Annotated in this window: 107 protein-coding genes and 3 pseudogenes (1 of these 110 running past the window's edge); 40 read left to right on the top strand and 70 right to left on the bottom strand. The window is 63.6% G+C overall.

Annotated features, from left to right (window positions below):
- From ABD301_RS11805 to ABD301_RS42405, 10 genes are all read right to left on the bottom strand, one after another.
- Positions 1–910, bottom strand: partial view of a hypothetical protein gene (locus ABD301_RS11805; RefSeq protein ID WP_344309768.1) — the 5' portion only. The gene continues 467 nt to the left of window position 1, outside the view; the window shows 910 of its 1,377 coding nt (coding positions 1–910); the start codon lies at positions 908–910; its stop codon lies beyond the left edge, outside the window.
- A gap of 561 nt (positions 911–1,471) precedes the next feature.
- Entirely contained in the window at positions 1,472–1,993 is a 522-nt protein-coding gene (locus tag ABD301_RS11800) for a hypothetical protein (protein ID WP_163573010.1), read from the bottom strand.
- Between the two features lie 412 nt (positions 1,994–2,405).
- On the bottom strand, positions 2,406–2,765 hold the full coding sequence (locus ABD301_RS42410; protein ID WP_163573011.1) for a single-stranded DNA-binding protein: 360 nt from the start codon (positions 2,763–2,765) through the stop codon (positions 2,406–2,408).
- Between the two features lie 702 nt (positions 2,766–3,467).
- Positions 3,468–6,794, bottom strand: coding sequence for an AfsR/SARP family transcriptional regulator (locus ABD301_RS11795; protein ID WP_344309766.1), 3,327 nt, complete (start codon positions 6,792–6,794; stop codon positions 3,468–3,470).
- A 1,534-nt stretch (positions 6,795–8,328) separates the two neighbouring features.
- Complete coding sequence (locus ABD301_RS11790; RefSeq protein WP_344309764.1) at positions 8,329–9,156, bottom strand: N-6 DNA methylase; 828 nt, start codon at positions 9,154–9,156, stop codon at positions 8,329–8,331.
- Between the two features lie 142 nt (positions 9,157–9,298).
- On the bottom strand, positions 9,299–9,592 hold the full coding sequence (locus tag ABD301_RS11785; protein ID WP_163573016.1) for a hypothetical protein: 294 nt from the start codon (positions 9,590–9,592) through the stop codon (positions 9,299–9,301).
- A 155-nt stretch (positions 9,593–9,747) separates the two neighbouring features.
- Entirely contained in the window at positions 9,748–10,398 is a 651-nt protein-coding gene (locus tag ABD301_RS11780; RefSeq protein ID WP_344309762.1) for a DUF4192 family protein, read from the bottom strand.
- A gap of 254 nt (positions 10,399–10,652) precedes the next feature.
- Positions 10,653–11,348: a GGDEF domain-containing protein gene (locus ABD301_RS11775; protein WP_279582857.1), complete on the bottom strand. Its 696-nt coding sequence runs from the start codon at positions 11,346–11,348 to the stop codon at positions 10,653–10,655.
- Positions 11,349–11,526: 178 nt separating this feature from the next.
- Positions 11,527–12,090, bottom strand: a complete 564-nt coding sequence (locus tag ABD301_RS11770) for a hypothetical protein (protein ID WP_344309761.1) — start codon at positions 12,088–12,090, stop codon at positions 11,527–11,529.
- A 13-nt stretch (positions 12,091–12,103) separates the two neighbouring features.
- The gene (locus ABD301_RS42405; protein ID WP_425551931.1) at positions 12,104–12,499 is read right to left on the bottom strand and encodes a DUF2695 domain-containing protein; all 396 of its coding nucleotides are present in this window, start codon (positions 12,497–12,499) and stop codon (positions 12,104–12,106) included.
- A 351-nt stretch (positions 12,500–12,850) separates the two neighbouring features.
- Between ABD301_RS42405 and ABD301_RS11765 the strand changes: the two genes are divergently transcribed.
- Positions 12,851–13,765 carry an IS982 family transposase gene (locus ABD301_RS11765; protein WP_344309758.1) on the top strand — a complete coding sequence of 305 codons (915 nt, stop codon included), beginning with the start codon at positions 12,851–12,853 and terminating at the stop codon, positions 13,763–13,765.
- Positions 13,766–13,927: 162 nt separating this feature from the next.
- On the opposite strand, the gene ABD301_RS11760 is transcribed toward ABD301_RS11765, so the two are convergent.
- From ABD301_RS11760 to ABD301_RS11680, 17 genes are all read right to left on the bottom strand, one after another.
- Positions 13,928–14,782: a hypothetical protein gene (locus ABD301_RS11760; protein WP_344309756.1), complete on the bottom strand. Its 855-nt coding sequence runs from the start codon at positions 14,780–14,782 to the stop codon at positions 13,928–13,930.
- A 125-nt stretch (positions 14,783–14,907) separates the two neighbouring features.
- Entirely contained in the window at positions 14,908–15,507 is a 600-nt protein-coding gene (locus tag ABD301_RS11755) for a hypothetical protein (protein ID WP_344309754.1), read from the bottom strand.
- A gap of 50 nt (positions 15,508–15,557) precedes the next feature.
- Positions 15,558–16,970, bottom strand: coding sequence for a hypothetical protein (locus ABD301_RS11750; protein WP_344309752.1), 1,413 nt, complete (start codon positions 16,968–16,970; stop codon positions 15,558–15,560).
- Between the two features lie 329 nt (positions 16,971–17,299).
- Positions 17,300–17,578 carry a hypothetical protein gene (locus ABD301_RS11745; RefSeq protein ID WP_163573026.1) on the bottom strand — a complete coding sequence of 93 codons (279 nt, stop codon included), beginning with the start codon at positions 17,576–17,578 and terminating at the stop codon, positions 17,300–17,302.
- Positions 17,579–17,731: 153 nt separating this feature from the next.
- Complete coding sequence (locus ABD301_RS11740; RefSeq protein ID WP_279582853.1) at positions 17,732–18,373, bottom strand: hypothetical protein; 642 nt, start codon at positions 18,371–18,373, stop codon at positions 17,732–17,734.
- Between the two features lie 27 nt (positions 18,374–18,400).
- Positions 18,401–19,183 carry a hypothetical protein gene (locus ABD301_RS11735; RefSeq protein WP_344309746.1) on the bottom strand — a complete coding sequence of 261 codons (783 nt, stop codon included), beginning with the start codon at positions 19,181–19,183 and terminating at the stop codon, positions 18,401–18,403.
- Positions 19,184–19,199: 16 nt separating this feature from the next.
- The gene (locus ABD301_RS11730) at positions 19,200–19,715 is read right to left on the bottom strand and encodes a hypothetical protein (RefSeq protein WP_344309744.1); all 516 of its coding nucleotides are present in this window, start codon (positions 19,713–19,715) and stop codon (positions 19,200–19,202) included.
- Positions 19,716–20,008: 293 nt separating this feature from the next.
- Positions 20,009–21,376: a hypothetical protein gene (locus ABD301_RS11725; protein ID WP_344309742.1), complete on the bottom strand. Its 1,368-nt coding sequence runs from the start codon at positions 21,374–21,376 to the stop codon at positions 20,009–20,011.
- A gap of 220 nt (positions 21,377–21,596) precedes the next feature.
- Positions 21,597–22,367, bottom strand: a complete 771-nt coding sequence (locus ABD301_RS11720) for a hypothetical protein (protein ID WP_344309740.1) — start codon at positions 22,365–22,367, stop codon at positions 21,597–21,599.
- 158 nt (positions 22,368–22,525) lie between these two features.
- Positions 22,526–23,074: a hypothetical protein gene (locus ABD301_RS11715; protein WP_344309738.1), complete on the bottom strand. Its 549-nt coding sequence runs from the start codon at positions 23,072–23,074 to the stop codon at positions 22,526–22,528.
- A 423-nt stretch (positions 23,075–23,497) separates the two neighbouring features.
- Complete coding sequence (locus tag ABD301_RS11710) at positions 23,498–24,400, bottom strand: replication-relaxation family protein (protein ID WP_344309736.1); 903 nt, start codon at positions 24,398–24,400, stop codon at positions 23,498–23,500.
- A 221-nt stretch (positions 24,401–24,621) separates the two neighbouring features.
- Entirely contained in the window at positions 24,622–27,183 is a 2,562-nt protein-coding gene (locus ABD301_RS11705) for a type IV secretory system conjugative DNA transfer family protein (protein WP_344309734.1), read from the bottom strand.
- Positions 27,180–28,358 (bottom strand): M23 family metallopeptidase, encoded by a 1,179-nt coding sequence (locus ABD301_RS11700; protein ID WP_344309732.1) that lies wholly within the window; start codon positions 28,356–28,358, stop codon positions 27,180–27,182. Before ABD301_RS11700 ends, ABD301_RS11705 begins: the two co-directional genes overlap by 4 nt.
- Before the next feature lie 28 nt (positions 28,359–28,386).
- Positions 28,387–31,227 carry a PrgI family mobile element protein gene (locus ABD301_RS11695; RefSeq protein ID WP_344309730.1) on the bottom strand — a complete coding sequence of 947 codons (2,841 nt, stop codon included), beginning with the start codon at positions 31,225–31,227 and terminating at the stop codon, positions 28,387–28,389.
- Between the two features lie 9 nt (positions 31,228–31,236).
- Positions 31,237–33,138, bottom strand: a complete 1,902-nt coding sequence (locus ABD301_RS11690; RefSeq protein WP_344309728.1) for a TrbL/VirB6 family protein — start codon at positions 33,136–33,138, stop codon at positions 31,237–31,239.
- Entirely contained in the window at positions 33,135–33,545 is a 411-nt protein-coding gene (locus tag ABD301_RS11685; protein ID WP_279580591.1) for a pilin, read from the bottom strand. Before ABD301_RS11685 ends, ABD301_RS11690 begins: the two co-directional genes overlap by 4 nt.
- 1,274 nt (positions 33,546–34,819) lie before the next feature.
- A complete protein-coding gene (locus tag ABD301_RS11680; RefSeq protein WP_344309725.1) occupies positions 34,820–35,347 on the bottom strand; it encodes a hypothetical protein in 528 nt (175 codons plus the stop codon).
- A 582-nt stretch (positions 35,348–35,929) separates the two neighbouring features.
- Between ABD301_RS11680 and ABD301_RS11675 the strand changes: the two genes are divergently transcribed.
- The 3 genes from ABD301_RS11675 to ABD301_RS11665 all read left to right on the top strand — a co-directional run bounded on the left by ABD301_RS11675 (position 35,930) and on the right by ABD301_RS11665 (position 40,167).
- The gene (locus tag ABD301_RS11675; RefSeq protein WP_344309723.1) at positions 35,930–37,300 is read left to right on the top strand and encodes an MFS transporter; all 1,371 of its coding nucleotides are present in this window, start codon (positions 35,930–35,932) and stop codon (positions 37,298–37,300) included.
- Between the two features lie 470 nt (positions 37,301–37,770).
- Positions 37,771–39,030 carry a sensor domain-containing diguanylate cyclase gene (locus ABD301_RS11670; protein WP_344309721.1) on the top strand — a complete coding sequence of 420 codons (1,260 nt, stop codon included), beginning with the start codon at positions 37,771–37,773 and terminating at the stop codon, positions 39,028–39,030.
- A 318-nt stretch (positions 39,031–39,348) separates the two neighbouring features.
- Positions 39,349–40,167, top strand: coding sequence for a competence protein CoiA family protein (locus tag ABD301_RS11665; RefSeq protein WP_344309719.1), 819 nt, complete (start codon positions 39,349–39,351; stop codon positions 40,165–40,167).
- A gap of 42 nt (positions 40,168–40,209) precedes the next feature.
- Here ABD301_RS11665 and ABD301_RS11660 read toward each other — a convergent pair whose 3' ends face one another.
- On the bottom strand, positions 40,210–40,977 hold the full coding sequence (locus ABD301_RS11660) for an RNA polymerase sigma factor (RefSeq protein ID WP_344309717.1): 768 nt from the start codon (positions 40,975–40,977) through the stop codon (positions 40,210–40,212).
- Positions 40,978–41,792: 815 nt separating this feature from the next.
- Between ABD301_RS11660 and ABD301_RS11655 the strand changes: the two genes are divergently transcribed.
- Positions 41,793–42,017 (top strand): hypothetical protein, encoded by a 225-nt coding sequence (locus ABD301_RS11655; RefSeq protein ID WP_344309715.1) that lies wholly within the window; start codon positions 41,793–41,795, stop codon positions 42,015–42,017.
- A 217-nt stretch (positions 42,018–42,234) separates the two neighbouring features.
- On the opposite strand, the gene ABD301_RS11650 is transcribed toward ABD301_RS11655, so the two are convergent.
- Together ABD301_RS11650 and ABD301_RS11645 are read right to left on the bottom strand one after the other, a co-directional pair.
- The gene (locus ABD301_RS11650) at positions 42,235–42,426 is read right to left on the bottom strand and encodes a hypothetical protein (RefSeq protein WP_344309712.1); all 192 of its coding nucleotides are present in this window, start codon (positions 42,424–42,426) and stop codon (positions 42,235–42,237) included.
- 353 nt (positions 42,427–42,779) lie between these two features.
- Positions 42,780–43,430: a hypothetical protein gene (locus tag ABD301_RS11645; RefSeq protein WP_163568859.1), complete on the bottom strand. Its 651-nt coding sequence runs from the start codon at positions 43,428–43,430 to the stop codon at positions 42,780–42,782.
- A gap of 277 nt (positions 43,431–43,707) precedes the next feature.
- Here ABD301_RS11645 and ABD301_RS11640 point away from each other — a divergent pair, with 277 nt between their 5' ends.
- Positions 43,708–46,464: an AfsR/SARP family transcriptional regulator gene (locus ABD301_RS11640; RefSeq protein ID WP_344309710.1), complete on the top strand. Its 2,757-nt coding sequence runs from the start codon at positions 43,708–43,710 to the stop codon at positions 46,462–46,464.
- A gap of 215 nt (positions 46,465–46,679) precedes the next feature.
- Entirely contained in the window at positions 46,680–48,431 is a 1,752-nt protein-coding gene (locus tag ABD301_RS11635) for an SIR2 family protein (protein WP_163568856.1), read from the top strand.
- A gap of 446 nt (positions 48,432–48,877) precedes the next feature.
- On the opposite strand, the gene ABD301_RS11630 is transcribed toward ABD301_RS11635, so the two are convergent.
- The 4 genes from ABD301_RS11630 to ABD301_RS11615 form a co-directional block, all read right to left on the bottom strand.
- Positions 48,878–49,018 (bottom strand): MmyB family transcriptional regulator, encoded by a 141-nt coding sequence (locus ABD301_RS11630; protein ID WP_163568855.1) that lies wholly within the window; start codon positions 49,016–49,018, stop codon positions 48,878–48,880.
- Positions 49,019–49,328: 310 nt separating this feature from the next.
- Positions 49,329–50,246, bottom strand: a complete 918-nt coding sequence (locus ABD301_RS11625) for a helix-turn-helix domain-containing protein (protein ID WP_344309707.1) — start codon at positions 50,244–50,246, stop codon at positions 49,329–49,331.
- Complete coding sequence (locus ABD301_RS11620) at positions 50,227–50,748, bottom strand: DUF6879 family protein (protein WP_163568853.1); 522 nt, start codon at positions 50,746–50,748, stop codon at positions 50,227–50,229. Before ABD301_RS11620 ends, ABD301_RS11625 begins: the two co-directional genes overlap by 20 nt.
- Complete coding sequence (locus ABD301_RS11615; RefSeq protein ID WP_163568852.1) at positions 50,745–50,951, bottom strand: hypothetical protein; 207 nt, start codon at positions 50,949–50,951, stop codon at positions 50,745–50,747. Before ABD301_RS11615 ends, ABD301_RS11620 begins: the two co-directional genes overlap by 4 nt.
- A gap of 419 nt (positions 50,952–51,370) precedes the next feature.
- On the opposite strand from ABD301_RS11615, the gene ABD301_RS11610 reads away from it, so the two are divergent.
- The 5 genes from ABD301_RS11610 (at position 51,371) to fxlM (ending at position 58,245) form a co-directional block, all read left to right on the top strand.
- Positions 51,371–52,273 (top strand): SAM-dependent methyltransferase, encoded by a 903-nt coding sequence (locus tag ABD301_RS11610; protein ID WP_344309704.1) that lies wholly within the window; start codon positions 51,371–51,373, stop codon positions 52,271–52,273.
- A 173-nt stretch (positions 52,274–52,446) separates the two neighbouring features.
- The gene (fxlA, locus tag ABD301_RS11605) at positions 52,447–52,596 is read left to right on the top strand and encodes an FxLD family lanthipeptide (RefSeq protein ID WP_163568850.1); all 150 of its coding nucleotides are present in this window, start codon (positions 52,447–52,449) and stop codon (positions 52,594–52,596) included.
- Positions 52,597–52,698: 102 nt separating this feature from the next.
- A complete protein-coding gene (locus ABD301_RS11600; protein WP_344309701.1) occupies positions 52,699–55,770 on the top strand; it encodes a lantibiotic dehydratase in 3,072 nt (1,023 codons plus the stop codon).
- On the top strand, positions 55,740–56,978 hold the full coding sequence (locus ABD301_RS11595; protein WP_344309699.1) for a lanthionine synthetase C family protein: 1,239 nt from the start codon (positions 55,740–55,742) through the stop codon (positions 56,976–56,978). Before ABD301_RS11600 ends, ABD301_RS11595 begins: the two co-directional genes overlap by 31 nt.
- A gap of 64 nt (positions 56,979–57,042) precedes the next feature.
- Entirely contained in the window at positions 57,043–58,245 is a 1,203-nt protein-coding gene (gene fxlM, locus ABD301_RS11590) for a methyltransferase, FxLD system (protein ID WP_344309697.1), read from the top strand.
- 225 nt (positions 58,246–58,470) lie between these two features.
- On the opposite strand, the gene ABD301_RS11585 is transcribed toward fxlM, so the two are convergent.
- The 5 genes from ABD301_RS11585 to ABD301_RS11565 form a co-directional block, all read right to left on the bottom strand.
- Positions 58,471–58,929: a hypothetical protein gene (locus tag ABD301_RS11585; RefSeq protein WP_344309694.1), complete on the bottom strand. Its 459-nt coding sequence runs from the start codon at positions 58,927–58,929 to the stop codon at positions 58,471–58,473.
- Positions 58,930–59,083: 154 nt separating this feature from the next.
- On the bottom strand, positions 59,084–59,296 hold the full coding sequence (locus tag ABD301_RS11580) for a hypothetical protein (RefSeq protein ID WP_163568845.1): 213 nt from the start codon (positions 59,294–59,296) through the stop codon (positions 59,084–59,086).
- On the bottom strand, positions 59,293–59,520 hold the full coding sequence (locus tag ABD301_RS11575; RefSeq protein ID WP_344309690.1) for a hypothetical protein: 228 nt from the start codon (positions 59,518–59,520) through the stop codon (positions 59,293–59,295). Before ABD301_RS11575 ends, ABD301_RS11580 begins: the two co-directional genes overlap by 4 nt.
- A 159-nt stretch (positions 59,521–59,679) precedes the next feature.
- A complete protein-coding gene (locus ABD301_RS11570; protein WP_344309688.1) occupies positions 59,680–60,840 on the bottom strand; it encodes an FAD-dependent monooxygenase in 1,161 nt (386 codons plus the stop codon).
- A gap of 25 nt (positions 60,841–60,865) precedes the next feature.
- Complete coding sequence (locus ABD301_RS11565) at positions 60,866–62,341, bottom strand: MFS transporter (RefSeq protein ID WP_344309686.1); 1,476 nt, start codon at positions 62,339–62,341, stop codon at positions 60,866–60,868.
- Positions 62,342–62,446: 105 nt separating this feature from the next.
- Here ABD301_RS11565 and ABD301_RS11560 point away from each other — a divergent pair, with 105 nt between their 5' ends.
- Entirely contained in the window at positions 62,447–63,055 is a 609-nt protein-coding gene (locus tag ABD301_RS11560) for a TetR/AcrR family transcriptional regulator (protein WP_163568843.1), read from the top strand.
- A gap of 245 nt (positions 63,056–63,300) precedes the next feature.
- On the opposite strand, the gene ABD301_RS11555 is transcribed toward ABD301_RS11560, so the two are convergent.
- On the bottom strand, positions 63,301–63,654 hold the full coding sequence (locus ABD301_RS11555) for a metalloregulator ArsR/SmtB family transcription factor (protein ID WP_163568878.1): 354 nt from the start codon (positions 63,652–63,654) through the stop codon (positions 63,301–63,303).
- A 152-nt stretch (positions 63,655–63,806) separates the two neighbouring features.
- On the opposite strand from ABD301_RS11555, the gene ABD301_RS11550 reads away from it, so the two are divergent.
- From ABD301_RS11550 to ABD301_RS11535, 4 genes are all read left to right on the top strand, one after another.
- Positions 63,807–64,889, top strand: a complete 1,083-nt coding sequence (locus tag ABD301_RS11550; RefSeq protein WP_163568842.1) for a cation diffusion facilitator family transporter — start codon at positions 63,807–63,809, stop codon at positions 64,887–64,889.
- 105 nt (positions 64,890–64,994) lie between these two features.
- Positions 64,995–65,750 (top strand): YcnI family copper-binding membrane protein, encoded by a 756-nt coding sequence (locus ABD301_RS11545; RefSeq protein WP_344309682.1) that lies wholly within the window; start codon positions 64,995–64,997, stop codon positions 65,748–65,750.
- A 284-nt stretch (positions 65,751–66,034) separates the two neighbouring features.
- On the top strand, positions 66,035–67,450 hold the full coding sequence (locus ABD301_RS11540; RefSeq protein WP_344309679.1) for a hemolysin family protein: 1,416 nt from the start codon (positions 66,035–66,037) through the stop codon (positions 67,448–67,450).
- Positions 67,447–68,517: a hemolysin family protein gene (locus ABD301_RS11535; RefSeq protein ID WP_344309677.1), complete on the top strand. Its 1,071-nt coding sequence runs from the start codon at positions 67,447–67,449 to the stop codon at positions 68,515–68,517. Before ABD301_RS11540 ends, ABD301_RS11535 begins: the two co-directional genes overlap by 4 nt.
- Before the next feature lie 226 nt (positions 68,518–68,743).
- Here the strand turns inward: ABD301_RS11535 and ABD301_RS11530 are convergent.
- Together ABD301_RS11530 and ABD301_RS11525 are read right to left on the bottom strand one after the other, a co-directional pair.
- A pseudogene (locus ABD301_RS11530) lies at positions 68,744–68,869 on the bottom strand (hypothetical protein); the annotation flags it as partial.
- Positions 68,870–68,913: 44 nt separating this feature from the next.
- Positions 68,914–69,210: a hypothetical protein gene (locus ABD301_RS11525; protein WP_279580580.1), complete on the bottom strand. Its 297-nt coding sequence runs from the start codon at positions 69,208–69,210 to the stop codon at positions 68,914–68,916.
- 465 nt (positions 69,211–69,675) lie between these two features.
- On the opposite strand from ABD301_RS11525, the pseudogene ABD301_RS11520 reads away from it, so the two are divergent.
- Positions 69,676–70,600 (top strand): annotated as a pseudogene (locus ABD301_RS11520) (IS5 family transposase).
- A gap of 182 nt (positions 70,601–70,782) precedes the next feature.
- Here the strand turns inward: ABD301_RS11520 and ABD301_RS11510 are convergent.
- The 5 genes from ABD301_RS11510 to ABD301_RS11490 all read right to left on the bottom strand — a co-directional run bounded on the left by ABD301_RS11510 (position 70,783) and on the right by ABD301_RS11490 (position 73,417).
- Positions 70,783–71,109 carry a hypothetical protein gene (locus ABD301_RS11510; RefSeq protein WP_163568839.1) on the bottom strand — a complete coding sequence of 109 codons (327 nt, stop codon included), beginning with the start codon at positions 71,107–71,109 and terminating at the stop codon, positions 70,783–70,785.
- A gap of 234 nt (positions 71,110–71,343) precedes the next feature.
- Complete coding sequence (locus ABD301_RS11505; RefSeq protein ID WP_344309673.1) at positions 71,344–71,706, bottom strand: hypothetical protein; 363 nt, start codon at positions 71,704–71,706, stop codon at positions 71,344–71,346.
- Positions 71,707–72,352: 646 nt separating this feature from the next.
- The gene (locus ABD301_RS11500) at positions 72,353–72,745 is read right to left on the bottom strand and encodes a hypothetical protein (protein ID WP_163568837.1); all 393 of its coding nucleotides are present in this window, start codon (positions 72,743–72,745) and stop codon (positions 72,353–72,355) included.
- 121 nt (positions 72,746–72,866) lie between these two features.
- Positions 72,867–73,151: a hypothetical protein gene (locus ABD301_RS11495; RefSeq protein ID WP_163568836.1), complete on the bottom strand. Its 285-nt coding sequence runs from the start codon at positions 73,149–73,151 to the stop codon at positions 72,867–72,869.
- Entirely contained in the window at positions 73,148–73,417 is a 270-nt protein-coding gene (locus tag ABD301_RS11490; protein ID WP_344309671.1) for a hypothetical protein, read from the bottom strand. The genes ABD301_RS11495 and ABD301_RS11490 overlap by 4 nt, the downstream gene beginning before the upstream one ends.
- Positions 73,418–73,578: 161 nt before the next feature.
- On the opposite strand from ABD301_RS11490, the gene ABD301_RS11485 reads away from it, so the two are divergent.
- Together ABD301_RS11485 and ABD301_RS11480 are read left to right on the top strand one after the other, a co-directional pair.
- Positions 73,579–74,469 carry a helix-turn-helix domain-containing protein gene (locus ABD301_RS11485; RefSeq protein ID WP_163568834.1) on the top strand — a complete coding sequence of 297 codons (891 nt, stop codon included), beginning with the start codon at positions 73,579–73,581 and terminating at the stop codon, positions 74,467–74,469.
- Positions 74,466–74,831, top strand: coding sequence for a DUF397 domain-containing protein (locus ABD301_RS11480; RefSeq protein ID WP_344309667.1), 366 nt, complete (start codon positions 74,466–74,468; stop codon positions 74,829–74,831). The genes ABD301_RS11485 and ABD301_RS11480 overlap by 4 nt, the downstream gene beginning before the upstream one ends.
- 398 nt (positions 74,832–75,229) lie before the next feature.
- Here the strand turns inward: ABD301_RS11480 and ABD301_RS11475 are convergent, their stop codons facing one another.
- From ABD301_RS11475 to ABD301_RS11455, 5 genes are all read right to left on the bottom strand, one after another.
- The gene (locus tag ABD301_RS11475; RefSeq protein WP_344309665.1) at positions 75,230–75,658 is read right to left on the bottom strand and encodes a hypothetical protein; all 429 of its coding nucleotides are present in this window, start codon (positions 75,656–75,658) and stop codon (positions 75,230–75,232) included.
- Between the two features lie 452 nt (positions 75,659–76,110).
- Positions 76,111–76,800: a C40 family peptidase gene (locus tag ABD301_RS11470; protein ID WP_344309662.1), complete on the bottom strand. Its 690-nt coding sequence runs from the start codon at positions 76,798–76,800 to the stop codon at positions 76,111–76,113.
- Positions 76,801–77,121: 321 nt separating this feature from the next.
- The gene (locus ABD301_RS11465; protein WP_344309660.1) at positions 77,122–78,048 is read right to left on the bottom strand and encodes an aldo/keto reductase; all 927 of its coding nucleotides are present in this window, start codon (positions 78,046–78,048) and stop codon (positions 77,122–77,124) included.
- A gap of 200 nt (positions 78,049–78,248) precedes the next feature.
- A complete protein-coding gene (locus ABD301_RS11460) occupies positions 78,249–78,632 on the bottom strand; it encodes a pyridoxamine 5'-phosphate oxidase family protein (protein WP_452124480.1) in 384 nt (127 codons plus the stop codon).
- A 166-nt stretch (positions 78,633–78,798) separates the two neighbouring features.
- The gene (locus tag ABD301_RS11455) at positions 78,799–79,281 is read right to left on the bottom strand and encodes a carboxylesterase family protein (protein ID WP_344309658.1); all 483 of its coding nucleotides are present in this window, start codon (positions 79,279–79,281) and stop codon (positions 78,799–78,801) included.
- Positions 79,282–79,625: 344 nt separating this feature from the next.
- Here ABD301_RS11455 and ABD301_RS11450 point away from each other — a divergent pair, with 344 nt between their 5' ends.
- Positions 79,626–80,054 (top strand): SRPBCC family protein, encoded by a 429-nt coding sequence (locus tag ABD301_RS11450; protein WP_163568830.1) that lies wholly within the window; start codon positions 79,626–79,628, stop codon positions 80,052–80,054.
- A gap of 218 nt (positions 80,055–80,272) precedes the next feature.
- On the opposite strand, the gene ABD301_RS42400 is transcribed toward ABD301_RS11450, so the two are convergent.
- Positions 80,273–80,824: a C40 family peptidase gene (locus ABD301_RS42400; protein ID WP_163568829.1), complete on the bottom strand. Its 552-nt coding sequence runs from the start codon at positions 80,822–80,824 to the stop codon at positions 80,273–80,275.
- Positions 80,825–81,094: 270 nt separating this feature from the next.
- On the bottom strand, positions 81,095–82,216 hold the full coding sequence (locus tag ABD301_RS11445; protein ID WP_344309654.1) for a GDSL-type esterase/lipase family protein: 1,122 nt from the start codon (positions 82,214–82,216) through the stop codon (positions 81,095–81,097).
- A gap of 72 nt (positions 82,217–82,288) precedes the next feature.
- On the opposite strand from ABD301_RS11445, the gene ABD301_RS11440 reads away from it, so the two are divergent.
- The 5 genes from ABD301_RS11440 (at position 82,289) to ABD301_RS11420 (ending at position 85,574) form a co-directional block, all read left to right on the top strand.
- A complete protein-coding gene (locus tag ABD301_RS11440) occupies positions 82,289–82,636 on the top strand; it encodes an ArsR/SmtB family transcription factor (protein ID WP_163568826.1) in 348 nt (115 codons plus the stop codon).
- A gap of 180 nt (positions 82,637–82,816) precedes the next feature.
- Positions 82,817–83,968, top strand: coding sequence for an ATP-binding protein (locus ABD301_RS11435; RefSeq protein WP_344309650.1), 1,152 nt, complete (start codon positions 82,817–82,819; stop codon positions 83,966–83,968).
- A 433-nt stretch (positions 83,969–84,401) separates the two neighbouring features.
- Positions 84,402–84,593, top strand: coding sequence for a hypothetical protein (locus ABD301_RS11430; protein ID WP_344309648.1), 192 nt, complete (start codon positions 84,402–84,404; stop codon positions 84,591–84,593).
- A 67-nt stretch (positions 84,594–84,660) separates the two neighbouring features.
- The gene (locus ABD301_RS11425) at positions 84,661–84,840 is read left to right on the top strand and encodes a hypothetical protein (protein WP_163568823.1); all 180 of its coding nucleotides are present in this window, start codon (positions 84,661–84,663) and stop codon (positions 84,838–84,840) included.
- Positions 84,841–85,040: 200 nt separating this feature from the next.
- Positions 85,041–85,574: a hypothetical protein gene (locus tag ABD301_RS11420; protein ID WP_344309646.1), complete on the top strand. Its 534-nt coding sequence runs from the start codon at positions 85,041–85,043 to the stop codon at positions 85,572–85,574.
- 260 nt (positions 85,575–85,834) lie between these two features.
- Here the strand turns inward: ABD301_RS11420 and ABD301_RS11415 are convergent, their stop codons facing one another.
- Both ABD301_RS11415 and ABD301_RS11410 read right to left on the bottom strand, forming a co-directional pair.
- Positions 85,835–87,091: an IS701 family transposase gene (locus ABD301_RS11415; protein ID WP_344309644.1), complete on the bottom strand. Its 1,257-nt coding sequence runs from the start codon at positions 87,089–87,091 to the stop codon at positions 85,835–85,837.
- Between the two features lie 136 nt (positions 87,092–87,227).
- Complete coding sequence (locus ABD301_RS11410; RefSeq protein WP_163568820.1) at positions 87,228–87,869, bottom strand: hypothetical protein; 642 nt, start codon at positions 87,867–87,869, stop codon at positions 87,228–87,230.
- 1,315 nt (positions 87,870–89,184) lie between these two features.
- Between ABD301_RS11410 and ABD301_RS11405 the strand changes: the two genes are divergently transcribed.
- Positions 89,185–90,045 carry a hypothetical protein gene (locus ABD301_RS11405; RefSeq protein WP_163568819.1) on the top strand — a complete coding sequence of 287 codons (861 nt, stop codon included), beginning with the start codon at positions 89,185–89,187 and terminating at the stop codon, positions 90,043–90,045.
- Between the two features lie 360 nt (positions 90,046–90,405).
- Here the strand turns inward: ABD301_RS11405 and ABD301_RS11400 are convergent, their stop codons facing one another.
- Positions 90,406–90,798: a hypothetical protein gene (locus ABD301_RS11400; RefSeq protein WP_163568818.1), complete on the bottom strand. Its 393-nt coding sequence runs from the start codon at positions 90,796–90,798 to the stop codon at positions 90,406–90,408.
- On the opposite strand from ABD301_RS11400, the gene ABD301_RS11395 reads away from it, so the two are divergent.
- Genes ABD301_RS11395 through ABD301_RS11385 form a run of 3 tightly spaced genes read left to right on the top strand, consistent with a single transcriptional unit; the run spans position 90,718 to position 94,171 of the window.
- The gene (locus ABD301_RS11395; RefSeq protein ID WP_279580574.1) at positions 90,718–91,527 is read left to right on the top strand and encodes an ATP-binding protein; all 810 of its coding nucleotides are present in this window, start codon (positions 90,718–90,720) and stop codon (positions 91,525–91,527) included. The genes ABD301_RS11400 and ABD301_RS11395 overlap by 81 nt on opposite strands.
- A gap of 5 nt (positions 91,528–91,532) precedes the next feature.
- Positions 91,533–93,101: a GH39 family glycosyl hydrolase gene (locus tag ABD301_RS11390; RefSeq protein WP_163568816.1), complete on the top strand. Its 1,569-nt coding sequence runs from the start codon at positions 91,533–91,535 to the stop codon at positions 93,099–93,101.
- 14 nt (positions 93,102–93,115) lie between these two features.
- On the top strand, positions 93,116–94,171 hold the full coding sequence (locus tag ABD301_RS11385; RefSeq protein ID WP_344309639.1) for a LacI family DNA-binding transcriptional regulator: 1,056 nt from the start codon (positions 93,116–93,118) through the stop codon (positions 94,169–94,171).
- Positions 94,172–94,357: 186 nt separating this feature from the next.
- Here ABD301_RS11385 and ABD301_RS11380 read toward each other — a convergent pair whose 3' ends face one another.
- The 5 genes and pseudogenes from ABD301_RS11380 to ABD301_RS11365 form a co-directional block, all read right to left on the bottom strand.
- On the bottom strand, positions 94,358–94,570 hold the full coding sequence (locus ABD301_RS11380; protein ID WP_344309637.1) for a COG4705 family protein: 213 nt from the start codon (positions 94,568–94,570) through the stop codon (positions 94,358–94,360).
- 50 nt (positions 94,571–94,620) lie between these two features.
- Positions 94,621–94,803, bottom strand: a pseudogene (locus ABD301_RS42395) (hypothetical protein); the annotation flags it as partial.
- A 424-nt stretch (positions 94,804–95,227) separates the two neighbouring features.
- Positions 95,228–96,421: an MAB_1171c family putative transporter gene (locus ABD301_RS11375; RefSeq protein ID WP_344309634.1), complete on the bottom strand. Its 1,194-nt coding sequence runs from the start codon at positions 96,419–96,421 to the stop codon at positions 95,228–95,230.
- A 13-nt stretch (positions 96,422–96,434) separates the two neighbouring features.
- Positions 96,435–96,950 (bottom strand): hypothetical protein, encoded by a 516-nt coding sequence (locus tag ABD301_RS11370; RefSeq protein ID WP_344309632.1) that lies wholly within the window; start codon positions 96,948–96,950, stop codon positions 96,435–96,437.
- 29 nt (positions 96,951–96,979) lie between these two features.
- Positions 96,980–97,417 (bottom strand): helix-turn-helix domain-containing protein, encoded by a 438-nt coding sequence (locus tag ABD301_RS11365; protein ID WP_344309630.1) that lies wholly within the window; start codon positions 97,415–97,417, stop codon positions 96,980–96,982.
- 551 nt (positions 97,418–97,968) lie between these two features.
- Between ABD301_RS11365 and ABD301_RS11360 the strand changes: the two genes are divergently transcribed.
- Positions 97,969–98,424 (top strand): hypothetical protein, encoded by a 456-nt coding sequence (locus ABD301_RS11360; RefSeq protein ID WP_163568812.1) that lies wholly within the window; start codon positions 97,969–97,971, stop codon positions 98,422–98,424.
- An 86-nt stretch (positions 98,425–98,510) separates the two neighbouring features.
- Positions 98,511–99,263: a hypothetical protein gene (locus ABD301_RS11355; protein WP_163568811.1), complete on the top strand. Its 753-nt coding sequence runs from the start codon at positions 98,511–98,513 to the stop codon at positions 99,261–99,263.
- An 840-nt stretch (positions 99,264–100,103) separates the two neighbouring features.
- Here the strand turns inward: ABD301_RS11355 and ABD301_RS11350 are convergent.
- Positions 100,104–100,592 carry a hypothetical protein gene (locus tag ABD301_RS11350; protein WP_344309626.1) on the bottom strand — a complete coding sequence of 163 codons (489 nt, stop codon included), beginning with the start codon at positions 100,590–100,592 and terminating at the stop codon, positions 100,104–100,106.
- Positions 100,593–100,678: 86 nt separating this feature from the next.
- Here ABD301_RS11350 and ABD301_RS11345 point away from each other — a divergent pair, with 86 nt between their 5' ends.
- Complete coding sequence (locus ABD301_RS11345) at positions 100,679–103,813, top strand: BTAD domain-containing putative transcriptional regulator (protein ID WP_344309624.1); 3,135 nt, start codon at positions 100,679–100,681, stop codon at positions 103,811–103,813.
- A gap of 20 nt (positions 103,814–103,833) precedes the next feature.
- On the opposite strand, the gene ABD301_RS11340 is transcribed toward ABD301_RS11345, so the two are convergent.
- Positions 103,834–104,178, bottom strand: coding sequence for a hypothetical protein (locus ABD301_RS11340; RefSeq protein WP_163568807.1), 345 nt, complete (start codon positions 104,176–104,178; stop codon positions 103,834–103,836).
- A 724-nt stretch (positions 104,179–104,902) separates the two neighbouring features.
- On the opposite strand from ABD301_RS11340, the gene ABD301_RS11335 reads away from it, so the two are divergent.
- The 4 genes from ABD301_RS11335 (at position 104,903) to ABD301_RS11320 (ending at position 109,320) form a co-directional block, all read left to right on the top strand.
- A complete protein-coding gene (locus tag ABD301_RS11335) occupies positions 104,903–105,523 on the top strand; it encodes a hypothetical protein (RefSeq protein WP_344309621.1) in 621 nt (206 codons plus the stop codon).
- 479 nt (positions 105,524–106,002) lie between these two features.
- Positions 106,003–106,185 carry an antirestriction protein ArdA gene (locus ABD301_RS11330; protein ID WP_163568875.1) on the top strand — a complete coding sequence of 61 codons (183 nt, stop codon included), beginning with the start codon at positions 106,003–106,005 and terminating at the stop codon, positions 106,183–106,185.
- A gap of 685 nt (positions 106,186–106,870) precedes the next feature.
- Complete coding sequence (locus ABD301_RS11325) at positions 106,871–107,530, top strand: hypothetical protein (RefSeq protein WP_163568805.1); 660 nt, start codon at positions 106,871–106,873, stop codon at positions 107,528–107,530.
- Positions 107,531–107,820: 290 nt separating this feature from the next.
- Positions 107,821–109,320 carry a DUF6119 family protein gene (locus ABD301_RS11320; protein ID WP_344309619.1) on the top strand — a complete coding sequence of 500 codons (1,500 nt, stop codon included), beginning with the start codon at positions 107,821–107,823 and terminating at the stop codon, positions 109,318–109,320.
- Positions 109,321–109,395: 75 nt separating this feature from the next.
- Here ABD301_RS11320 and ABD301_RS11315 read toward each other — a convergent pair whose 3' ends face one another.
- The 3 genes from ABD301_RS11315 to ABD301_RS11305 all read right to left on the bottom strand — a co-directional run bounded on the left by ABD301_RS11315 (position 109,396) and on the right by ABD301_RS11305 (position 111,380).
- Complete coding sequence (locus tag ABD301_RS11315; RefSeq protein WP_344309616.1) at positions 109,396–110,298, bottom strand: hypothetical protein; 903 nt, start codon at positions 110,296–110,298, stop codon at positions 109,396–109,398.
- A gap of 406 nt (positions 110,299–110,704) precedes the next feature.
- A complete protein-coding gene (locus ABD301_RS11310; RefSeq protein ID WP_344309614.1) occupies positions 110,705–110,878 on the bottom strand; it encodes a hypothetical protein in 174 nt (57 codons plus the stop codon).
- A 280-nt stretch (positions 110,879–111,158) separates the two neighbouring features.
- Positions 111,159–111,380: a hypothetical protein gene (locus ABD301_RS11305; RefSeq protein WP_163568802.1), complete on the bottom strand. Its 222-nt coding sequence runs from the start codon at positions 111,378–111,380 to the stop codon at positions 111,159–111,161.
- 378 nt (positions 111,381–111,758) lie between these two features.
- Between ABD301_RS11305 and ABD301_RS11300 the strand changes: the two genes are divergently transcribed.
- The 3 genes from ABD301_RS11300 (at position 111,759) to ABD301_RS11290 (ending at position 113,809) form a co-directional block, all read left to right on the top strand.
- On the top strand, positions 111,759–112,844 hold the full coding sequence (locus ABD301_RS11300) for a tyrosine-type recombinase/integrase (RefSeq protein ID WP_344310023.1): 1,086 nt from the start codon (positions 111,759–111,761) through the stop codon (positions 112,842–112,844).
- On the top strand, positions 112,841–113,158 hold the full coding sequence (locus ABD301_RS11295; protein WP_163568800.1) for a helix-turn-helix domain-containing protein: 318 nt from the start codon (positions 112,841–112,843) through the stop codon (positions 113,156–113,158). Before ABD301_RS11300 ends, ABD301_RS11295 begins: the two co-directional genes overlap by 4 nt.
- 456 nt (positions 113,159–113,614) lie before the next feature.
- The gene (locus tag ABD301_RS11290; RefSeq protein ID WP_163568799.1) at positions 113,615–113,809 is read left to right on the top strand and encodes a hypothetical protein; all 195 of its coding nucleotides are present in this window, start codon (positions 113,615–113,617) and stop codon (positions 113,807–113,809) included.
- Between the two features lie 228 nt (positions 113,810–114,037).
- Here the strand turns inward: ABD301_RS11290 and ABD301_RS11285 are convergent, their stop codons facing one another.
- The 3 genes from ABD301_RS11285 to ABD301_RS11275 all read right to left on the bottom strand — a co-directional run.
- Positions 114,038–114,475 (bottom strand): hypothetical protein, encoded by a 438-nt coding sequence (locus tag ABD301_RS11285; protein WP_163568798.1) that lies wholly within the window; start codon positions 114,473–114,475, stop codon positions 114,038–114,040.
- 96 nt (positions 114,476–114,571) lie between these two features.
- On the bottom strand, positions 114,572–114,934 hold the full coding sequence (locus ABD301_RS11280) for a DUF3137 domain-containing protein (RefSeq protein ID WP_163568797.1): 363 nt from the start codon (positions 114,932–114,934) through the stop codon (positions 114,572–114,574).
- A gap of 4 nt (positions 114,935–114,938) precedes the next feature.
- On the bottom strand, positions 114,939–115,343 hold a 405-nt coding region (locus ABD301_RS11275; protein ID WP_344309609.1), incomplete at its 5' end, for a hypothetical protein.

Below are 115,343 nucleotides of genomic sequence, written 5' to 3'. Positions count from 1 at the left end.
AAGGCGCACGCGTTGCCTGCCGCAGGTCGTAGCTCAGGGGCCTACCCTCGTCGGTCACCTCAAAACGTACAGGGACGCCTTTCGGTACGGAGACAATGAGCGTTTTTGTACCATCTGTTGGAATATTTCCGACCGGGTGGCGAGCGGCACCCACAACAATTGTCTGCGTGGGACCGCTGAGGTAGACCGATGCGAGTCGTCCCGGATCCGTTGTCGTACTGAGCGCGGTGGTGATCGCCGGCATGGGAGCGAACTGGATCGCGAGGAATTGCTCGCCCGAGGCTGCAGAATGGGCCTGTGACCCGAGGCCATAAACACTGGAGCTACCGATACCGGCGATCTTGAGCGCAGTGGTCGGGCCGAGCAGTAGCCCATTGTCTTTCGGAGGATGGATGGTCACCGCACCGAGTTCGTTGCTGTCAACGGCCGTGACGATGCCGGGTTGTTCGGTTGGTGGCGTCGGCGGGTCGAGGTCGTCGCCCGTGGCGGGTTGTTGGCCGTCTGGTCGGGCAAATGTCAGCTGCGTTGGCAGCGTCTGCGGTTGAATGGAGGGGTGGGTGGAGTCCAGGCGTAGGCCGCCGGCGGTATCGGCGCTCACGGCCAGATTGGCCCAACGTTGGCTAGCAGGGATGCCGTAGAGCCGGACCGGGCCGCACCACAGTTGTTCTCCGCCGTTAGTGTGTTTCTGATCGATGAAGCCGATGTAGCAGCGGGACTCATCGTTCGTGGCGGCGTACTGCTGTCGTGCGGCTTGTTGGAACGTCGGATCCGCTTGGGCCAGCACCGCCGCCACCCGGTCTTTGGTCACCGATTGCCCTGACAGGATCAGCCGATCGGGAAACCCACTCAACAAGGCGCAGCCCGACAGCAGCACCAGGCTGCCTGCCGACAATGCCGCGATTGCCCGCACCAGCAAGCCGCGGCCGGCGAGGTCTCTGGCAGCTGGCCGACTGGTGTGTCGTGGCCAGTAGCGTCGATGGCTTTTGAGCGATCTTATCCAGCGCATCAGCAATATGTCGGTACCTGAATCCCGGAAATCGCATTGCTCGTCTGTTGATTCCGCACGCCTAGAGATGGCCCAGAATGGCGTAGTCAATGAGGTGAATACTTCGTACCCGTGAACACAATCGTTCGTCCGATACTGGTGCAACGGTGTGTAAACTCGACGTGTGAGGTTACGCTTATCGACGAGATTTCCCATCTGTCGTGGCACGTTTCGCCTCCCTGCTTTATCTGTCATCGCGTCTTCTCCTCGCGTCGAATATGCACAGCCGGATCCGGTCTTCGTTTATGTCGTTATGTCAGGGCAACCGCGCGTTGACTCGTGTCACGGTTCGCGTTGACGGCTTCACATGCCTCGCCCTAGATATGTGCGCTCGATCGCGGCAACGTTTACAAGCTCTACACTGTTCCTTGGTATCTCATTCGGTCCCGCATATACCTTGCCGTCGTCATGCGGGCTCTGATCCGTTCAAGGTCCGACGCTTTTGGATTCATGCCTGGCAATCGTCGACGGCGCTCTCGTATCGCTGCTGTTTTGCCATCCCTGCGGCCACTGGTTCGGGTCGACGGTCGGATGGGCAAGGACATAGGCTTTAGCGCATTCTTTATAATTGTGGAACTCATGGGTAGCGCGATAGCGCAGCAGGTCGTTAGGAGCCGAACAGGCCGCTAAGCGTGCTGCGGCTCGCGCAGCGTCTGGGTGATCGTGGCAGTATGCACGCCAGGCTGCGGCGCGAGCGCGAGCCGTGATTATCCCGGCAGCGAGCGCCGGGTTCGCCTTCGCAAATTTGGCAAAGTACGCAGCCTTTTCCTGTGACGTGCGCTCTCGAATCGTGCCATCACGATCCACAACGTATTGCAGCCTGCTGTACCGGCCACCGTCCGGCCCGATGATGGATTTCGCGATCGCGTAGCGCTCGTACTCTCCCTCTATCGCGCCTTTCCACTCGGCGGTTGTCGCCTCGTACGCCGTGGTGCTGCCCTCCGGCACCCGATGACCGGGTGCCACAAGGTGCCCCGGTGGCGGCGGGACGCTCGCGGCTGTCCACCCGTACCTACGGGCGATCGCCACTTGCCCGGGCGGAAATCCTTTGGTGGCCCAAATTGTCGCCTCTGAGGCACTGCACCCGGCCTGTTCGAACGCTACTGCTGTTGCCTGATTTCCGATCGGCCAGGCTAGGCACGCGAAATCGGCTGTCTCCTCAGGTGTCCATCTCATCTTGTCCACGCCCACTCGTTTCTCCTACTCGCGATATCCACGCAGCACGAGGGTCCCTCCTCGCTGAACGTGGTTTGCCCGCTGTCACGTCATAAACGCGTTGGCCAGGCCTTTCCGCTGCCTCTCGACTTGAGGCAGGTCACCGCCGGACAGTGGCAAGCTGCTTAGTCGAATGGCGCTATCGCTACGTCGACCCTGACATAACGCGTCGGCCGTCTGGCATCATCAGGTCCAACGTCTCGGCCGTCATTTCCAGAATCGGCTGTGAGTCCTCACGATCGACGCGAACCATCAGGCGAGAGCCTGCGACCCTCACGTGATTGTCTACCTGAACTGCTCGCGCGGCCTGCGAGGCCAGAACGCCGAAGGTCGTGATGGTGAAGTCCGTACGCGCGCCCGGAGGCCATTCATGGGACTCTCGGTCAAACGGCCGCGCGTCGAGAACACGCAAGATGAAGCGACAGACAGTGGACCCGTTGGCCGCCGAATGCACCCTAGGTGGAACGACGACCCGCCCTGTGAGAATGATTTCCTCATCCGACATCAGTTGCCTCCAAGTTTCTGGCACCGCCGCTCACTGTCATCCGCAGGTCACTGCGGATGCGCACTCTTGCCTGCCACGTACGTCCAATGCGAGCTGCCTCGTCCGCCCTCCTGGCTGATCCGCGCCAGATATCGCGTCTCCGCGTCGCTAGACCACTCCGCGAGAACGTCGAGACTTGAACGACGAGTAATCCGCCCTGTCTCTTGTCGGAACGTGTCCCGGAACTTTCTTGTGTACACGTTCACGATCAGGTCAAGCGTGTTTCGGCATCGCCTGCCGCGCCGGTCCCTCATTGTCTCTTTCCCCCGTCATTCATGGCTACCCTTTCCTCAACAGCGCCTCGCCGCCGAGAGAGCAATGCTCACGGCAGAATCGGATCTCGACATTGACCAAAGGTGGCCCCATATGGATATCGACCTCCTTCAGCATCGAATAACGAGCGTAAAAGTTCCGTTAATCCGCAGGTGGATGAGTGTTCGGCAAGGATGGATGGAAAGTTTTCACATTCAACCTTTCGTCCAACGAAAATCACAGCCGTCAACATTCCGTGATTTACCCGTGACAGCAAGCGATTATCCTAAGGCCGGAATGGTTCAGAGAAGCCATTCGATACGGAATTCATCGCCCGAGGTATTTACGTCGCGAGATGCCAGTTCTCGCACTCATAACCGCATGGCCGGGAGGTACAGAGAAATCGATTGCTTATTTCATGAGCAAGGCTACGGCTTGATCGGCGGTCGCTTTAATCAGACCAGCGCGGTCAGTCAGATCTTCGCCAACAGTGCGCTCGATTGCGGCCCAGCGGTCGAAGCGGTCATCGTCAAGCGGCCAGCTTGGCAGTCCGGTCGCCTGTCGACACATCCACGACATCTTCGCTAATGATTCGAGTCGAACCTGTCCCGCCTCGTGGTCGGCCTCCGCGATGCGGGCGTCGTCCATATAGGCTGCGGTGAGCCAGATCGCGCGGGTTAGTTTGAGCAGGTCGGTTGAGGCGAGTGCCATTCTGACGCTGTCGCGCAGAGACCGCCTGGTTTGAACGTCGTCGCCGGCGAGCCGTTCCAGGTCTGCGCGCGCGAGGATGGTGAATGTCGTGAATAGTTGACGCCCGCGGCTTAGTTGCAGACTATGGCGCAGGTCTGCCCGCCCCGCCGCGAACTCTCCCACTTGTGCGTACGCCCAGCCCCGGTAGGTGTGGGCCTCGATCTCCAGCGCCGGCGGCAGATCCTGGGATTCCAGGACTGTGGAGAATCGTTGGATTGCCTCATCCGGGTCGCCGCTCCACAGACAGATGTTGGCGAGGCGATAGTCGGCCAGCCGCTCCAGCGCCGGAACTTTGAGGCAATGTGTCTTTGCTTGGTCGACGATCTCTCGCGCCTGAGCGTAGTGTCCCCATTCGGCATGCAGGTTGGCTAGTTCCGTTAGTCGTACGATCAGCAATCGGTCGTCACCCGTCTTGGCCGCGATATGTGTAGCGGTCTGCATCGTCATGATCGACGAAGGGTCAGCAAGCGCGGCGGAACACGCCGCGAGGCCGGTGTGGATGTCGGCCAGCGAGCACCAGTTGGCTTGGTCATCGGCGTCGAAAAGGCTGAGTGCGACTTCCAAGTGCCATTTCGCCTGCAGTGGCTGGCCGCGGGTGTAGTCAAGACGGGCGGCCCAGTGCCGGAGCCGGCCATGCGTGGCGGCGGGAAGGACGTCGCTGTACGCGAGCGTCCGCTGTGTGTAGTCCACGACCGTGTGCAGGTTGCCAAAATCTCGATCAAAGACCAGACGCGACCTGGCCAGCAACTCCGCGGCATCGGTCACCGCCCCGGCACCGCCTGATTCCAAGGCCCATTCGACCGCCACGTACAGGTTCTCGATATTGGCAATGAAATCGGCGATAAGAAGATCGGATTCGTCAGTGGCGTCGGCGAGCAGGATGCGGTCCAGGCGTTTCTGGCAACAGCGCAGGTGACGTCGTCGTGTCACGGACAACTCGGTCTCACGGCAGCTATTCTCGGCGAATTCCCGGATCGGATTCAACAGCCGGTACCTCGTCCGCTGATCGTCGTCGATGATCTGGATCATGGACTGATCGACCAGGTTTGCGATCAACAGAGCGATCTCAGCCCGTTCCAGGCCGGAGTGCGAGCAGATTTCTTCGGCTGCAGCCAAATCGAACGCGGTCGGGAAGATCGATAACCTACCTAGTAGACATCGCTCAGCCGGCGAGAGTAGCTGGGCACTCCACTCGAAGGTCGCCTGCAGCGCCTGCTGGTGCGGCAGTCGGTGGTCCTGACTGCCGCCGACCTCTGCGGCGCCAATGCTCAAACGATCCGCCAGGTCCTGCAGCGACATTGCGCGCAGGCGCGTTGCAGCCAACTCGATCGCCAGTGGCAACCCTTCCAGCTGCCGGCAGATCAAGGCAACTGTCTCTAACTGCGCGGACAGATCCAGTGTCCGGCGGGCCCGGCGGGCCAGATCAACGAATAATTGAACGGCTGGGCTGTCCAGCAACGCCTCGGGACTGGTCTCGCCCGTCGGCGGCAGTGCGAGCGGTTCCACCTCCCAGACGGTCTCGCTGGGCAGACCCAGCTGCCGGCGCGAGGTGACCAGAATCCGCAGCGACGGGCACGCCCGCGCCAGGTCGTCAACCACTTGCATGCAGCTGACTCGGACGTGCTCGGCGTTGTCGAGAATGAGCAACGGCCGCCGACCACGCAGCTGCCGTATCACCAGTTCGAGGACCGACCCCTCCCCCGTAGGCCGGACATTGATCGTGGCACGAACCGCCTCAACGATCAGATCTGCGCGATCACCCGCGACCCGCTCGCTCGGAAGGCGACCGCACTCCACGACTATCACGCCGACGGTCACAGGCTCAGGCAGAGTCGGCTGGACCATCGCACGAGCGGTCGCCAACGCCAGCGCGGTCTTACCAGCGCCTCCGGGCCCGACCAACGTCACCACGCGCTGCCCCGCGACCAATGCGACCAACTGTGCGACTGCGGCCGTCCGGCCAACGATCGCCTGTGGATCAGGATGACGGCCGATCCACCACGGTACGGACGCCGTCGATCCTTCGCCGGAGTCCGTAGTCCCAGCATCGTTCGACACGGCGTCAGGGCGTACAGGGTCGCTGCCCACAGAAGCTGTGTCGGCCGGCGTCGGTAGGACCGTCGCGGGGGCATCTGGTTGACCATCGAAGGGCTCCGCGGCGGTAACTACGTCTTGGTCCGATCGCAGCAGCGCCAGGTGCGCCTGTCGAAGTTCTGGGGCGGGACCGACGCCGAGCTCTTCGGCGAGAATGCGGCGTGTGCGGTCGAATGTGTCCAAGGCCTGGGCTATTCGGCCGGTCTGCGCGTACGCGGTCATCAGCCGCACCTGTAGCCGCTCATCCAACGGCTGAGTTGCCGCAAAGGCGGGGAGCCACCCCAGCGCCTCACCCGCTGCGCCGGTCTGAAGCAGCGCGTCAACGCACTCTAGGGCAGCGCCGACAACCTCTTGTTCTAGTCGGACAACGATCGGATGCTGACGCATCTCTTCATCCAGGTCGGCGCCTACTGGACCAGCGCGCAGCGCCACGGCGCGACTCAGAAGCACGGCCGCCGAGGAAATCTCACCGGCCCTGCGAAGTTGTACGGCCTTGTCGGTCAGGCGCCCGAACGCGGCAACGTCTGTCTCCACGTACTCAGGGTGCAGGAGGTAGCCGCCACCGCGTCTGGACACGATTCGATTACCTGGATGCTGCGCGTAGCGACCATTGATCGCGCGCTCCGGCTCCAGAGCGCGTCGAAGGCCCGAGATCTGCACTCTCATGCTCGCCGCAACATTGACCGGCGGATCGCTTCCCCAGACGAGGTCGATGACATCTTCACGAGTAAGCCCGTGCCGCGTAGCAAGAGCCAATGCGGCGAGCAGTGTCCGTCGCCTCGCGCCGACGACCTCAATCTGAACGTCGCCGCCATCGCGGACATGCCAGACCCTCAACGGCCCCAAGATGCTGATGCGGACCGCCGGCTTCCTTTCCTGCCCGAGCGTATGCATTCAACCGCCCCGTTTCTTCGACAACGTGCCCAATTCACTACCGGCTACTCGGCACGCGACGGGGAAACGAGCCAGAACCCCGTGCACGATCGGTTTCCGCGAAGAATGTGGCGGTCTGACCGTCCTGCCGGAACGGATACTGAGTCCCCAATCACCGACCAGTCGCTGGTTTGAGGAGCAATCTCCGAACGAGTAGCAAGATTGCTTCCCCAGCGACCTCGAAACGCACACCGACGTGGCAGCCAATCGCCAGAGCGAACTCGAACCAGGTCTGCAGGAGTTCTCGTACGACCAACTCGCATGATCACTGTCGCCAGACCGGCCGGAGAGAGAATCACCAAGGTCCCGTACGCGCCACCCACAACTGCGATGCGCAGCTGAGAACCGCCGTCACCGCCCCCGCGCGGAAGAAATGATGTTCGTCCGCATATTCAGAACCCGCAGGAGGCCGCGACAGCCGCGTCCAACGGCCCCACGAGACCTCGTCAATCCACTCGCAGCAATTCTTCCCGTCGACCAACGGCTATTCTTAAACGGCAGGTTGATGCCCTAAATCTGCCTACGCGGCGCAGCCTACGCACCACTCGAGGCGCCGAGACGACGCCTCCACTCCTGTTCCAATGACAATGGCTACGCATAACGAACCCCCGGTATCGCCGACATTCCCGCCTCCTCTGTATGAGATGACAGGACTGTCCGACGCCCCACATTGGAGACGCCGGTGCTGAGCGGCACTCAGCGTAACCACATTAAGGACCGTTTGGGGACAGAACGCGCGAGAAAACAATCACAGATCCAACTTCTCCTCGCGAACGTGACATGCCGTACCGCATAACGGAAATCTGCGCGTGCGACTGCACGTGCGCCCGCACATGCACATGCACGGCCACACACGTCACCCGGCGAGCGGATGGATGGTTATTCCTTAAGTAACAGCAATTTCCGCGAAACCTGACCGCCGAGCGCGCGACGCCGAACCGACTCGAACAATCCCTCTTTCCCCGTTGATGCCATTTCACATACAGTAATGACCCCACCTCGTCACAGACAGTGATATGCGGCCCGCTGGGATTGGACGCTAGTCAATCTGGATACGATTGTGCAGGGTTCAAAGCGGGTGCTTGACGGGTCACTGCGCCCGAGCCGTCAACCAGGTGGCAGCCACTCCCCGCCTGTGTCAGAACCTCTCGCCCTCAAGTTCACCCTGCCGCCTGCAGAAGTAGCTGACACTGAGGATGGTGCCCGGGGGATTCGCATCTCCCAGGCACCATCCGAGACTTCTGAGTCTTGTCCCATGTCCTGGAGGTAGGCCGACGATGTAGCTAACTACCCTCTGGACCGTGGCAGAAATAGGCCCAACCTTCGGCGCTGGCGAATCTCGCCGGGCGCTGCTCCACATCGACCGGCGATGACATTTTTCCTCAACTAGATAGAGGTCGAGCACGTCTCGAGCTCCGCAACACCTACAGTTCCGAGTTTATGATTTTATTTGCACCCAGCTCCCATATTTTTTACATCGGCCTTCACTCTTGGACTACTGACGAAAGAACGCAAGTGTTTCGGCGACCGCGCTGCCGTAGCGGGCGATGTCGAGGCATTCTTGCCGCATCCCCCATGCGCGGTCGAGGCATTCGGGATCACTGAGAGAGTCGCCTACGGCGAGCACGACGGTGGGGCCAAGCCGCCAGAGCACCGCGTTGACGGCACAGCAGGCGATTGCCAGTTGATCGATATCGACACCTGTCCACAGCACTGTCTCCGGATTACGGCCACCGTCGCGCATTACGTTGGCTGCCGCCCGGAACAATCCACCTGTGCCGACCGCCGGGTCGTGCATTCGGGCGTGATCGTCGATTGGTATGAATCCGGCCATCAGATTGGTCACGTCGGGTGGTGTATACATCTGACCACGGTCGCGTTTGGCTGATTCGGGCCGCATCTCTGTCAAGATCTGACCAAGCAGGTCAACGTGGTCGCGGGCCGTGGCCATCACACCGAACAAGTCATTGTCCAGCGCTGCGATGGCTACTTCTTTGGCCGCAGCCAGTTGTTCCCCCGTGGGCGATGCCCCGCCGAACCACCGCAGGTGAAAGGGAGCCAGAGCCGGTGTAAGGTCTGGCCGATGTAGGAGGAATTCTTTCCATTGATGACGTATGCAGGCCGCGAATGTGTCGTCTCCGCGACCGAGGATGCACTGACGTGCCTCGTTTCGTTCGTCTGGTGCAGGTGTTAGGACCGCCAACGCGGCCACGATCGATAGTGGGATGTCGGTATCGCTGGCGCCGGGGTGTCGATTCCAGGCGTGGGTCACGGCCTCGACAATTCCGGAGACGTGCCCGGCAGGGATTGGTGCGGGTTTCATGAAAACCTCAGGGTGTGATGAATGGAAAGGAACAGTCGAGCGCTCTTTTCTGGCTGCGGTCTCGACCGAGTGAGGTCGTACGGGAGCGCGGCACGTCGTGCTGTAGTCACCAGGTGAGTGGACACAGCCCGACACCGGACCTCTATCGGTCCGTGGCCTTGTTGATGTAGTCGCGGAGGGCACAGACCCAACGAACCGGAATTCCGTGGTCGGCGGCGTTGGGCTCGACCAGAAGGTCGAGTTCGCGATGTAAGCCAGCAGCGTCGACCGCACCGCAGGATGCCAAGGAATACAGGGCGCTACCCTCACCACCATGGAACTGTCCGGCGATGACGCGTGCGGTCAGATCATCGATGACGCGTCCGTGCTCCGCAGCTGTGTTGATTCCTCTCGCGATCGTTGTGTCGTCATGGGAATCGTCAGCGGTGAATGTCATGAGGTTGACGTCCTTTCCGGTTTCGATCCGCGCAACACGCGGGAATAGAAAGTGCGGGCTGTCCGTGACGGACAGCCCGCTATGTCGTGCGCTTTTCGCGCGGCTAGGTGGACTCTCGGGATATTTTGGCGTCAATGCAGAGATTGCGCTGTTGTCTAAGATCGGCGATGCGTGGCCCCTCCTTCAGCGTCGAGGGCAGCCAGCAGCGATGGCGCGAGGTCCGCGGGTTGGCAACCATGTCGGAGGCGCCGCAACGTCAGGTGGGCCGGGACGAAACTGGGGTCGTCGCCGATTGCACGTCGCAGGTGCGCGTTCGCTTGCGCGAGATCGTTGTGTCGGTAGGCGGTGATCGCGCGCAACATCGCCGCTGGAGCAGCTAAGGGTGGCGGGAGTTGGCCGGTCAGCTGCGCCCACAGGTGATCAGCGCTGGCCGCCTCGGCACTGGTCGCGACGGTCACAGCGTGGTGCAGAACCGGCGTAAGCCGCAGGCCAACGCCGACCTGTATAAGGTCTTCCGGCCGAGTAGTGGTGTTTGGCGAGGCACGTCGGGCGTCGAGGGCCGTCGACAGCGCGATCCAGGCAGCGGCAACAATGCCAGGTGCCGCCGGAGCGCTCGGGAAACGGCGAAACAATGCGGGGCCAGCTGTCGTGGCGCACTCTGGACAGATCGGTGTGTCGGCGGGATGATGCCGGCCGCAGCCAGAGCAGGTCCACATCAACCCTGCCCGGATGGCGACCTCGCGTACGACTTGGGCTTCGTATTCGGTGGCGGTGTTCAGCAGTACCGTCAACAACGCGAACGTCATGACGACTCCTATTCGTCCACACTCCGCGCGAAAATTTCCAGGGCGCGGATAATAGGTGCGTAAGGGCCGAGGGCCAATTGGCTCCGCGGTCTGAGACGCTTGACAAATTAAGCCCGGCGCCTGCCAAGAGCGAGCGCTCAAGAGCGTGCCGGCCGCCTGCCATCTCCATACGTGCAGTGTCGATGGTGTCGGTCTTGATCGGCACGGTTCCGTGGCGACGGGACGAAGGCAACAATGCTCGCCGCCGCCTGAAATCAGCGCTCTATCTCGGTTTGCTGGAACGGCGCCGGTTTTCCCCGTCCTGTGGTTGTCTTCATGTTCGTGTCTCGGCGACGCACCGCCGTACGTCCGGGTGCTCGGGCGACGAGGCCGTGCACGTCGAGGGCGTAGATCGCGGGCTCGTCGATTTCTCGTCGTTTGTGTGGCCACATAGCCACCTCAGCGCGGCCTAGTCCTTCCCTCCATGTACGTGCTGTTCCGATCCCCAGGCTGCCGGTCACACTCAGGAGCGTTCGTTCGCCGACGTCGACCGGTTCCGCGATCGTGTGCAGTACTTCCTTGGCGAAGGCGCGTATGTCGCCGTCGTCGTGGCTATCTTTCGGGACCAGGAGGGCGAATTCGTCTCCTCCGAGTCGGCATGCCAACCCGCCGCTCTCCTCGCAGTAGGCGCGCATTCGGTTGGCAGCAGTGATGAGCACGTAGTCGCCGACGTCGTGACCGTGTTTCTTGTTGAGTAAGCCGAAGTCGTCGAGGTCAAGCATGCACATCCAAAATCGGGCGCCCTGACCGGCGACAGTTTTCGCGGCGAGAACGCGGTTGGGTAGACCAGTCAATGGGTCGTGCTCGGCGGCGCTGCGAGCCACTCGCAGTTTCGGCACGAGAATGGCCGCAGCTACGGTGAACCCGAGAAGAGTACCGATTAGAGCTGCTATAGCGGGTGCTGCAAACATGAGCTTCCCTTCGCAATGCAGAAAGCGCCGCGCCGCATAGTCACGTTGCGTGACGAGGCGCCGCGCGGCGCTTAATAGATCACTGGCATTTGGAGGACGAGCTTGGTCTGAGTCCGTCAGCCAACGGTTCGGTGCACCGAGGCAGTAGTTCGGCAATGCTGCCCGCGGACTTCCCGGGTTACTTTGTTGTGGCTATCTTCTGGTAGCGCTCCAGGACGCGGCGCCAGTAGGCCAATGCCTCAAGTCCAATGTCCCCGCTGTCCCAGAGAATGTCGATCGGGTTGTTGAGATAGTCGAGCGGGTTGACCATGGAGCCGGGCCGCTCTTCGTCGTCAGTCCTGATGGTGTGGCTTCCGTGTGTGTTGAGCGCCGTGGCGATTGCCGTCGCCAGTTCGGCGGCGCAGGTTATTCGGTCCTCAGCGGTGAGCAAGATTTCTTTCACGGTGCTGCGCAGCGCGGTTCTCCGTGGCCGGCAGAATGTTGGCTCCCACTTGGCGTTTTGGAGGTATGGGGCGAAGGCTGGGCAGGCGGTGACGGTCTCGCCACCGCACGTATGGCAGGTTGCGTCGACGATCTCGGTGGCCGCGATCAGTTGATCTAGCTGGGCTGGGTTGACGATGGTGTCGGGTTCACGTGTGTCGTTCGGATCAGTCCAGATAAGGGCGACCGAATGCGAAACATCGATACCTCGCGATCGGCAGATTCCACCTGCTACACATTCACAAATGGCCACAGTATCCATCGCGACATCCCTTTCATTGAGTTGGTAACTCGGTGCGACTGCAAGGGCTATTCGCGCTGCAGCGGACGAACAACTCCTGGCGAATGGCCGGGGCACTATCACGGTGGCGCGCATCGGAAAGCGGTGCAGCGACGAACAGGATCGTGGAGCGATGCCGACAGCTGCGTATGTTCACTTTTGTGTCCATTTCTCGGAGCACATAGAGGGCTTCGCAGTCACACAGCGCACCGACACGTTGCAGACTTTGCAGTAGGCACCGGCAACAAGGAATATGAGGATGCGCTGTCCCCCACTTCCTAGCCTGCGCAAGATCGCCGTTGCACGTCCTATCGGCCTTCTGTCTTTTCAGATAGCAGGCGAGGCATTCAAAGCTCCGCGAACCAGTCGCTGATGTCTCGCTCGGATTCATAGAGTCGTCGACGTCGCTGGGTACAGGCTTGTTGGTCATAGTCATATCTCCTCTGCGAGTGAAGCGGCGCATCGAGACGAGAGAGTCATCGCGGGGTCGGCTACGTCGTCAGAGAGTCTCGGTGTTGGTCTGAGCGAGTGTCAGGGCGTGGGTGTAAGACAAGGAGGTCATTGTCATTGGCACCTACCGCGATCAGCGCCCTGACCACGTAGGCGGGTAAGTGGAGCGGATCGTCATCAATAGCCCGCAAGGCACATAGCCAGGCAGTGTCGACGTCGCCGAGCAGCTAGATGACCTATTCCAAGGGCGTGGCTTGGTCAGAGTCGAGGCGAGGGCGTCCATGATCGTTTTGTGACGAACAACCTGGACACCCTCGCTACTGCACTGTACGTGAGGGTTGACGACTTGCTCAAAGCCTCACCCGGGCTGGCGCCGTGGCGACCAGAGGTGGGCATCGTCCCGAAGCTGACCGACGCTGAGTTGGTCACCTTGGCGGTGATGCAGGCCTTGCTCGGATTCACTTCGGAGTCACAATGGCTGCGCCACGCTCGGGCTCACATGAGGCATCTTTTCGGTTATCTTCCTCAACAATCTGGCTACAACAAACGGCTGCGAGCCGCAGCTGAGTTGATCAAAACGGTGATCCGCGTGCTCTGCGCCGACACCACTTTGTGGACCGATGACGTGTGGGTCGTGGACTCCACCCCGGTCGAATGCGGTCGCTCACGCGAGACGGCTCGGCGCTCGGATCTGGCCGGATGGGCCGAATACGGGTACTGCGCCTCGCACTCACGCTACTTCTGGGGCCTGCGGCTGCATCTGGTCGCCACCCTGGGCGGGCTGCCCGTCGGATTCGCGCTGACCGGCGCGAAAGCCGACGAACGCCAGACCCTGCTGGAGATCTTCCATACGGACCCCCACCTGACCCGCCACCGGCCAGGTCAAACCCTGATCGGCGACAAGAACTACTACGGGACCGAGTTCGAACGCGCACTGGCCGACGCAGGCCTCAAGCTGTTACGCCCGGCCCGCAAAGGCGAAACCGAACGCCCCGGAGCGCACCTGTTCAAACCCTTGCGGCAGGTCATCGAATCGATCAACCAGACCTTCAAAAGCCAACTCGACCTGGAACGACACGGAGCCCACACACCCAACGGCGTCATCGTGCGCGTCCTCCAACGCGTACTCGCCCTCACCGCCGCGATCTGGCACAACGACAAGATCGGCGCCCCCGTCCACCGATCCCTCACCGCCTACGACCACTGACCTCGGAATAGGTCATCTAGAGCGCTTGACGATTGCGTTCGCTGCCACGTGATGCCGGGGTCGTGGAAGTAGCCGGCCAACGAGATCGGTACGCCCGGCGCCGGCAGGCCGTCGCCTTGTTGTTCGTACCTATCCTGGGTCTGTTGACGAGGCGGACTGGTCTCACCAATCTGTCGCTCGGCGACAATTAGGCGAAAGATCGATGAGAACCGACGACGAAGCGCCAGCTCTTGTAGACGACGTGTGCCGGGATCGGGGTCGTGGGTCCCACAGTTCCCAGAGCCAGCTGTCTGTCCGTATCCACCGCGGGTCGTCAGCCTCTGGGCTGCCGAAGAGTTCAACGGTGTTTGCGGCGCGGTCGATGCTGACGATGCTGGGACCATCCCAGCGCAAAGAGGTGGTCACCTGATGCGGGTGCGCCTGATGTTCCGCGTTGATCCAGTCAACGATGACCTCGGCGACTTCCCTGCGGAATCCGGGATAGAACATGCCGCTTGGACTGATGTCACCGATGATGGCCGGGAATGCTGGGTCTGAGCCATCGGCATGTATGAATGCCGTTACGGGCAGTTCAGTTGATCGCCGTTCCGGCATTGACCATCCGCATTGCAGGCTGGTTGAGTCTTCCGGGATCATTGTCCAGTCCCAGTGTCGGTCCCCTAACGCGTATCTGCCCGCCGGGCCGGGTAGGTATCGCGTTGGTTCACGGTGAGGTTCGTATTGGACGTCGAGGGAGGATGTCACCAGTATGGCGTCGTCGGCCCATTCTGCGCGTTCGGGCTCACCGTATTCCTCGTGGCGATAGTTGATCCAGTGGACAATCCGCTCGGCGACCTCACGTCTAAACAGTGCGATGAAGGGACAGATGCGGTTCGTCGGATGGGTTTTGATCTCTGCGGGGAATGCTCGTGGGTGCAGGTGGTCTGTCAGGATGACGAGATATTCGTCCTTGTCGCGGCTGACGTGGTCACAGTGATGGGGGTTTGCGGTGTGTAGCCACTTCTCTGGTGCGTTCATGGTTTCCCATTCGTATGTTTGTTTGATGCGATCTCGCTGGGCGCGCGAACAAGCCCCGTCGCCGCAAAGGGTTGTTTACGTTTCAAAGCACCGTTTGCCGTCACCTGGTGTGATCTTGCGTGAGACTAGTCGTCGGCGAGTTCAGCGGTGACGACGATGATTTCCCGAGAACTTTCATCGGCACGGTCGCCCCAGTCGACGGTGAAGTCCTCTGCGATGTTCTGGGCCACAGTTAGTGGGTCGTACCGTGCGTCGTTCGTTTCCTCGCGGTCCAAGTCATTGACGGTGACACGCGCCTTGATTGTGATCTCGACGTCGAGCCTCGGATCGTATGCAGCCATCGAGAACCGGTCAAGGAAATTGTCGAGACCGCTCCTTTCGATATCGTCGTCCTCGTACTGGCCGATGGCGTATCGCCGAATCGCATCGAGGGTCTCGTCGATGGTCGCTCTTTGCGTGACCCGCTCGTCCGCCGCGTCGTCGATGATGGCGCGTATGGACATTCTTAAGCTGGGTTCCTGCTGTAGCAATTGCACCCTGGTGTCGGCTGGCATGGAGCGCAGCCCGGCTTTGGTGGCGACACGGATGTCATCCGCACCGGTTCTTGACAGGGCGATGCCTGCGGGAACCTCCAGACAGCTAAACGCTGTTCCTGTGGGAAGCTCGGACAATGGGTAGGTCGGTTCCTGCGAGGAGTTGGTGGTGCCAGTGGTATTCGTTGTCATAGCACTATTCGCCTTCTTCTTGGTTGAGTTGGAGATGGCAGTTTGGCCGTTTAGACTGGCGCTGGTGGCAACGTGCCGGAATTCTCCGGTGATGCTTCGGGATGGATGCCGCCGAGAATACGGACGGTGGTACTAAGTTTGATTGGTTTGTCGTCGGGGCCGCGAAGGTGTGTTTTCACGGTTATCTCGCGGATCTGGGTTCGGCCCGGTCCATACGGCTGTTTTCGGGTGTGCTGGGCGACCCACCACCGGTGGTCGTACCGGCGTTTCTTATCCGTGGGCGGATCTGTGGTTGCGGCTGCCGGTAACGCCGCGTTGTCTTGATCGGGTGCTCGTTGCACCGGTGTGGTCATACGTGGGTCGGGGCGGTGGGCGGTGGTGAGTCTGATCAGGCGCACCTCCGCGGGAGGTCTGCCGGAACGCTGATAGCTCTTGCGGACGCCCTTGTCGACGGGAATCGACCTTGTCTCGGCGATGCGTTGGGCCAGGAAGATCCAGGTCGTGACCAGGCTGCTCACCGCACTTCGCGCGTCTACTCGTTGGGCCGGCGCGAGATGGATGTGGCTGCGAGGCACGATCCAACCGATCTGCCCACGCAGATCCTGCAAGGCCGCTGGAGGCACCCCGGTTCCGATGCTGCCGTACCCGACAACACGGATGCCGGCAGGAGTCGTCGTCCACGTAGCCGCGACGAGGTCACCGCGCACGCCGACCGGCCGGCCCCAGGACACCAGCCCGTGGGACGACGGGAGGTCAGGCTCCTCGATACAGGTCGGCGGTAAGGACTGGGACAAATGGTCAATGTTCGCGGTGGATTCTTCGTCAACCCACAGCAGCCACGCCGATTCGAGGCTGGCCGCCACCTGCGCGCGAACATCGCTCTCGTCTAAGCCCAGCGGCAGCGCCAACGGTCCTGTCAACAGGGTATAAAGACCATCACGAACCTTCGGCAGGGTCGACACCTTCAGAGCCGCTGCCGGCCACCGTCCCAATGGCGACACTTCCAGCGGTGGCCGAAAGCCGGCCACAACCTCCCGATTAAGGAGAGTCGCGAACGCGTCCGCTTCTGGACCCAGCTTCGGCGCTGCGCGTCGACGCCGGGCGCGCAGACCTTTCAGATCGCCCACCGATACGGAAGTCCCACACTCGGCGCACGCATGCCATTCATCACCGAAATTCTGCCGGAATGGCCCGACCACCGCAGCGATCGGGCTCGTGTGAATCCCATAGACAACATGCTGGTCACTACAGAAGTCGCAGACGATCTGCGCGATGGTCGGCTCGACCACGATAGGGCGCGGAAGATGCTCCGGTGGATCGTTGGCCAGCTCCATGGGATGCAGATAGATGATCTCGCCGGTAGCGTCGTCGACGGACCTGTTGAGGGCTACGTTACAGATTTGGCAGGCGATCAGTGATGCCACGTATTCCTCGGCATTCTCGCCGCCCGGTAGTGAAGTCATTGCAGTCTCCTTACGGGCATGGCGCAAGGACCAGCTGATCGAGTATTCATCCGGAATGACATCCGTATGCCAAGCGGGTCATAGGTCGTCGACACTCGGCACCACGTGGTTACAGTCAAGGTCTATTCCTCTCAATGCGTCTCTGCCGCATTCCGCGGCCCACGCTAAAAGGGGCGCGCTCCCACTCGCGAGAACGCGCCCCTTGCGGAGCTAACTCTTCCTTCTCCAGGCGTACATCACGTCATGGAGCCTCGACTGGTACAGATCAGGGGCAAGATGCGAGTATCACCATCGATAAACCCGGCGATTGTGGACAGGCGCGTCCATTGTCATAAGTCGTCACCCGCAATCCAGCCGAGCACCGTCTTGTAACTAGCGTCGTAGTTATCCTTAATCACCGATCGCAGATCACTGGATTGGTTACGAAGGTAGTCCGCGGTGGCGTTGACCATAAGGTTCAAGCCGTCACGCAACCCTGTGCCGGGTGCGTTGACGGCATCGAGAATGTCGTCTGCCGCCCTGTTGAGCGCCCGGACAATCTCCTCAACAGGATGCGCGTGTGATGAAGACTGTTGTGCCGCGATTGTCGTCTTCTGTTTGCTGCTCATGATTTTTCCTCCAAGCCAAATTAGGAAGCGGGGGTTCACGACCCAGCACCGACGCAATAGGTGATTTGCACCGCCAGCGTCGCTCTCTGAGCCTCCGGTCGGGAAGGTCCCTGGCAGCTCTGCTGCGCGCCAGCGCGGATATCGGCACTACGTCTAGTACGTGACGAATCCGTTTCCAAGTTCGGCGGCGTCGCGCAGGAAGCGAACCCAACTGTCGAACCATGTACGCGACCGCACGGGGTCGTCGGACCACGCGTATTCGGCGAACGCGTCGGCGATCCTTGCCTCGGCTGTGGAGTCGAGAATTGTCAGGGCTGCCCGGATCTCGACCGAGGTCACTACCCAGCCATCGTTTGTGCCAGCGATTTTGTGCAGGGGGATCCCGGGAATCTCGCCGCAGTGGGCGGCCAACACCTTGTCACTGGCCGCCATATAAGCCTTCGCTCGGTCACTAAGGGGATTTTCCTCTTCATCGAAGTCAGGTTCATCCCACGTCATGCCGTCCGGCAGGTCCGGGAGATCCGGCTCGTTAGGTTGCCAGAACCCCATCCCAAGGGCCTCCATAATACTGGACATTGAGGCGCCGCCCCAAACATTCAGCCGGTGACACCAAACTTCTTCGGCTCGCATGGCCTCCAATGCCAACTCGACTTTTGCTCGGTACGGCGCCAGTTCTGGGGCGTCGTACCGCAGTGCAGCCTTCGCGAGGAACTCGTCGCACTCGTCGCAGGCCGCGAAGTACTCTTTCTGCGCGTCGAGATACTCGCTTGTGTCCTTGGGCGCCTTGCGCCACATGTAGTCGTATCCCATGGGTTCGGCTCGTCAGATGTGACAGTCGACGAGAACGAGCCAGGTATCTGGATCGAGGGCGTCGATGTACGCGTTGGCCTTCGTGAGGTAGACAGCTTCGGAATCATCCGTCCTGTCACTCGTGGCGAACCAGCCTATTTTTCCCATCTCCCACCACTCGCCCTCGAGGGTGAGCAGGGCCCATCCGGGAATAGCCTGCTCGCGCTTCCGGGCCGCGTACTCGTCTCGCGAACGCCCTTCGATTTCGTCCTCGGGCGCGTCCAGCAGCCATCGCCTGTATTCCTGGGATTCCCGTAGACCCTTGATTCGCGGCTGGTTATGGTAGTCGCGTCGCGCGTCATCCCACGTGTACTGGTTTGTTCCGCCCCCGTCCTTGACGAGACCGGCAAAGGTTGACCAGGGTTCATGTTGTGGCGTGCCGTCGATCACCTTGGCGTAGCGGTCCCAGTCCTCGAGTGCCGCGTTTGAGGCGCGGTCGCGTTGCGCTTGGAGGCGAAGCATTCCCGCTCGACCGCCGTCCACCGCGAACGGCCGAAGGTATGCGTCCTCATTCGCTGACCGAGGCTCCGGCACCATGATGTCGTCCGTTTTTGCGTCAATCCGCGCCTGGAATGTTCCGCGCCAACTGCCGCCGATGGTCCACCAATCCCAGTGAGCCTGCGGATTGCGCCAGTAGGTCTCACCGTCTTCGTCGGTCAGTTCCTCCACCTCCAGGCTTGCGTCGAATGGCCGCAATGCTTCACTGACAGCCGTTTCGGCCTCCTCAGGTGAGTCTGCGGTCACAGCGACGAGCACAGTAAAATGAGACATCTCAGATTCCTTCACTCTTGGGTTCGGGCGCTGCAGCTGCGCACCCTTGGTTGTTGGTGTTGATCGGGAACTCGGCGAGAGGAGCGCGGTCGTCTTCTGCGACCGCTTGAAGCCGGTTAAGGGCGGCTGTGATATCGCCGGCAATGTCCTGCAGGATCGCGGCTCGTTCAGAAAAGTCGTCGGCATCATGGCACCGGACTTCGTGCTCTACCTCTTCACGAATGATGTCGATCTGGTCGTTGATGATGGCAGCGGCAATGTCCAGCAGCGAACCGATGGCGATGCCGCGGCTCAGAAAATCCGCGACCAGCAGGGTTACGATGAGGGCCTGGTTTTTGCCGTTATCCATTTCGAATATCACTGACCGGTCAGTGCCTGGTAGGAATTCCAAGCGGACGGCCCCGAATTGCCGCGTCACCGTGAACGCGTGGTTCGTTGGAATAGGCTGAATGCGATGGACCCGCAACGGCGGGAACGGTGGAGTTGATTCGATCTGGCTTTCGGTCAGGTAGCTCATGGAGCCACCGCCGCCTGGGCGCGAGGCCGCCGACCCGAAAGGGCGGCGGAGATCAAACGTGCGAACTGGGTCATCTGAGACCGCGTCGGGTAGTGTCGCGCGAGGCTTCGATTGTCGTGTTCAAGCAGTGGAATCGCGGTAGACTAAGCATACTTTACCTCGTTTAGCCGTGGTGGAATTTCCCGCGCGATGGGCGCATCGGAAGCGGGACCGATCTTGTTGTGTTTGTGGCACGAAAAGGCCGCAGCGGGTCAGCTGCGGCGTAAGTCTGGTTTGAGCACTAAGTCTGGGTTTTAGTCGACTGTCGGCACTGCGGGAAGTATTGCCGCTAAGGTTGCCGTCTTGGTTGCTGTACGGAACATCGACGCCGCGTTTGCGGCAATGTTCGATATTCCATCCTCTCGTTCCTGTCGAGTGAAAGGCAGTTTCGCATGCGGGCCGACACGGAACACCGGTATCTCGAAATGCCTCTGGGCGACGGCTTGCCCGTCAGAGGTTGTGTATTCATAGAAATCCGTGCTTCGCAGACCCTGAACATCCGATTCGGTATTACCTGTGCAAACAACGATGAGATCGTAGGTACGACCATCGATGAGCCCGGCCCCAGGTAGGGCGACGGGAGTTGCGCGTCGGTTGATAACATTGAGCCTCTGGGCTCCGAAGCGATCCGGCCGCAGGTAGCTGCCGATGGCCTGATATCTGCCGCGGATCTCATCCTTCCAGATGGCGCAGTTTCGCGGGAGGTCGTTGGAATACCAGTCGATACGGTCGACGCTGTCTAGGGCAGCGGCAGCCATAGACGGTTGTGGCGCGATGCCGAGTAAGGACTCGGCCACGCATTTGCCGGAATCGCCACCGCCGACAATCCCGACACGACGCAACGCTCTTAGCGGCCACGGCGTCGCCATGCGCTGCATAAACTGGGGGAAGGTGAGGATCGTCGCGCCGTTGGCCACCGCTTGGGCGTACGGGTCGCCCAGTCCTCGCGCGTCGATGACGTTCTGGGCGTACAAGGGGTCTCGGCCTTCGACGTCAACTTCGATGCCTTCGCCATCACGGGCGACGGACAGTACTTGTGCGTCGGTGAGGACTTCCGCGAACTGAGCCAACGCCAGTCGGATGACGAAAGCCATGTCGGTGTTCGTCTGGTATTCGGCCATGGAGACATTCGCCGCTTGAATCGGTGCGCCCGGCAGGTAGTTCAGACTCGCTCCCCCGTCGCCGGCCAGTCCTGCATCCCCCGAGCGGTTGCGGGAGTTAAGGAAGAAAGTCGGTGTCTTGGACATCGCGAAACAACCGCCGGCCCGTTCGTTGCGTTCCAGCACCAATGGCTTTTGATGTCCACTGAGGACTCGGGTCGCGGCGTAGGCGGCGGCGTGGAAGCCGCTGCCGATGATCACTTCGCGCTCGACTCCGGTCCAGCGTGCCAGCACGTTGTTCTGGCGCACGTCGTCCGCCCAGTAGTCATCCATAAGCTGGTCTGCGTACTCGCGACCGGCTGGATCCAGTGCGATGCCGGTAAGTTGCGCCTCTGCCGGGTTTCGAAACTCCGAGGCCCGCTCCATGACCGCTCGTATTCCGGCTGAGGCGGCCGGTTTCGAGGCGACTGCGGCGAGGAGAGACTCGATCTGCACGGACGGCTCGAAGATGGTCTTCGGCATGGTTGTCTTCCTTTCACTTGGGGATTGGGGCCATTCGCGGCACTACGCGGCGAGAGTGGGAGATTCGGGGACTGGTGGATCCGTACGATCTGCGCGGAATCGGTCGGGTACTGAGCGACAGAAAGGCCCGTACCGCGGGTTGCGGTACGGGCCTTTCGAGTCGATGATTTCCTTGCGCCTAGACGCCTTGCACTGTCATGACTGACTACTTGGATTGGAACTACGCGTCTGCGGGAGGACAGACCAGAGTAATGAAACGATCCAGTCCTCTCACCAGGTCGAGCGTGAGCGGACCGTCCTCCTGCAGCAGCGGGACCAGAGCGTCCAGGAGCTCCTGCCCGTTGGCCGGTAGGTCATCGGAAAGCAGCTCGACGGTGGCCAATAGCGTGCTCGAGAGCCTCCGATGTGGACAGTTTTCCTTGTCCAGCCGTGATTCATATTTGTCGCGGAGGTCGGCGAGCTGTCGGTCGTGCAGCGCCTGCAGCTCCTCTACTTCGTCAAGGTGCTGGTTGGTGGCCTTTTGTACTTCTTTCTGTAGCTCATTTCCAAGGCGAACGGCAAAGGCGTCGTGCTCGGCCATCCAGTGCCGCCGATCCACCTGGTGGCGCCGTGTCACGCCACGCAACGCTTGGCTCATCGCCGACGCGTACTGAGCGGGATCGGCCACCGGGCAGGCCGGTGCGTCGGCCGGCACCGGGTACGCGATGCCGTTGATCGACACCAAGAATTCGGTGCACTCCGGGTCCGCCCAGGCGAAGACGATCCCAGTGGCGCCGCCGTCCAAGATCACACCGGTCGGCACGACGCCGCCGTTGTCGGTGTAGACGAGCTCGGCGAGTGGACGTACCGGCTGGCCGTTAGCGGCGGGCCGGGCGGCCAATGCTTGGCCGACCGCGGCGAGCTGGTTCCAGACCGGAACGGCCTTGTTTGCTGCGACCTTCTGGGAGATGACTTTGCTGGGGACAGTTTTAGTGGGAATGGATAGGGCCACGACGAGCTCCGTTTCGCTCTGCGGGACAGGAAATAGTCCTGTACCGCCGAGGCGGCACAGGACTCTGTGCATGCCGGTGTCTCGGCGAGATCGGACCTTTGGTCCCGGCGTTACGCGCCGGAGGTGAGGCCCAAGAATCGGCGCCACCACGATGTGGGCTACGCGCTGTCCGTAGTCGCCGGGGTGGCAGACTGAGGCGCCACGCGGCCGAGCCGACGGGTGCCGATGATCCGGCCCTCGAGGTCGCGGACGTAATCGTGCGGGACAAGTACGTCCGGGCGCTCACTAGCCAGACCGACCACGAGCGAGGTCAGCCAGAACACACCAGGCCGAGGCTCGGGCAGCTGCATCCCCGCGGGGTCTGCGGCAGGCCCGAACGCGAGGTCGTTGACCGGCACCGGCAGGCGGAATCCAAGCTTGGCCGGTCCGACCACAGCTTCGCCGAGGCGCGCCTGCGGATAGGCCTCCGACGAGGGAATCACCATCAGCGGCCGGATGGTCCCGGTCTGGATCCGGTCCGGGGTGAAGGCCGGGTACAGCGTCATCGCGTGCGGCGTGAGGTTCACGATCGTCCCCTCGGGGAGATCAGCGAACGCTGACGGTGCCGTCGCCATGGCGGCGCCGCTGCGCGGCGCGCCCGCGGTCGTGAGGCCGGGATCGTAGATGTGTGAGTGGGTACGTGGATTGTGTGCTGGTGTGGTGGACATGTGGCCTTCCTTTCTGTCCAGCGAATGCGGACGGGTATTCACGCGCGATCACGCGCGTGGGCATGGATGGACGGCAGGCCGAGAGGCGATCGCGTCTTCATGGACGGGATCGGTGGGTGGCGAGCCGGTGAAGCGTGAGAAGCGGACTGTTTAGAGTCATCGACGAGGGTTGTGCCGGAGACTGGGCGTTTCGCTGTATGGGCGAGGCCGTGGTGTCCGGGGTGAACCGTCGTCGAGTGACGCGTGTCCGGCGTCTCGGGTGGTGCGATTATTTATGTGTTTCCAGCCTAGAAACGTATCCCCGGGTAGACAAGGGAAACTGGCCTGGACAATCCGACACTCGAATGCGTGTTCATGGGTTGAGCTGCGAAATCGTCCGTATTGCTGAACAAATTAATTTCTGTGCGGGTGGCTGTTCATTCTTTAGCCCGCGGTCTTGTCGAGAATGCTCACGTCAAGGAGCTCGCGGGGATGCGCCAATGTTGGCGTCGGCAGTGGCTCGGCGACGGGAAGTTCGGCCAGTCGTCGTCGCCTCCCCGGAGCGTTGGCAAGCGCCCAGATCGCGCTGGCCGGTTGGCCGCCGGTTGAGGTGTCGCGGGCGGCGGTGGCGATGGGGATACGTGGCGCTCTGGTTCTGGTGTTCGCGATCGCGGTCCAGAGGTTTTTTTCGCGTTGTGTGGAAGGGAGCCAGAACAGCACCGGGTGCGGTGGCAGGTGCCCGGTGGCGGTTGTTTGCTCGTACGCCTCGATTTTGTCGAGCAGGACGGACTGGGATTCGGTGCCCGTGTCGTACTCCAGGTAGAAGCCGACCGTACGGCCGTCCTCGCGCCAGGCCCCGTGGCCGTCGCAGCGCAGCCGCGCGTTGTACGGCGGGTACTGCTCGTGCGTTTGTTCCGGGTTGAGCCAGGCCACCAACTGCCCGCGGTGCGTACGTGAGTACGCGTACAGCTGGACGAAAAACTCGTTCGCGCCGACGCGGTGCGCCAGCTGAGGGCTGGCGGCCAGGACAGCGCGGCGTACCCGCAGCGCGTTGCCACTGGCCAGGACGAGTTCGCGTTCGGCCGCGATCAGCGCCGCGCCGGCGTCGTCGATGGTGTAGTGCCACGGTTGCGAGCCGCCTGTGCCGGGATGCCACCGGAACCTGGTGATCAGGCCCGCTCGTCGCAGCCGGTTCAACCGCATCCTGGCGGTTGTCGGACTCCCGAACAATGCCGCTCTCACCTGATGGGTCGTCAATACCCGATGATCGTGAATCCATTCCAGAAGAAAACGATCACGAGAGGTAAGGCAGGCAGTGGAGGAGAAAAACAGGTCAGGAGCAGGCATACCGATAAACGCCTCCAAGCCCGAGAGAGATGGAGATAGTTCGTCGGGTTTTCTGCGGCATCGCGCCGGACACGGCTGACCTGGGCATTCGCCGGCCACGAGGGTGCTGCTGCTGCGCGGTCGGGTACAGCGCTCGGTGTGTACCCAACGCCGACGCACCGCTGGGGGCACCCACGCCCCCGGCCGCGCAGCACGTTCTCGCGCCCGCCGGCGATTGTTGGCTAGCTGTCATCGTCGGTCTCGTCGTTGATGACCCCGTCAGAGATGTCGCCGATTTCGCTGTCGCCGGTGTCTGGATCGGGTTTCTCTTCGCTGGCCAATGTTCGGGGCAGGCCGAGGCGGCGGGTGGCCTTGGCCGTGTTCTCGGCGAACAGGCGTTGAGCGCGATCGGTCGCCTCGGTGGCACGTTCCGCGACCCGGCGACGGATCTGCGCAGCGTGGCCCAGCGCCTGACGGGGAGGATCGGTGTGCAGCGTGAACGGGTGAGTGTCCGCGCCGCCTTCGACCACCGTACGACAGGCCGCCGTGTACGGATCGGGGTGGGCGAGGTCGTACTTGTTGAAAATCGGTTCGGTGTGTTGTTCCAGATTCCGGGCGTCTTCCGGCGAGACACCAAAATAGATTTTGTTGCGGGCGTTCGCCGAAATCGCTGCCTGTGTTTCCGCGGAAAACTGCGGGTTGTGTTGATGCGCGAGAACGAGATTGAGATGGTAACCACGCGCTTCGGCGGCGATTTCGTCGAGTGACCGTGGAAGGTTCAGAAAGTTAGGTGCCTCATCCAGGATCAGCGTGCAGTCGCGGCGCTCGGACTCCGGGACCGCCGAACGGGCAGTCACCGTCTGCCAGATACGCGAGACCAACAGGCTGCCCAAGAGCTGGCAGCTGTCACTGCCCAGCAGACCTTTAGGTAGCCGTGCGAGCAAAATCCCGCCCCGGTCCAATACCTGGGCGAAATTCAGCGTGCTGTACGGCTTGCCGATGGTCTGATTCACGAAGTCACGCAACAGAAACGCGCGCAACCTGGACAGTACTGGGCCGATCACCTGCGCTTGCAGACTCACCGGGAGGGATTCGTACCAGGCCCAGTAGGACCCGAGACCGTCCGGGTCGTCCAACCCCGCGGTGATACGTCCGCGGATCTTTTTGTTGGACAGCAACGAAGGGATCATCGACAGGTTGGCATGGGCGTGCCGGGTCAATGTCAAACATGAGGTTCGCAACGTGTCATCTGCCCTGGGTCCCCAGAATTTACCGAATACTTGGGAAAAGACCCCGCACAACTGGTCGGCGGCGATATTCGGTTCACCATCGAGTGGGTTCCACCCCCACCGTGGTTCGGGCTGCGCCGGGTCGATCAGCACGACACGGTTTGCCGCCGACTCGGGCAGGCGGTCAAGGATGTCGTCGATGAGATCCCCGCGCGGGTCCAGGACGACGACGCCGCGTTTGGCATCGGCCTCGTCGAGCGCGAGGTTGCTCAGGAATGTGGATTTGCCTCGTCCTGTCGTGCCGATCGTGTGGATGTGGTGTCGCGCCGCGTCCACCGACAAGCTGATCGGTCGACCGCCGTGACCGGTTCCCAGGCGTTTGCGCCCAGGCCCGGTGATCGTGGCGGCCGCGGGCGGCGCGACCGGGCGAGCATTCGCACGCTCAAGTTCGGCAATGGTCCGGTCGACCGGGACATGCGCGAGCGCAGCCAACTCAGTAGTCGACAACGCGCTGCCGCCGCGCAGCCGCCGCTGCGTGAGGTGGGTGGCGATGTTGGTGTCGCGGCGGCGCTTGAACCAGTTGTGCCCCGAGTACAGGGCGAACGAGGTCGCGATCGCGTGCGCGCGTCCCCGCAGGCGCGGATACGGGTCCTTCGGCGCCCGGCCGCCAGGAGCGGTCGTGACGGCGACCCCGTACTGGACTGTGACCTCCCAGGACGGCGCGATCATTTTCTCCGCCGCGGCGGATTGCTGCCGCGCGGCGACTGGGCTGCGAGCGGTCGACGGCGTACGGGTGCGGCGCACGGTGGGGTCGATCAGGTCCAGCAGGCCCATCAGCAAGGTGCGGCCGATACCGTGGCGTGCCGACTGCCGTACGCCGGTGGTGGACGGGAGCGGGCGGGCCAGCACCTGCACGACGGAGACATCGCTGTCTTTGCCGTCACCGCAGGCGGCCAGCAGCGGCCGGAGCGGATCTGTGGTGTGCTCGCTGGCCAGGGGCAACTGCCCGCCGGTGGCCAGCACCAGCCGCCCACCTTCATGCGGCGCGCCCGCAGGCAGCGGCGGCAATGTCGCGCTGGTAACGCGGGCGATGCGGGTGGTGGTGCCCGGCCAGGCCGCGGTGGCCGCGTCGGCGATCAGGGTCGGTGGGACTCCGGCCGGCACCCACACCGACAGGGTGAGCTCCCGCCCGACCCAGGTGAACTCCCACGCCACATGCGGCTGCCCGTACAGCCACCGCCGCCAGGCCGGTACGTTGAGACCGCGCAGGTGCCGCCAGAACGCGTCGGCCGCGTCCACGTCGACCTCCGGCGGTGGACGCAGAATCATCTGATGCGCCCCGTCGCGCTGACCCGTCTCACGGCGCCGCCGCGCCACCAAGCGCGCCACCTCGCTGGCGACAACAGCACCAATCAACAACAGAGCGATGCACGCAGCATTTTCGCTCAGCCACCCGACAGTCGCGAGAATGCCATCAATTGCGCCCCGGGACACATCCGCCGTAGCAGGCCCGGCGACGAGATCAGCGACAGCTGGCCCACTGGAAGCGGCGGCGAGCATCGTGGCGATGGTCATGACGCGTCACCGCCCGCCGTGCCGAGCCGTACGCCTCGTGCAGCCATGAACGGCACCGGATCGATCGCGCCGGATCCGGAGGCGTTGTTGTGCAGGTGCACTTCGAAATGCACGTGCGGACCGGAGGAATTACCGGACGAACCTTCATAGCCGATGGGCTGCCCGACGGTGACGATCTGTCCAATGTGGACCAACGGGCGGCGAGCCATGTGGCAGTAGCGGGTGATCACGCCGCCGACGTGGGCGATGTCGACGTACCAGCCGCAGCCCATCACGTTCAGGCCGCCGTCGACGTCACAGTTTCCGGTGCTGGCGTTGCACATCACGGTACGCACGACACCCGCTGACGCGGCGTGGATGACGGTTCCGCGCGGTCCGCCCAGGTCGACGCCGTTGTGCGTCGGCCGCGACGGTGGCCGGAACCTCGACACGATGGGCGCAATGATCGGCGCCATCCATCCGGACGCTGCGATCGGCCCCGCCGCATCAGCGTCCACGCACGACCCGCCGATGGTGATCGGCCCGGCGATCGGGATACGTCCGGACGGAAGGGCCGGACTTGAAGCTGGGCCGTTGGCCGCTACGGCGGCGCCGACGGCCAACGCGTCGACGATGGCGGTCGCGTGCTGTTCGTGTTTCGCGTACGCGTCGGGATATGCGGAGATCTGGACCCGTTGCGCGGCCACCGACACGGGCAGGGACTGCCAGCCACGGACTTTTTCCAGCGCTCGGTAGAACTTCGCCGCGGACGTGGCAGGCGTCATGAGTTCTCGTACTGTTCCCCAGTTTCCGTCGCCTTCGACGGGACGCTGTTGGAACAACCCGACCGAGTCGTGATCGGCGCCGACCCCGTCGTGCGGCAGCGCCAGACTGGCCGCGACGACCTTGGGATATCGGGGATTGTTGTTCGCCGTGTTGTGCAGATCCGATTCCTGCAACGCGGTGGCGATCGCGATCACCCATCCGCGACGCGGGATCCGCAGCTGCGCGCCGACGGCGATGATCGTGGCAGCGTGCCCGGCCTGCGTCGCCGACAATCCGGCTACCGGGGACACGTGCTGGTCACCGACCGCCGGACCGGCCGTTCCCGCGCCGCCGCAGGAACCGTACGCGGAGCTCACCGCGCTCACTGCACCCATCGCCAGCACCAGGACCGCCGACATCACAGCAGCCACGACGAGAAATATCCGTCCCATACCGACCTCACCTCCCAGTGTTCTGATCGCGGTCATCCACAGCTCGGTCCACAGCGCGGCCGTCCGGATCGTCGTCGTCGAAGTACTCGAAGCCGTCATCGGTGGAGAGATCGGCGAACTCGTTCAGATCGCCGCCGTCGCCCCACGCGTCCACGCGCGAGTCGGGGTCCGACTCTGCTGCCTCGGCAAGCGCGGCGAGTTCAGCTGGGTTCGTTGTCGAGGCCCAGTACTCGTTTTCGCTTGCTATACAACGGAAAGCAGCGCGCACATTTCCGGCAAGCAGGAGTGCGTCTCCGCATGCGGCGGCCAGAAGCATGCTGCGCTCACCCGCGGTGAGCCGGAACGCGTCGGCGACGGTGGCGATGGTTTGCGGGGCTTGGCGCATCAGGATCTGCGTGGCCGAGTTGGCGATAACGCGACGACCAATGTCGGTAGCCAGCACGTCATCGACATCGGAGGTCACCAGCGACAGACCGGCCCAGCGTTTCCTGAGCAGTTTCGCGAATTTCAGCAGCCAGCTCGCGGCCTCAGTCGAGGCCAGCAGCTGCCACGCCTCGTCGACCACCACGAGGTCGCGGCAACGAGTGTCACTGGCGCGCTGCCAAATCGCGGACAGCGCGAGCATCATCCCGACTGGCCGCAATTCTTCAGGCAGGTCGCGAATCGAGTACACCACCAGATGCCCGTCCGCGTGCACGGTTGACGGCCCGGCGACCAGCGAGGCGTAGCTGCCGTTGATCCACGGCTCCAACCGCGCGAGCAACCCGGCCGCCGCGCGATCCTTGTCCCTGCGCAACATCGCGGCAAGATCGAGCAATGTCGGGGCGGGTCGGGTGTGGGTTCGCGGGTCGCGGGTGACGCCGGCGCGGTGGTAGGTGCCGCGGATCGCGCGGTCCAGAGCAGCGGTGGAAAGCGCGTCGATCCGCTCCCCCAACATGACCGCCATCAGCGAGTGCACGAACAACGCCTGGCGTCGCAACGCATCCGGGCCGCCGGCGCGGGGCAGTTCCAACGGGTTGATCCGCACCTCGTCGGCGCCGAGTCGGACCACGGTCCCGCCGAGCTGCTCGGCCAGCCGCCCGTACTCATCCTCCGGGTCAATGACGTGGCCGCGTACGCCAGCGATCAACGAGCGCATCAAATCCAACTTGGCCAGGAACGATTTGCCCGCGCCGGAGCGCGCAAGGATGACCGAGTTGTGGTTGTCCTGCGCCCACCGGTTCCAGGTCACGATCCCCGGTGAGGACAGATTCACCCCGTACAGCACTCCGCCAGGGTCGATCGGGACATCGGGTGAGGCGAAAGGGAACGCTGCGGCGACCGCGTCTGTGTCGGCCGTACGCCGCAGGTCGATCGCGTCGGCGGCCAGCGGCAGCGCGGTCGCCCAGCCCTGACCCTGCCGCCAAGTCAAGACCGTGGCGTCCATCAGTACGCCGGCGGCCAGCGATCGGACCTCGGTCACGTCTGCGGTCAACTGTTCACGGGCTGCCGCTCGTACGGTCAGGTAGACACCCATCCGGTAAAGGCGTGCGGCGCCGCGGGCCAGCCGCGCGGCCAGGTCCGCGGCGTCGCCGGCCGCGGCGTCGACCTCGGGGTCGTCCAGGCTGCCGCGGTCGGCCAGCGTACGGCGTGCTGACTCCAGCCGGGACCGCTGCTTGCGCAGCCGGGTCGCCGCGACCTCGGCCGGCATCGGGTCGACGAACAGGCTCACGTCCATCCGGCCGGGCCAGGCGAGCAGCGGTTCCAGCCACCCAAGACCAACCTCGCCGGCGAACCCGGTCACGGCCAGGCTGGTGGCGTACCCGTCCCCCGCCCGTACCGCGTCCGCCCCAATCTCCAGGCAATGCGGGCCACCTATCCACGCCCGCGAGCGATCGACCCTGGGCCGCGAGCCGACGCCTGACCACCGTGTATCCGATCGCGGATCTGGCCGTGGCGGCCGGCGGGAGTTGGTGGTTGCGTCGTTGACGGTGGCCTCTGGGGGCGGCGCGAATGGGTCAGCCGCCGATCGCAGCACTTCCTCGACGTCGCCAGGGGGCAGTACGTGGGCGGCGACCTCGGCGGCACCCAGCGAGGCGATCGCCTCGGCCGCGTGGTCCAGAACCCGGCCGCGCCGGCGGTCCCGGATCACCAGCAACACCTGGCGCGTCAGGATCTCTTGTTCAGCGTCCAGCGCCGAAAGGAAGTCGGCGTGATCCCGTGCCGCCGACTCGATCGCCGGGTGCACCGCCGCAGCGGCCTGCTCGCGTACGTCGGAGGCGATGCCGGCCAAGTTGACGGTGTGGGAGCGGACCAAGATCTGGACCGAACACTGGTCGAGCGAATGCAACCAGCGGGCCATTGCGCCGACCAGCGCCTCCTGTTCCTCCGCCGTACGCAGGGCGAAGTTCACCGGCGCGCATTCTACGACGATGAGCTCAGCGTCGCCGACATCGATCACCCCGTTCGGGTGGATCGCCTGGTATGGAGCGGTCAGAGCCGCGAGCCGGCCGCGAGCGCCGCGGAGCTGCGTACCGCGTCCGTAGGCCGGGATCGGGGGCATCGAGTCGGCGGGCACCAGGCGGCGAGGCGCACGGAAATGCGCTGCGGCGGCCAGCAGCCACCGGTCCAGGCTCATCCCGCCGCGCCGGCCCAGGGTGATCACGATCGCCAGTCCCATGACAGGTATCGCCACCGCCAACGCGACCAACGCCGGAACCACGTGGCCAAGCACCTGATACGCCGCCCACAGGCCAGCGGCGACCCCGCCCAGGATCAGGCACTGGCGCATCGTCAAACCGAACGCGATCCGGTCCGGCCGATCCACATCGGCCGGCATCGGGACACGGATCTCACGCTGCTCAGACATGGACAGCCTCTATTTCCCGGGAGCGCGCTCAGGCGCACCCGACGACGGCGACGATGGAGAGGACGTGGGTGGGGCCGTCTGCGAACTCCGGCTACTCCCCGCGGATCGGCCCGGTGGCGGCGTCGGTTTCGCCGTCACGCGTCGCCGCGGCGCCGCAGTAGCGGAAGGAGCGTTGGAAGCCGCCTGTTCTGCGCGAGGCGGCCCGGACGATGGCCTTGTTGATCGCCTGGGTCGTACTGGCGGCGGTATTGGGAGGGAACCGGATCCGCTGCGACCGCGCTTCGCGCGTCGGGCCGCCGACATGCCTGCCGCTACAGCGACACCAGCGACCGGTGTTCCCACCGACCCAGCGGCACCAGCGGCAGTGGATTTGAGGCCGGCCGCCGCACCGGCCTTCACACCGGTCCTCGCCGCTGTCGCACCGGCCGCCTTCGCGGATGCTGCCCGTGTGCCGCTGCCGGTCGCGCTCGCCGTACGGGTCACGGGCTTGCCCAGACCGGGCAACCCCCAGCGACCGCCCTGTCGCTTGGCATCGGAATCCGTGACATTGCGCCAAACGCCGTTCTGGTTGATCTTGCCGCGCACCGGATTACCGGTCAGCGAACCTGCGCCGGAGTTCCTGGGGCCGGTCCTGCGGGGACGGGGGCCACCTCCGCCGGGGCCTTTCGGGCCGCTACTCGGGCCGCGGGACGAACGCCCGCGGTTGTCGGATCCGGAGTCGTCGCCTCCGCCTTTACCGAAAACCCTGCGCCACGCTGAGCGCAGCCCGCGATCGGCCAGCCGCTCGGTGAAATACCGCATCGGAGAAATCCGCAACCGCGGCGCCCTGCTGCGCACCGTACGCAGACACCAGAACGGGATCTTCCACAGCAGCCACAAAATCACGATCGCGGCGAGGACCTTCAAAATCGGCGAGGTCCCAAGCGACAGCAGATTGTTCGGCGGCGACAACAAAATCGGCGTCGCCGCCGTCAACACCACCCCCTGCGCCAGCCCTGTCCCCAAGCAGGCCGCGAAGGCCCGCCACCACCAAATCGCCACCGACTCCACACCCGGCAGGGCATGGCAAGTCAAGGCCAGCGGCGCGACACCGATCAGAAGGATGAGTAACAGGACACGGACGAACATCGTGATCGTCAGCAGCAAGACGCCGACGAACATGATCAATACCAAAAGCACTACGGCGATCCCCGGCGTGAACAACGCCCGCGCTCCGATGTTCTGCAGCACTGAACCAAGAACCGCCGGCGTCACCGAGCTCGACATCGCCAAGGTGAGCGCATTGCAGAATCGGATCGCTTGCGAGCACAGTGGGAAACTCAGGTTCGCCAACAAGAATGCCGCCACCAGACGGACCGCGATCTCACGGACGGTGTAACGGGACTGAACGGTCTCGTATCCCATCGCCGTCGCTGCGCCGATGACGATCAGCAGAACGAAACAAGCGTTGGCGACCACCTGCGACGTCGACCACATCGTCGACACGTCAGACAACGCCGTCACATCCGGCGTCAACGCCGAGAACTTCCCCAACAGAGACAGGAAAAGCAGACCCGTCCCGAGCGTCACCGACAACAACCACGCCGAAATCGCGCTCGACAGCAGGTCACCGGGCACCCCTCCCCCAGAAGACGACGGCGGCGCGACAGGTGGCGCCGGGGTGATGGACGGAGTCGCGGATTTCTGCGGCGCTGGCGCCTTCACCTGCGGTGCACTCGCCGCCGCTGGCATGGGCTGCGTTGTCGGTCCGGGAGGTGGCCTCAACCGATCGAGGACCGTTGCCGTGGCCGGTGCGACGAAAACCAACAGAACCGCGGCCAGCACAGCTGCCAGCCCAGCGAAAAGTACGACAAAACCTCGCCGCCCAGCATTGCCCCCTGGCGTGGTGCCAGCTCTCCGTTGCCCGGTCATGATCCGAACACCACCGCGTACAGAATGTCGAACAGGACCTTCGCCAAGGCCGCGATCACGTATCCGACCGCCGCGGCCTTCAGGGCCGACTTCGCCTTCTCGACCTCGCCCGGCTCGCCAGCCGAGAGCCAGCGAAAGCCACCAATCGTCAAGAACAATGAGGCCAGCGCCCCGAGAAGAACAATGATCGCAAGCCGCAGTCGGTCAATCACGCCGATCAGCTCTTTTTGGTCTGCCGTCGGACCTGGCGGCTTATCCAAGGCAAAAGCCGGCGACACGTCGATAAACACCGCGACCGCAGCGGCAAATAGAGCAACAGCGCCAACGGTCGCCGCAAGGCGACAGCCGCGTCGTTGAGCTGTACGGCGAACGAGCGAATTGAATTTCTGTGAGCAGGAGGGGCGCATCGGGGCTCACCCCCTTGAATGACCGAGCGCCTAAGGCGAACCCGGTGCCAGGGAGCAAAACGCGACGCTTCCTCCTTTTTTTAGGTGACAAAAGAAATGTCGATATCTCACCGCGGCGCTCCCCGACACGGGCCGGCAGGCGACTGGGCGCCTACACCCTCAAAGGCCACGGAGACCCTCAGTTCTTTACTTGCTTCAATCAACGAAAATTTCGGACACAAAGAGATTCACGACTGAAGCCGGCGACACAAGAACGCCGCGAGCGCAGCAAAAGGGTCGATGAATGCGCATTTCCGCGAAGCGAGAGAAAGGAAGGATTTTCCGAGTGTCGTCTAGCGGTTCATGAACTGTCCAACCCGTCGCCTGCGTCGTTGCGCCTTACGACAGCAAAAGCGCCACGCCAATAGACCCGACATGAGGTCCGCTGGTGTGGCGCTATGTGCGCGGGATCGATGGCTACCTGATGAGGGTTTGCGATTCGGCGACCTGCCAACTAGTCGTCGCCGATGCGAAGAGGTCCGGTTCAGTTCCGGAGTACGGGCCGCCGGCCCAGCTAATCCGCCAACGGATGGTGGCGCGCACCGTATAGCGCGTTGATGGCGCGCCAGCTGACGAACTGTCGTAAATGTATCCGCAGTCCGGTGACGCCGCGGCTCCGCCACGTGCCGGTGTCCACGGTGTTCCTCGTGAGTGGCAGGTCAGCCAGCCGCCGTCTCCCATTGACCAACTCACCGCCACTGGACGTGCTGTCGCTGTGACCGTCAAGGCCGGAACGCTCGCCGTGGCGGTCTGGGTCTGCCATGAGTCGCGGCTGACCCACAGCCATACCGGCAATCGGACCAGCTTTACCCCTGTCGGACTCGCGCCCGTACGAACCGCTGGCAATTGAAGGCGGGAAACGGCCTCCTGCGCCAATGCGTAAGGATCAGCTGGCGCTGGCGCTGCTGGCGGGAATCCGCAGTCGGGCAATCGGCGACGGGGAAGCTCTGATCCATCCGCCTCGCGGAAATAGCAGCCGGGTCGCACTCCTGGCACATTGTCCGGTTGTTGGTTTGGTCGGGTGACGCTCTGAGCAGGTCGGCCTTCATTTATTGGGGGCTGCGGCGGATTCTCGCCGGGAACGGGTCGATCGCCAGCGACGACGCGGCACTGCGGGGTCGGCGACTCGTGACATGAGGCCCCGCCGTACGGATCGGCCCACGCGGGGGTTGTGGTCACCAAGATTCCGCCGATCGCACCAGAAACGGCCGCAATGAGCCGTAAATGCTGTCTTCTCAGCATGAGTTCGCTGGTCCGATCGTGTACTCACTCACCCGCCAGCCACCGCCAGCCCGGTTTACAGTCGCCGTGAATTTCCGACGCGCACGCTTTTCGCCGGCGACCAGGTCTCCGGTTTTCGCGTAGTAACGCAGCCAGGTGGTTGAGTCTCCGCAATCGGTCAATGTCACCGTGGTCGGATTCCCTGCTGGAGAGACAGATTTGGCCTGCGGATGCTGGACTGGGCGTCCTTTCGTGACAATTCCTTCGCGCCGCCACTCCTGGAGGGTTCCTCGAAGGATGGTGAGGGCGTCGCCGGTGGCGTAGTCGTCCAACAGTCTGCCGTCGTAGTCGGGAATTTCTGCCGAACGCGCCAGCGCCGCCCACAGTCCGCTCCAAGCAGACAATGCCGCCTGCTCGGGCGCGCTCGACTGGGTCGGCGACGGCGCGACCGCAGACGGAGGATAACCAGCAAACGTCGGACGCGACGACGTGCCTGCCGGAGATCCGGCTGACGAGCACGCCGACACAAACGCGACCGTCATCGCCACTATTAGTACGGCCCACGCAGACTGGTGACGCATTCTGTACACCCCCGTTGGCTACAGACAGCTGTCCTGGGTCCTTGCTACTACAGTCAGGCCGCGCTTGGCAACGGTCACCGCCGAGCCAAAGCCCCTGCTCAGCGCCCATCTCGATCAACTGTTCAAGATCTGTCCAATGGCTGACCTGGGCAGATTTCTCACGGATCCAGCAGAGACTCGACACGGCAGCCCGCAACGAGATTCTTGGGATCGACTCGTCCGACCTGCCCGCGGCGACGCGCTTCGCCGGCAGATTGAAATTCCTGCCACCGATGGATTGTCATCTTCCGAACAGGACTGGCGGTCGAGGTGCGCACGGATCGCGCGATTCGAAGACCATTGTCGCTGTTATCCAGACAAGACCCGACAAGCCGGATACGGTTTCTTGGTCAGCTCAGCCGCCGGCAGCGTGCAGCCGTGGCCTGACTGGCGGCGCATCGCGAATGGCGGCGAGGCGAACGGGGGCTAGGCATGGCGCGAGGTGCGAAGACTGGGCAGGAGCCGGATAGTCCTGGCTCGAGCTCTGTTCCACGTCAATCTTCGGTGTCCGCAGGTAAGGACGCGAGTATCGGCCTGATAGCGGCGTTAGGTGTTGCTGAATTCCGGGCGATGTGGGCAGCGGAGGCGTTGTCTCAGGCCGGTGACCAGCTGGCGCGAGTGGCGTTGTCGGTGCTGGTGTACGAGCGGACCTCGTCTGCGGGGCTGACGGCGTTGGCGTACGGGTTGACCTATCTCCCGACCGTGCTGGGCGGGACGCTTTTGGGGAGGCTCGCGGATGTTTTCCCGCGTCGCGGGGTGATGGTTGTCAGCGACATCTTTCGGATGGCTGTGGCAGCAGCGATGGCGATCCCGGGGATGCCATTCGTGTGGCTGTGTGTCCTACTGATCGCGTTGACCATCGCCGGCGGGCCGGCGCGAGCTGCGCAACTGGCACTGCTGCCGGCCGTACTTTCCGGCGGATCTGAGCACCGTCGTCGGCGTGGTTCATCCGCGGTCGATCGGCGTGACGACGACCAGAATGAGCAGTTGTATGTCGCGGGGCTCGCGGTCCGCAATATCACTATCCAGTCCGCGCAGGTAGCTGGTTTCGCGGTCGGTGGATTGGTGATCGCGCTGATCGGTCCGTACTGGGCGCTGGTCGCGGACGCCATGACATTTCTCGCCTCGGCGTTGCTGGTCTGGTGGGGCGTACGCCCTCGGCCAGCACCTGCGGCTGGCAGGTTCCGCGGCAAGCATGCTGAGCTGCAGGAACGCGAGGTGTCCGCTCAGTCCAGTTGTGCGCCCGGTCCTAAATCCAGTGCCTGGTTGTCCTGGGTAGGCGCCGGCGCAGTGGCGGTGTGGGCGGTCCCCGGCGGCGCGGTGTTGTTCGGACTGAAGATGCTCGCCGGTCTGTACGTCCTGCCCGAAGGTCTTGCCGCTCCGTATGCGGCGCAGCTTGGTGGTGGCTCCGTTGTAATTGGACTGCTCTTGGCCGCAGATCCGATCGGGTCGGTAGTCGGCGCTTGGGCGTACGCGCGATGGGTTCCGGCCGCGTGGAAACCGCAGATGACCGGCTGGCTGGCGGCCGGCGCCGGAGTACCGCTCATCGGGCTACTCGCTCGTCCGGGCGTCGTGTGGTCGGTGGCGCTGATCGCGGCAAGCGGATTGTTATCGACTCCGTACCAGATGCAGGCCACCGCGATGGTCACCCGGGCTGTGCCCGACGGCGTGCGTGGGCAGGTGTCTGGATTGCTGTCCACGGCTTTGGTGGCCGTGCAGGGCTTGGGCATCGTGGTCGCCGGCGCCGTTGCGCAGGTAACCGGGACCGCCGCGACGCTGGGATGCGCGGCCGTAGTCGGAGCTGGATTGGGCGTCGCTGGAGCACTCGCGTGGTCGCGAGTGGCTGGCGCTGTCGCCCAACCCAGAACCACTTAACGGAGGGAGTCGTGACCGACATTGTCCCCCGGTTTTTGGCAGCACCGAAGCGCCCGACTGCGCGGGCGCTGTGCGGATCCGCCGATAAGGCCGTTTGGTCAGGTCAGAGCGCAGAGGACTCTGACCTCGACGTTCGCCCTAGTCTTCCTTTCCACGCATGGCTCGACCCTCCCTTCCACCACGAAGCCCCGAAGGGAAATCGGCGCTGTTCACATGGTCTCTGGGCAGGCAATACTGTGTCCAGGTAACACAGCGAAGCCAATTATGTACGGAGGGCGATTTCTGGTGAGATGCATCGGCGCGCGTAGTTCTGCAGCGCGCAAGACCACTCCAACGGCACCGTGCACGAGCGCCAAGAGCTGCATTCCGGCGTGGTGTCGACGGCCAGACCTGTAAGCGTATTCACTCAGCATGGGGGCGCAGATATGGGCAGAGCAGAAATCTCAGCTGGCCGAACATCTCGGTGGGCCATGCGTACCGCGCCGAGGGGGGTGCTTCCGTACTACCTAGGGACTGAAGTCGCCGCGGTGATCTTGACGCTATTCGCGTCTGCAGCTGCCTCGATGACGACGGTGAACATGGTGGACTGGTCCCGGGCGATGGTTCTGGTTGCGATCGGGATCGCCCAGGCTGAGTTGTCCCGGCGCACCGAGCGAATCCGTCGCTACGTGGCCGAGACGCCGCACGTCAACATGACTTCGGTGTGGATCGGCGCCGGCGCGTTGCTGCTCCCGCCGGCCCTGGCGGCTTTGGTGACGGTTGCCATCTACGGGCATCTCTGGCTACGAATTTGGCGGACGATGAGCACTCGTCCCACCTACCGGGTGGTATTCAGCGCTGCGACGATGGTCATCGCATGCCTGACCGTGTCTCCCGTACTTCGCGCCTGCGGCGTCGGCAGCACGCTCGGCACCACTGATCACGACCACACGAGTTTCGCGACAGTGGTTGCGATCGGCGCGGCGATCGCGGCATTCACCGGCGTCAACAGTTTGTTGATCATGATCGGTTTGAAGCTCCAGAACCCGAAGCGAGCCTTCCTTCCCCTGTACGGGTCACTAGCCGACAACGCCCTGGAGATCGCCACTCTCTGCCTTGGTGGCGCCGCCGCCCTGCTCCTGGTCGCTCACCCCGCAGCTGCGGTGCTCGTCCTGCTGCCGGTGATCGTTTTGCACCGATGCGTCCTGATGCGTCAACTCACCGAGTTGGCCACTCACGACGGCAAAACCGGCCTGCTCAACGACACAGAATGGCGCACCCGCGCGACCACCGAAATCGCCCGCGCACAACGCCAGAGCCAACGCTTCGCCGTCCTGCTGATCGACCTCGACCACTTCAAAAAGGTCAACGACGCCCACGGCCACCTCGCCGGCGACGCCGTCCTGCATGCCGTCGCCGCCGCGATCAGCACCGAAACCCGCGCGTACGACACGATCGGCCGATTTGGCGGCGAGGAGTTCGTCGTCCTGCTACCGGGTATGCATACCGAGGCCGCCCACGCAGCCGCCGAGCGTATCCGCGCCGCCGTCGCCGAGCTCATCGTCACCACCAGCATCGACGGCTGCACTCACGTGATCACCGGGGTTACTGCCTCGATCGGCATCGCCACCTACCCGGACACGGCCGTAGCGATCGACCACATTCTTCACGCCGCGGACACGGCGATGTACCGTGCCAAAACCCAAGGTCGTAATCAAGTCGTTGCGTACTCTGTCGCCGCACCCAACTAAGTTAACTCTCCGTATTTTGTCGGTGGCTCGTGGCATAAAGGTGGTATGGACGGACATCACCTGGGGTCGAAACGCCACGCACGCTCGCCGTACGCACCTCAGCGGCGAACGCTCTGGGTCGAGCACGACGAGGATTGGGCGTTCATGTGCCGGGACCCACGTCCCCGGCTTGAGTGCCCAGAACCTGGCTGCGACATCCGGCTGACCGCTGTCAACGCTAGGAATAGGGCACGCCACCTCCGGTTTGTCACGACCTCAAAGTGTGATCACTGGATCCCCCGCGGCGGTGGCGGCCCGGAGTCTGCGCAGCATCGGTGGATGAAGACCAGGCTGGCCAAGATCGTCGAACACCTCGGATACGAAGCGACGCCTGAGCATCCGCCGACCCATGCCGACGTATTCGTCCACCAGGCACAGTTCTGTCTGGAGGTCCAGCTGCGCGAAACCTCGTTCACAAAGCGGACGGCCACCCGCGAGCGAGCCGATGCCAGGGTGTGCTGGTTGATTGGTGACGACGCCAAGCTCGACTCGCCCAAGCTTCGCGACGCACTATGGAATCAGCCGGCCGTCCGATTCCGCGTCGTCGACGACCGGCGACCGTACGCACCAGGTCCCACACCATGGCACCAACCGTTCGACCACGAACTCAACGATCACAGCCGCATCCAAGTGTTCGCCAACGTCGCCTTTCGAGCATCTGAGCGTCCCCGGCACATACCCGCGGATGCGGCAGGTTGGTTCGTCACCGCTTCGATGGACGTCGAGCACTTCCTCCGAGAAGTTCTCGACGGCAGCCGCCGCTACTATCAGCCCGGCGTTCTGGCCCGACGCGGCCTCTGGGCTCGGGTGAAAGACGTGCAAGCGCTCCACGGCATACAGGCCGACCGCACAGCAACCGAAACGACCATCGACGTACCTGCGGTGACCGAACCCACCGCACCAACGCCGTGGTCCGCGCCATCACAAATTCCCATTGCCACACCTGCGCCACGTCTCAGCCCAGAATCTCCACGGACCGCGCCGTGGACCGTCGCCCCGGCATCTCATCCGTGCAGGACAGAACCGCGGCTCGTGGTCACCCATGAACGCGATCGCCGGCCTTGGTGGAGACAACTGTTGCCGTGGCCTCGCCGATGACGTACCGGACTCATAAAAGGCGACCCAGTCGCGGCGCGCCTGCTACTCCCCCGATCTCGGCGCGGGCAACAGTTGCCGAAGGCGTACCTCGGCACGCCAGCGGCGGACAAACATCGTGGATTCCTTCATCCCCGCCTCACGGGCGCAAACCGCCATCGACACGCCGTCGACCCGCGTCCGTCTGATCAACTCAGCATCAGCCGGATTCAGAACAGACATCGCCGCCTGTAGCGACTGGCGCGCCCGCTGGGCACTGTGGTCCACATCGACGGAGTCGTCAATGCCGTCCTCGCCAAGATTCTCAACGACGACTTCCGCCGCGCGGTTGCGTCGCAGATAGCGGCGGCCAGCGTTGTAGGCGTCCGCCAGCAACCGCACGATCGGTTGCGGCTCCAGGTCGAGATCGCCAGTTTTCAACGAGGTCAGAAAGCCGGCTAATAGCTCAGCGTCGAGGTCTGCGCTGTCCAGGTGCGCCGCCTGCCGGGCAAGAGCATCGGCTCGACGCCGCAGGCCGGGTAGTGCGACACCGACGCATCCAAGCGTCCAACTCGTGTCGCCAGCACGGGCACGAGCGATGAGTTGGCGCCAGACCGCAGCCCACATGCGTCGATCCACCCAGACCACCATGAGGCCATCAGCTAACTCGTCCAACGGGATACGACGGGCCGGGAGGCAACCGCCAAATGCGGCGCCGTCAATCGAGAGCGGTTCAGGCCCCTCGAGCATGAGCCGAAAACTACGTTCAGCTACGTCCAACGGCGATGGGCTAAAGGCCGCCTCGTGGGCGGCGGAACGCCTCGCACGCGCCATTTTCGTGGTCCTCCTCGACAACTGCCGATCGCCGATTGCAACCGGTCGCCGTCGATGAAGACAGGGCCGAAACACAAAAATTGCACACTCATGGTTACGGCCGGGACGTTGAAGAGGTGTTCAACAACCCCCTGAATCGCTTAATAAATTGGATCGAATGGCGTAGGCGGTTCAGACGTTGACCTCGCTGTTCAACCAGGCCCGATCCGTCTCACTAACTCACCTCAGCCGTACAGATGCACAAAATCGAATATCACTGGTTGTGATGCCTTACGTCAATTGCCACGGCTGCACCGAACTTGCTATGTCCATACTTGGAGCAGCCAGTTCAATGCCGTGTTGATCGACCGTCCATCCGGGTGTTCGTTTGGCGGTACCGTCACCTGGCGTCCATCTACGTATTCTCCGATTTGAAACCCGCCATGAACATGCGACCGAACCTCCCCGCAGTCGCGCTTGACAGGGTGCGAAAGTGGGCAGACAGTCGCGGACGGACGCTGGCGCCGACCGGCCTTCGCGGTCGAGGGAGACGTGTTCCAGGTTCTCTACTTGCGCAGGTATTCGCCTAAGATGCGACTGGCGTAGCCCAACCTTCAGCGTGGCTGCTGAGGATCTGACGCAGAATTCCTTCGCCGAACTCTCCGGGCGAGTTGACACACTGACCGCCCCTACGGCGTACGTGCGCAGCATTGTGACGAACCGCGCCACCGTCGACGGGTAACGGCCGGAGCGATTCGCGACTCGATGCCGCCGCCATTGACGCGTACGTGTCGACACATTTGCCTCACGAGGCATCCGGGCGCACGGATTCGCCGATGCGGCTCGATCATCTCGGCCCGCAGCAAGTAGCGAAGATTGATCTCGCCGACAGCGTCAGCCACGAGACTGAAGCTGACAACGGCCATCCATGCGCCGTTCGTCGTACGCACCCATGCGTGTTGCAGTCCGGGGACGCGGGGCCGCAACCGCAAGCCTCGCGACCGGGCAATCGCGGGGCTCTGCTTGCCGCCGCCCAGTCCACTGGCGAATACCTGCTCTAACCGCACCCACACCTTGCGAGGTGGTTCATACGTACGCACGAGGTGCCGTCGAAGGTTGCCGAGGCCAGACACCATCTTCTCGTACATGTGTTCGATTACGCAGTCCACTGGAAGCGTCCGCGTACCTGCTCGTGCAGAGTTGCTGTTGACGCTCGACGACCCGTACGCCGTTAGCGTTGAACGCCCGTCCTGTCCCGCGCAGCGCGGGGCGCATCCATCAGCTTCGAGGTGGATCGCCAACGATCGTGACTGGCTGATCGGGATCAAGTTCGATCCGCTCCCCGGTATGTAGAACCAAGACCACACGCTGGCTCGTGGTCAGCAACTGGCGGCTGACGATCTCGGACCCACGGGCCAGGCGCATGCCCGGTTGGACACTGCCTGCGAGTACGACGCGCATGCCGGTCATGGTTGCAGGACGGTACGACAAGACTCCACCAGCGGCGCACGTTCACGACGTGGCGTCAGATGCCCCTGAGCCTGGCAACGGAGCCTAGTTCCACGAGCCCGGCGAGATCACCGGCAAGCGAGTCGAAGCGAGATCGCAACCGGGACGGGTTGGTCGCCGGACGGCGTCGCCCCAAAGCAGATCAACAAAGTCCCCGCCGACCACGGGGAGAGTCGGCGGGGACCAAGTAATAATCTTGTCATTACGCGAGCACGCAGAGCAAGTCTCTTCGCGACACCACCGATCGGACATGCGTCCGATTCGGGTAATGGCGTCGTTGCTCAGTCGAGGTTCGTACCGCGCTCCAGGTTTGGCTAGAGGTAGGTGAGTGCGGCGTACGGATCGCCGCTGACGCAGACGAGCCCATTGGCAAGCTGAGCAAAGCCGTACGTTACGAAGGCTTCGTAGTAACCACTGGGATAATTGGCGTCGCTACTGTGTCCACCGGCCCACGAGTAGCGGAATGCAAGTCCGCCGGAGGCTGAGTACGAGTAGTCGTAGCCGCCGTTGTACCGGTCGATTTCCGCACGCCATTTGTACGAGACCGCCGGCGGCAGTGGTTTCCTGATGGTGAATCCAGTGGTCATCTTGACCGGGTGACCGTTCGACTTCTCATGCACGTAGATATTGGAACTGCCGCAAGGCCCGTTGACGGTAATGTCGGGCTCCATGCCAGTGGAGGTCCGGCGCATGGCAATACCGGTGGTATCGGGATGCAGCACGCGCGTGACACTGCTGGCCGGCACGGAGAAGCTGCTGCCGTCGGACAGCAAGACCGGCACCTCACCCGTCGCGTCTGCGGCGCCGACGACCTTTACCGCCGAGGCCAGGTGCATGGGTGCCGAGTTCACAAATGTGGAGTTAGCCGTCGCGAACTTCGAAGTTGGCACGGTCGTGGCCGACGCGCCTTGACAGGCGGCTACCGTCGCTCCCGCCGCAACCAACGCAATCAGCACCGTACGCACGCGTAGAGTCCTTCTGTTCATCGTCTTCCTCTGTTTTTGGAGTGCGGGTGGCCGATCGGCCACCTGGGACATGCGTTCAGCTCGACGGCGTCGGGCAGGTTTGCCTTTCCTTCCCGACACCCGGATCACCAAACTGCCGCCGGGATCGGCGGAAGTCCGGCAAACTGGCTCAGCTCACCGTCCTCTCGGTCACGTGAGCAGGATCGCTGCGGCCGATGGTTGGCGCGGTTGTGAAATCCTTGCGGTGCTGGTTACACGGCGATGGCAGGGGCGGACAATGAAGTTTCGGCTGCTGGGACCGGTCGAAATCTGGACTGCTGGACGCCGGGTGGACGCCGGGCAGCCGCGGCAGCGCACCGTCCTGGCCGCTCTACTGGTCGACGCGGGCCGAGTTGTCTCCGCTGAGGTCCTGATTGACCGGGTGTGGGGTGAGGAACCTCCCCAGGAAGCACGTAACAGCCTGAATGCTCATCTCTCCCGGATTCGGCACATCTTGGCCGATGCGGGAAATGACTGCCGCCTGCTGCACCAGTCCGGCGGATACCTGCTGGACGCCGCACCCGCCGCGATCGACGCACTGCACATGCGACAACTCATAAGCCAGGCCCGCATGTCCGGGTCCGACTCTGAACGAATTGCCCTGCTGCGTGCGGCGGTGCAGCTGTGGCGAGGTGAACCGCTGGCCGGCCTGTCCGGTTCGTGGGTGACCAGAACCCGCCTCGCGTTAGGTCAACAGTATGTCGACGCGATGGTCGCGTGGGGGTTGGTCGAGGTGCGGATCGGTGACCCGACCGCGGCTGTCGGTCCGCTGACTGAGCTGGCGGGCGAGTTTCCGTTAGCAGAGTCGGTGTCCGGCGCGCTGATTCAAGCGCTCGCGGCCACCGGTCGGACTGGTGACGCTCTGAATCTCTATACGACCGTACGGCAGCGGCTGGTCGACGAACTGGGCACCGACCCCGGTGCCGAACTGCAAGCGGCACACCAGCAAGTGTTGCGTGGCCACCTCGGATCAGCGCCGCCCGTGCCGTTGCCACGGATCACCGCATCGACTGGACCGCATCAGTTGCCGCCGACGGTTCCGCAGTTCGCCGGCCGAGCAGCCGAACTGGCCGCGCTGACCAACCAGGCGCACGCCAATGGCACCGTGCTCATCACCGCGATCGGCGGCACCGCGGGGGTAGGCAAGACCGCGTTGGCGGTGCATGGCGCCCACCAGATCGCCGACCGATTCCCAGACGGTCATCTGTACGTGAACCTGCGTGGATTCGACCCGGCCGGACCGCTCGATCCGGCCGACGCTATCCGTGCCTTCCTGGAGGCGCTCGGCGTTGCCTCGCAACGGATTCCGCTTGGCCTGGATGAACGGGCGGCCCGATATCGCAGCGAAGTGTCCGGTCGGCGGCTGCTGATCCTGCTGGACAACGCGCGCGACACCGCGCAGGTCCGGCCGCTCCTGCCGGGCACGCCGTCCTGCCTCGTCCTGGTGACCAGCCGCAACCAACTCACCGGCTTGGTCGCGGTGGACGGTGCGCGACCGGTGTCCCTCGATCTGCTGTCCGAAACGGATGCCGTACGGCTATTGATAAACCGCCTCGGCCAACATCGCGTCCAGACCGAGCCGGCGGCTGTCGCGGACATCATCACCCGCTGCGCACGCCTACCGCTCGCGCTGGCCGTGGTCGCTGCTCGGGCCGCACTGCAGCCGCACCTGCCACTGCATGTCCTGGCCTCTGAATTGGCCGACCACCGCCTCGACCTGTTGGCTGGCGATGACCCGAACTCGGATCTACGCGCGGTCTTCTCCTGGTCCTACCGGGCGTTGACACCACCGACGGCCAGACTGTTCCGGTTGCTCGGTCACCACCCCGGCCCGGACATCACGGTTCCCGCGGCCGCCAGTCTCGCCGGCGTGTCGCCTACGGCCGTACACCAGTCACTCACAGAACTGAGCCACGCCAACCTCATCGTCGAGCATCGCCGCGGACGGTATGCCTTCCACGATCTGCTCCGCGCTTACGCCGCAGAACTAAGGGACGAAGATCCGCAGGCCACGCGCCGAATGCTCGATTATTACCTGCACGCCGCGTATGGCGCCGACCGCGTGCTCCATCCCACCCGGGATTCGATCACATTGGACCCACCGCGATCGGACACGATCAAAGAGGATTTCGCCGATCCGGACCAGGCTTTGGCGTGGTTTACCGCAGAACACGATGTGCTACTCGCAGCCGTCGAGCACTCCGCCGCGACCGGATACGACGCGCATACCTGGCAACTGGCCTGGGCCTTGCTCAGCTACTTGGACCGGCGCGGCCTTTGGAACGACTGGGTCACCACCAGCCGCACTGCCGTCACCGCAGCGGACCGCCTCGGCAACCCGGCCGTACAGGCCCGCACTCACCGCAACCTCGCGGCCGCGTACACCGAACTAGCCCTCTATCCGCAGGCTCACACGGAGCTCCAACAGGCGCTCGCCCTCTATGAGAAAACAGGCGACCTGGCCGGCCAAGCCCGCACGCACTACACGCTCGCCTTCGTGTGGGGGCGACAAAACGACCAAACTCGAGCCCTCGATCATGCCGAACAGTCACTCCTGCTGCACCAGGCGACCGGTCATCTGGTCGGTCAAGCCGACGCCGTCAACGCGGTCGGCTGGCACCATGCCCAACTCGGCGACCACGACCAGGCTCGCGACAGGTGCCAACAGGCACTGGCCCTGCACGAACGGCTCGGCAACCGCGATGGCCAAGCACACACCTGGGACAGTCTCGGCTACATCCACCACCACCTCGGCAACCAGACCGCGGCCATCAACAGCTACCAGCGGGCCGTCGCCATGTTCCGTGAACTTGGCGACCGACATGGCATGGCAGCCACCCTGACCCACCTCGCCGACATCCAGCACGGCGCCGGCGACGACCAGAACGCGCTCACCGCCTACCAGAAGGCCCTAACCATCTTCGTCGAACTCAACCACCCCGATGCCGACCAGATCCGCACCACACTCGCCACCATCGCGCGAGCCGAGCAATGACGCATCACCCCCGAGGTACCTGCCGCAGTTCTGGCCCGCATGCTCGGCATCCACATCAGAGTCACCGTCGCCTGGCAACAGGCGGCCTCCGGTGACAACCGCTTCGGACACCATCTATTGAACTTGGCCTAAAGCCTTATCTGGGGGGGGTGGTTCACATCGAACCGTATGTGACCTTGGGATTTGCGTTACGCAGTAGTCCTGGTGCGTACGCGGTGCTGCTTGGCGCCGGAGTATCGATTGCCGCAGATGTGCCATCGGCGTGGGCAGTACAGGAGGATCTGATCCTCAAAGTGGCACAGACCGAGGGAGCTACGCCAACAGATCCTTTCGACTGGTACCGCGATCGATTTGGCAAGCTGTCAACGTACGACGATCTCCTGGACACACTCACACGTACGCCCTTGGAACGTCAGGCGCTCCTACGCGGCTATTTCGAACCGACCGAGGACGAACGCGAGCAGGGCAGCAAGCTCCCGACCGCCGCCCATGCAGCCGTTGCCAGGCTTGTCACAAGTGGTTTAGTCCGAGTCATTATCACGATCAACTTCGATCGGCTGACCGAAGCCGCGCTGCGCGAAGAAGGCATCGAACCCACTGTTGTCACCGCACCCGCCGACATCGCTGGCCTAGCCCCTCTCCACACCCTCCGGTGTCTGGTAGTTCACCTACACGGTGACTACCTCAGTCCGGCAAGCATGCTCAACACGGCCGAGGAACTCAGCACCTACCCTCCGCAGTTGAACGGTCTGCTCGATCGAATCTTCGACGAGTACGGCTTGATCATCTCCGGCTGGTCTGCAACCTGGGACACTGCGCTACGCGAAGCTCTGGCACGCTGCACAACCCGCAGGTTCGGCACCTACTGGGCCGACCCCTTCCCCCTCGGAGAGACGGCAAACGATCTTCGCCTCCAGAGAAGCGGTGTCTACATTCACGCCGATGCGGACACATTTTTCGGCAAACTAGCCGACACGACAGATGCATTAGCCGACACCGAACGCCAACATCCCGCAACTACGGCGATTGCCGTAGCAACAGCAAAACGCTCGCTATCCGGAGCCCGAGTCGCTGTGCCCTTACACGACTTCATCCGCACCGAATTCGAACGCGTACGCACCTTGGCGCCTTTGATTCCGGAGCGCTGGGACGCCCCCAACGTCCAGTACGAACATGAGCACAGACTCGCCCAACTGGAGACAGGCATCGAGGTCCTGCTCGCACTCGTCGCAACTACTGTCTACTGGGGAAATGCAGACACAGACCGGTGGTGGTTTGCTGATATCGAACGACTAGCGCGTCCCGTCTCCCAAAGCGGCTCGACGTCCCTCCTACATCTCGTACGCGCACCAGCAACCATGATGCTGTACGCAGCAGGTGTGGCGGCGACAGCCGCCGAACGATGGCCTCTCGTAGTCCGCTTGCTCCGCGAACCGACGACTGTCGACCCGCGCACAGGAAAGCTCCGCAAGGTCGGCCATATCCTCGGTCCACAGGAAACTATGTCCCACGCGACTGCGTCGAGACGGCTCCACAACTCACTGCTGCCAATCTTCACCAGCCATCTCGCGCTGGGGACAACCGCCTACGCCGACCACTGGGAACGATTCGAATATCTGCGGCTCGTCTCCAAAACAGACGAAGCGGTCCAAGATAACCTCAGCATTGGCTCCGACGTACCACACATTCGGTCCACCGGACGACTCGACGAGTACACACCCATACCCTCGGCCTGGCTAACGCAAGAGCTCGCAGAACAAGGCGATAAATTGCATCTACTCGAGGCAGGACTCTTCGACGGCCACGCCCAGCGGCTAACCGCTGCCCAAACGGAATACGACAATCAATACGCGACATGGGCCAAAAACGCTGCATACTCGGCAATACCGGCCGTCAGCGCCGGCATGCTCCCCAGCAGCGACCACTGGTACCCCGACGAATACGGGCGCTGGGCAACCACTCAGTGAACCAATCATTGCTCGTGGCTGAGGGAATCTCGCAACCCCAGTCTTTATGACGTGGCCAGGACGGAGCACGAGCCAGGACGAACCAAATGACAACGCGCGCGCAGGTGGGATCCTGGGTCAAGAAGTACCTACACGAGTGGGAGACAGCAGCGCCGGCGTACCCCTTGAGGCGCTGTTTGGCGAAGACGCGGAGTATCACGAATGGCCGTACGAGGTTCGCGGGTCGGCCGTTCGGAGATTGTCGAGGGCTGGCTCAGCAGACAACAGTGACAGGAGGGGTGTTGGAGTTTTTACTGGAAGATTCTAATGATTACTGGCGACACGGCGGTCCGTGGCACCAAAGTTTTACAAAAAGCTTGGCACTTTTGAGAATCTCTGAACAATGACCTTCGACGACAGCAGCTGCGTCATGTTTCGCATGTGGAACAACCAAATCTGAGTCAGCGTCAGATCAGCGACAACGGTGCTGTGGCGCTTTTGCTGCCCGGCTCCAGAGTGCCGACCAGGAGCTGCTGGCCGGGTGCGTCGTGGACATCGAAGGTCTGATAGGTCAGCTCGATCCGGCAGGCTTCCGGGTGGACGAACACGTTGAACGCGTGTCACGCTGCCAACGCTCTGCTCCTCTCAGAGCGTACGAAAGTCGGCCAAGACTATTGGTTTCATCTCCCGATGTGCTCGCGGTGATTCTCCTGCTTCAGCCGCCACCGATCTATTTCTTGAGCGCGGGCGGCAGTCCTGCCGTCGACCGATCCTACTGACCAACGGTGCCGGTGTCAGTTGGTGCAGGTCCACGTTTCGACGACGCGGACGAGACACTAGACACCACCCGCCTGTCGTTTGACGTGATTGTTGTGGAACTGCGCCAAATATGGCTCACATGCGCATTCACCGTTTGATTCAGAAAGGGTCACTGCCGAGTTGGACGGTGAGGGTGGTGATGGCTTTGGTGAGCAGTGATCGAGCATTGCTGCGGTAGCTGGCATTGGTGCGCAGGCCGTCGAAGAGACGGGCGTAGAGCTGGATTTCGGATTTTTTAGTGACTTCTAGGGTGGCGGTGGGTGTTTCCAGGGCGGCGAGTGTGTCGTTGAAGATCCAGAATCCGATGGAGGGAACCGGTACCGGGCCGCGGGCAGCGTCGGTCGGGATGATGCCCAGGGATACGGTGGGAAAGTCCATGACGGTCAGTAGCCGGTCCAGTTGCCCGATCTGGGTGCTGATGGAGCCGAACCGTTTGTAGAGGGCGTGTTCGTCCAGGACGATCTCGAAGCGTTTGCGTTGGTCGTACAGTATTTTCTGGCGTTCCAGGCGGATGGTGACGGCTTCGTCTAGGTCGTTGGGGGTGTCCAGGAAGTCGATCCAGGATGACAGCATCGCGGCGGCGTAGTCGGCGGTCTGGAACAAGCCTGGGATGACGTTTTGTTCGTAGACGCGGAATCTGCGGGTGGTCGCGTACCGCTGGTTGGTGTGCGCGCCGAGCACCCGTTTCATGCCGGCTTTGGCTTGTTGTTTGAGTTCCAGGTACGCCGTGCTGATCCGTCGGACTTCAGTGCGCAGGCTCTCGACCTGGTCCAGGGCGCCACAGGCGGTGCACCAGGTCACCAAGTCCTGGTCGGTGGGTTCCTGGACGCCGTTTTCGAGTTTGCTGACCCGGGTCGAGTCCTGCGCGGTGGCCTCGCCGAGTTGCCGACCGGTCAGCCCGGCGGCTTTGCGGAGTTGCCGCAGCCGCGCGCCGAGCTGGCGTCGGTCGTGCTGTACGGAACTCGACGGGCTGTTCGACCGGCTGGCCGGGGAAGTTTTAGGTGGGTTGGTAGTCACGGTGGGGGGTGGCGAGTCTCCAGGCGGCATCGAACGCGGTGCGGCACAGCTTGATGTCGGCGGGTTCGCGGGAGGCGAGCCTGTCGACGGCTAGGCCGTTGCCAGCGTAGATAAGGAACACCACGAGGGTGTCGTCGAACAAGTAGAAGTCGTTGCCCGGTACCGCGATGCTGGACGCCAAGCGGCGGGGCACCCATCGGATATCTTCGCCGGCGGCGACCATCGGGTACGCGATGCTGTGCGACCAGCGCTGGTAATCGCTCAATGGTTCGCACACGACCCTGGCTCGCCGTACCGTCCTACCCGCTGCGACATGGCCGCGGACGGTGTCGCACCAGCCGTCCAGCCACGCCAGATCATCTGGCTCGCCCGCGGCCCATTGGCCCATGTGCGGGAGTTCGACTTCGGTGCCGTACGCCTCGCGCATTTCCAGGTGCACTGAGCTGCGCTCGAATGCCGTCAGCAGGTTTTCGAAGTCGGTCGCGCTGATCGAGGTCGTCATGCGCCTGTCTGGGGGAAGAACTGGAGCATCCGGTCCGGGATTTCCACCGCGCTTTCACCCTCAGGGATGCCCATCTCCGCGAGCGCCTCCGGGTCAGTGATCACCCAGCCCTGCACCACCCAGGTGTCGCGGTCGGTCTTGTAGACGGTGGGCGATCCGGACGGGTTGGAGTTCGGATCCTTGCCCACGAACGTCAGCTTCATAGCAGCTCCCGAGTCTCAGAGTTGCGGATAGTTGCGGCAAGACTGATTGTTACCGATCAGATCCAGGCAGTCAAGATCAACGCCAGTCTGCCAAATTTTTCGCGTATGTAGCCGTCTGGTCGCGGCTGATACGGCCTTTTATTAACGGGTCGCAACTCTCGCAACCCCGCACAGGGCAGCTCGATCGTGCCGTACATTCGCGTCGCTGAATCAGTGAGCACTATCGCCTGCGCGCTAAGGGAAGGCCAAGTGACTGTGACATCACCGCCCGACGTGGCAGAACTGGCCGCGGCCCATCAAGCGAGTGGTGCGTTGCGGTCCCCCGGCCCAGCGCACCACTCCACTAACTGCCTGGAAGCTCATCCAGCTGCGTCACAGACAGGACGATCCTCTTGGGCGAGGCACCACCGGTGACTGCAGTGACGAGTCCGAGCCTTCCGCGATCGGCCGCCAACCTGGCGGCGCTGGGCAGCTGTGCTGCTGTCGGCGCCCAGTCATTCCACGACACCGACACGGCAGCCGCCCGTGCGGCGAGGTTGGTCGATGCAGCACATGGCGGGAAGGACAACTTCGCCGACGACCAGGAAACCCTCGCGCAGCTCCTCGCGGTCGCGCCGGACTACTGCGAGGCCGTCGGCCAGGCGTACGCGTTCATCGCGCGGGTGACTGCTCATCTACTCGATCGCGGCCTCACACGTTTCATCGATTGCGGTCCACAATTTCCTCGACGTCACAACAACATTCATGAGCGGGTCCTGCAGACTCGCCCATCCGACGCCGCCGTCCTATATGTGGCTTCCGACAGGGTTCTCGCTGCGCATATCGACGCCTTGATGCTGGACTCTGGCCAAGTCACGCACAGCAAGGCAGACCCGCTGTTGGCAACATCGATCGCCAACGACCCCGTGATTCAGGCATTCCTGGAACCACAGATCCCCGTCGCCGTCCTCTACCCGCACTCCCTGCACCACGCGCCCGATCCAGCGGCGGCCATCACCCACGCCTGGATCAGCCAGCTCCCACCCGGGTCCTACCTCGCACTAACCCTCCCCCACCACCCCGCCGAACCGTCGAAGCTGGCCGCCACCGCCGCGGGCCTGGAACAGGTTCTGACCCGACGCATCGGCCCTACGACATTCGGGACTATCGCCGACCTCAAAGACCTCTTCCGCGGCACCGAACTCGTCGACCCAGGACTGACCTCACCCGACAAATGGTGGCCGCCTGGCCCCACCGTCTCGCAGCGCGGCCCCACTCACGAGCTCATCGTTGCCGGGGTCGCCCGACTTCCATCCGACGATGACCAACAGACGAGTCCCTGACACATTCGAATTCTCTTCGCATTCCAGCCTTCCAGCGACGGGTCTGGAAACGAGCCGCAAGCCGATCAGCGCGTTGTCCGACCGGCGATGCGTCTTGATCTGGGCACAGCAGCCGAGCCCGGCTAATGGGATCACGTACGAAACCGATGGATTACCAAGAGAGGAACCGCCAAATGAGTGAAACCAGTACTGATATCAGCGACCTGTTTGCGCTCGATATCCAGGTGATCACCGATGCGCGTCCGGGCGAGATCGAGGCGCCTTGTAGCACCAACGACGGGTGCGCGGCGAGCTGTGCTTCCTCCTGCGCGAGCCGGGGATAAATCGGTGGGCGAAGCGGTCAGTCAATGTTCCGACCGGAGATGACCGACCGCTTCCCCTCTTTCTTTCTCCACACCTCACGTAAGAACGGAGCCTTGGGGCGGATGCGCGTTCCCGACGACAGCCGCCGGCTGTATCGGCACACAGGCGTCGCGTTGCTGCGCGCAGCGGTGTGGCCGACGACCCGGATCACCAGCGGATGGCCGGATCCCGCCGACCTCCCGGGCTGCCTAGCGTGGCTGGAAATGATCTGGTCGAACCCACAGTTCGCTGACGCAGTCGGACACGCCAGTCCGTCGTTGCGGGCACAAGCGATGGCACTCCTGACTGCCGACACCGCCGAAGGTCGGCCGGACAAGCAGGTGCGGCGTGCCACGGTGGCCAGCGCTCGGTACCTGCTGCGCGCGACCGGTCGCCCGACCCCTTTTGGACTTTTCGCAGGTGTAGCCCCGGTCGTGATCGCTAGACCGACCCACGTGCGGTGGGGAACTGAGCATCGTCCCATCGCGCGGGCGGATAGCCAGTGGCTCGTGGAGATCATCGATCAGCTGCACGCGAACCTCGAAGTATTGGAGGAGCTTAAGGTCCAGTTCACCAACCTAGCTGTGCGCCGAGGCGATCGGCTGGACGTCCCGCAAGGGGCTGGCCGTGTCACGATCCGTGACACACCGCTTGTGCGCGCGGTCCGCGACTACGCCGCCTCGCCCATACTGTTCAGTGTCCTGGCCGACAAACTCACGGAAACCTTCGGCGGTGCCTACCGGCCACGAGTCGTTCGAGCCCTTGCCGAACTCGTACGTCAAGGTTTCGTCCTCAGCTCTCTACGCGCTCCGGGTACCACTGTCGACCCGCTCGCTCACTTGCTGCAGCAGTTGCGCATGGCGCCGATGCTCGACGACCTACGTGCGATCAACACCGCTCTGCGGCGCCACAATGACTCGACCTCGTCCGACAAGGTCGTACTAAGCCAACTGCGCTCGAATGCCGTCAGACAGCAACGGAACCTCTCGGACGCCGGACGCACACCGCTGGCGGTCGACATGGCCCTAGACTGCGCCGTTCAGATTCCCGACAGCATCGCCGACGAGGCCGCACACGCGGCGAGCGCGTTACTGCGGCTGACCCGATATCCGACCGGCCGGCCAGCGTGGCGGGACTACCATTCCGCGTTCTGTGACCGGTACGGCATCGGCGCGCTGGTCCCGCTCGTCGACGTCCTGGATCCGGGAGCGGGGCTGGGATATCCAGCCGGATACCCCGGCAGTGTGCTCGCCGTGCCAACCGAATCGGTGACTGCGCGAGATGGCCGGCTGTTGGCCCTGGCCTGGCAGGCAGCGGCCAAAGGCAACGGAGAGATCCTGCTGACCGACCACAACATCAATGAGATCGCTGGCGGCCAGCTCGATGGAGCGTACGCGCCACCGCATGTGGAGATCGCCGCCCGGATCCACGCCGCGAGCAAGGAGTCCGTGGATCGCGGCGACTATCTGCTGACGGTCGCGCCGGCTCGTGCTGGCGGTGTTCTGACCTCCCGGTTCACTCCCACCACAACCGGCGCCGGCTTGGACCAGGTATACCGGGACCTTCCCCTTGCCACCAAGGGAGCGTTGGCGGTGCAGATGTCGTTCCCACCGGCCTACTCCCACGCGGAGAACATCTGTCGCGTCCCGGCGTACCTTCCGCACCTCCTATCGCTCGGCGAGTTTCGAGCAGCCGCAGACGAACAGGAGTGCGTCCCTGTCGATGATCTGGCGCTAGTGGCGGCTAGAACCAAGTTGCACCTGGTCAGCATCGCCCGCCGTCAAGTCATCGAACCGCAGGTCCTCCACGCGCTGGACCTGGACAAGCAGCCACCGCCGTTGGCACGGTTCCTGGCGCACTTGACCCGCGGATTCGCCGCCGCGTTCACCGTCCTGGACTGGGGCCTACCAGCTGAGGCACTCCCCTATCTGCCGCGTGTGCGCTACCGCCGCGCCATCCTGGCTCCGGCCCGATGGCGGCTGACTCGCAACTGCCTACCACCCGCCTCCGCCAGCGATGACATGTGGCGAGCTGGACTGGACCAATGGCGCGGGCGGTGGCACTGGCCGGTCGTAGTCGACCTACGCGAGGACGACCGGACCATCAGGCTCACCTTGGACGAACCGCTGCACGCCGCGATCCTGCGCACCCACCTAGCCCGCAAAGACCACGCAGTACTCACCGAGCCACTCGCATCGAGCACCTACGCCTGGTTCGACAACCACGCCCACGACATCGCGTTCCCGCTCGTAACCACCCAAACGCCAGCTCCGTCACCGCTGGTCGGACCACTGCCGATCGTCAGGAACCGTCAGGCAGACTCACCTGCCGGACCCGACGCGCGGTGGCTGTACGCGAAGATCCACACCCATCCCGAACTGTTCAACGACCTCATTGCGCACCACCTCCCTGACCTACTAGCCGAGCTCACCGGACCTGCGTACGGCGATGCGGGCGCTGAACCGTCGTGGTGGTTCATCCGCTATCGCAGCGCCCACGAGACCGACCACCTCCGGCTGCGCCTGCGTGTACCGGAACCGAGCCAGTACGGCGCGTACGCCGCGGCCGTCGGGGCATGGAGCGCGCGACTGCTCGAGACCCAATGCGCCGGACGACTGGTATTGGACACCTACTACCCCGAAGTCGGCCGGTACGGTAGCGGGCCCGCGATGACCGCAGCCGAAACAGTGTTCGTCACGGACTCACGCGTGGCCGCCGCCACCCTCCGGCAAGCGCCTCCCACGACGATCGCACCGGCGGCAATGGTTGCGGTGAACATGGTCCATATCGCGACCGGGCTTCTCGGATTCACGGGGGGAATGACATGGCTGGCTACCCAACCCACACTCGCCACCCCGTCCAAGAAGCCCGGGGATCGTACGATCGCCACCCGCGCGATCGAACTCGTCCGAAGCAACAATCTTCCGGACTTGCCAATGAACGTCCTCGCAGCGTGGCGGGAACGAAACTGTGCCCTCAAGACCTACCGCGAGCATCTGACCACCGAAACCGATATCGATACGGTCCTGGAATCACTGCTACATATGCACCACAACCGGGCCGTCGGTGTCGATCCGGACAGCGAGAAAGCGTGCCGGAGGCTCGCCCGCCAGGCTGCGCGTGCATGGGCATCCTCACCGGCGAACACCACATGAATGGCCGCCCGACATCGCTGCCCCCTGCGAACCCCGATCCGGGCTGGAGCGCCGACCTCTACGCCGGCGCGCCCGGCATCGCACTGTTGCACATCGAACGCGCCCGTACCGGCGCCGCCGGGTGGGGCACCGTCCAGAAATGGGCCCGGGCCATGACTGCGCATCCGGTGACGGCGCACGCGGACGCGAGCGGACTCGACCGCGGCGCACCGGCCGTCGCCTTCGCGCTGCACGCAGCGGGCCACCACGCCTACAGCGGTGCACTCACCACTCTCGACCACCACATCGCCAACACGACGCGTACCCGTTTGCGCCGAGCCCACGCGCGCATCGAGGCCGGCCAACTCCCGGACGCAAGGGAATTTGACTTGATCCGCGGCCTCGCCGGCATCGGTGTCTTTCTCCTGCACCGCGAGCGAAACACGGACCATGGACAGCGCTACCTGTTACGCGAGGTCATCGCCTACCTGGTACGTCTGACTCAACCGGTCACCGTCGACGGCGACACTCTCCCCGGTTGGTGGTCGCACCAAGCGCCGCCTGATCGACCGCACGGTGACCCGCGCGGCGGGCACGCCGACCTTGGACTGGCCCACGGGATCACCGGTCCCCTCGCCCTATTGTCCCTGGCCTCTCGTCGCAAGATCACTGTGACTGGCCACGCCGACGCCATCGACCGCATCTGCCGATGGCTGGACCAATGGGCCCAAGGCACTGCTGCCGCGACGTGGTGGCCGGAGAGCGTTTCGCGATACGAGCACCATGAACAGACCCTCGCACGTCGAGCGCCCGGTCGGCCGTCCTGGTGCTATGGCACTCCCGGTATCGCCCGCGCACAACAACTCGCGGGTCTGGCCCGCGACGACTCCGACCGCGCGCGCCGCGCCGAACAGGCTCTCGCTGAATGCCTAGCGGACCACCACCAGCTCGCCCTCATCCGCGACGCGTCGCTGTGCCACGGCTGGGCTGGACTCCTTCACACCACCGCCCGCGTTGCCGCCAATGCAACCGACGATCGGCTGGCCAGCACGGCACTGCCCCAGCTGCGGTACCGCCTAAGTGAGCACCTGCGTCGCAGTGGCCTCCCAGGCCACGATGGGCTGCTCACCGGCGCCGCCGGCGTGCGACTCGCTCAGTACGGCGACCAACAGGCGTCGCACTCATGGTGGGACGCCTGCCTCCTGCTCGACGACGACTCGGCCCTATAGAGCGCCACCGTCAGCCTTGGGGTCCGAAGCTCGCTAGCCTCCGAATGTCCTTGGAAGGGATCACATGAACGACACCGCCACCAGCTCACCGGAGACTCTGCGCGCCCGCATGGTCGACCACATCCAGCACGGCTTTTGGCCCGCCTGCGAGCGGGTCGCCGACGCGATGCGAACCGTTCCTCGACATCTGTTCGTCCCGGATGCGACGCTGGAGGAGGCGTACGACGACCAGAGCGTCATCACCAAACGCGACGCCACCGGTGCCGCGCTCAGCTGCGCCTCTACCCCCGCGATCGTGGCCATGATGCTCGACCAACTCGACATCCAACCTGGACAGCGAATCCTGGAGATCGGCGCCGGCACGGGCTACAACGCCGCACTCCTTGCTCACCTCACAGGACCCAACGGGTATGTCACCACCGTCGACATCGACCCCAACATCACCGGCGGCGCCCGCCGCGGCCTGGACAACAATGGCTACCAGCACGTCCACGTCGCCACCCGCGACGGCGCCCTCGGCGACACCGAACACATCCCATACGACCGGCTGATTGTCACGGTCGGAGCCTGGGACCTCCCTGCCCCTTGGTGGACCCAACTCGCACCCGGCGGCCGGCTCGTCGCGCCACTTCGATGGCGCGGACAAACCCAGAGCGTCGCGTTCACCTACGACGGTGCACAGATGATCTCGGACTCGATGGGGCTGTGCGGTTTCGTCCCGATGCTCGGCCAAGACGGCGAACACACCGGCTACGTCGACCCGGACGGCCATGTGTCCCTGTACTGGGACGAAGATCAGAACATCGATACAACCGGGCTGCTTGGGATCTGCACCCAGCCCAAAGCAGCCACGTGGTCAGGCGTCACTGTGCGCGGCGAAGAACCCTTCGACCGGATCTGGCTCCACCTCAGCGCCACCGAACCCGGCACCTGCCGCATCGCCGCTGACAAAACCGCCACCACTAGCGGACTCTGCACACCAGCCGTTGGCATCCGCAGCCCCGCCATAGCTGAAAACGCGTCGCTGGCCTACCTCACCACCCGCCGGCTCCCGGACGCCGACGACGCACGCTTCGAACTCGGAGCGACCGGCCACGGCACTGTCGGAGCAGATCTCGCTGAGCGACTCTGCGCCCAGATCCGCAACTGGGACACTGACCGCACCACCCCTCCCACCATCACCGCGTACGCCAACAACACCAAGCCCGACCACATCAATCTCTTCACCATCCGGAAAACGGACTGCAGGCTCGTTATCAAATTTTGACCGGTAGCCTAGTTTTGGCCTGAAGAAGGAAATGTACTGCGTCGCGAACCTGCCCCGTCCAACTTCTATGCTTCCGCGATCCGTCCGGCACCGCCACTGTCAGCCTGAGCACCGCCGCTGACGTACGACATCCGCTATCGAAGAATCATCAGTACGAAATTTGCATTTACTCGCCCGTCCGTGAGGCTCATAAATGGGACCAATCACATAGCAGGGAAACTCAGGCTAGACCGCTTGCGTGGAGTTCGTAGATGGCGACCAGTTCGGCGGTGGTGTAGTCGGGGAAATGCAGTCGTTTGGGAATCGGGATGCGAGTCCGGGGTTGCTGTGGAGGAAGGTCTCCATATTGGGGGCGTAGCCGGCTCCGATGACGACGAGATCGGCGCGGTGCTCTTCCATCAGTCGCAGCAGGGTGGCGATGGCTTCGGGACCGAAGTCGTGGCTGGTGCGATCGCTCAGTGCGTACGCCTCATCAATTTTGCCGACCGCCGGAGTCCGGAACTGACCCTTGACCTGCTCGGATACGTAGCTTACATGTTCTCGAAGGGGCTTCACCTGCTGGCGCGGGGAGATCGATGCGAACGATGTTTGCGAGTTGGGCAAAGGGGGTCGGTTGTGCTGGTGAGCCTCTACGGCGAGCGACTGCCGGTCGGGGGTGGCGGATCGCCCATCGCCGACGACCACACCGGCGCTCCGGCTGGTGTTCTCACCATCGGCAGCGTTGGGCTGGCCATGTCCAGCCTCAGGAGATGGCTGTGGCGGTGGCGGCGAGCCGGTCGTCACACAGGTTCGCCATTGACGCCCGCCATTCCTGGTGGCCATACGGAGTCGCGTGGCCCTAGACGCATGAGTCGTCGGCTTCGGTCTTGGTCTGATCGGCTTTACCCCGCAGGAGTTTCCGTGCCGCCAGTGCCGCCAGTGTGAGCGCGAGGTGTGCTGCCACGCCGATTCCGGCGATCACTAGGCCGGACCGGTAGCCGAGTCCGATGTGGACAGCGAGTCCGACGATGATCAGCAGGGTGACCAGAACGTGGACAAGGTGGCGGTTCATGCGTCCGCGCCCGGTTTCACGGCGCGCTTGTGGTGCAGGAACCCGCCGACCTGGCTGACCGAGACGGTCTCGAAACCGGTGGCGGCAAGCCCGGGAGCGATCTGTTCGTCCGGGTTGTCTCGCATCGCCTCGCCCGCGGCGATCACGTGCCGGTCCAGTCGCCCATGCGGCGGCCGGAGATCCGCCGGCAACACCAGTCCGCCCGATGTGAGCAGCCGCCGCATCTGGGCGAAGGCCGCGGCGCTGAATTCTCGGGGATGTGGTGAACCGCCAGGCTCGACAGCACCACGTTTAATGTGCCGTCCGCCGCGTCGAGCGGCTCGGCTTTGCCGCCATGGAAGGAACAGTTCATGCTGGTCCGGTGGCGGTGGTGAACGCGCCGGTCAGGCACGGAGTTGGTGGCGGATGAGCTGCCGGACAGGGGGGAACACGGTGGCACGCATCGAAAGGTCACGGGCGAGCAGACGGAGCCGGTTCGTGGGTGCATGCAGGCGCGCGTTGCGGCTGCCGCGTCGCTGGCTCGCTGTTGTCTCTGGTCGCAGCTTGGTCTCCCAGGTCCGCAGCGCGGTCGGGATGTCCTGCTGGTCGAGGGCGGTGGCGAGCTGGTCGGCGCCGGCCAGGGCCAGGGAGGCGCCGTAGCCGGCGAACAGGCTGACACACCAGGCGGCGTCACCGAGCAGGACGACCCGATTGTCGGTCCAGCGGTCGATGACGAGTTGGCTGACGGTGTCGAAGTATGTAGTCGCGGACGTGGGCAGCTGTGTGAGCACGTCGGGGATGACGGTACGGAAGTCCTCGTACGGAGTGGCGAGTGCGGCGAAGGCGGTCTTGCCAAGTTCGCTTTGTGTGTCGTTGGTGGTGTAGTCGAAGAACGCCGCGCGATGGTCGGGGCCGAGGTTGGCGATGGTGGCTGTCCGGCCGACCGCCGTGAAGGTGCTCACGGTGCCGTCGGGTATGCCGTCGGGTGGCTCGTGGAGCGTGGTGGCGGCGAGCATGTGGCCTAGGTCGCGTCGAAATCCTTTCTCGGGGCCGAAAACCTGGCGCCGGGTGGCGGAGTGCAGTCCGTCCGCGGCGATCAGTAGGTCGGCGGTCAGCGTGCCGCCGCTGGCGAGCGTGACCTGTACGCCGGTGTCGTCCTGGGTGATCTCGTCCACCGTCTGGCCGAACTGGAGGTCGACATTGCCGGGAATCGCGTCGTACAGCACCGATTCGATGTCGCCGCGGAACAGGATCACGGCGTCTTGGCCGAGGACGGCGCGCATCGTGTCGCCGGGTACGCAGTAGCCGAACCTGCCGGCCGCATTGGCGTAGCGGAACTCGACCGGGTTCAGGGCGCGGGCCGATAGCGCCGCAAGCAGTCCCATCCGATCCGCGCTCTGATAGCCGAGCCCGGTCAGCGCGAGAAGATAACCGCCGCCGCGCCGTTCGGGTGCCTTTTCCGCGACGACGACTTCCCAGCCGATCTCGCTGAGTCTGCGGGCGGCCGCCAGGCCGGCGATGCCGGCGCCGACGATGACGGCTTTTCGTTGCGTGGTCTTGGACATTTGGTCATTCCTTCGGTCCGTGGTTTCAGGTGTCGATGCTGGATTTCTGCAATTCGGTCACGTCGATCCGTTCGCCACGCCCCTGTTCGCCGAACAACACCGCGCCCAGGACCGCGGCACCGAGCATCAGGGCACCGGTAATCGCGAAGCTCAACCCGAAGCCGTCGGTGAGGGCGACCGCGAGCGGACGTCCGGCGGCCAGCTCATTGGTCGTGCGCTGGGTGACGAGCCTGGCCAGCACTGCCAGTCCGAGGGCTCCGCCGAGCTGGAGGCTGACGTTCTGCAGCGCGGACACGACGCCGGCATGCTCGGCTGGCGCGTTGCCCAGGGCCGCGATGGTGGTGGGCACGATGACGATCGCCAGCCCGAAGCAGACCACGACCGACGGGACGATGACGTCCAGCAGGCTCCCGTTGGCTGATATGCCAGCGAACAGCACCATCCCGGCGGCGGCGATGAGTGAGCCGGCGACGACGGCGAGGCGAATGCCGATCCAGCGCACCAGGATTGGGCCGAACGCGGCGGCGACGATCAGGATCGCGGTCATCGGCAGGTAGTTGAGGCCGGTTTGCAGCGCGGAGTAGTGCAGGACCTGTTGCTGGTAGAGAGTGGCGAAGAAGAACAGCGCGAACATCGCCGCACCTCGCAGTGCCGATACGGCCGTTGCGCCGGCGACCCCAGGCGCGCGCAGGAGCCCGACCGACACCAGCGGCTCGCTGGCGACTCTTGTCTCGTGGACGACAAAATACCCGAGCAGCAGCAGCGAAGCCGCCAGCAGCGCGAGAGTACGAGCCGATCCCCAGCCACCGCCATCGGTCTGCAACACCGCGTAGGACAGCAGCCCGACACCGGCGGTGGATGTCACCGCGCCGACGACGTCGAACCGGCGGTGCCGGCGGACCGGCCGGTCGCCCGGCACGTACGCGATGGTGGCCAGTGCCACGGCGACGCCGATCGGTACGTTCACGAAGAAGATCCACCGCCAGCCGGGCCCGTCCACCAGCAGGCCGCCCAGCAGCAGACCCAACGCGCTGCTGATGCCGTACGAAGAGGCCCAGGCCGCGAATGCGCGGTTGCGTGGCCGGCCGGCGGGAAAGATCACCCCGATCAGCGCCAGCGTCATCGGCGCTATCAGCGCGGCCGCCAACCCCTGGACGGCACGCGCGCCGATCAGCTCCCCCGGGTTTTGAACGACGCCGCTGACCAGCGAGGCGAGAGCGAAAAGCGCGACGCCGGCCAGGAGTACCCGGCGGCGGCCGTAGAGATCGCCGACCCGGCCCCCCAACAGCAGGAACCCGCCGAACATGACCATGTACGCGTTGACCACCCAGGGCAGCGCGCTCGCCGAGAATCCAAGATCAGCGCGGACCGCGGGAAGTGCCACGTTGACGATGGTGATGTCGATCCCGTCAAGTACCTGCGCCAGACACAGGATGACCAGGGCCATCGTGTGCCGCGCTGTCCAGCGGAACTCGCCGACGCCGTTCGCGTCCACTGTCACGGCCCAGTCTCCTCACACGGTGATGAACAGTTGTTCATAGTTAATCTATGAACAACTGTTCATTCTGGCAAGGCCCACATCCGGGAACGGCTAGGGTGGGGAGTTATGTCGCCACGTGGAGTCGCGATCCCGGAGGTACGCGAACGGCTGTTCCTGGCGGCCGAGCGCGTCCTGGACCGGGACGGGCCGACGGCCCTGACCGGGCGGGCTGTGACCAGGCAGGCCGGGTACGCGGCGGGTCTGCTCTACAACCACTTCGAGACCTTCGACGACTTCCTCGCCGAGTTCGTTCTGGACCGGGCTCATCACCGCGGCGCGGACCTGGACGGACTCGCGGCTCGCACCGGCACGCGTACGGTCCGCCAGAACGTACGCGAGGCAGCCCTGTCACTGCTGGGTTCGAACATGCTCGCGCTCGGCGGCCTCGTACTGTCACGTCCGGCTCTGCTGGCGCGGCTCGGCACGATGATGGCGGGCGGCGCATTCGATCTGCGCGGCGGCGAGCGCGCCGTCGCCAACTATCTGGAGGCCGAAAAGCAGCGCGGTCGGGTGTCTGGCGACATCGACAGCGAGGCGATAGCGCTCGCCATCCTCGGCGCCGTGCATCAGGTGATCCTCACCTACGGGCCTGGCGCGACCGACCTGCGCGACCGCGCGGCACGTGTGGTGGACGCCGTTGTCGCCACCCTCGGCCCCGACACCGGCAATGGTTAGTCGTCGTCCGGTTAGTCGTCGTCCGGTTAGTCGTCGTCCGGTTAGTCGTCGTCCGGTTAGTCGTCGTCCGGTTAGTCGTCGTCCGGTTAGTCGTCGTCCGGTTAGTCGTCGTCCGGTGAGGCCGCGTCGCCACTTTCTGCGGGGCGATAGCCGGGGGCGATCACATTCATCCCGTCGTCCTGCCCAGCGCCGCCTGATGTTTAGGTCTCGACTCTCACCCTCCAGAATTGCCCGACACGGCCTACCTAGTCGTGGTCTGGTTCGCCGGTGAGTTGGTGGTCGGCGGCGTTGACGATCTCGGTGACCAGTCGTCGTACGTGTCCACCGCGCACGCTGTAGAGGGCGTGGCGGCCGTCCCGGCGTACCCGCACCAGGCCGGCGAGTCGTAGCTTCGCGAGGTGCTGGGAGACGGCCGGGCGGGCGGCGCCGGTCGCCGCGACCAGGGTGCTCACGTCCATCTCGGCGTCCCGCAGCAGCCAGATCAGCCGTAACCGGGTCGGATCACCGAGCATCCGCAACGCGGTCGCTGCCGCGTCAACGTGCGCGTCCGAGGGCAGGTCTTGCGGATGACTGCCGCCGGATTCCTGGGGTGCGTACATAAGCACAGATGATGGCTGCGGCCCTCCGGCCTTGTCCAACGCGGCGCCACCAGCTTGTTGTTGCCGCAAGCTGGTACCAACACCGTTGTCGCGTGCGTACATGAGCACGTATAGTGGCCGGGTTGCCACGTTCGCATGGATGGGAGCTCAGAATGTCGACGGCTGATCAGCATGAGCCGCTAGCCACGGACGAAGGCCACGGGCATGAGCACGGCCATGGGCACGCCCATGGCCACCAGGGTTCCGGTCGCTGGTGGCGGCGGATTGCTCACCTGCTGACCCCGCACTCACATGACTCGGCCGACAAGGTCGACACCGCGATGGAGTCCAGCCGGGAAGGCATGCGGGCCTTGTGGATCTCGCTGACCGTTCTGGCCGCGACGGCGGCTCTGCAGGCAGTAGTGGTCGTGTTCTCCGGCTCGGTGGCGCTGCTGGGTGACACGCTGCACAACGTCGCGGACGCGCTGACCGCGGTGCCGCTGGGTCTTGCCTTCCTGGTCGGCCGGCGGGCCGCGACCCGCCGCTACACGTACGGGTTTGGGCGGGCTGAGGATCTGGCCGGGATCGTCATCGTGGTGTTCATCGCCGCGTCCTCGGCGCTGGCCGGGTACGAGGCGGTCCAGCGGCTGATCAATCCAGCTCCGGTCAGCCACCTGTGGGCGGTCGCCGCTGCCGGCCTGGTCGGGTTCGTCGGCAACGAGCTGGTCGCGCGTTACCGGATCCAGGTCGGACGCAAGATCGGGTCGGCCGCGTTGGTGGCCGACGGGCTGCACGCGCGTACCGACGGATTCACCTCGCTCGCCGTTCTGGTGGGTGCCGGTGGCGTCGCGATCGGCTGGCAGTGGGCCGACCCGGTGGTCGGCCTGTTCATCACGGTGGCGATCCTGTTCGTCCTGAAGGACGCGGCCAGGGAGATCTACCGGCGACTGATGGACGCCGTCGACCCCGAGCTGGTCGAGCGGGCCGAGCAGACCCTGCGCGCGGTCCCGCACATCATGGATGTCGGTGTCCTGCGGCTGCGGTGGATCGGACACCGCCTGCACGCCGAGACGAACCTGACCGTGGAACCCGACATGTCGCTGACGGGCGCGCACAGCATCGCGGTGGACGCCGAACACCAGCTGCTGCACGCGATCCCTCGACTGGGAGGGGTGACGGTGCACATCGATCCCGCGCCGGTGCACGGCGACCAACATGACGCGCTCAGCCACCACCGCCAGCCGTCCGCCGGGTGAGCCCGCCAGGCCCCGGGTGAACCATGGACAACCGGGAACTAACGGCCGGCGCGTGGCGACCACCTCCATAGACGATTTTTGGGTCGCATCTTTCAAAGGAGCAAGATGTCCAGCATCCATGGCAGGTCGGTGCTCGTACGTGCCGGCGCAGTGGTGGCCGCTGCTGCCGCGCTCGTACTCTCCACCGGTGGCGCGGCGTCCGCGCACATCACCACGGACCCGACCGTGGTGACGCGGGCGGAGTACAACCAGATCTCGTTCCGGGCGCCGAACGAGTCGGCGACGGCCAGCACGGTCAAGTTCGAGCTGACCTTCCCGACCGCCACACCGATCACCTCGGTGCGTACGGCCCCGTTGCCAGGCTGGAAGGCAGTGGTGACAAAGGGAAAGCTGCCCAAGCCCGTGACAATCGAGAATGCGACCATCACGCAGGCAGTGCTGTCGGTGGTGTGGACCGCCGAGCCCGGGGTTGGGATAGCACCTGGCCAGTTCGGGCTGTTCCAGATCCTGACCGGGGCGTTGCCCGTGTCGGTGGACACGCTGGTGATCCCGGCCACCGAGACCTACAGCGACGGCAAGGTCGTCACATGGGACCAGCCGCCGACCGCCAACGGCGAGGAGCCCGAGCAGCCGGCGCCGGTGGTGAAGCTGACCGGTTCGGCTGACGAAGGTTACGGCGGCGGCGGGCACGCGGCGGACCCGTCTGCCTCAACCCCAGCCGCCAGCGCGGCTGGTTCGGCTGGCGGCGCGGCGCTCTGGGTCGCCGTCGCCGCGCTCGTGGTCGCCGTCGCCGGCGCGGTCCTGGCCGGTCTGACGTTCCGCCGCGGTCGGGAGCACCCCACCACCGATCAGTCCAGCTGAGGCGCCGGAGGTCGGCGATCAGCAGCCGCCCACCTGGACGGACGGAGTACGCGTCGCATCTCACCCAGCGCGGCGGGCCTACCGGCTGACAGTCGACGAACCCGCCGGTATCCCTGAACAGCCTGGGCCGCTCCTGGTTTGGCCGCAGTGAACAATGGCGCTCTGATCGGCTATTGTGCGGCCATGTCCGACGGCGGGTGTAGTCCCGGGCCGGGTAGTGCCCGGCGAGCGAGATGGTGGCTGGTTGACAGGATGCACCCGATGCGGGCGGCCTGGAGCCTCTGATGGTGCAAGCGATCGGACTGGTCGCCTTCGGGCTGTTGACGATCGTCGTGCTGACGGCGGCGACCGGGTACTTCGTGGCACAGGAGTTCGCGTACGTCGCGGTTGACCGCGGCCGACTCCGGGTACGAGCCGAGGGCGGCGACCGGGCAGCGGCACGGGCGTTGCGGATCACTGGGCGACTTTCGTTCGTGTTGTCCGGCGCGCAGCTGGGAATCACGGTCACCGCGTTGCTGGCCGGTTACGTCGCCGAGCCCTATCTCGGTGAGGGGCTCGCCGCCCTGTTCGGGCTGGCCGGGATCCCGGAAGCCGTGGGCCTGTCCGTGTCCGTGGGCATCGCGTTGCTGGTCGCCACCGTCATCCAGATGGTGGTGGGCGAGCTCGTACCGAAAAATCTCGCGATCGCTCAGCCCGACAGGTTGGCCGTCGCCCTGGGACGAACGACGGTGGTCTATCTGGCGATCGCCGGTCCGGTTATCCGGCTGTTCGACGCGACCTCCAACCGGCTGCTGCGAATGGTCGGGATCGAGCCGGTCGAGGAACTCGCCGACGCTGCCACCACCGCGGATCTCGATCACATCATCGCGGCGTCCCGGGACGAGGGGCTGCTCGACGCAGACCTGTCCGCGCTGCTGGAACGCGCCCTGGACTTCGGTTCGCGATCGACGGTGGAGGTGATGGTGCCTCGGGTCGACGTCGTCACAGCACGCGCCGATGCTCCAGCGACCAGCGTCATCGACCTCCTTGACACCGGCCACAGCCGTTTTCCCGTCATCGGCACCGACATCGACGACCTTGTCGGCGTGGTCGCCGTCGCGGACGTGATCGCCATCGACCCCGCGCATCGGTCGGCCACCACCATCGCCTCCCTGGCCACCGATGCCCTCGTCGTACCGGAAACGCTGTCGCTGCCCGATCTGCTGGAGCTGCTTCGATCAGCGCGCCGGCAGCTGGCCGTCGTGATCGACGAATACGGCGGATTCGCCGGCGTGGTCAGCCTGGAGGACATCGCGGAGGAGCTCGTCGGCGATATTCGCGACGAAACCGACCGGCCCGAACCCGCCGCGCAGCGGGAATCCGACGGGTCGTGGCTGGTTCCCGGCCGGTGGCGGCTGGACGAAGTCGCCACCGCAACCGGAATCTCACTTCCCGATCACAGCGTCTTCGACACCGTCTCCGGCCTGGTCCTGCATCGGCTCGGCCGGACAGCGGCGGTCGCCGACGACATCGCCGTCGCACTCGCGCCGACCCTCGACCCTGACGGATATCCCGTCGACCAGGGGATGGCCCAGCTCACGGTGACTGCCGTACGCCGGCACGTACCGGCGACCGTGCGCCTACGCCGCCTTCCACCCGAGGGTGTGACGCCGGCGGGCCGCGGCGCGGACCGGTCCGGCCAGGTCGGTGAGTCGGCATGAGTACGACCTGGGCGCTGTTGATCTCCCTGTTGCTGCTTGCATTCAACGCGTTTTTCGTCGCGGCGGAGTTCGCGCTCGTCGCGGCGAAACGACACCGGCTGGAGGCGGTCGCGGCCACCGGAAGCCGCGCGGCGCGCGCCGCGCTTGCCGCCAGCAGGCAACTGTCGCTGATGCTCGCCGGCGCGCAGCTCGGTATCACCCTGTGCACCCTCGGCCTGGGTGCGCTCGCCAAGCCAACCGTGGCATACCTGCTCGAACCCGCCTTGGCAGCCATCGGCCTTCCGGAGTCCGCCGGGTATGTCATCGCGTTCATGCTCGCGATCGCGCTGGTCGGCTTTCTGCACGTCGTCATCGGTGAGATGGCACCGAAATCCTGGGCGATCAGCGACCCGGAACGCTCAGCTCTGCTGCTCGGGCAGCCGTTCGGCTGGTTCACCCGCCTCGCCCGGCCCGTCCTCGCCGTGCTGAACGGACTCGCCAACGCCGCGCTGCGAGCCATCAAAGTCACCCCGCAGGACGAACTCGCACAAGCCCACGGCCCCGCGGAACTGCGGCTGCTGCTCGAGTCCTCCCGCGACAGCGGCACGCTGCCCGTACGCGATCACCGGTTGCTCACCTCGATTCTGGGTCTGCAACACACCACCGTCGACCAGGTCATGACACCGATCGCCGAAGTCGTCACCATCCCGGCAACCGCGGGCGCCCGTGAGATCGAACTGACCGGGCACCGGCACGGCCGGTCTCGCCTGCTCGTCACCGCCCAAGACAGCCAGATCACCGGCATCGTCCATGTCCGCGACGCCGCGCGCGCCACCACCAACGGCAACAACGCCATCGCATCCGACCTGATGACCACGCCGCTGTCGATGCCAGCAGACACCAGCGCTGCGGCCGCGCTACGCACCATGCGGGAAAAACGGAGCCAACTCTCCCTCGCCACCGACAACGGGACCGTCACCGGAATCGTTGCGATCGAAGATCTCCTCGAACAGATCATCGGCGACTTCGACGACGAAACCGACACCTCACCAGGACCCCGCGCGCCTGTCTCGCCAATTTCCTCTTAACCACATTGACTGGCCTGCTCACGCGGCCGGTGTCCGCGAACGGTCGAAACCGCGCGGGGAGGGTGCTGCGCCACGCATTCGGCCGAGACCGGTTGAGGAATTGCAAAACAACAAATGCCACAACCATCCACGCGTATCGCGACGTGGCGATCGTCAGTTCGGATCGGACGGTTTGCACAACTGTCACTACCGGTCGTTAGTGACGGCACGTCCGCCGCCGGACGGGTCAAGGTCCGTTGGCAGGTTGGTCGGCTCGTTTCAAGGCGGCTCGCAGAAGTCGGAGGCCGTTGAGGCCGACGAGGATGGTGGACCCTTCGTGCCCGGCGACACCAAGCGGCAGCGGCCGGGTGCCGATGAGCCCGCGAGGCGCCAATGGGTTGGCCGGCATCGACACCTTCACATGCCCGAGCAATGAGCGCCGACGGTCCGCCCGCGACGGCAGCCTGGCTTGGTCGAGCTGTTTGCCGAGTGTTTGCTGATCCCACGGGATGCCTGATGCAGGTAGAAGCCTTTCAGACACGCCGCCGCCGTTGACAGCGCGTCTTGCCCGTACGGTCGTTTGCCCGTCCGCCACGGCTCGCCCAGCAGCGTGGCCACCTCGGCGCCGACCAGACCCATATACCGCTCCAGACCCCGCAGCGTCACCACCTCAATGCCGAGACACTCTCGCTCCAGCCACCTCAGATGATCCACCAGCAGATACGCATACGTTCGCTGCGTCCCGACCCCTCATGGCGCCGTAGAAACCCGTCCGCCCCGGCGTGCAGCACCCCTTCCGGCCACACGATCGTCCACGACCGCCGCCCGCCAATCCTGGCCAACTTCTGGACTCGAAGCTGACCGACTACAACCTGCCGCACCATCCGACCTCCGTACCGACGCTCGCGAACATCGCGGACGTTCCGGGCCAAGTCGGTAAATGATCACGTAACGTCCCATAACGCAAGCCGTACGGACATCACGAACACACTCAGTAGCGGTCGGTAAAGTCGATGAACAAGACGCCGCCGATGGCGCGTTCGTCGATGGCGCGTTCGACGATGACGGTGACTTGGGGAGCGGTCTGCCCGACACACTCACCGACGAGGTCGGTACGACTGACCTCGACTAGGGCGTGTCTGCTTATTTCGGCGCGGCCGGGTAGGTGATCATGAATGGATGCTGCGGACGGGCGCTATTTCAGATGAGTTGTGGGCAGTTATTGAGCCGGTCATGCCGATGCGTGGTGGCCGGCGGGGACGGCCGTGGAATGATCATCGGCTGACGTTGGAAGGGATCGTGTGGCGGTTCCGGACCGGTACGCCTTGGCGTGATGTGCCGGATCACTTCGGGTCGTGGCAGTCCCTCTGGGAGCGGCATAATCGCTGGTCAGTGGACGGAACCTACGTGCGGATGTTCACGACTGTGCAAGCGGGGACACCGGATGGTGGCGCTGAGTTGATGCGATTGCTGTCCGTTGATTCAACCAACGTCCGTGTGCATCAACACGCCGCCGGCGCCCCTAAGCCGGACACAGGGGGCTCCCTCGAATGACAAGAATCGGCCCGATGAACCTGCCGACCACGCGATCGGACGATCCCGCGGCGGGCTGACGACCAAGATCCACGCCCTGGCCGACACCCTCTGCTGCTTGGTCACCGTCCTGCTCTCGGCCGGCCAAGCCGGCGACAACCCGTATCTGATACCGCTGCTCACCGCTCACAAAGAGGGCGACGACAGGAAATTCCGGCTGCTGGCGGACAAGGCATACTCACACCCCTCGACCCGCCAGCGGCTGCGTGATCTCAAGATCCCCCACACGATTCCTGAGCGCAGCGACCAAATCCAGCATCGCAAAGCCAAAGGCTCAACCGGCGGCCGACCACCAGCCTTCGACCCCGAGGTCTACAAAGAACGCAACACCGTAGAACGCGCCTTCGGCGGCATCAAACAATGGCGCGCCATCGCCACCCGCTACGAGAAATACGCCACCAACTTCCTCGGCGGAGTCCTCCTCGCAGCCCTCATCACCTACCACCAGGCACATCAATTAACAGACACGCCCACTAGGTGCCCGCAGGTCTGCAAACCCAGGTCAGCGTAGATGCGGGCGACCAGACGCGCGACGACGGTCTTACCTGTTCCCGGATTACCGGTGAAGACCATATGCCTCATGGGTGCGGCGTCCGGCATACCCGCTCGCCACCACAGCTTTTCGCTTTCGCTCAGCGATAAGAAATTCGACCTCGTGCTCGATGTCGGTCAAACCGATTAGCGTCGCCAGTTCTACGAGCGGTTCAGCGGCAGGGTAGCGTGCGGACCTGCGGCTGCCACCGGCCCTGTGCGATCGGTATTCCGATTCTTGAACCGCAGCGGGAACGTGCCGGCGATCGTACGCTCGGGGTGTGCGGGTGCGAGTTCATCACGCCAGCCCACTTCGATGCGCTGGGTTTCCAAGTCCGCGACGCGAACCATAAGCTGGTCGATGGCGTCTTGCTGAATTTCCACCACTCTGACGAGCATCTGGTACCCGTTCCTGAGTTCGGTCTGCATGTCCGGGTTGTCAGCAGAATGAGCGCCTTGACGTGCGTTCTTGATGAGATTGACGGCCATGCTCCGCTACTTTCCTACTCGATACAGCGTTTCTGACATCCTCCCGAGTGAGCACAAATTCACCAGGAGGAATCAATGTAGCGATTGGTGGCGACAACTTTCTTTGCGGAAGCAACAATAGGCGATGAGGTGGCCGCGCTTATGACGCGCGAATTCCTTGCGGCCGAGAGCGGGTACGCCCTACGCGGTTGCGCCTGAGGCTAAGCATCGAATTCAGGGTAGATCATTGCGGATTCACCTCATCCGATCTGGCGTGCCGCTCTCGCCGCGGTGACTAGGTTGGATGGTGAGACAGCTGTCGCAGACCAGCGGACCGAGGTAACGCAACTCAGTAGCGCCGCCGTGGCCGTGGATCGTGAGGATGTCCTGCACTCGCTCCCACTCGGTGATCTGCGCGATGCCGTACCGATCGCCGCTCCACTGCGTTGCGGCGTGCCCGTCCGGCCATTCCACACCCCACGCCACGCATCCGGTCCCGGATACGCCGCTAGGGTCCTTGGTCCGCCAGAGGAAGAACACCCGCGGCGGCTGCGGGCCGCCGCGAGGCTGGATGCGGACGGGTGCGCTCGTCGGGTCCGTTGTGACTGTGGCACTCATCAGGACTCGCTTTCCTGGGGCATCGCCAGATGTGCTCCGCTGGTGACGACCACGGCATCGCCCACCCGGGACGGCTCGAATCGAGTGATGGTGTGCACCCAAGCCGCGCGAGATTTCTGATAGATGATTGGGGTTCCGCACGACTGGCAGTCGCTCTGTGCGCCATCCTGCGGGTTGTCGTGGGCTGCCGCAGGCCGCTGCGCGACAGCGGTCACGGGGAGATTCGTTCGTACGTCGGGTTGCGCGCGGGACCCCAGGATTCGCGGCCGTGGACTTGGTCGGAGTCGCCGATGTTTGGTCCTGGGAGCAAACCCCTGCGCGGTCGGGTCGACGACGAGCCTTGCCGGGGCGGCTCGGTCCACGTTGGACGGTTGTGTGGAGTCAACCTGCCCGAGGCTGCTCTGGACAGCCTCAAAGATCGGTGTGCTGACTCGGTCTGCGCCCGAGGTTCGGGTGAGATAGACCTCGTTGAAGATTCCCAGCTCCATAGCCGGCGCCTCCGTTTGCTGTGGTGTCCGTACGACTGGTCGCCTTTTCATTTGGTCGTCCTTGCCACCAGGGATGCCTGCGGCACCAACAAACCCAGGCCGTAGCCGGGGCACGTACCGCGCTCCCGCTACGTGGTCGCAGTCCTCGCAGCACGGCATCATGACTGCTCACGCTGCTTGGTCATCGCAATAGCGGCCGGATCGAAAAGCTCATCAGCCGCGCGCCACTCCGAAACGATCGGGCGCGTGTCAGGGCGCCGCGTCAATTGCCTCGGCATCACCGGGATGAGGCCGACGGCAATCTCCAGGCGGGCCTGCACGGCCTCCGGGTCCGTCGGGTAGTCGGTGGTGGCGACGTCGCACAAGACCCGCCAGTCGATCCGCCAGATCTGCGACGCGAAAGCTTGCAGGGCTGCCACCCATGCGTGGAAGAGCCGGTCGGAGACGTCACTGGTCAGGTACGAGGGTGCAGCTGCAGCGAACACGTTTCGCAGGCCCTGTAGCGATGTGGGGCCGTCTTGCTGGTGTTCGTGGGTGAGGACGTGGGTCACGTCGCCTCCAGAGAGTGAGACCCAACCCGCGCGGCGATGGGGATCGGTCTTGCGCGGGCTGGGCGATGGAGGGCCGGCCGGTCCCGGGTGATCGCCTGCACCAGGACCGGCCGACCGGCTCTTACAGGAGCGGCGTGTCGACGACCAGGCGCACATCAGCTACGTGCTCGGTGTCCTGGCGGGCGTCCGTGTATGCCAATCCCAGATCGAGGTCCCAGTCGATCGGGAACGGCCTGTGCACAGCACCCCAGGCATGCAGCTCGTGGAACCACCAGCCGCGGATCTGCGGCAGCGTCCCGGGCGTGAGGGTGAATCGCTCGTCCGCCAGCCGCTGGTCAATCTGCTGGGCCAGCCTCTCGGGCTGGAGCCGTGCTGGCAGGTTGTGCTCGTACCTCGGGCGCGTCATGACTGGCCTTCGGTGAACAGGTCCCCGCTCAGGACGGTCCGGTATGCGCTCAGCTGCCCGCCGATGAAGTCGACAGCCCGTATCTCGTGACGCGCTCGAGCCAGCTGCAGGCGGACGTTGGCGTCGTCGACCAGTTGGGCCAGCTCTCGATGGATCTCCCGGACTCCAGGGCCCATCACCACTGTTGCTTGGATCTTGTGCGGTTCGTGCTCGCGTTGGTACGGCACCTGTTGCCTCCCGTGGTTGCGCCGTTGCGGGATGCGCATGAGAGTGCACCGAGAGGGCTACTCTTGCAATACTCATATCGAGTTTTTCATCATTAGTGCAGCTAGATGGGTACTCGAAAAGGAACTTCATTGCTTCGGGTGACGGCGTGCGATATTCATACGGCGTGAAACTCACCCGAGATGAAAAAGGGAGGTGAGCAATGACGGAACCGGAACCGGCAGGATCCGCCATCGCCAGGCGCCAGCTCGGTCGTACGTTGACCCGGCTGCGCGAGGCCAAGGGACTCCGCCAGGAAGACCTGGCAGGCAAACTGGAGTGGAGCCAGGCCAAGTTGTGGCGGCTGGAGAGCGGCAAGAACGGCGTCACCGTACGGACGATGGACATCGAGGCGCTGGCCCGATTCACCGACGCTGACGAGGACACCACCGAGCACCTAGTGACCCTGCTGGCCCAGACCAAGGTCAAGGGCTGGTGGTACGACTCAACGGCCATCCCGGGCTGGTTCCAGCTGTACCTAGAGCTGGAGGCGCTCGCCTTTTCGCTGCGGGAGTATCACACCGAGTTGATCACCGGAGTCCTACAGACTCGCGACTACGCCAGTGCCGTCGTCCGAGCTGACGCGGAGGGCCTGTTGATCACCGAGACCGAGGTACGGGAGCTGGTGGACGTACGCGCCCGCCGAGCTGGACTGCTCACCCGGCAGAGGCCCACCGCGCCGAGATTCGACATCGTGCTGAACGAAGCCGCCGTCCGCCGACCCGTCGGTGGCGAGGAAGTCATGGCCGCGCAGCTGCGGCACCTCGTGAAGCTGATCGATGACCTGCCGAACCTGACGGTACGCATCATTCCGTTCAGTGCGGGCATCCACCGAGGCGCCTTGGCGTCCGGGTCTTTTGTGGTGCTGGACTTTCCGCCGGACTCCGAGCCGACCACGGTCTATTCCGAGGGCCTGACCGGTGCGGCCTACCTCAACAAGCCTGCCGAAGTCGAACGCCATGTCTGGGCATTCGAAGGCATCACCAACAAGGCTCTAGACCGCAAGTCTTCACGAGAACTGCTCACCCAGATCGCAAAGGAGTTCGAGACATGAGCAACGAACAGGCGTGCGTCAACTGGCGTACGTCGTCCCGGTCCAACGGACAAGGACAATGCGTCGAAGTGGGATCAAATGACCAGATTCTCATCCGTGACACCAAACTTGGCGAAGCGTCCCCAGTTTTATTCGTGCTCCCAATAAACTGGCAATTATTCGTCGACCACGTGCGCACGGGTGGTGTCCTCTCAGGTTTCCCGACGGTCGAATTCGCGGGAGGCGAGATCCGCATGCGTACGGACTCATCAGGCCCGGTGCTGTCCTACTCGCCGGCTGAGTGGGATGCATTCGTGGCCGGAGTCGAACTGGGCGAGTTCGACCTAGACCAGGAGGGCAAGCTGCCAGCCTTGGCACTCTGACAGACGCCAAAGCCGCCCCGCCGTACCGGCCGGCAGCGGGGCGACTCCGCAGCGCGAGGCGTGGCGCTCAGCCCTGGCAGTACCCGGATCGCATGCGCTGGCGGGTGTCTACGGACCTCAGACCGGTCCCCACATTGTCACCAGTCGAGCGCCACATCCTCATACATCTCGGCGCCACCCCGGCCAGGAAATCAGCCAGCAAGCAGTGGCGGACGAGATGTTCTGGTCGAAGGGCCGGCTTTCCCGCCAGCTGACCCGCATGGAAGCCCATGGTTGGTCGCCCGTACGGCGAACAGCGCAAGGGGCTGGCGACCGGACAGGACGTCGGTGAGTGCGGCGCCCAGCCGTTTCTTATCCCGTCATGCCGGCGAAGGGGCAGCACGTAGAGGGTGCTGCTTTCAGCGCAAGTCACTGTAATCGTCATCCTCGTCGGGAATATAGCCGTCACGAGGTGAGAAGTTGCTAAACTGATCCGCTGTATCTGTTTGCGGCGCCCCGCTCTCGCGAGACGCTGGCCTGAGCGCCTCGACCGCTGGATCATCGCTCTGTTCGGCATTCAATGACCGACCAGGCGAGTCGTCCTCTGAGGTGCCCGGAAAGTACTCCGGAATGCCTTTCCCGACGAGCTGGCGCTCGAAAATCGCATGGATTGGGAGGACTGCGTCCTTGTGCGGGCGGGTATTCACCTCGCGACCCATCTTCGCCTCCACTTCGAGAATAGTTTTCATCTTGCTCTTTTCTAGTTCAGCGGTCCAGTCATCAGGCGACTGTTGAGGGGAGTTGGGCATAGAAAGGACCACCGGATAGAATCCGTTCTCGACAAGCATCTTGTTGAGTACGAGGTGATTCGTACGAGAAGTTCCATCATTGAAGGCGTGGAGGACTTCAAGTTTTGATATGTGATGCCAATAAGCCTAAGCCGAGAGTTTTGAGACTCTCGGGCTTCAGCCGGTCTCCGTTCTTTGATTAACCTGAGATTGGCGTAATAGTCGTCAAAGATTCGTTGTATTGACTCTCGGATCGCCTCTTCGTCAATGACGGGAACCGTTGCAACATAGCGACTCTTGAGCGGGTCCTTCTCTAAGCCCAGGCCGTGTTCGCGCAAGGCGCCGACCATGCTGACTACCAGAAAGGACCGTATTTTTCCCGAGCGGAGATCAAAATGATCGCAACACTGGACAGCGACCAGATCGGACCGAGTCTTTGCACAGCGACTGGATCCCCCAGTGACCTGAGGTTGAGTTGAACACGATGCCAATTGCCGTTCGACGGCGGAATGTTAAGACCGCAGAGAAGCCGCTGGAGCTGACCAAGAATCGAGGGTTTGGCGGTGGAGTCTGGGATAACGGGTTGGAAGGAGATATGCCTGGGCATTCCCGGCGTCGATGGCGCATCCGGAGTCGTGGTCACGGGTGGGTTGGTCACCGGCGGTTTGGTCGCGGACAGACTGCTCGTCGGCGGTTTCGGACTGGGTGGCTCGGTTTGCGTGCCTCGTGACGGGGTTCCGTCGCTGGCCGGGAAGCTGGGGATGGTTTTCGGATTGGCCCGGCGGCGCCGCGCCAACCACCCGGGTGGCGGCGAAAAACTCCGCCCACCAGACGGGCGCGATCGGGACAACGTCGCCCGATTGCGGCGTGTGGATCATCTTACCGTTCCCGAGGTAAATCCCGACGTGGTGAATGGTGTCCCAGTTATTGCGGTCTGTCGCGAAAAAGAGCAGGTCACCGGGCAGTAGTGCGTTGACCTGCCCCGACCGGGTGATGCGCCGTTGCGGCCGGACCGTACGTGGCAGCGAGATACCCGTGTACCGGTATGACTCCTGCACCAGGCTCGGACAGTCATACAAGTCGGTGCCCGACGCGCCGAACACATACGGCTTGCCGCGCTGGGCGAGCGCGAACGCCACTGCCCGCACGGCGGCCGGAACGGGCGCGCCACTCGGGCCGAGCGCCGGACAAATACTGGTCACCCAACTGGAGATTGAAGGTATCCATCGCCACTGCGGCGGCGAGCTGGGATGCGTACGTCCTTTCCAGCACCGCCAAGGCGGCGCTGCGGCTGGTGAACGCGTTTGCAGCGCGGGGTGCTGGATCTGAGCCACGGCGGCGGGCCGCCCACAGCTCGGGCCGCATGCGCTGGCCAGCGGGGAGACATTGGTGGCCACGCTGGGCTGCGTTGGCGTGGACGACTCATGCCGATTGCCGCGCCGTCAACGCATACGTGATTGGCGCGGTGCGCCGGCATCGAATCCCGCATCTCACGATGACATGAGACCGATGGACCTGACCGGTCAGGCGGGAGTGGTGAGGCGGCTGAACTGATCGGCGGTGAGGGTCATCCGTACGGCAGCGGCTGCCTCGTCGAGCTGCGCGGCGGTGCTGACGCCGACGATGGGACGTACGGCCGCGTCGGCGAGCAACCATGCAAGGACGGTCTGATGACGGGTGGCGTCGAGCTCGCTCGCCAGCTCGTCCAGCGCAGCCAACCTGGCGGTGGTGCCTGGATGCTCGTACGCCTCAGGAAGGCGCTCCGGTCGGGTGTACCCGCCCACAAGCAGAGGGCTGTACGCCCACAGCTCGAGGCCCTCGGTGTGGACGTGGTCCAGCGACTCGTACGTCGCCCAGCCGTGCTCGTGGACGTTGCCCGGCACTAGCGCCTCCGGTCGCGGCCGGAGGTACGAGTAGCTCAGCTGCACCGCGCCGTATGCCGCCCAGTTGTTCGCCGCAGCCACCTGGCGGGCCGCCTCGACTCTCCAAGCCGGCTGGTTCGACGCGCCCAGCCGACCGACGACACCGGCGCTGACCAGCTCGTTCAGCGCTCTGGAGACCTCGGTCAAGGACACCGACCGGTCGTCCATGTGCGTCCAGTACATCTCGACACGGTCGACGCCCAGCCGGCCGAGGCTGCCCTCGACGGCGGCCTTGATCGCGGTCGCGGACAACCCTTCCCGGTTGGCCGGCCACTGCCCGGTCTCGCCCGGCTCCGCGCCGACCTTCGTGCTCAGCTGGATCCTGTCCCGCATGCCCGGCCGCTGCTTCAGCCACCGCCCGATCAGTGCCTCGCTCGTACCACCGTGGCCACTGGGATCGCTCCAGAACGCGTAGCAGTTGGCGGTATCGATTCTGGTGCCACCGGCGTCCACAAATCGGTCCAATAGCTCAAAGGAAGTCCGCTCGTCCAGCCGGGTGCCAAAATGCATCGTGCCGAGTACAAACATTTTTTGCTCCTCAACGAAAGTCGTCACGGACGCAGAAGCCTGCTACCTGGACCGCAGTCCAGGTCAAGCCCCCAACAGGACCGATTGTTTGGGTGCACTGAAGGGTATGAATCGCTACACACCCCGGTGAGGTCGTCGAACAGACTGCACCGAACCAACCTTGACAACACACGCAAGCCCTTAACTAACCGGCATTGCCGCTAACTGTGGCTGCCTTGCTGGGTTTGCGCGGCGCGGATCAGTTTCTCCACGTTCTGCGGCAGGGTGGTCTGAAAGTCCTGCAGGCGCGCCCATTCCGGGCGGATGGTGATCCGCACCATCTGCGGATAGAGCGACCGTACGCCCGCCTCCCATTCCGCATGCCCCGCCGGCGGCGCGATCTTGTGCGAGGCGTCGACATACTCCTGCGGAATCCCGTCCACCAGCTCGGTGCTGGCCGTGCCACGAATGAGCAACACCCGCGGCGGGAAACCCTCGGTGTCGATGGTCAGCGCCACCTTCGGAAACTTTCGCAGCGCCGGGTATTTCAGTGAGTTTGTCGTGGTGCACATGACGATGTCCGCCGCGTTCCAGTGAAACGCCATCGGAACGACCCGCGGAAAGCCGTCTTCACCGTTGAAAGCGAACCGTGCCGGAATGGCCGAGTTGATCAGTTACTGCGAGATGGGCTTGGTCAACTCGTCCATGACCTTTTGGTGATCCATGGGAGTATTCCCTTCGAGAGATGGAATGTTAGTGGCGCGGGACGGGTCAGACAGTAGACCAGAACTGGCAGTGGTGGGTGGCCTCCAGATCGACGCCGCGCACCGCGCCTGGCGCCAGAGACTGCGCGTTGCGGCCGTTGAATGGCGCCCAGTGTGGTTGCCCGGCGCGATTCGGATCACCGTTCGCGGCGAAGGTCGCCCAGTAGCTGATCAGCTGGTCGGACAGTAGCCGCTGGTCGGGCCGAAACGTGTACGGGAATCCCTGGTCGAAGAAATAGGTCACCTCCGATGAGTGGTAGGCGCGCGACGGGAAGCCAGGCGGGAAGGCGAAAAAGCCGGTCGGGGCGTCACGGTCGGCGAACTCGTACGCGTAAACCGTGGTGTGCAGTGCGAGCAGCCGGTCGTCAGTCAGGTGCCCGCAGGTCCAGACCCGGTCGGTGTGCGCGGAGGTCAGCGCGACCGCTCGGGTCGCCCACGGATCGGTGTCTTCGGCCGGATACGTAGGTTGTACCAGTGCGTAGTAAGTCAAGGAAATGTCCGGTCTCCTTCTCTTGCAGCACGCCGCTGTAGCTCAGCCCATCCAGCCGCAGCACCGACGACGGAGCTTTCCAACCGCGCCGGAGCGAAGACCAGCACGCCTCCCACTCTTACGTCACGTGGGTCGATCGTCGCCTTCGAACCGCCGCCGTAAGTCCGCCGAACTGAACACGGCCCTACCAACTTCACCGGCGGCCGCACCCGTTCACGGCGGCCGGTGAGGACGACCCGCCGCTGCTTCTGTGCGGTGAACCGGCGCTCTATCGGTGACGAATCTCTTGCTGAACAACGAGCGCCTGGTCACCGACCAACGCCGGATCCTATGAGGGAGTGGTTATGGATGTCGAGCGTACCTTCACCGTTCGCCAGCCGGTCCGGCCGCTGTTTGACTATTTGAAGGATTTCGCGAACACCGAGGTGTGGGATCCTGGGACCGTGACCTGTACGCGGGTCGGTATCGGGCCAATCGAGGCTGGCGCGCAATGGCACAACGTCTCCGAATTCCGGGGCCGTCGAACTGAACTCACCTATCGGCTCTTCCACATGGAAGAGACCAGGCTGATTTTTGTGGGCAAGAACAAGACCGCGACAGCAACGGACGATCTTGCTTTCACCGCCGTACCCGACGGGACCACGATCACGTATCACGCAACGATCGTGTTCAACGGCATCGCAAGGCTGGCCGACCCATTCCTCAAACCTGGCTTCAACGCCGTTGCCGACAACACAGTGGCCCAGATGGTCGCGGTACTCAATGCCCTCTGAACCACCGAGCAACGGTGCTGAGTGCCCTTCGACGGGAGCTTAGAGACCACGGAGCAGCCGCTGGAGCTGAGTAAGAATCGAGCGTTTTGGCGGTGAAGTCTGGGATGGCGGGTCGGTAGGAGGTTTGCTGGGCATTCCCGGCGTCGATGGGGTGCCCGGAGGCGTCGATGGCGCATCCGGAGGCGTGGTCACAGGAGGTTTGGTCACAGGTGGCTTCGTCATGGGCGGATTGCTCGCCGGCGGTTGAGGAGTGGACAGTTCGGTTTGCGTGCCTCGTGACGGGGTTCCGACGCTGGACGCAAAGGTGGGGATGGTTCCGGATTGGCCCGGCGGCACCGCGCCGACCACCCGGGTGGCGCCGAAGAACTCCACCCACCAGACGGGCGCGATCCGACAACGTCGCCTGATTGCGGCGCGTGGATCATCTCGCCATTCCCGAGGTAGGTCCCGACGTGGTGAATGGTGTCCCAGTTGTTCCGGTCTGTCGGGAAAAAGTATGTCACCGGGAAGTAGGCGTTGACCTGCACCGGCCGCATGATGCGCCATTGCGGCCGGGCCTTACGTGGCAACGAGATGCTTGCGTACCGGTATGACTCCTGCACCAGGCTCGAACAGTCATACGAGCCGGTGCCCGACGCGCCGAACACGTACGGCTTGCCGCGCTGGATGAGCGCGAACCCCACGGCCCGCACGGCGGCCGAGGCGGGCGCGCCGCCCGGGCCGAGCGCGGACAAATACTGGGCCCCTAACTGGAGATTGAAGGTATCCATCGCTACCGCGGCGGCGAGCTGGATGCGTACGTCCTCTGCAGCACCGCTAGGGCGGCGCTTCGGCCGTTGAACTGTGTTTGCAGGGCAGACTGCTGGACCTGAGCCGCGGCGGCGGCCGCGCACGCCTCGGCATACTCCTGTCCGCTCTGTACGACGCCTAGGCGGCTGCGTTGAGGTCGGCCGGCTCTGCCCAGTAGAGGCGTCGGCTAGCCCATTGCCCAGCATGCTCAGGTCGGGCACCCGCTGGTTCTTCGACGTACCGAGCAACAACTAGGCCATATCGAAACGGGCCAGCTCGATGGCGTGAGCGAGTGCGCGGGCTCCGGCGTCGTTCGGGTGAAGCCCGTCGCCGGAGTCGTAATAACCGGCCAGCCGATTGCTGTCGGTGGCGTCGGCGACAGCGGCGGCGAAATCGACGATTGGCCATTCGGTCTGTGCTCTTAGGGCGTCGTTGACGGCCAGGCGTACGTCCTGATTGCCGGACGCGACAAAGTCGTCGATACGGCTGATGCCGACCGGCGTGATGGTGCCCAGCAGTGGCCGGATGCCGCGCTCCTGGGCGCGGCGGGCCAGCGTACGCAGGCCTTCCACGAGCTCGGCGGCGCTCGGACGGGTTTCGCCCAGCATTGCCGGCAACGCGATGTCGTTGATCCCACCCATGATGATGACGTGGGTGGCCTCGGCGACAGACAGCACGTCGCGTTCGTACCGTTCGGTCATGGGTGGACCGAGCTCCGGTCGCAGCAGCCGGTTTGCGCCGAGGCCCGCGTTCAGTACGACCGCGCCGTTCGGCAGTCGCCGTTGCAGGTGGTCGGGATAACGCTGGTCCGCGTCGGTTGTCGTGCCGTCTCCGCGGGTGATCGAGTCGCCGACGGCGACGAGCACCGGACCTTGCGCAGGTGTGTCGACGAGAACACGGCCGATCCAGTAGACCGACGAAGACGTCTCAGCCTTGGTCAGTTGCCGTTCGCACAGCTGGTTTCCGGGCGCGATCTGGGCTGTCCGCTGGGCCGAGTGCAGATAGGTCGCGGGCTCGGTCCGAGTGGCTACGAAGCAGCTGATCGTCAGTTCGTCGGCGGCTTCGACCGTCACGGGGACCGGATCGCTGATCGCGGTTGCGCCGGCCGCGATCTCCCAGCGCGCAAGGCCCTTGCGGCCGACCGGCACATCGCGTTTGGACGGGCTGCTCAACACGATCTCGTCGATCACCAGCGGCTCACGCCCGAATTCGTTGCTCAGCACCAGTCGTACCGCCGTGCCGCCGCGCCGCAGCCGGACCGTCTGGCGGATCGTCTGGTCGGCGAACGTACGCGTCCGCGGTGGAAACGGGAGGGTCAGGTCCGGCCCGGCGAGAGAGGCGAGAAAGGACGTGGTCCAGGCGTCAGTTGCCACGGGCACTCCTTATGTCGACAGTCATCGAACAGTACGATGGACATCGACTAAAGGCCAGCCTAGTTTGTACGTATGAGCAGTGATGGCAGGCACCCGCCGATCGAGACCGTCACCCTGACCGACGTATTCGGCGCATTGGCCGACCCGGTCCGCCTCCTCGCCGTACGAACCCTCGCCGGCTTGGGCTCGTCACCCTGCAACGACCTCTACCGGGCCGCCGGGCTCACGATCGGCCGCTCCACCTTCTCGCACCACCAAAAGATCCTGCGCGAGGCCGGTCTGATCCATGAACGAATCGACGGCGCTCGCCGAATTTTGAGCATACGCACCGACGATCTGGACTCACGCTTTCCTGGCCTGCTCGCCGTCATTGCCACGGAGACCGCGCCCCACGACGGCACCACGACAGGGAGATCCTGAAACTGGACCACCGGACGGCGCGGTATTTGACAGCCACACCCCCACCTTGGCAGGTTCTCGCGGCCAGCGTTCGAAGCGGTCACGAAGCCATCCGACGACATCGACATCGCAGAACCGACTTTGCGCACCGGTTTCCTCCGCATACGACACATCGTGGCCAGTACGGAAGATGATGGCCGTGTGAGTGCGAACTGGAGGGAGACGATCTCGGCGCGGGAGGCTGAGGTGCTGGCGGCGATTGGCGAGCACCAGACCAACGCGCAGATCGCCGAGCGGCTGCACCTTTCCATCCGTACGGTCGAAAGTCACGTCTCGTCGCTGCTGCGCAAGGCCGGGGTCACCGACCGCCGGTCGCTGGCGACGGCCGTGCCGAGGTGGGTGGCTGTGCCCTGGGCGGCCAGCAGCTTCGTCGGACGGGCCACCGAACGTACCGAGCTGCTGACGTCCTTGACCCAGAACCGCCTGGTCAGTCTGCTGGGGCCCGGTGGCGTCGGGAAGTCCCGACTGGCCATGGAAGTCGCACCGGCCGGTGCCGCCTTTGTGGATCTGGTGCCGGTACGGGCCGGTTTTGTGGTGCCTGCGGTGGCTGCCGCCATCGGGGTCGTCGAACGGCAGGGCCAGCCGCTGACGAACGCCATCCTCGACCAGCTCGGCGACCAGGCCGGCGTACTCGTGGTGGACAACTGCGAACACGTCAACGACGAGGTTGGGCCGCTGGTTGAGCGGATCCTGGCCGGCTGCCCGGGCATCACCGTGCTGGCCACCAGCCGGGAACGGCTCGGCCTGCCAGCCGAACGGACGCTGGTCGTGCCGCCGCTCGGCGTCGAAGCGCAAGAGCTGCTCACCGACCGCGCGCGGGCCGTCGACCGTACGTTCGCAGCTGAGCCGGGACTACTGGCGGACGCGTGCTCGCGGTTGGACGGGATCCCGCTGGCGATCGAGTTGGCCGCCGCGCGGATCGGCTCGCTGGGCATGGACGGCCTGCGTACGGCCCTGCGTGACCGGCTGCGGCTGGTGGCCGGAGGTTGGGGTACCGATCAGCGGCACCGATCGCTGCGGATGGTGATCGGCTGGAGCCACGACCTGCTCGACCCGCGAGAGCGGTCGCTCTTTCGCCGGCTGGCGGTTTTTGTCGGCGGCTTCGATCTGGCCGCGGTCACCGCCACCAACCCGGGCCAGCCTGCTGGCGAGCTGGCCGACGTACTTGGCCGGCTGGTGGACAAAAGCCTGGTCGTACTGGGGGCCGCAGGACGCTGGCGGATGCTGGAGACGGTACGCGCGTTCGCCGCCGAGATGCTCGCTGCCAGCGGCGACGACGTCCCTACCGGCTAGCTGGCCTGGGCCACCAGCGTCGCCGCGGAGCTGGAGGGGCCGGCTCGACGCACGGCCAGTAGTCCACCCTGACCAGCGCGAACGCCACGGCGGACGACATTCAACTGGGAAAATGATCTAGCAACAATGGGGAATTTAGCTAGCCCGATCACCACATCCGCCGGCGCCGGCACAGCCCCACCCGGAGCCCGCTCCACTGTCACATCAGTCGCTGGTGCCTCCTAGGTCCCAGGAGCTATACCAATAAACACAGCCCCCAGCAACGTGTCTCTACGGGCGGTGTCAAGTGCCTCCTGCGCCCAGTTCCTACCTTTCTTGCTGAACGGGCTGTCGGATCGGCGGCAGTGCCGGCCTGAAGGGGACCGTGTTGTGGCGGGTTGTCCTTTATCCGATCGGTCGGTAGCAGCGCTGGAGCGCCGGAGGTGATGTTGTGGTGCCTGGTGATTCGGTGAATCCTGAGGTGACGCTGCAGCGCCATGAGCGGCGCACGCTCGGCCAGTGGGACGTGGTTGAGCTGCATCCCGGTGTCCAGCTGATCCGCGGGTATGTACGAGGAATCGGGCCGCCAGCAGGGACTCGTTGGCCCGTGCTGCGCGCGTGGTCTGGTACGGATGGTCCGGGGTAGGCTGCCGAAGGCGCAGCGGTGGCGTTGATCGAAGTGCGTGCGGCGATCCGCGGCCTACCTTGGATTCATGAGACGGAGACTGCTGAGCAGTACGGCGCAGATTGTGTTGTGCATCGTGATTATCGGCTTCAATTTCATGAGCGGTGGCTGGGACAACCTGATCCGACGCGGACTTACGGTGTTGATGATCGGCTTGTTGGTCGCGGCGATCGGTCAGTTTGCCTGGCGACTTAGGAAGACCCGGTGATCCTACGAAAGGCCCACGGTTACCGCGTCGCAAGTTGCCACTATCCAGCATCGGCTCACTGATTCATACCTGAACAGTGGTCAACCCTGGTTGGTTGGCTTGTTTAAGTAGTTGCACGCAAGCGCCGGCAAGTGGGTGCTATCAGGACGTGCACCGGATTACCGGCGACGATCGCTGGCTCTGCCGGCTACATTGCGGCCATGGCCCCACAGGAACGCGAGGACTGCTACGAACGGACAATCGGCAAGGTCTTCGTATGGACCTTTGCGCTGATAGGGTTAGGGATCATTCTGCAAATCGTGCTGCCCATTTGGTACCACCGTGACGATCGCCTGGAATCTGGCTACATACCAACGGCTCTCGCGTCCGCCGCTCTCTTCCTGGTCGTGATCCTCGTCGTGGGGATTATTCGCTGCGGACCGCCACCCTGGGCCTGGGTGTTGGGCACCTTGTGTATCAGTGTCGTCGCCGCTTTCGCAGTCATCCTGCCAGCCTTGACGATAGCGAACTGCGCACTCGATGCGGCTCCCCGGCGCGATGTCGTCGCGACCGTCACACGTGAAAGTAAGGGCGCGGCCATCCTCGTGGTCGATCCGGGCCAGCCGTACGCGGGCGAGCAGATAAGTAGCGATTACGGCTTGCCGGGAGACCACCAGGTGGGCCGGAAATGGACCCTGAGTGTTCATCCAGGACGCCTCGGATATCCCTGGGCCAGCTCGGCGCACCCCGACTGAGAAAATCACGGACCGCACGCCGCATTTCCTTCAGCGGCATTAAACAATGGCGCGCCATCGCCACCCGCTACGAGAAATACGCCACCAACTTCCTCGGCGGAGTCCTCCTCGCAGCCCTCATCACCTACCACGAGGCACATCAATTAGCAGACACGCCCTAGTAGTACTTTGTTAAGTTTGTAGGATTTGGTTGCAGGTATGGCATGCGCCGGCCCAGGTGGCGAGGATGGTCTGGATTTCTCGGAGTACTTGGTAGAGGGTCAGGGGTGGGCCGGCGCTGTTGCTTTTGGGGCAGTGAGTCGCATTTTGGTGATGAAGAGGTGGGCGGCGCTGGTGAGGGTGACGTGGTGGTGCCAGCCGAGCCAGGAGCGGCCTTCGAAGTGGTCGAGGCCGAGGCCTTTTTTGAGTTCGCGGTAGTCGTGTTCGATGCGCCAGCGGAGTTTGGCGAACTGGACGAGGGTCTTTGGTTTTGTGTTTGCTGGGAGGTTGGACAGCCAGTATTTCGTTGGTTCGTCGTTGTTTTTGGGCCATTCGGCGATCATCCAGACCGCTGGCAGGCTGCCGTCTGGTCGGCGGGGAATGTTCCGGTTTGCTGGCCGGACTCGGAGGATGATGAATCGGGAGCGTAGTGGCCCGATGGTTCCGGTTCGCCAGGTGATGGTCCGGAACGCTTTCTTTGGATCGCGTTGGACGGCGAGCATGGCGTGTGCTTTGAGGCTGATGAGCTCGGTGCGGTATCGGGCGGTTCGGGGTCGGCCGGTGCCGGTGTAGGGCGGCCTGGCTGGTGACGACGGTTGGGCATCGGCCGGATGCGCGCTGGTTTCCCCTTTGACTCCAAGGACATATGACAGGCCACGGTCGGTGAGTTCGGTCCGAAAAGGCGAACAGTCACCGTAGCCGGGATCGGCGCATATCACCCCAGGCATCAGGCCCCAACTGATCGTTTCGTCAATCATTTCCATACCCATTCGCCATTTCTCCCGGTGTCGCTCACCGTCAGGGATCTTCGCCGCGACACGCCGGGCGGCGATGGCATCCACCTCGGATTCCTCAGCAAGCGAGTCATCCCAGCGCTCGGGAAGGAACAGTCGCCAATTCACCGGCGCCGACGCCTCGTCGGTGGCCAGGTGCAGGCTGGGAGCGACCTGACAGTTCCCGATCTTTCCCAACGTGCCGCTGTACTGCCGCGCCACACCCGGAGAATGCTTCCCATCCTTAGGAAAGCCCGTGTCATCCAGCAACCATCCGATCGGGTCGATCACCTCATCGGCCAGTTGCGCCAGCCGCTCCCGAACCGGCTCCACCGACCAGGTCGAGGACGACACAAACTGCTGAATCTGCTGGTAGTCCACACCGATCCGGTCCGCCATCGGCCACATCGACTTCCGCTGACCATCAGTCAACGCACCACGCAGATACGCCAGCGCCTTACCCCGTTGATCGGCGCGCGGCAACGCACCGAAAACATCCAACACGTACTCCTCAAGCTCCCCGCGAATGCCACGCCGTAAACTCATAGATGAATTGTCCAGGAAAAGAATAGAAAAGCCGTCACGACATGCCGACCCGACCTAACAAAGTACTACTAGTCGCTGTCGCTGATTATCGCCGGCTTCGTTGGCCTGGAAGCCATTCGGCGGGTATCGGCCGGTGTCAGGATCCGCAGATCAGTAATGTGTTCATTAATCCTTCCGTGGTCTGACTGTCGTTCTTCGCATATAAGTACCACGTTTGATTGCTCGCCGGGTACGAGTCGGTAATCCTCTCGACGTGGTTGCCGTAGTCGGCTTCCCCGCTGCCGCTCACCACGACCGTTCCGGCCGGGCAACTCACGGATTCCACCGCGTACCCCGCTACCCCGAAATGTTTATCGCCACCGTCGATATGCTGGTAGTTGTTGATACCGTCGCCGCATATCGCTTGGGCGGTGATGCTCGCGTTGGTGGACCCGTGGTTGACGACGGCGTACCCCCACTCGGTGACATACTCCTCCGCTGATCCGGTTAGGTCAACAGTCCATGAATCGGACCAACCTCCACCTCCGAGGAGCTGCCCGTTCCTGCAGTCCGCTTGCGCGGCCTCGAAATTGCCGGAGACAACAGTGTTAACACTGGTGACGAGGTGGTAGTTGGTCAGGCCGCTGAAGCACACGGCGTAAACGGTGATCTGCGCGGTGGTTGTTGAGTCGTTGCGGACCGACACCAGCCACGAGGCGCCGCCGTTGTAGGCGTATGTGTCAATCAGCGTGACCCCAGCGTTGCTGTCGTTGGATTCGCCGCCGCTGGTGGCCAGCATCCCAGGTGGGCAGTCCTTCTCCACCCCGTAGTCCTGGCCTGCCCGCACTTGTACCACCCCTGACACCACCTGCTCGCGCGTGTCAGCCGGACTGACCGCGCTCCTTGGCCGGTTGGGGGGTGCCGGCTTCGTAGGGCCAGGGGACGCGGCCGCCGCGGTGGTGCCACCCGCCATACACAACACCGTGAGCAACAATACGACGACACCACTCATCGACCTTCGCCCGTCGCTTCGCATGCACTTCTCCCTCTGCTGACTGAAACAGGATGCTGTTGGTGCCGGCACAGGATTAGTGGCAACCTGCATCGCGCAGCGGCTTGGCGGCGCGAGGCACCTGTATCCATGGAATAATCCAGATTCGCGACGCCCTCAACATAAGGATGCCGTCAGCAGAAGAGCAGGGCTAAAAGGGCCGACCAAAATGCGAGATCTTGCGATCGAAGGTTTCCCTCACGTGCGATCCGATCGACCACAAAGGGCAATCCCGGTCAGTCGCCGTAGGAACTGGCCCCCGCTCCTTCGACTTCGCCAAACGGCCGAGGTGGACGACACGGCTCCCCGTGGTCGCCGTCAAGCACCGCTCCGCCGGACTCGACGTTCAGCGGGCGATGCGGATCCGTTCCATGTGATGGGGTTTCGGTTGAGTCCAGCCATAACTGGTGAGCACGGTTGAGATCAACGGAGGTCGAGACGGTGGCGGGTGGGTCTGTCATGGTCGTTCCACCGTTGCCATAGCTGTTCGATGTGCGGCCAGAGTCGGCGCGGTCCGCCTTGATGGATGCGGTTGCCCCGAGGTGGTGAACCCACGACCCGTCTGCGGCAATCAGCCAGTTCCAATCGGGGGCGTCGTCGGTAACGAATTGCTGTACGTCTGGAAATCGGAGGGCAAGGAACGTCCGGAACCGGACGGTTGCACGCGATCGACATCAAGATCAGCGGCTACGTGCGGATACAGAAAGCGATCTCCGACCGGCTAGGGCGCCGGGAACTATCCCTGGACGCCTTCGACATAACCAATCAACCGCTGGTACGCGACCGTGCGGCACTACGGGGCGAGCGGCACCACCTCTCATCACCTATCTCATCGACATGATGCTGCTCAACCGACAGCTCACCACCCAGCCCGGCGTGCCCTCGGCTTCAGCAGCCAACGCGGGCGTCGGGGAACTTCCGGACGTAGAAGTCTGCGCGTCGGACGGCCCTTTTGGCTGTGTGTGTTCAGTCAGGAGATTTTTACAGTTAGGGCTCCGCGAATAGTGGCTAAGTCTCAGCATGCAGCATCGTCATCGCGGATCAGACACCAGAGGAGATACCTTTGCGAAACGACACGCGAATCCTATTGAGCGGCGTTCTCACCCTGTTATTCACGATGCTGTGTATGTCCGGCGGCACTGGGGCGGCGGCTGCGTCACGTGGCCCGGCCAAAACGACGCTGTCCGAATCGCAGCGGACCGCAGCCAGTTCCGCCGTCGCACGGCAACAGGTCGTCACGAGCACGGTGGTACTAGGACCGGGATCGATAACAGAGATCACGGAGCAATGCCCACCAACCATGCGGGCCACCAGCGGTGGTGAATCCAACAACAGCGTAGGTGGAATCACACTGGTTGGCACCTTCCCCAATGCTATCGGCTCGGAGTGGCTGGTGATGGTGCGCAATGACTCGGCAATCTCCGCACAAATCCAGGCCTACGCAGTGTGTTTCGCTGGCCTGAGCAACTACAATCTTGTCAGCTACGAAACATCCGTCAATCCCGGCGAAGGAAAGTTCGCCCAGTCATTCTGCCCTAGCGGACAACAAGTCCTCGGTGGTGGTGGTGTGTCGTCATCATGGACGGTCAATGTCGAGGAATCAGCGGCCGAATATAGCTCGTGGGCATTCACAATCTACAATTACGGTCCTACCGCGGTGACCTCCACTGTTGAGGCGGTATGCGGCAGTGGCATCGTTAACTACCAACGAGTAAACAATCCCGAGAAAATACTCGAGCCGGGCCAGTCCGGGATGCAATCCTTGGACTGCCCCGCCGGTACGGTAGTTGTCGGTGGCGGCGGATTTGGTCCGAGGATCACCGACTCCTTCCCGGTAACGAATCAAACTTGGCGCATCAATGTCAAAAATGACGACACTCAATACCAGGGTGGCTTCGCTGTGCAAATGTACTGCGGAGCCTAACCGGCACTTGAATGTGGCCGGACGGGCACCTTCTGGTCCTTAGTAAAAGCAGCGCTGACCGGCGGCCGAGCCGGACTGGACACTCTGACAGGTAGCCCCAGGCTTGACATTTGATTCGGCGCAACGCACCATACGGTCAAGCTCAACTGATCTGTTACAGAGAAGCCCCAGCCAGGACAAGCCGGGGCTTTCTGTATCCATGGGACTTCTTCTGGGTAAACATGGCCGCCCAACATTCCGCCACGGCGAGAAATTTGCGGACCGTCAACCGATTCGGGGCGCTGACCAATCATCCGAACCGCAGTAGTGACGGGGTGCCGGCACTGTCGAGGTAATCGAAGTGGATGTCCTTCTCCTGGTTCAGCGGACGTCGGCGCCGCCGAGCAGCGACTCGCTGGTACTCTCCTGCCGGGCGACGATCTGCGCGCCGTTGACCGCCGCGTACGGGATCGTCCGTTGGGTCCAGAAGTTCTTGCTGCCGATCGTCGGGTTCAGCCGGAACTCGCCGGGCGCCAGCACCAGCCGGATCTCGCCGATCTTGGCTTCGGGTAGCTGCGGGTGGCCGGGTCCGCCCGCGAAAAGTCTCGCACAGTTGCTGGCGGCTTTGGCCCAGCTCTCGTCGGTGTCCCGGCAGGTACGGCGGCGTGCGGGATGTGGAGTTAGAGTGCCGGAATGACGACGCGGCGGTTGGTTGGCCGTGAGCGTGAGTTGGTCGCTTTGGAAGAGGCGCTGGCGGCGGCCGAGCGTGGACACGGACAGATCGTCTTGGTCAGTGGCGAGGCAGGGATCGGTAAATCCCGGTTTGCTACCGAGGTGGCCGATCTGGCCCGCGAGCGAGGTTTCGCCGTGTTGGAGGGACGTGCGTATCCGCTGTACGCCGGCCTTGCCTATGCGCCGGTCGTCGAGGCGCTGCTGGCACACCTGACTGTGCGGCCCGAACCCGAGGTGGAGGAGATCTTCGCGGGGTTGCCCGATCTTGGCAGGTTGATCCCGCATCCAGCGCTGCCGATCCCCATGCCGGTCGGCGATCCGGAGCTGGAGACGACAAGGATGTTCATCGCCGTCTCGAGGTTGGTCGAGCGCTTGCTGCAGCGCCAGCCGATGATGCTGTTCGTCGATGATCTGCATTGGGCCGACCGTGGCACCGTCGAGCTGGTGCACTATCTGGCCCGCTCCACGGCAACGAAAAGACTGTTGGTGCTTGGCACCTATCGCGACGGCGCTCTCTCGGATGGCCTGCGCCTGCTGGTGACGTACGCCAGGCGGACGGATCCGCGGTGCGAGGTACGGCTGCCGCCGCTCACGGCCGCCGAGGTGACGCAGCTTGTCGATGTTGTCCTGGGACATAGGCCGTCGGCGGAATTGGGTCACGCCATCAACCAACGCGCGAAAGGCGTGCCGCTTTTTGCGACGACACTCGCGGAAACTCATGTTGGCCGGGCAGCGGTGTCGCCGGGGCTGCCGGTAGTCATAAGAGAATGAGTCAGATGACCATCACTTTGGCGGCGGCGCGTACTGCGTCGGGCGAACCGCTCCGACACTTCTGGAGCACGGTGGTCGGCGCCGGCCGGGCCAACGAGGGCCTAAGGGCCACCTGGCAGGAGCAACTGCGGATCGTCGCTGCAGACTGTGGATTCTCCTACGTCCGATTCCACGGCCTCTTCCACGACGACATGTTCATCCGCCATGGCAGTGCCGACAACTTCCAGTACATCGACGACCTTTTCGACCGGCTACTGGATGCCGGAGTACGGCCGTCCGTCGAGCTTGGCTTCGCTCCCGACGCACTCGCCCGACAAAAGGCAACCATCTTCTGGTGGGGCGCACACGGCTCACCACCGACGGACTACGTCGGCTGGGCGGATCTCGTGCAGCGCACTGTACGGCACTGGGTTGACCGCTACGGCCTCGACGAAGTCCGCGAATGGTATTTCGAGGTGTGGAACGAACCCAACCTACACCCCTTCTTCAGCGGCACGCGTACCGAATATTTCGAGCTATACAAAGCAACTGCAGAGGCGGTCAAGGCCGTCGACCCGAAGTTGCGCGTCGGCGGACCGGCCACCAGTAACTTCGTGCCGGACGCCCGGTTCGACGGCGAAACCGAGGACATCTCCCAACACGCAGTGGTATCAAACACAGCGGATCTGGATGAGCTGGACTGGCGGCCAGTCTGGCTGGAAGCGTTTGTGGACTACTGCCATCGGGAGGCGCTGCCGGTCGACTTCGTCTCCTGCCACCCCTACCCGACCGACTGGGCGCTGGACGGGCACGGCGCGCAGGCGCATTACACCCGCGGCGTGGACGCCACCCGCCGGGATCTGGCCGTGCTTCGGGACGTGGTTGTCACAAGTCACTTTCCCGACGCGGAAATCCATTGCACGGAATGGAATTCAAGCCCGTCTTCGCGTGACCACACCCACGACTACCTGCCAGCCGCGACCTTCGTCGTGAAAGCCAACCTTGAGTCGATCGGGCTCGTGGATTCCCTCGCGTACTGGACTTTTACGGACGTATTCGAAGAACAGGGCGCCGGGCCGAGCGCGTTCCACGGTGGCTTCGGCCTCCTTACCTACCAAGGCATCGGCAAGCCCACATTCCACGCGTACCGGTTTCTGCACGCACTCGGCGACGAGCTCCTGTCTCGTACACCGGGCGGCATCGTCACCCGGCACCACACATCCGGCCTCCTCACCGCACTCGCATACCACTACCCTGTCGAACATCCGCTCGCCCCGCCCGAGTCTTTTCCTACCCGCGAAACGGCAGAACGGATGGTCGGGTTGGGAACACCGGCGACTGTGCAGATTGCGTTAACCGGGCTGGATCCGGGCGCCGCCATCGACATTGAGGTCCTTGACTCCGACCATGGCAACGTGGTGGCCAGCTGGCAGTCGCTTGGAGCGCCAGATCCGTTGTCCCGCCAAGACACCGAAACGCTTCGTCAGCTGGCCGGCAGCACCCGTCGCGAGACAGCCTATGCGTCCCCGGACGGCACCTTCTCCCGCGTGCAACGCCTGCCACCATGGGGCGTCATGCTGGTGACGCAACGATAGAGGAAGGGACCAGAATGACCAGGGGATCGGGTCAGGACCGAGCGACCATCCGCGACGTCGCCGCACTCGCCGGCGTCTCAGTGGCAACGGTCTCCCGCGTACTCGGCGGCGAATACCCGGTGGCCACCGCGACCCGGACCAAAGTGCAGCGCGCCATGCGGGAACTGGACTTCGTCGTCAACGCGCACGCCCGCGCATTGGCCGGCACCAACACAAAAACGGTGGCCTTCATCCTCGACGACGTCACTGGCCCGTTCCACGCCCTGGTCGCCCGCGGAGTAGAGGACCAGGCGACCATCGAAGGTCGGCTCTGCCTCCTATGCACTACCCACGGCGACCCACAACGCGAGCTCGATGTCGTAGAACTGATGCGCGAACAACACGCCGACGCCGTCATCGTCCTCGGCGGTGCGTACGAGGACACCGAGCACCTGGAACGGATGACCCACTTCGCTCATGCGCTGGATCGCTCGGGCTCACGCCTGGTCTTGTGTGGCCGGCCACCGCTGGGCCCCGATATTCCGGCCACCGTCGTGGAATACGACAACGAAGGCGGCGCTTACGCGATCACCAGTCACCTGCTTTCGGCTGGACATCGCCATATCGTCTTCCTCGGCAGAGTCGATAAACTCACCACAACCTCCCAACGCCTGCGTGGATTCACCGCCGCCCATCACGCATACGGACTCCAACCCGACCCATCATTGGTGTTCGACGGTGCCTTCAGCCGCGCCTCAGGCATCGACAGGACCATAAAACTGCTCGCCCAGGGCAACCCCTTCACCGCGATCTTCGCGGCCACCGACATGGTCGGCGCCGGCGTCATCGCTGCACTCCGGGACGCCAATATTCGCGTACCCGAGGACATCTCCTTGGTTGGCTACGACAACATCCCACTTGCCGAAGACCTCACACCCGGTCTCACCACCGTGCATGTCCCCCACGAAGAACTGGGGCGCACAGCCGTACGACTCGCCCTGCACCGCGACCGAGAAACATCCCAGCACGTGGTGCTCGGCACCCACATCCAGGTCCGTAAATCCGTCCAACCCATCCGAACCGGCAAGTAAAAACCCAAACGGACGCTGGCCCCCTACCACTGACACCTACGCCGCAGTGGTCGCGTTGCTGGTTGGATTCGGTACGGCAGTGGCAGGTTTTGCTGTCCTCGCGGGCTGTTACGCACTCATCCGGCGTCGGATCGACCAGATCAGAGCAAATCCGTGGGATGTGGCCTAGGCCCGCTACGCCGCGCGTTAAGCCGGTCCACGCAGACTACTGCGGCTGACGAGCGTCATACGCACCACGAAGACGGCGATCAGCACCGCCAGCGCCAAACTGACCACACCCGTACCGCAGTCGAGCCCACCCCGGCTGGGCGACACCCCGAGCCAGTCGGCGAAGGATGCGCCGAGCGGACGGGTGACGATGTAAGCGAGCCAGAACGTGAGAATCGGGTTCGTCCGCATACGCCAGTACACGACGGCGGGGATCGCAATGAGGACGGCAAAAGCAGGCCGGACGAGAAATAGCCCAGACGCAGTGTGGTGGCGGTCATGTCGCCGGCCGCTGTGCCCAGCGCGAAAGTGGTCATCACGGTCGCCCAGTACGCCGCGAATTCGAACGCTGGCTCCGCGAGTTGACCGACAAAGTCATCAGCCGCGTCGCCTATGGATCGGATCCTACCCAACCTTGCCGCCATTGAGAACTACCTACGCGTATCAACGAAGACCCAGCAACTATTGGAGGGACAATCGTACGCGACGAGCCAGTGTGACAACCCTCAGTCGGGCCATCATCGTTATTTGCCGGCCGAACTCAAAATGGCCATCTCTGCGCTCCGGCCCCGCATGACCGCTCCGAACCGACCTGCGGTCCGCACTGTTGTCCAGCGCGTACCACGAACATCTCGTTGTCGGCCTGCGACCGCTCTTGGACTGGCACGACGGGCTGAGCGAGCAGGAGCGCGCCGAACAGGCTCGGCGGGGCGAGCGTTACCTTACGCTGCTTCAAAACGGCGACGTCGAGTCCGTCGACGACCTGCCGGCCGCCGCAGCCCCCGACCCACCGCCTGACCCGGATCCGGCGGTGATCCGAACCTGGAAACCTCGGGTTTGTGACCAAAACTAGGCATGAAGCTGCTGAAGCGTACGGGCGACGATCGGCGACCGGAATGCCCGGGCGACCTGTTGCAGCCAGGCGATTTCGGCGGCGAAGTCGGCAACGTCGGCGCCGCCGGGCGGTTCCGGTTGGCCGGCCGACCCATAGTCACCTGGTGGAATGCCGTTGATTTTCGCCTCGATCGCGGCCGCGAGGGCCGCGGCTTCGGCGACCGCAGCGCGTTGACGCGCGGTCAGTCGGGAGTTTTGAGCCAGTTCCAGAGATATACGGGACGCCCGCGGATCGACATACGGCCGCAGCGCCAGCTGGCCGTCGCGGATTTCGATGACCTGGCGATAGAGCTGAAGACGGGTGTCCGACCAGGAGCCGCCGCTCGTGAGTGGCACCAGCGCGATTTCCGGAATGGCGCGGTAGAGCGCGAGCCAGAGTGGTTGCAGGCGGCGTCCGGCCCTGCGGTTGGCGAACCAGCGCCAGCCAGCTCCCAGTTGCGGGGCCCAGGCTGGGAAAACGCAACCAATCAGGATCAAGGCGTCGGTGGTGAGGTAGAGCGGAGTGGTGACGGGACCTTTCCAGCTGTTGACGTTGAGATGGAAGTCCTGCATGGTCCGCGCGACCACAGACGCCGCGATATACGCGAGTCCGGCGGTGCACCCGGCGACTAGGATCCGCAGGCCGGTACGCAGTGCCTTTTGTTCGGTCAGCGCGGCATAACGCAGGCACATCCGGATGACCGCGACAAGCGTGACGGCGACATAGCCGAAATACAGGTAGAGATAGAGATAAGGCCGGGGCAGCAGCGAAAGGTGACCCGCCGCGCCGACTCCTTTTTCCGGATCGAGCGGGCTCAGTACGAACATCACCACGCTGGCGGCCAGAATGACCAGCAGCAGGGCATGCCGCCAGCGGCTTTCGGATTCGGCGGCCGGCGTCGCGCGATAGATCCGGATCAGGAAGACCTGTCCCGCGCCGGCCGCGACGAGCACGGCGCACTGCCCGATGAAGCTGCCCAGCCGCGAGATGCCGGTGCCCTGGTCGATCGCGGTCACGAAGGGCTGGATGCCGACGCTCACGGTCAGCCCGGAAAGGACCAGGCACAGGGACCGCATTGACAGGTTCCGCGGATCGCGACAGAGCTCGCGCGTCTTGACGACCAGCGCCGCGAGGCAGGCAAGCGTGACCGCGTAGATGAACAGGTTCATCGCGGACAGACGCTCACAGGCTCGACTCAAGCCGCCGGAGGATCTCCGCGGTCGTCGGGTCGGCGGGCGGCGGCGTACTCGCGGCCCGAGTGTCGGCCTCCCGCAGGATCAGCGATGCCAGCATCTCGGCCTCGCTCTCCTCGTCGGTCGAATAGCTGGTACGGGCGAGGACCCGGCGGACCAGTTCGGGGCTCAGCGTCGGGAAAAGCCGCCGCAGATGTTCATCCGGCAGTTGGCTGGCCGCGCCGTGCTCGCAGAGCAGATGCCCGATTTCGTGAAGGGCGATGTGCCGCTGGTGTACGGGAGTCGTGTCGCGCTCGTAGATGATGTAGTCACGCTGGTCGCCGCGAATCAACAGGCCGGACGGGCTGTCGGCGGCGCTGCCACCGATCGCGACCGGCAACAGCACGATGGGCCGGCCCCGGCTCTCGCCGAGCTGGGCGCAGAACTGACCGAGGTCGAATGGTCGCGGAACGGCAACCTCGGCGAGCCGCTCCTCGCAGCGTTTGCGCAGTGCCTTCGGATCCACGCCGTCCTCCCCCGTAGAACGGGTGAACCCTACTGCGATTCGGGCGTTTTCGGGGCGGTTGCCTCCAGTTCGCTGACCCTGGCGATCACGTCGTAAATCGTGCGGAGGCTCGCGGGCGACAGACCGGCCGCGCGCAGCGCGACGTCGCGTACGCCTGCGTCCTTCATCGCGGTCAACAGGGCCAGCTCCGCCTCGACCCGCTCGGTGGCCTCGTCGTCGAAGAAGTACGCGGCCGGTACGCCAAAAAACCGCGCCAGGGCGGTCAGGTGCCGCAGTGTCGGGTTGTCGCGCTGCCCAGACCGCAGATACCAGATGTACGACGACGAAATCGTCTCGTCCTGGTCGCGGGCAATCGCCGCGGAGACCTCGTCATTGCTGTATTCGCGCTGGTTAGATTTGCGGACCGTATGAAACAAGTGCTCCAGCTTCGCGCTGATGGTTCGTCTCGACGGCGGGGACGAGGTCATGGTCCTTGACTGTAGTGGAGCGACAGCGCATTTGTCTCACCTCTGTTGACAGCCGATGCGGATCGGGAGTTAACTTCGAACGTGTTGACATAGGTGAGCGACGCCCGTCTTCCATACACACGAGTCAAGAACGGGGAAATCGTGGCCGTCCGCGTGCAGGTTCTCGGAGCAGTACGGGCATGGCATGCCGCCGGCGAGGCCGAGAAGGAGACTTCGGTAGGCGGCCCGAAGGCGCGTGCCGTCCTCGCGGTGCTCGCGCTGGCCGCCGGCCGGCCGGTCAGCCGGACGCGATCATCGACTTCGTGTGGCCGGATGCCGCGCCAGAAGTTGCGGTCGACGCGCTCTACACGTACCTGTCGACGTTGCGGCGCTGCTGCGGGCGGGTCCGCCGGCGGCGGAAAAGGCCGGCCTCAGTCCGGTGGTGATCCCGGGTGCTGGAGGTTACCGGCTGGACGTAGATAAGCTCGACGTCGGCCGCTTTCAGCTTATCTTGAGGTCGCGGCAACACGATTCGTACGCGCTCATCGATATCTCAACGGACGGAGTTTGATATGCGCAGGCGAGCTTTCCGCATCATCGGCGCGACACTGGCCACCGACTGCCTCGGCCTGGCCGTCGTCGGTGTCCCGGCGCAGGCCGCGGCGGGTGTCACCCCACATTCCCTCCCGTGGACCGGAAACCGCCCGTCGCCGGACGCATGGACACCAACCGGCACCGTCGATAATAGCGACCTGATCAACGGCAAATGGATGATCACCGGCCGGGCGACGGATCCGAGCACCAGCAACACGATCAAGGTGGTTCTCGCGATCGGCACCAATAAATACCCGTTGGTTGCTTCCCGGGACCGAACGGATGCTCACAACCCTCGCGGATTCGGCGCGAAGGTCCCCGCGGCCGGCATCACCACACCCCAGCCGGCATCGGTGGTCGCGATCAACGTCGGCGCCGGTCACGACTACTTGCTTGGACAGACGGTCGTTTCAGCGTACTCACAGAGGGGCTGACGTTGGGCTTTCTACGGATCCAGAAACATCCGCGCAAGCGGCTCGGCTGCTGGGTGGGCGGGAGCGTCAGAAGTACGGGCTACTCGGTGAGGAAGACCGACAGTTACACGACGTACCCGGTCGCATTCAGTCGCCCAGTTGAAGGCTCCGCGGTTGTCCAGGTGAAGTGCCGCAACTGTGACCATCAGGTCGACGTCTCCGTGTCCTGTGGGACAAAGACGCAGATCATCCAAATCGCCTGGATGGCTCTCGGCATTGCCGGTTTAATCGTCTTCGCCCTAGCTCTCCGAGCGTGTCTGTCGACCGGCTGGGACGCTCCCGGTCTTGTCGTCGCCGGCATACCGGTCGGATTTCTGATCGTTCTCTTCGGACTGGCTTACGCGTTCGGGTACGACGGAATATCGGTGGCAAAAGGAAACAGTCACAAGGTCTTTCCGGAGAAGATCAGGCAGCCCAAACAACACGATCCAGGGCCTCAGCTCACGGGTGCTCGCGCGGTGGTGGGGCTTGTCATGGTCGCCGTTGGAACGCTCGGATTGCCTACCTCGCTCGTGCTCTTCATTGTTGGCTCAATCAGTCAGAACAAGTCGTTGGGACTTGCCGTCGGGGAAACATTCTCGGGTTCGGTGCTGCTGATCGCGGGGGCCATGGTCACCGGCCGGGTCGCGTTCACCGCAGTCATCTCAGCGCTGGTAGCACTCGCCGCGACCATTCCCCTGTTCCTCCTCGGCCCGATTTCGGTCGGCTGGGGAGGGATCCTGGTCGCAGTGCTCCTGTTCGTCTTCGCTCAAGTGGCATCGGCAATATCCCGGCGGCGCCATCGCAGGACCTTAATGTGAGTTGATCTTGTTTAGTTTGCCTATCCAAAACGGAAATAACGATTAGATGTCCGTTTTCGATAGGCAACCTAAACAAGATCAACAACGCAAGGCCGGGTGGGAGTGAGTGAAGGCTCGACTGGGGCACTGGCTGGGCGACTGTCGACGTACGCACGTTCATGCTGGCGTGGGCGGCTGCGACGAAGCCGATGGCGAGCAGGACCCATGCCAGGCCGTCCAGCACCGGGATCGTTACGACTGCGGCAAAAAGCGGGTGCAGGGGTTGCGAGATTGCGAGGGCAACCGCGGCCCCCGACCGGGATGACCCTCCACACGGCGATGCCCAGCAGGATTCCGTCGAGGATGTGACCGACGAGGAAGACCGCCAACGCGACGGTGGTCGCCGGGGTGCGCGGCCATCCCATCAAGTAGCTTGGCGGTGCTTGATCCCGGGACTCCGCTGGTGGTCGCGGCCGGGAGTGTAGTCGCTCGCGACGACCGACGCGAACAGGCTCGCGAAACCCAGCCACGCGACAACTGCCGCTATGGTCCCGAAAACCGCGTCCATTTCGAGTAGTTTTTAAGGACCAGCAAGGGGGACGCTCGGAAGTGGCACGAAAGAGCCGTTTGGATATCGAACGACGTATTCAGCACCAGATGATGTGTACGCGGTGATCACAATAAGGCCCTGCTCATTGAGCTCGACACGGACAATGTCTGAGTAGGAGGGGCTGAAGGCGGGTCGATGACCTGCATATCGCCGGGGAGATGCACCTGGCCAAAACGGTCCGCCGGCATCTAGATCGTGCCGGCGGACCATCGTGATGGTAGGGCGTGCGCGTTCAGTTGCAGCGAGAAAATTCAAAGATTCTTTGTGCTGAACTTGGTGTCTTTGCCAGCATCGACGTTCAGTGCTGTCGCCCAGACATGAGCGGCACCGCTGGATGGCACGGTGAGAATCGCATGGAAGCCGTGCTTGGTCCCATAGGCGAGGAATCCAGCGAGATCGGGTCGGTTGACATTGGCGTCGACTCGGTAGACCTTCGCGCCGACGGTGATCCGCACCGCGATCGGATCCGCGGTGTTCGGGTCGATCGTCCAGCCCTTTACTTCGACCTGCCTGCCGTGGTTGATCAGCTGGGCCGATTCGAAGTGTCCGACGGGGTCATTTCCGCAAATCGGGTTGTGGGTGCCTCCATCGCCCGGGATGCCTTGGTGGTCGGTCGGGTTACCGGGAACCGGGTAGCACGGGTCGTCGGCGGCCGCTGGTGACGCGCTCGCCCAGACGCCACCTGCAAGCACGAGGCCTGACAGTCCGGCGGCCAGAGCGAGCTGTGCGAACCTTCGCATCTTCATGAGCGTCCCTATTTCCTTCGTCACTGATCAGTGACGAATGCTAGATCCAGTTGTCAACGAGACGGGCGCAACGGCATAGCATGACGCAGTCAGACGAAAAATGCCGGTCGCTGACTTGTATTGCTTATGCTTGTGCCGCGTACGGGGGTGAGTCCGTGTCTGTCGTGCCCACGGGGGAGGCTCTCCGCGCTGCGCGGCAGGCTGCAGGGCTGACGCAGGCGATGTTGGCGCAGCGTTGCGGCGTGAGCGTACGTACCATCCGAGATCTCGAACGCGGCCGGGTGGGCTCCCCACAGGTGGACACGAGTCGCCGGCTGCTGGCCGCGCTCGGGATGACAGCGGACTCGAGACGAGTAAGGGTCACGATTCTGGGGTCGTTCGGCGTCCAGCGGGCCGGTGCCGCCGTGCCGCTGGTATCGGCGAGGCAGCGCACCCTGCTGGCGTATCTTGCCCTTCATGCCGGCCACCCGGTCTCCAGCGACCGGCTCCTGGAGGCGGTCTGGCCGGAACATAGCCCGGCGGTCGACCAGTTGCACCAACAGGTTTCCAGATTGCGGCAGATGCTGCGGGGCCAACAGGATGTTCGGCTCGAGCGTGTCCCGACCGGTTACCAGCTGGCTGCGCCAGATGGCGCGGTCGACCTGCTTGACTTTCGGGCACGGGTGCGCGAAGCGCGAAGAAGCGACTGGGCATATGAGGAGTGGGCTGCCGCCATCGCAGTAGCAGCGGGCCCACCGCTGGCTGATTTTCCAGGATTGCGCGTCGATCCGGCGGTTCAAGCGGTATCGCGCGAGATCGCCGCTGCGGTGATCGAGTTCGCGACCGCGGCACGGGCGGCCGGTCGAGCCGGAGAGGCTGTGGAGCCTCTGCTGACCATCGTCCACGAGGATCCGCTGAACGAGAACCTGTGTGCCGCGGTGATCCGTACGCTCGCCGCGGCCGGTCGCCACGCCACCGCAGTGGACCTTTACGGCAGGGTCCGACACGACCTCGCCGAGGAACTCGGTATTGATCCGAGCCCGGATCTGCAACGCAGCTACCACGAGGTGCTCAACGCTGGGACTGATGTGGCGGACGGTTCGGCGGTACACGACCCGGCGCTGATGCGGCCAGCGCAACTCCCCGCTGATCTCGCCGACTTTGTTGGCAGAGACTCCGAGCTGCGGCGAATTCGCGAACATCTGCTGGAGAATTCCAGCACCGCACCAGCGATTGTGGTGATCAGCGCGGCAGGCGGATTCGGCAAGACCGCACTGGCCGTGCATGCGGCGCAAGCGATCCGGGACCATTTCCCGGACGGCCAACTGTTTGTCACCCTGAGGGGAGCCTCCGGAGATCCGGTAGAGGCGGCGGACGCGCTTGGCTCGTTGCTGTCTTCGTTGGCTGTCCGCGAGATTCCGGTCAATGCGCAGGATCGGGCGCGGTTGTTCTGCACGCTGACCAGCGGTCGGAAGATGCTGCTGGTGCTCGACGATGCCACCGACGCCGACCAGGTTCGGGCGCTGCTGCCGGGTAACGCCGGCTGCGCCGTACTGGTCTCCAGCCGCCGGACGCTCGCCGAGTTGGCCGGCGCCGAGCGGGTGGTCCTGCCGCCGCTCGCCGCGGCCGAGGCGATCGACCTGTTGGCGCGGATCGCGGGTTCCGCGCGGATCGCGGTCGAGCCAGCGGCCGCGGCGTTGCTCGCGGAGACCTGCGCCGGATTGCCGCTGGCCGTACGGGTTGCCGGCGGACGGGTCGCCAGCCGGCCCGCGTGGCCGTTGGCCATCTTCGCCGACCGGCTTGCGAACTCCACTCGGCGATTGGACGAGCTGCGGCTCGGCAACCTCGCTGTCCGCGCATCCTTGCAACTGAGTTACGAAACCTTGCCGGCCGTGCAGTCCTGGGCGTTCCGAATGATCGGCCAGTGGCCGAGCAGTGAGCTGCCAGCCGATTTCGCTGCTGCGTTGCTCAGCCGCAGCGCCGCCGAGGTTGATGAGGTGCTTGATCCGCTGGTTGACCTGCATCTGTTGGAGAGCCCCACACCAGATATGTTCCACATTCACGATCTGCTGCACCTGTACGCGCGAGAACTCAGTGACCGTACCGAAACCGACGCCGAGCGGGAATCGGTAGCGGTTCGGATGATGACATTCGCCGGAAGTACGAGCCAGCACGCGCTTGCCGTGATGGTGCCGCGCCGCGTTCCCGACCGGCCGCAGGACGTCGTCCACAGCCCATTGCGGCTGACCTTCACGGACTCCTCCGCGGCGCGTGCCTGGCTCGACCGCATGTCCAGCAGCCTTTTCCAGCTGATCCGGCAGATTCCACTCACCTCCGGTGTTGTCGAGCCGGGCGCCCATCTCGCGCTGCTGCTCGGGCGATACTGCCACCTGCGCGGCGACTGGCTTGGATTCGAACGGTCGGCGCGACGCGCGCTCGAACTCGCTGAGTCCATCGGTGACGGGCGACTTGCCGCCCGCGCCTGCATCAGCCTCGCGCTCTGCCTGGATGGTCTGTACCGGTCGGCCGAGGCGCAGCCGCTGCATGAGCGCGCCCTGGACTTCTTCCGCAAAACCTCTGACCAACTGAACGAGCTGCGGGTGTTGGTCAACATCGGAAGCTCGTACGGCCGTCGCAGACGTAACGCCGAAGCCGCGGGCTTCTATCAGGAAGCCTTGACGGTGGCTACCGCGCTCGGAGAGCAGGAAATCCAGATTATTGCCTTGATTAACAGTGGCGAGTCGCTTAACGGTCTTGACCGCCCCGTTGAGGCGCGAGCGTACGCGCGTCGAGCCGTGAACCTGTGCGACAAGGTTGGCGACCAGGGTGCGAAGGCCATCGCCCTGGGCACTCTCGGCGAGAGCCTGACTGCGCTCGACGACCGGCCGGCCGCGCTGGTCGCCCTCAACGAGTCCCTCCGACTGGCCGAACGAACCGGTGATCGCAAATGTGTGGCCGAAAGCGCACTTCGGCTCGCCGCGTTCTACCGGTTGGGCTGCGACGACGCCGCTGCCGTCAACTGGGCACAACAGGCGCTGCGAACCTACGACGACGACGAGAGCCGGTACGGCCGGGCCCGGGTGCTGATGGAGCTTGGCCAGATCCGGGCTGCCGCGGGCGATCACTCCAAGGCGGATCTCACCTGGCGTGCCGCCGCTGACATCTTCAGTGCTTTGGGCGCGCCGGAGGCCGATGTAGTCGCCGACCTGCTGGCCACCGTCTCCGGGCGCCGATAGCAGGTCGCCGACGCGGTGCATCAGGTCGTCGCGCACTCGGTGCGGGGAACGCGGATGATCGCGCTGGTTCGCAGCCAGTACTGCGGAGATGCGGCCCGCTGGACGTACTCGACACCGTCGACGGTGTCATACCGGCCGGGTTTGGGCACGTAGAACGTCTGGTTCGCCGAGTACACGCCCTTGACGACCGGCGGGTAGGTGGCAAGCGAGAAGTAGTGGGCGACAGTGTCGCGAGGCTTGTACAGGCAATACTCGGTCTGGGCAGTCGTGGCATTGGCTGGAGCGCTGAGCACCGACGTGACCGCAGCCGCGGCCATCATTGACGCTGCGACCGTCGCGACCCGGCGCTGTGCAAGAGTAAGCATCGAAGACCTCGTTCCGCTGAGCGGGTAAATTGGACAAGGCCATCTTCGCGAGCGTGCCTTGCAAGCGGCTTGCCTGCTGAACCACCTCTGCTCGTCGGCTGCCACTGACCTTTGAACAGCGAAAATGCCACTTCTACTCAGGGGTTCACCAGACCTTCGAGAGGCAGAACAAGCGGCAGAAGCGCGCCGATGCCCTCGCTACGGGATGCCCTATCGCGCTAATGCTGACACCGCAAACCGCGAGTGGTCTGACCAGCGCGCGGACTCGGCCTCCTTGATTAGTACGCCACGCCACGGCGGCCGCCGCTCGACCGGCCAACATAATCTGAGCGGCTCCAGCGACACCGCCGCGAGTACGACAACTAGGCAACGTAGAGCCAGAGACCGACGGTCCCAGCAGAAATCTAACCTTTGACCAACCTGACGGCAGCCTAACTTCACGCGCGACATTCACCGCGAGCCCGAGACGCCGGGTCGGCTGCGGAACTGCCGTCGGCACCTGCCGCTGAACTGCCGCCAAGGACATTGGTTGGTTAGTGTTCGTGCAGCTCTAGCCTGTACTAGCGGGCATTCATGGGTAGTCAGCCGGATGCAAGTGGCGACAACTCGCCGTGCTGGATCGTAGGAGTCGGCCAGGCCAAGACCATTCGGACCAGTTCACATCCGCAACCCCCATCCAACCGCCCCGCGAATTATCTGCAGGCGATGTCACAGAAGGAAAACGATGAAACCTCAGACCAAAAGGCTGCTGATCGGCGGAACCGCCATTCCAGCTTTGGCCGCGGCATTTTTCGCGACCAACTTCGGATCCGCCGCCGACGCCTCGCAGACAGCCGCCGCGTCAAATGTCATTGTCAGCGCTCCCATGCACTACGCCGCGGCGGTACGCGTCGCCGGCCCGGTCAGCGATACGGGAACGGTGCCTGTCCTTTTGGACGACGGCAGCACTGTCTCCGTACCACAGGACGAGGTCAACCTGGTGTTGCACCCGCGCACGACTGTGCGAACAGTACAGCCAGACAATACGGTGTACGGAAACTGCGGCTCATCCAACATCTACCTTCATGAGAAGAAAAACGGCCACCCCGCGAACTTCACTACCGGATTTACCGTCAAGGTCACTGCGGTCTCGTACGCCTGGCACGTCCACGCGTCAGGACCCCACTACAGTCACGACCAAACCTGGAGTGGAGGGCTTGCTTTCCGGAAGAGCTGGAAAACTGAGCATGACAGTAAGGACGACCTCGGCCGCGGTAACTACACTGCCGCGGCCAATGGCTCGGCAATCCTGTCCAACGGTAAAGTTTGTGTCAGCGGCACCCCAACGTCGGACCGGTATCTCTAGGATCAAGGTGCAATAGTCCGCTGGTGGGACAGACCTGTGGTGGCCAGGCAACCCTGCCACCACAGGTCTTCCAACAACAGGGCCATATAGCGGCAGTCTGCCCAAGATTGGAGACGGGAGTAGATCCGTTATTCGGGAACATGGATGCAAACGCTGCTTTCATCTAGCGGACGAGGGCGGATCGTGGATACGACGAGCTTCCTCAGCAAGGGAGTACGCTGCCAGGCGTGGCACCTGCCCGCACGGAGTGATCAGTTACGGTCGGCGGCGGGACGCCCCTGTCTGGTGATGGTGTCTGGTTTGCTCTACGTCGGTTTTCGCCCGAAGCTCCAGGCGGCTTGATCGTCTATCGCACTATGCACGAAGACTGGCAGGCATGGGAGTTTCACTCCGACGAAGGCCTTGCCGATTATTGTCAGCAGCTGAACGCAGAGTAAGACGCCTACCAGGAAGCTGTCGCCGCAGGAAGCGGCCCACAGATCTGGCTAGGTAGCCTGGCCGATTACAACGACGGCGAACTGCACGGCGCCTGGTTAGACGCCACGGCCGACGTTGACACCCTGAACGACGCAGCCCAGTACATCCTGCGTAACAGCCACCAACCCGGCGGCGCCGAGAATCGATACCTCCTTGGGCTAGCCGGAGTTTCCGGCCTTTCTTGATCAACATCGACGTTTCCGCTGTTCAGCAGACACGCGTCATGACCGTTGGTGTATTACCCACCTGCTTGGTCGTCGCCTCAACTGTACTTGCAGGTCACTAGGCACGGGACCGGCGATGTCCGGCTCGGGGCCCTACCCTAGGGGACTCCTAGTTCCACGTGTTGTGGGTAATACGCTCGCGGTGGCTAAAACCCAACGCTCACAGCAAAATCCAGAAGGTCAGCGACGAAGGCCGGAAACTCAGGCTAGATAGCGTAGTTCTGGCTCGACGGTCGTTGTGATCTGTTGGTGTCGCCGCTTTGGAAGGTGGGGGTACGAATTATTGCGCTTGACCGATGCTAAGAGTTGTTCGACGCTACAAGCGCTATGCCAGTACGATCTGATCCAATCTTCGGCCCAATGGGCGGGACAGTTGGCTTCGCGATTTGGCGAGACGCAGGCGAGCACTTCTTGTCGCTGATTGCACTCGACTACGGTGTTTACTGGTACGCCTCGAAATCGGATTTCGATGCGGCACTGAACCTTCACGATGGATAGCTACGAGCCGTTGGCCGGTCTAAAGGATTCCCAGGTCTATCTGGTTCTCATCGCAAGCTGGGCTGATGCGATGAGAACCAGCTCAGTAAGTAGGTTTGCGGCTAGGACCGGTAAACACCTGCACCAATCATAGCAATGAGGACTTGTCATGAACTGCGCGGCGACGGAAGATGCAGCCATGCCTACCGAGACTCTCGTGGCCATCATTGGTGTTGTCGGCGTGGCCGTCGGTGCCTTGCTGACCCACTTCACCGGCATGCGCCAGAAGAACATCGATGTTGCCCTGGCCGTGGAGATGGCATCCAAACAGGTCTACGGGCAGATGGCGGCTGAGCGGGACCGTCAACGCCAGCAGAAGATCGAAGAAGCCTATGGCCACCTCAACGAGTGGCTATACGAACTGGAAGAACAGCTCGTCCACGTCTGGTTCGGGATGACGGATGGCGCTGCGCCAGCGACACTCACGCGCGCACAACACATCATCGATCAGTGGCCATGGGAAAGCCTGCGACCGCCACGCAAGTCGGCGGCGACCCAGTTCTACTGGAGTCCGGCTGTTTGGGATTTGTTGAGGAAATTCGATGGTGCGTCGAGCGAGTTCTATACCAATGCGAACATTGGGCTGAAGTTCAATGCTGGCAAGATGGAAGGCGACGACACGGCCGTTCAACAGTATCGGAGCATTGTCTGGCCAACTCGGCGTCAACTGCTGCGAATCATCAAGGATATCCGCGAGCAGGTGCGAGAAGAAATGCTGGACTATTGGTCGGCGCCACTGAAGCGCTCGATCTGGCCGCCCGTGCCTTGACGAACCGCTGTGCAATCGGTCGGAAGGGACGTGACGGTACGGGGAGCGGCCATGTACAGCACAGAGTCCTAATCACCTCTGTGACCCCCGATGGGCCTGAGGCCGGTTGTCAATGAGTGCCCGGGGCTCAGTAAAAATTGAAGGATGTTGTCAGTCGAGCCAGCCGTCCGGCCACAAGGTGACTGAACGTCTAGCCAACACACTGTGATTGCCTCCTGACGGGGTGCACACTTCACTTTACGACCCTAACGGTCGAGTGTCTTGGGTGAGATGAGTGGAGGCGCACCACGATGAAACTGAACCTTTTCAGAATTCCGGAAGCCGCCGTGAAGCCGCTCAAGAAGAAGCTTCTAGACGGCGGTATGGTCGTCACTAAGCGAGAGTCCCAAGCTGGCTGGCGCGGTGCCTTCTACTATTCGGCCGGCGTGGCGCGCAGGGTGAGCTGGGCCGAGACATTTTTCGATTACCTTGAGGGCCAGCAGTTGCCTTTGAACCGGAACGCGTTCGCGGCGTTCATCTTCACCAGGAAAGACGACTGCTTTGCGCTGAGTTTCGGTAAGACGCATTTCTTTATCCGCCCGTACTGCGACTACGACTTCGGCATCGAACTCGCCAAACGAATAGCGGACGAGAACGACAACCGGCAGACAGCGTCGCGCCGATACCAGACTCGCCGCAAAAAGGACATCAAGAGCTATGCAATAGACACGCCGTTGGACGTGGAAAGCGGCGAGGCCGTCGAGTACCTCCAGATGGGTATCGCTACTTCAAAGCGCGAACGCTTTGGGGTGGCTGGCAAGTTCGGTACGTCAGCGTTACTCCAACCCGACATCGAGACTGGCGACATCGGCAAGCTCTTATCCGACATGGTTGGCGTGCTCGCCGAGCCGGAGCAGTTTGCGCTGCCGCGGACGACCACCATCAAAGATGAAGATGAAATCGCGCGCTTCGATGAGCTGCTGCTGGATGAGCTGACAAGTGATGCGGCGACCTCCGAGCTTACCCACAACTCCTATGACCTCTACGGCGTGGACTTCATCTTCAACGAAGATGGAAAATTTGTCTTGAGCTGTCGGGGCGGTGGCCCACGAACCACGTATGACCATCTGACGATTCAGGACCTCCGTACCTACATTCAGGTCCACGAAATCACCCGCAACGCCATTCTGAATATACGGATTCGCCATGAGCCCGACGATGCTACGCCATACACCAAGCCACTCAAAGAGTCCATCGACTTCATTGCTGATGACGAGCAGGTTCTCCTTACTGGCGGCCAGTGGACGAAGTTCAATCAGGACTACTTGACGTTCCTGGACGAAAGCATTGCCGCCATCGATATGGAGCCCGTCGAATCTAAATTCGCCAAGATAGTTGGCGGTGAGCCAGAGTTCAACATCTCGGCCGCAGTTAAGAGCGCCGGTTACGCGGTCGCCGACAAGGATTTCTCGATATTCAAGACTCGATCGAGCACGCCAGTTGAGGCCTGGGACCTCAGTCGAAATGGCTGTGTCTATGCCGTCAAGTTCGGCACCCCACAAAAACTCGGCTACGTCTGCGACCAGGCGCTCAACGTCTTGGAGCTGATCCGCAACCGCGCCAACGTCACAGATATTCCAGAGTTTACGAGCTACTGCCTCTGGTTTGGCTACGAAGCGAAGAAGCCATTGACAGACATCCGTACCAGCGGCTCGATCATCTTGAAGCAGAAGATTGACAACTGGGCACGGAAAGCCCGGGATTTGAGTATCCGGCCCGTCATTAAGCTAAGTCACCGGGCAAAAACGTAAACTCGCTCCTCGTGCGTGGAGAGCGGCTCGACGGGGCCGCGATCTAAATGGTATTCATGCGGCCGCGGCTACCTCTCAGGGCCTGCGGGCGGCATCGCGCCAGCGCTTTTGCTCCTCCTCATCATCTTTGATGACCGCGTAGAAGTCGGCACGCAGCTCATGAGAGGCCGCGCGGTCATCGACGAGATGGGCGAGGACCTCATCGACAGTGACGGTGAGCAGCTGGCCGGTCCAGCCAAGGTAAACACCGAGGCGGTCCAGCTTGTACCGGTCGTCAACGTCTCTGAACAGGTAGAAGAGCACCTGGTCGAGCCACATCTTTGCATGGCTCTCCTCGGTGTGCCTGGTGACCTTGACATCGATCAGTGTGCTGCCGGCAACCAGATCGGCGCGCCGGCCTGTTGGCGACAGAACGACGTCGGCGTACACCGGATTGCCTAACCGGGCCCAGGCAGCCCAGCCCAGCTCGCAGTATTGCTTCCAGGCGATGGTGAGTCCGCTGATCACCGGGCCTGCAGTAGTCCGCACTCCGGTCGTCTCCAGAAGCTGGGCGATTTGCGTATTCGTCAGCGTCGGAGAGCGATCTTGGAACTCGTACGCCCAGTCAAGGAGGAAGGCGCTCTCGAAGCAGGAGTGATCTAGCGGCGGCGGGTTGTTCGTACGCGGACGGTCATGCCGCCAGTCAGCGAATCGGGCGTCTGCTGTGGCAGGCGATTGGTAGCCCAGAGCGAACAAGAGATGCTCGACCTCGGCCGCCGGCAGACACGCCAGAGCCGAGGTATAACACGGCTGACTTGTCAGATCGAGGGCTAGCAGTCGTTCGAAGGACCGGCCGATGCGATCATACGAGCTGCTGACTTGGCTCACGTTGTCCGTCAGTGGCACGGTCGAGGCCTGCTGGGACCAGCCGCGGGCGATGGCTGCCCGGGTCGGCAACCTAGAGTCGAGAAACGTCTCCGCTGCAACAGGCAAGTCCATGCCCAGATCATCGCAGGCCGGTCTGCGCGAACACGTTGAGCACGAGCCGACGATGGGTGGCACGGAAGATGTCATCCAGCTGAGCCCGCATCGCTGCCTGTCTGTCAGTCACGTTTGCTCCGTCGCGTTGGTCCCTGGGCCGCTTGATTTGTCTCATCGAACGATCAGTGGCCCGCCGGTCATTCAAGATGACCACTGGGCCGCCAACTCGGTTACAAAAGAGGGATCATCCCCTTCGAAGCACCTCTCCACGGTCGCTGAAATCGTACGCAAGCTCATCCAGGCAGGGCGCAATTGTCACGTTGCTCTCCAAGCGGCCCGATCCCCCGACGACCTTACGAAATCAACCACTTAGCCAGCGAGTGTCGCATTTGACGCGTGCCGGATTTACGGTCAGCGCATGAGTCTAGGCATCGCCGCGCTCCTCACCGCAGGAGTGCTGAGCGGCGAAGAGACTCCCGCCGATCAGCCCGCGGACCGGATCCTGGATGCCGTGATTGCGGAGGTGGCCGCCGGCCGCATGGCCGGCACACCTGTCGTGGCGTTGCTGGACCGAGCAAGGGTTGAGGGACCGCGACACAGAGCGGAGTATCACCGACCGATCTCATCCGAGACTCCCAGAAGAAGGACCGGTGTCGGCGCGAAGCGCTCACGGGAGTTGGTAGCTCTGGTACGTGCTGAAATGCTGGTCGGAGATGACCTGGCCACGCCGACTCGAGAGTTAACCGTGGACCTCACGGAAACCGCTATCGTGACGCAGCTGAAAAGGCGGAGCGAACCACCCGCCCCCACGGGTCACCAACGGCCAGCGTCAACAGACCGCCGCAAGAAGAAATGCGTCTCTGCACGGAGCCGACGACTCAGCCGCGTGACGACGTAGAACGAGCTGCCTCGCGCAGCGCTGCCTTCGCGGTCGTGCGGTTCCCGTTCGTGGACCACCAATCGTGCTGCATCAACGGCATCACCCGATCCGACTCATCCCTGCGAACCTTGGCCATCTCCTCCGACAGCGCAGGCGAGACCTCAGCGCGGCCCTCGACGATGTCGGCCGCCGATGGCAATCGACTCAGCACGTATCGCACCCGGGCCTCCGCCGCGTCCCGTCGTCGCTGCAGACCGCCCAATTCCTCAGGAAACTCAAACCCGACGCTCACACCGTCCCCTAGTACACACGTTCGACGCCCAGGATCATGAGCCGGCTGCGCAGCAAAGTCAAACGATGACTGACCGATAAAGCGAGCGAAGTTGCATCTGATACAACACTGAACTTCCGTCTAGCGCCTCACCAGCGTATGTCCAGGTCGAGGCCGCCTTCGTTGCGCTCCGCCTAAGTCGCCTCGCCTCTATCGCTATCACATGTTCAGGAAGGGGGAGACGCCCCGAGTTGGCCGATGCCTCGATGTTGTGTTTAATGCAACATTATGGAAGCTGATTCCGGTTTGGTGGGTGTTGCGCGGCTGGTGCTCGCCGGCGGCGTCTCGTTTCTTGATCCGCAGGAATCGGTATTCGAGGCGATGCTGGAGGGGTGGGAGCGCCAGCAGCGCGTGCGGTTTCTGAAGGCGGAGACGATTCGTGCTCGCGTGATGGTGGTGCGGCGGCTCGCGGAGGTTTCGAATCAGTATCCGTGGCAGTGGTCCTCGGGCGAGGTCGAGGCGTTTTTCGACCATGCGCGGTCAGGTGTACGGCCGATCGCTATGTCCACCGCTCGCGGTTATGAGTGTGGTCTGCGTCAGTTCTTGGAGTACGTGACCGATGCGCGTTATGGGTGGCCATCAGAGTGCATGAGCCGTTTTGGCGAGGCGCCGCAAATAGTGCTTCATGAATTCAATAGTGTGCGGCATGTCAGCGACTATGAAGGCCGGCCTGGGCGTCGCCCTTTGACGTACGAGGAAGTTCAGGCACTTTTTGATGCCGCTGACGGTCTGGTTGAGCAAATCCGTGCACGTAGCCGGAAAGGCGGTGTGGCCGCCTATCGGGACGCGGCCGTGTTGAAGACGGTCTATGCGTTCGGGCTCAGGAGACGAGAGGCGTGGGGTCTGGATCTGGTTGATCTTCGGCATAATCCGAGGTTGAAACAGTTCGGTCGCTGCGGCGCTGTGTTTGTGCGTTGGGGTAAGGCTTCGAAGGGTAGTCCTCCGAAGCGGCGTACGGTTCTGTTGGTGCCAGAGATGGACTGGGTGATCGATCCGTTGGAGCGGTGGTTGACGGGTGGCCGCGCGATGTTCGATCCGGCGCAGAACCCCGCGTTGTTCGTGACCGAGCGGCGTGGGCGGATGTCGTTGCGTGGGATCAACGATGCTTTCACCGCCGCCCGTGACGCCGCCGGCCTTGACCAGGATCTCGATCTACACTGCCTGCGGCATTCGTATATCACGCATCTCGTCGAGTTTGGATATCCTGCCAGGTTTGTTCAGGAACAGGTGGGGCACGTTTACGCGAGCACGACTGCTCTCTACACGGGTGTCTCGGATGAATACCGCAATCGGTTGCTGGAAAATGCTGTGAAGGCGTCTCTGCCGGGCGCGTGGGGCGAGGAGACGTTGTGACAAAGAAGATGGGTTTCGATTGGCATCTGCGGTTACGGATGGCTGAGCGCGGCATGTTTCAGACCTCGGATCTGGTCTCGCCATTGGCAGAACGGGGTATCTCGCTGTCTCGCGAACAGGTCTATCGATTAGTGACCTCGCCGCCGCAGCGCATGTCGATGGATGTTTTCGCGGCCCTTTGCGACATTCTGGACTGCCAGCCTAATGACTTGATCGAAATCAAACAAACGAACGAACCGGTGCGCAAGACCGTGGGTGAGCGGGCCGCGCCCCCGGTGCGCCGGAGCACCATTCGCCGGCCGGACCTGACGTGACCCAGCCACAAGAACCACTATCGGGCGTGCAGCTGCGTATCGTGGCAGCATTGCAGCGGTTGATCCCCGATCGCAGCGAGGACTCGTTGCTTCTCCTGCTAGACATGGCAGAGTTCGCTCACGCGCTTGGCGCGAACTCGACACATTCCTCTCAGCGCACAACGACGCCCTCGCACGGCCACGTACGGCGGTGCCGCGGGCGTACGTGCGACTTGCGCACCTTCTCCGCGATGCCGGCCATCCTGTCGCGCTGCCGTATTGTGCCGCCTGCCGCGCGTCAGTGCCGACGCTGACCTATTCGGCAGCTGATGGCCGTCGCTGCAACCGGTGTGGAACACCGAAGGGGTCATGCGACTGGTGCGGAAAAGCTCGCACCATCAGTCGTCCGACCGCCGACGGCCGGCTGTGCGGCACCTGCGCCGGACATAGGCGAGAGCCTCGAGATCGCTGCTCCCGGTGCAGCCAGATCCGCCCGGTTCGTCGACGGACCGCCGATGGTTCCCCACTCTGCTCGGCGCCAGCCTGTGCACCCCCACCACGCTCCCGAGGACTTGCTCCCACGTGCTCGGCATGCGGGAAACGCACCCGATGCCCGCCGAATGCCAGCTCGGGCCAACAACTGTGCTGGACCTGCCGACCTCGTCCTACTGAGATCTGCGCATCTTGCGGGCGGCAGCGAAAAGTGTCGGTCCGGTGGCCGCTGGGGCCAGTATGCGAGGGATGCCGAGTGCGGGTACTGCGCAACGCTACACACTGCGCGCGATGCGTTCGAGTCCTGCCGTGTATCGGCCGCGCACCTGACGGGCGACAACTGTGTGGACCATGCGTCGGGGTGCCGGAGATATTCGCCTGCAAGAAATGTGGGACCACAGGCCAAAACTATGACGCATCAATCTGCAACACCTGTGCCAGCCGCAACTCTTGGTGTACGGCCGCGTCCAGCGGATGGTGATCGGCGGGCAGCGGCGCTGCCGCAACCAACCCGGGTAGCACCCGTCCAAGAGGGAGCGGTAGACCGGAAAGCAGGCGGCCGTTTCGCTTCAGCGGCCATTCCCGCGCTGGCGGCAGCGGCCGCGGACCGAGTTTGACGACTCCCGCGGTGTAAAGCATGGCTACCGACGCCAGGATCGCAGCTTTGGGACCACCACGGAGGTAAGCCGCGTGGTACGCCGGCACGGTGAACTCGTACCGGCTCGCGCGGACGACCCGGATCCATCGTACGACCTGCCAGATGATCATTGCAGCGATCACCGCGGCGGTCATCCACAGGTTGAACAGCAGCACGCTCGGGGCGAGCCGGTCGAGATACGTGGTCAACGAACCCGCAGTCGGGCCTTTCCGCAGTTAACCCCGTGGCTATTGCCTAACGACAATCCGGCAACGAGACAGTCCCTGGCTTCAACGCTGCGCTGTTCAGGCATCTGGTCGGGGTTCGATGAATGAGGGGGCGGCGCGTGTACAGAGCAGGCGTACCGCCGACATCAGTAAATCCTTGCCGTCGATCTGCGTCATCTGGCTGTCTGCGAGCTGCATCTCACCCCATTTGTAGTCAAACGCACTGACCCCTGCTCGGTAGAGTGCGACTCGCAGTTCGGCATCCAGGACTGCAGGTACGTCGCCTGGCGACAGAGCAAAAACCTCAAAATAGTCGTCGAACACCGGATCTTCGGTGCGTACGCGTACTAGATCGGGCCGCGGATCGTAAGGTGGTTTGAGCGCAGCCTTTCGTGCGCGGACGACGATATAGTGTGGGGATTTTTTCGGCTTTCCGAACAAGACCTCAAACCAGCCGAAAAGATGGTTGGCCGTCTATGTCAGGCCCATGCACAACCCGAAGCGTGACATCGACACCGCCGAAAGAACCATGAGACGCGTGGGTGCGAGGGTCGCAGAATAGTCCCCACCGGGCCAAAAAATCCGCTGTGTCCTCTTCGTGCCTGCGCTCGAACCAGTAGCCGCCGACAACACAGAATACAAGGAACACTATGCTGCAGACCAAAACGCTAACCACGGTCAGCCATTGCAGCAGGTCGGAGAACCAGGCCGGCGCGTTGGCAAGATCCAGCCACCAGTTGATTTCCTGCATGGACCGACCATACGATCGGCCCGATAGGAAATGGACGGTATGCCTGACCATCTGCCCGTTCGGCAAGCTATCAAAGGCCGCCCGGCCTTCAAGGGGTCG

The sequence above is a fragment of the Fodinicola feengrottensis genome (genome assembly GCF_039530045.1).
In the GTDB taxonomy this organism is placed as follows: domain Bacteria; phylum Actinomycetota; class Actinomycetes; order Mycobacteriales; family HKI-0501; genus Fodinicola; species Fodinicola feengrottensis.
Note: the sequence above shows the minus strand (reverse complement) of the source record. Positions and strands in the feature narration are given on the sequence as shown.

Bases quoted from the DNA above. Each gene is read 5' to 3' on its own strand.
- ABD301_RS42410 (WP_163573011.1), bottom strand. From the start codon at position 2,765: ATGTCGGATGAGGAAATCATTCTCACAGGGCGGGTCGTCGTTCCACCT.
- ABD301_RS11795 (WP_344309766.1), bottom strand. From the start codon at position 6,794: ATGCATACGCTCGGGCAGGAAAGGAAGCCGGCGGTCCGCATCAGCATC.
- ABD301_RS11790 (WP_344309764.1), bottom strand. From the start codon at position 9,156: ATGAAACCCGCACCAATCCCTGCCGGGCACGTCTCCGGAATTGTCGAG.
- ABD301_RS11785 (WP_163573016.1), bottom strand. From the start codon at position 9,592: ATGACATTCACCGCTGACGATTCCCATGACGACACAACGATCGCGAGA.
- ABD301_RS11780 (WP_344309762.1), bottom strand. From the start codon at position 10,398: ATGACGTTCGCGTTGTTGACGGTACTGCTGAACACCGCCACCGAATAC.
- ABD301_RS11775 (WP_279582857.1), bottom strand. From the start codon at position 11,348: ATGTTTGCAGCACCCGCTATAGCAGCTCTAATCGGTACTCTTCTCGGG.
- ABD301_RS11770 (WP_344309761.1), bottom strand. From the start codon at position 12,090: ATGGATACTGTGGCCATTTGTGAATGTGTAGCAGGTGGAATCTGCCGA.
- ABD301_RS42405 (WP_425551931.1), bottom strand. From the start codon at position 12,499: ATGAATCCGAGCGAGACATCAGCGACTGGTTCGCGGAGCTTTGAATGC.
- ABD301_RS11760 (WP_344309756.1), bottom strand. From the start codon at position 14,782: ATGAACGCACCAGAGAAGTGGCTACACACCGCAAACCCCCATCACTGT.
- ABD301_RS11755 (WP_344309754.1), bottom strand. From the start codon at position 15,507: ATGACAACGAATACCACTGGCACCACCAACTCCTCGCAGGAACCGACC.
- ABD301_RS11750 (WP_344309752.1), bottom strand. From the start codon at position 16,970: ATGACTTCACTACCGGGCGGCGAGAATGCCGAGGAATACGTGGCATCA.
- ABD301_RS11745 (WP_163573026.1), bottom strand. From the start codon at position 17,578: ATGAGCAGCAAACAGAAGACGACAATCGCGGCACAACAGTCTTCATCA.
- ABD301_RS11740 (WP_279582853.1), bottom strand. From the start codon at position 18,373: ATGTGGCGCAAGGCGCCCAAGGACACAAGCGAGTATCTCGACGCGCAG.
- ABD301_RS11730 (WP_344309744.1), bottom strand. From the start codon at position 19,715: ATGAGCTACCTGACCGAAAGCCAGATCGAATCAACTCCACCGTTCCCG.
- ABD301_RS11725 (WP_344309742.1), bottom strand. From the start codon at position 21,376: ATGCCGAAGACCATCTTCGAGCCGTCCGTGCAGATCGAGTCTCTCCTC.
- ABD301_RS11715 (WP_344309738.1), bottom strand. From the start codon at position 23,074: ATGTCCACCACACCAGCACACAATCCACGTACCCACTCACACATCTAC.
- ABD301_RS11710 (WP_344309736.1), bottom strand. From the start codon at position 24,400: ATGCCTGCTCCTGACCTGTTTTTCTCCTCCACTGCCTGCCTTACCTCT.
- ABD301_RS11705 (WP_344309734.1), bottom strand. From the start codon at position 27,183: ATGACCATCGCCACGATGCTCGCCGCCGCTTCCAGTGGGCCAGCTGTC.
- ABD301_RS11695 (WP_344309730.1), bottom strand. From the start codon at position 31,227: ATGTCTGAGCAGCGTGAGATCCGTGTCCCGATGCCGGCCGATGTGGAT.
- ABD301_RS11690 (WP_344309728.1), bottom strand. From the start codon at position 33,138: ATGACCGGGCAACGGAGAGCTGGCACCACGCCAGGGGGCAATGCTGGG.
- ABD301_RS11685 (WP_279580591.1), bottom strand. From the start codon at position 33,545: ATGCGCCCCTCCTGCTCACAGAAATTCAATTCGCTCGTTCGCCGTACA.
- ABD301_RS11680 (WP_344309725.1), bottom strand. From the start codon at position 35,347: ATGACGGTCGCGTTTGTGTCGGCGTGCTCGTCAGCCGGATCTCCGGCA.
- ABD301_RS11670 (WP_344309721.1), top strand. From the start codon at position 37,771: ATGCGTACCGCGCCGAGGGGGGTGCTTCCGTACTACCTAGGGACTGAA.
- ABD301_RS11665 (WP_344309719.1), top strand. From the start codon at position 39,349: ATGAAGACCAGGCTGGCCAAGATCGTCGAACACCTCGGATACGAAGCG.
- ABD301_RS11660 (WP_344309717.1), bottom strand. From the start codon at position 40,977: ATGGCGCGTGCGAGGCGTTCCGCCGCCCACGAGGCGGCCTTTAGCCCA.
- ABD301_RS11655 (WP_344309715.1), top strand. From the start codon at position 41,793: ATGCGGCTCGATCATCTCGGCCCGCAGCAAGTAGCGAAGATTGATCTC.
- ABD301_RS11650 (WP_344309712.1), bottom strand. From the start codon at position 42,426: ATGACCGGCATGCGCGTCGTACTCGCAGGCAGTGTCCAACCGGGCATG.
- ABD301_RS11640 (WP_344309710.1), top strand. From the start codon at position 43,708: ATGAAGTTTCGGCTGCTGGGACCGGTCGAAATCTGGACTGCTGGACGC.
- ABD301_RS11620 (WP_163568853.1), bottom strand. From the start codon at position 50,748: ATGACGACCTCGATCAGCGCGACCGACTTCGAAAACCTGCTGACGGCA.
- ABD301_RS11615 (WP_163568852.1), bottom strand. From the start codon at position 50,951: ATGAAGCTGACGTTCGTGGGCAAGGATCCGAACTCCAACCCGTCCGGA.
- fxlA (WP_163568850.1), top strand. From the start codon at position 52,447: ATGAGTGAAACCAGTACTGATATCAGCGACCTGTTTGCGCTCGATATC.
- ABD301_RS11600 (WP_344309701.1), top strand. From the start codon at position 52,699: ATGCGCGTTCCCGACGACAGCCGCCGGCTGTATCGGCACACAGGCGTC.
- ABD301_RS11595 (WP_344309699.1), top strand. From the start codon at position 55,740: ATGGGCATCCTCACCGGCGAACACCACATGAATGGCCGCCCGACATCG.
- fxlM (WP_344309697.1), top strand. From the start codon at position 57,043: ATGAACGACACCGCCACCAGCTCACCGGAGACTCTGCGCGCCCGCATG.
- ABD301_RS11580 (WP_163568845.1), bottom strand. From the start codon at position 59,296: ATGAACCGCCACCTTGTCCACGTTCTGGTCACCCTGCTGATCATCGTC.
- ABD301_RS11575 (WP_344309690.1), bottom strand. From the start codon at position 59,520: ATGCGGCGGCTGCTCACATCGGGCGGACTGGTGTTGCCGGCGGATCTC.
- ABD301_RS11570 (WP_344309688.1), bottom strand. From the start codon at position 60,840: ATGTCCAAGACCACGCAACGAAAAGCCGTCATCGTCGGCGCCGGCATC.
- ABD301_RS11560 (WP_163568843.1), top strand. From the start codon at position 62,447: ATGTCGCCACGTGGAGTCGCGATCCCGGAGGTACGCGAACGGCTGTTC.
- ABD301_RS11555 (WP_163568878.1), bottom strand. From the start codon at position 63,654: ATGTACGCACCCCAGGAATCCGGCGGCAGTCATCCGCAAGACCTGCCC.
- ABD301_RS11550 (WP_163568842.1), top strand. From the start codon at position 63,807: ATGTCGACGGCTGATCAGCATGAGCCGCTAGCCACGGACGAAGGCCAC.
- ABD301_RS11545 (WP_344309682.1), top strand. From the start codon at position 64,995: ATGTCCAGCATCCATGGCAGGTCGGTGCTCGTACGTGCCGGCGCAGTG.
- ABD301_RS11540 (WP_344309679.1), top strand. From the start codon at position 66,035: ATGGTGCAAGCGATCGGACTGGTCGCCTTCGGGCTGTTGACGATCGTC.
- ABD301_RS11535 (WP_344309677.1), top strand. From the start codon at position 67,447: ATGAGTACGACCTGGGCGCTGTTGATCTCCCTGTTGCTGCTTGCATTC.
- ABD301_RS11510 (WP_163568839.1), bottom strand. From the start codon at position 71,109: ATGGCCGTCAATCTCATCAAGAACGCACGTCAAGGCGCTCATTCTGCT.
- ABD301_RS11505 (WP_344309673.1), bottom strand. From the start codon at position 71,706: ATGAGTGCCACAGTCACAACGGACCCGACGAGCGCACCCGTCCGCATC.
- ABD301_RS11495 (WP_163568836.1), bottom strand. From the start codon at position 73,151: ATGACGCGCCCGAGGTACGAGCACAACCTGCCAGCACGGCTCCAGCCC.
- ABD301_RS11490 (WP_344309671.1), bottom strand. From the start codon at position 73,417: ATGCGCATCCCGCAACGGCGCAACCACGGGAGGCAACAGGTGCCGTAC.
- ABD301_RS11485 (WP_163568834.1), top strand. From the start codon at position 73,579: ATGACGGAACCGGAACCGGCAGGATCCGCCATCGCCAGGCGCCAGCTC.
- ABD301_RS11480 (WP_344309667.1), top strand. From the start codon at position 74,466: ATGAGCAACGAACAGGCGTGCGTCAACTGGCGTACGTCGTCCCGGTCC.
- ABD301_RS11475 (WP_344309665.1), bottom strand. From the start codon at position 75,658: ATGCTTGTCGAGAACGGATTCTATCCGGTGGTCCTTTCTATGCCCAAC.
- ABD301_RS11465 (WP_344309660.1), bottom strand. From the start codon at position 78,048: ATGTTTGTACTCGGCACGATGCATTTTGGCACCCGGCTGGACGAGCGG.
- ABD301_RS11460 (WP_452124480.1), bottom strand. From the start codon at position 78,632: ATGGCGTTTCACTGGAACGCGGCGGACATCGTCATGTGCACCACGACA.
- ABD301_RS11450 (WP_163568830.1), top strand. From the start codon at position 79,626: ATGGATGTCGAGCGTACCTTCACCGTTCGCCAGCCGGTCCGGCCGCTG.
- ABD301_RS42400 (WP_163568829.1), bottom strand. From the start codon at position 80,824: ATGGATACCTTCAATCTCCAGTTAGGGGCCCAGTATTTGTCCGCGCTC.
- ABD301_RS11440 (WP_163568826.1), top strand. From the start codon at position 82,289: ATGAGCAGTGATGGCAGGCACCCGCCGATCGAGACCGTCACCCTGACC.
- ABD301_RS11425 (WP_163568823.1), top strand. From the start codon at position 84,661: ATGAGACGGAGACTGCTGAGCAGTACGGCGCAGATTGTGTTGTGCATC.
- ABD301_RS11420 (WP_344309646.1), top strand. From the start codon at position 85,041: ATGGCCCCACAGGAACGCGAGGACTGCTACGAACGGACAATCGGCAAG.
- ABD301_RS11415 (WP_344309644.1), bottom strand. From the start codon at position 87,091: ATGAGTTTACGGCGTGGCATTCGCGGGGAGCTTGAGGAGTACGTGTTG.
- ABD301_RS11410 (WP_163568820.1), bottom strand. From the start codon at position 87,869: ATGCTGGCCACCAGCGGCGGCGAATCCAACGACAGCAACGCTGGGGTC.
- ABD301_RS11395 (WP_279580574.1), top strand. From the start codon at position 90,718: ATGACGACGCGGCGGTTGGTTGGCCGTGAGCGTGAGTTGGTCGCTTTG.
- ABD301_RS11390 (WP_163568816.1), top strand. From the start codon at position 91,533: ATGACCATCACTTTGGCGGCGGCGCGTACTGCGTCGGGCGAACCGCTC.
- ABD301_RS11385 (WP_344309639.1), top strand. From the start codon at position 93,116: ATGACCAGGGGATCGGGTCAGGACCGAGCGACCATCCGCGACGTCGCC.
- ABD301_RS11380 (WP_344309637.1), bottom strand. From the start codon at position 94,570: ATGCGGACGAACCCGATTCTCACGTTCTGGCTCGCTTACATCGTCACC.
- ABD301_RS11375 (WP_344309634.1), bottom strand. From the start codon at position 96,421: ATGAACCTGTTCATCTACGCGGTCACGCTTGCCTGCCTCGCGGCGCTG.
- ABD301_RS11365 (WP_344309630.1), bottom strand. From the start codon at position 97,417: ATGACCTCGTCCCCGCCGTCGAGACGAACCATCAGCGCGAAGCTGGAG.
- ABD301_RS11360 (WP_163568812.1), top strand. From the start codon at position 97,969: ATGCGCAGGCGAGCTTTCCGCATCATCGGCGCGACACTGGCCACCGAC.
- ABD301_RS11350 (WP_344309626.1), bottom strand. From the start codon at position 100,592: ATGCGAAGGTTCGCACAGCTCGCTCTGGCCGCCGGACTGTCAGGCCTC.
- ABD301_RS11345 (WP_344309624.1), top strand. From the start codon at position 100,679: ATGACGCAGTCAGACGAAAAATGCCGGTCGCTGACTTGTATTGCTTAT.
- ABD301_RS11340 (WP_163568807.1), bottom strand. From the start codon at position 104,178: ATGCTTACTCTTGCACAGCGCCGGGTCGCGACGGTCGCAGCGTCAATG.
- ABD301_RS11335 (WP_344309621.1), top strand. From the start codon at position 104,903: ATGAAACCTCAGACCAAAAGGCTGCTGATCGGCGGAACCGCCATTCCA.
- ABD301_RS11325 (WP_163568805.1), top strand. From the start codon at position 106,871: ATGAACTGCGCGGCGACGGAAGATGCAGCCATGCCTACCGAGACTCTC.
- ABD301_RS11320 (WP_344309619.1), top strand. From the start codon at position 107,821: ATGAAACTGAACCTTTTCAGAATTCCGGAAGCCGCCGTGAAGCCGCTC.
- ABD301_RS11315 (WP_344309616.1), bottom strand. From the start codon at position 110,298: ATGGACTTGCCTGTTGCAGCGGAGACGTTTCTCGACTCTAGGTTGCCG.